The sequence below is a fragment of the Streptomyces composti genome, from assembly GCF_012034205.1.
Lineage (GTDB): Bacteria > Actinomycetota > Actinomycetes > Streptomycetales > Streptomycetaceae > Streptomyces > Streptomyces composti.
On record NZ_JAATEM010000017.1, the window covers coordinates 57,446 to 163,855 of the forward strand.

The 106,410-nt window shown below is 72.4% G+C and carries 95 protein-coding genes, 1 other RNA gene, 4 pseudogenes and 1 riboswitch (1 of these 101 running past the window's edge); of the genes and pseudogenes, 39 read left to right on the forward strand and 61 right to left on the reverse strand.

All coding sequences use genetic code 11. The features are described from left to right. From HCJ93_RS15615 to HCJ93_RS15630, 4 genes are all read right to left on the reverse strand, one after another. Window positions 1–486 carry the 5' portion of an MFS transporter gene (locus HCJ93_RS15615; protein ID WP_167996316.1) on the reverse strand. Its footprint begins 732 nt before the window's first position, so 486 of the gene's 1,218 nt are visible here — the first part of the coding sequence; the start codon lies at window positions 484–486; its stop codon lies beyond the left edge, outside the window. A 156-nt stretch (window positions 487–642) separates the two neighbouring features. After that, a complete protein-coding gene (locus tag HCJ93_RS15620; protein ID WP_167996317.1) occupies window positions 643–1,695 on the reverse strand; it encodes an endonuclease/exonuclease/phosphatase family protein in 1,053 nt (350 codons plus the stop codon). Between the two features lie 165 nt (window positions 1,696–1,860). Next, complete coding sequence (locus tag HCJ93_RS15625; RefSeq protein ID WP_309141413.1) at window positions 1,861–2,625, reverse strand: TetR/AcrR family transcriptional regulator; 765 nt, start codon at window positions 2,623–2,625, stop codon at window positions 1,861–1,863. Between the two features lie 36 nt (window positions 2,626–2,661). After that, window positions 2,662–4,254 (reverse strand): MFS transporter, encoded by a 1,593-nt coding sequence (locus HCJ93_RS15630; RefSeq protein WP_167996318.1) that lies wholly within the window; start codon window positions 4,252–4,254, stop codon window positions 2,662–2,664. Between the two features lie 236 nt (window positions 4,255–4,490). On the opposite strand from HCJ93_RS15630, the gene panB reads away from it, so the two are divergent. The 3 genes from panB (at window position 4,491) to HCJ93_RS15645 (ending at window position 7,420) form a co-directional block, all read left to right on the forward strand. Continuing rightward, on the forward strand, window positions 4,491–5,387 hold the full coding sequence (gene panB, locus HCJ93_RS15635; RefSeq protein ID WP_167996319.1) for a 3-methyl-2-oxobutanoate hydroxymethyltransferase: 897 nt from the start codon (window positions 4,491–4,493) through the stop codon (window positions 5,385–5,387). 180 nt (window positions 5,388–5,567) lie between these two features. Next, entirely contained in the window at window positions 5,568–6,602 is a 1,035-nt protein-coding gene (locus HCJ93_RS15640; RefSeq protein ID WP_167996320.1) for an ATP-binding cassette domain-containing protein, read from the forward strand. Beyond that, window positions 6,599–7,420 (forward strand): ABC transporter permease, encoded by an 822-nt coding sequence (locus HCJ93_RS15645; RefSeq protein ID WP_167996321.1) that lies wholly within the window; start codon window positions 6,599–6,601, stop codon window positions 7,418–7,420. Before HCJ93_RS15640 ends, HCJ93_RS15645 begins: the two co-directional genes overlap by 4 nt. A gap of 78 nt (window positions 7,421–7,498) precedes the next feature. Here the strand turns inward: HCJ93_RS15645 and HCJ93_RS15650 are convergent, their stop codons facing one another. Further along, entirely contained in the window at window positions 7,499–10,780 is a 3,282-nt protein-coding gene (locus tag HCJ93_RS15650) for an AfsR/SARP family transcriptional regulator (RefSeq protein WP_167996322.1), read from the reverse strand. A 23-nt stretch (window positions 10,781–10,803) separates the two neighbouring features. Next, complete coding sequence (locus HCJ93_RS15655; RefSeq protein WP_167996323.1) at window positions 10,804–10,941, reverse strand: hypothetical protein; 138 nt, start codon at window positions 10,939–10,941, stop codon at window positions 10,804–10,806. A gap of 115 nt (window positions 10,942–11,056) precedes the next feature. Between HCJ93_RS15655 and HCJ93_RS15660 the strand changes: the two genes are divergently transcribed. Further along, window positions 11,057–11,854 carry a site-2 protease family protein gene (locus tag HCJ93_RS15660; RefSeq protein ID WP_167996324.1) on the forward strand — a complete coding sequence of 266 codons (798 nt, stop codon included), beginning with the start codon at window positions 11,057–11,059 and terminating at the stop codon, window positions 11,852–11,854. 31 nt (window positions 11,855–11,885) lie between these two features. On the opposite strand, the gene HCJ93_RS15665 is transcribed toward HCJ93_RS15660, so the two are convergent. Then, on the reverse strand, window positions 11,886–12,080 hold the full coding sequence (locus HCJ93_RS15665; protein ID WP_167996325.1) for a hypothetical protein: 195 nt from the start codon (window positions 12,078–12,080) through the stop codon (window positions 11,886–11,888). 64 nt (window positions 12,081–12,144) lie between these two features. After that, window positions 12,145–12,846, reverse strand: coding sequence for an NADPH-dependent F420 reductase (npdG, locus tag HCJ93_RS15670; RefSeq protein WP_167996326.1), 702 nt, complete (start codon window positions 12,844–12,846; stop codon window positions 12,145–12,147). A gap of 86 nt (window positions 12,847–12,932) precedes the next feature. On the opposite strand from npdG, the gene HCJ93_RS15675 reads away from it, so the two are divergent. Both HCJ93_RS15675 and HCJ93_RS15680 read left to right on the forward strand, forming a co-directional pair. Next, on the forward strand, window positions 12,933–13,547 hold the full coding sequence (locus HCJ93_RS15675; RefSeq protein WP_167996327.1) for a hypothetical protein: 615 nt from the start codon (window positions 12,933–12,935) through the stop codon (window positions 13,545–13,547). A gap of 197 nt (window positions 13,548–13,744) precedes the next feature. Beyond that, window positions 13,745–15,022 (forward strand): MFS transporter, encoded by a 1,278-nt coding sequence (locus HCJ93_RS15680; RefSeq protein WP_277350727.1) that lies wholly within the window; start codon window positions 13,745–13,747, stop codon window positions 15,020–15,022. Window positions 15,023–15,067: 45 nt separating this feature from the next. Here HCJ93_RS15680 and HCJ93_RS15685 read toward each other — a convergent pair whose 3' ends face one another. Continuing rightward, window positions 15,068–15,295, reverse strand: a complete 228-nt coding sequence (locus HCJ93_RS15685; RefSeq protein WP_167996328.1) for a hypothetical protein — start codon at window positions 15,293–15,295, stop codon at window positions 15,068–15,070. A gap of 59 nt (window positions 15,296–15,354) precedes the next feature. Here HCJ93_RS15685 and map point away from each other — a divergent pair, with 59 nt between their 5' ends. Continuing rightward, the gene (gene map / locus HCJ93_RS15690) at window positions 15,355–16,212 is read left to right on the forward strand and encodes a type I methionyl aminopeptidase (protein WP_167996329.1); all 858 of its coding nucleotides are present in this window, start codon (window positions 15,355–15,357) and stop codon (window positions 16,210–16,212) included. A gap of 166 nt (window positions 16,213–16,378) precedes the next feature. After that, window positions 16,379–17,026: a biliverdin-producing heme oxygenase gene (locus HCJ93_RS15695; protein WP_167996330.1), complete on the forward strand. Its 648-nt coding sequence runs from the start codon at window positions 16,379–16,381 to the stop codon at window positions 17,024–17,026. Between the two features lie 46 nt (window positions 17,027–17,072). On the opposite strand, the gene HCJ93_RS15700 is transcribed toward HCJ93_RS15695, so the two are convergent. Continuing rightward, the gene (locus tag HCJ93_RS15700; RefSeq protein ID WP_167996331.1) at window positions 17,073–17,717 is read right to left on the reverse strand and encodes a PhzF family phenazine biosynthesis protein; all 645 of its coding nucleotides are present in this window, start codon (window positions 17,715–17,717) and stop codon (window positions 17,073–17,075) included. Window positions 17,718–17,930: 213 nt separating this feature from the next. Here HCJ93_RS15700 and HCJ93_RS15705 point away from each other — a divergent pair. Next, window positions 17,931–18,320, forward strand: a pseudogene (locus HCJ93_RS15705) (FTR1 family protein); the annotation flags it as partial. Further along, complete coding sequence (locus HCJ93_RS15710; protein ID WP_167996332.1) at window positions 18,271–19,263, forward strand: SCO2278 family lipoprotein; 993 nt, start codon at window positions 18,271–18,273, stop codon at window positions 19,261–19,263. The pseudogene HCJ93_RS15705 and the gene HCJ93_RS15710, both read left to right, overlap by 50 nt. A 32-nt stretch (window positions 19,264–19,295) precedes the next feature. Here the strand turns inward: HCJ93_RS15710 and HCJ93_RS15715 are convergent, their stop codons facing one another. Together HCJ93_RS15715 and HCJ93_RS15720 are read right to left on the reverse strand one after the other, a co-directional pair. Then, a complete protein-coding gene (locus HCJ93_RS15715; RefSeq protein WP_167996333.1) occupies window positions 19,296–20,033 on the reverse strand; it encodes a bifunctional DNA primase/polymerase in 738 nt (245 codons plus the stop codon). A gap of 181 nt (window positions 20,034–20,214) precedes the next feature. After that, on the reverse strand, window positions 20,215–20,832 hold the full coding sequence (locus tag HCJ93_RS15720; protein ID WP_167996334.1) for a TetR/AcrR family transcriptional regulator: 618 nt from the start codon (window positions 20,830–20,832) through the stop codon (window positions 20,215–20,217). Window positions 20,833–20,965: 133 nt separating this feature from the next. On the opposite strand from HCJ93_RS15720, the gene HCJ93_RS15725 reads away from it, so the two are divergent. Continuing rightward, window positions 20,966–21,184, forward strand: a complete 219-nt coding sequence (locus HCJ93_RS15725; protein ID WP_167996335.1) for a DUF6243 family protein — start codon at window positions 20,966–20,968, stop codon at window positions 21,182–21,184. Window positions 21,185–21,215: 31 nt separating this feature from the next. On the opposite strand, the gene HCJ93_RS15730 is transcribed toward HCJ93_RS15725, so the two are convergent. The 3 genes from HCJ93_RS15730 to HCJ93_RS15740 are packed head-to-tail and all read right to left on the reverse strand — an operon-like array spanning window position 21,216 to window position 24,715. Continuing rightward, window positions 21,216–22,193: a small ribosomal subunit Rsm22 family protein gene (locus tag HCJ93_RS15730; RefSeq protein WP_167996336.1), complete on the reverse strand. Its 978-nt coding sequence runs from the start codon at window positions 22,191–22,193 to the stop codon at window positions 21,216–21,218. A gap of 9 nt (window positions 22,194–22,202) precedes the next feature. Further along, window positions 22,203–23,363, reverse strand: coding sequence for a serine hydrolase domain-containing protein (locus HCJ93_RS15735; protein WP_206317495.1), 1,161 nt, complete (start codon window positions 23,361–23,363; stop codon window positions 22,203–22,205). Next, window positions 23,360–24,715 (reverse strand): multidrug effflux MFS transporter, encoded by a 1,356-nt coding sequence (locus HCJ93_RS15740; protein ID WP_167996338.1) that lies wholly within the window; start codon window positions 24,713–24,715, stop codon window positions 23,360–23,362. Before HCJ93_RS15740 ends, HCJ93_RS15735 begins: the two co-directional genes overlap by 4 nt. 82 nt (window positions 24,716–24,797) lie before the next feature. On the opposite strand from HCJ93_RS15740, the gene HCJ93_RS15745 reads away from it, so the two are divergent. After that, entirely contained in the window at window positions 24,798–25,853 is a 1,056-nt protein-coding gene (locus tag HCJ93_RS15745) for a Gfo/Idh/MocA family protein (protein WP_167996339.1), read from the forward strand. 112 nt (window positions 25,854–25,965) lie between these two features. Continuing rightward, complete coding sequence (locus HCJ93_RS15750) at window positions 25,966–26,733, forward strand: SDR family oxidoreductase (RefSeq protein ID WP_167996340.1); 768 nt, start codon at window positions 25,966–25,968, stop codon at window positions 26,731–26,733. Window positions 26,734–27,048: 315 nt separating this feature from the next. Here the strand turns inward: HCJ93_RS15750 and HCJ93_RS15755 are convergent, their stop codons facing one another. Continuing rightward, window positions 27,049–27,375, reverse strand: coding sequence for a nuclear transport factor 2 family protein (locus tag HCJ93_RS15755; RefSeq protein ID WP_167996341.1), 327 nt, complete (start codon window positions 27,373–27,375; stop codon window positions 27,049–27,051). Between the two features lie 157 nt (window positions 27,376–27,532). On the opposite strand from HCJ93_RS15755, the gene HCJ93_RS15760 reads away from it, so the two are divergent. Then, entirely contained in the window at window positions 27,533–28,099 is a 567-nt protein-coding gene (locus HCJ93_RS15760; protein WP_309141414.1) for a DoxX family protein, read from the forward strand. Window positions 28,100–28,171: 72 nt separating this feature from the next. Next, window positions 28,172–28,510, forward strand: a complete 339-nt coding sequence (locus HCJ93_RS15765; protein WP_167996343.1) for a MazG-like family protein — start codon at window positions 28,172–28,174, stop codon at window positions 28,508–28,510. A 25-nt stretch (window positions 28,511–28,535) separates the two neighbouring features. Here HCJ93_RS15765 and HCJ93_RS15770 read toward each other — a convergent pair whose 3' ends face one another. The 32 genes from HCJ93_RS15770 to rnpB all read right to left on the reverse strand — a co-directional run bounded on the left by HCJ93_RS15770 (window position 28,536) and on the right by rnpB (window position 64,402). After that, window positions 28,536–29,522: a BtrH N-terminal domain-containing protein gene (locus tag HCJ93_RS15770; protein WP_167996344.1), complete on the reverse strand. Its 987-nt coding sequence runs from the start codon at window positions 29,520–29,522 to the stop codon at window positions 28,536–28,538. Between the two features lie 106 nt (window positions 29,523–29,628). Further along, complete coding sequence (locus HCJ93_RS15775) at window positions 29,629–31,416, reverse strand: carbamoyltransferase family protein (protein WP_167996345.1); 1,788 nt, start codon at window positions 31,414–31,416, stop codon at window positions 29,629–29,631. Next, window positions 31,413–31,826 carry a pentapeptide repeat-containing protein gene (locus tag HCJ93_RS15780; RefSeq protein WP_167996346.1) on the reverse strand — a complete coding sequence of 138 codons (414 nt, stop codon included), beginning with the start codon at window positions 31,824–31,826 and terminating at the stop codon, window positions 31,413–31,415. The genes HCJ93_RS15775 and HCJ93_RS15780 overlap by 4 nt, the downstream gene beginning before the upstream one ends. A 17-nt stretch (window positions 31,827–31,843) precedes the next feature. Beyond that, window positions 31,844–32,878: a BtrH N-terminal domain-containing protein gene (locus tag HCJ93_RS15785; protein ID WP_167996347.1), complete on the reverse strand. Its 1,035-nt coding sequence runs from the start codon at window positions 32,876–32,878 to the stop codon at window positions 31,844–31,846. 4 nt (window positions 32,879–32,882) lie between these two features. Then, the gene (locus HCJ93_RS15790) at window positions 32,883–33,632 is read right to left on the reverse strand and encodes a DNA alkylation repair protein (RefSeq protein WP_167996348.1); all 750 of its coding nucleotides are present in this window, start codon (window positions 33,630–33,632) and stop codon (window positions 32,883–32,885) included. After that, window positions 33,632–35,134, reverse strand: coding sequence for a B12-binding domain-containing radical SAM protein (locus tag HCJ93_RS15795; protein WP_167996349.1), 1,503 nt, complete (start codon window positions 35,132–35,134; stop codon window positions 33,632–33,634). The genes HCJ93_RS15790 and HCJ93_RS15795 overlap by 1 nt, the downstream gene beginning before the upstream one ends. A 6-nt stretch (window positions 35,135–35,140) precedes the next feature. Continuing rightward, window positions 35,141–35,983 (reverse strand): carbon-nitrogen hydrolase family protein, encoded by an 843-nt coding sequence (locus tag HCJ93_RS15800; RefSeq protein ID WP_167996350.1) that lies wholly within the window; start codon window positions 35,981–35,983, stop codon window positions 35,141–35,143. Then, window positions 35,983–36,687, reverse strand: a complete 705-nt coding sequence (locus tag HCJ93_RS15805) for a class I SAM-dependent methyltransferase (RefSeq protein ID WP_167996351.1) — start codon at window positions 36,685–36,687, stop codon at window positions 35,983–35,985. Before HCJ93_RS15805 ends, HCJ93_RS15800 begins: the two co-directional genes overlap by 1 nt. Further along, on the reverse strand, window positions 36,677–38,056 hold the full coding sequence (locus HCJ93_RS15810) for a coproporphyrinogen-III oxidase family protein (protein ID WP_167996352.1): 1,380 nt from the start codon (window positions 38,054–38,056) through the stop codon (window positions 36,677–36,679). Before HCJ93_RS15810 ends, HCJ93_RS15805 begins: the two co-directional genes overlap by 11 nt. Next, a complete protein-coding gene (locus HCJ93_RS15815; protein ID WP_167996353.1) occupies window positions 38,053–39,036 on the reverse strand; it encodes an ABC transporter ATP-binding protein in 984 nt (327 codons plus the stop codon). Before HCJ93_RS15815 ends, HCJ93_RS15810 begins: the two co-directional genes overlap by 4 nt. Continuing rightward, a complete protein-coding gene (locus HCJ93_RS15820; protein WP_240967628.1) occupies window positions 39,029–39,811 on the reverse strand; it encodes an ABC transporter permease in 783 nt (260 codons plus the stop codon). The genes HCJ93_RS15815 and HCJ93_RS15820 overlap by 8 nt, the downstream gene beginning before the upstream one ends. Further along, window positions 39,808–40,662 carry a carbon-nitrogen hydrolase family protein gene (locus HCJ93_RS15825; protein ID WP_167996354.1) on the reverse strand — a complete coding sequence of 285 codons (855 nt, stop codon included), beginning with the start codon at window positions 40,660–40,662 and terminating at the stop codon, window positions 39,808–39,810. Before HCJ93_RS15825 ends, HCJ93_RS15820 begins: the two co-directional genes overlap by 4 nt. Further along, window positions 40,659–41,840, reverse strand: a complete 1,182-nt coding sequence (gene mfnA, locus HCJ93_RS15830; protein WP_167996355.1) for a tyrosine decarboxylase MfnA — start codon at window positions 41,838–41,840, stop codon at window positions 40,659–40,661. The genes HCJ93_RS15825 and mfnA overlap by 4 nt, the downstream gene beginning before the upstream one ends. 1 nt (window position 41,841) lies before the next feature. After that, window positions 41,842–42,630 carry a carbon-nitrogen hydrolase family protein gene (locus HCJ93_RS15835; RefSeq protein WP_167996356.1) on the reverse strand — a complete coding sequence of 263 codons (789 nt, stop codon included), beginning with the start codon at window positions 42,628–42,630 and terminating at the stop codon, window positions 41,842–41,844. After that, window positions 42,627–43,556, reverse strand: coding sequence for a carbon-nitrogen hydrolase family protein (locus HCJ93_RS15840; RefSeq protein ID WP_167996357.1), 930 nt, complete (start codon window positions 43,554–43,556; stop codon window positions 42,627–42,629). The genes HCJ93_RS15835 and HCJ93_RS15840 overlap by 4 nt, the downstream gene beginning before the upstream one ends. Window positions 43,557–43,623: 67 nt before the next feature. Then, a complete protein-coding gene (locus tag HCJ93_RS15845; protein WP_167996358.1) occupies window positions 43,624–44,670 on the reverse strand; it encodes a phenylacetate--CoA ligase family protein in 1,047 nt (348 codons plus the stop codon). Next, window positions 44,667–47,696 carry a flavin reductase gene (locus HCJ93_RS15850; protein ID WP_167996359.1) on the reverse strand — a complete coding sequence of 1,010 codons (3,030 nt, stop codon included), beginning with the start codon at window positions 47,694–47,696 and terminating at the stop codon, window positions 44,667–44,669. Before HCJ93_RS15850 ends, HCJ93_RS15845 begins: the two co-directional genes overlap by 4 nt. Continuing rightward, window positions 47,693–49,189 (reverse strand): 4-hydroxyphenylacetate 3-hydroxylase N-terminal domain-containing protein, encoded by a 1,497-nt coding sequence (locus HCJ93_RS15855; RefSeq protein WP_309141415.1) that lies wholly within the window; start codon window positions 49,187–49,189, stop codon window positions 47,693–47,695. Before HCJ93_RS15855 ends, HCJ93_RS15850 begins: the two co-directional genes overlap by 4 nt. An 11-nt stretch (window positions 49,190–49,200) precedes the next feature. Further along, on the reverse strand, window positions 49,201–50,670 hold the full coding sequence (locus HCJ93_RS15860) for a tryptophan 2,3-dioxygenase (protein ID WP_167996360.1): 1,470 nt from the start codon (window positions 50,668–50,670) through the stop codon (window positions 49,201–49,203). A gap of 7 nt (window positions 50,671–50,677) precedes the next feature. Then, window positions 50,678–50,926, reverse strand: a complete 249-nt coding sequence (locus HCJ93_RS15865) for a ferredoxin (protein ID WP_167996361.1) — start codon at window positions 50,924–50,926, stop codon at window positions 50,678–50,680. Further along, window positions 50,923–52,296: a phenylacetate--CoA ligase family protein gene (locus HCJ93_RS15870; protein ID WP_167996362.1), complete on the reverse strand. Its 1,374-nt coding sequence runs from the start codon at window positions 52,294–52,296 to the stop codon at window positions 50,923–50,925. Before HCJ93_RS15870 ends, HCJ93_RS15865 begins: the two co-directional genes overlap by 4 nt. Continuing rightward, window positions 52,293–53,279, reverse strand: a complete 987-nt coding sequence (locus HCJ93_RS15875; protein WP_167996363.1) for a BtrH N-terminal domain-containing protein — start codon at window positions 53,277–53,279, stop codon at window positions 52,293–52,295. The genes HCJ93_RS15870 and HCJ93_RS15875 overlap by 4 nt, the downstream gene beginning before the upstream one ends. After that, window positions 53,266–53,943, reverse strand: a complete 678-nt coding sequence (locus tag HCJ93_RS15880) for a hypothetical protein (protein ID WP_167996364.1) — start codon at window positions 53,941–53,943, stop codon at window positions 53,266–53,268. The genes HCJ93_RS15875 and HCJ93_RS15880 overlap by 14 nt, the downstream gene beginning before the upstream one ends. After that, complete coding sequence (locus HCJ93_RS15885; RefSeq protein WP_167996365.1) at window positions 53,940–54,629, reverse strand: class I SAM-dependent methyltransferase; 690 nt, start codon at window positions 54,627–54,629, stop codon at window positions 53,940–53,942. Before HCJ93_RS15885 ends, HCJ93_RS15880 begins: the two co-directional genes overlap by 4 nt. Further along, window positions 54,622–56,679, reverse strand: a complete 2,058-nt coding sequence (locus HCJ93_RS15890) for a molybdopterin-containing oxidoreductase family protein (protein WP_167996366.1) — start codon at window positions 56,677–56,679, stop codon at window positions 54,622–54,624. The genes HCJ93_RS15885 and HCJ93_RS15890 overlap by 8 nt, the downstream gene beginning before the upstream one ends. An 11-nt stretch (window positions 56,680–56,690) precedes the next feature. Beyond that, window positions 56,691–57,731, reverse strand: coding sequence for a BtrH N-terminal domain-containing protein (locus HCJ93_RS15895; RefSeq protein ID WP_167996367.1), 1,041 nt, complete (start codon window positions 57,729–57,731; stop codon window positions 56,691–56,693). A 264-nt stretch (window positions 57,732–57,995) separates the two neighbouring features. Then, window positions 57,996–59,285, reverse strand: a complete 1,290-nt coding sequence (locus HCJ93_RS15900) for a TrpB-like pyridoxal phosphate-dependent enzyme (RefSeq protein ID WP_167996368.1) — start codon at window positions 59,283–59,285, stop codon at window positions 57,996–57,998. A 306-nt stretch (window positions 59,286–59,591) separates the two neighbouring features. Continuing rightward, window positions 59,592–60,599, reverse strand: coding sequence for a ParB/RepB/Spo0J family partition protein (locus HCJ93_RS29530; RefSeq protein ID WP_240967630.1), 1,008 nt, complete (start codon window positions 60,597–60,599; stop codon window positions 59,592–59,594). 826 nt (window positions 60,600–61,425) lie between these two features. Further along, on the reverse strand, window positions 61,426–62,247 hold the full coding sequence (locus HCJ93_RS15910; RefSeq protein ID WP_167996369.1) for a hypothetical protein: 822 nt from the start codon (window positions 62,245–62,247) through the stop codon (window positions 61,426–61,428). A 126-nt stretch (window positions 62,248–62,373) separates the two neighbouring features. Beyond that, window positions 62,374–62,514, reverse strand: a complete 141-nt coding sequence (locus tag HCJ93_RS15915) for a hypothetical protein (protein WP_167996370.1) — start codon at window positions 62,512–62,514, stop codon at window positions 62,374–62,376. 150 nt (window positions 62,515–62,664) lie between these two features. Further along, entirely contained in the window at window positions 62,665–63,792 is a 1,128-nt protein-coding gene (locus HCJ93_RS15920) for a site-2 protease family protein (protein WP_309141416.1), read from the reverse strand. Window positions 63,793–63,997: 205 nt separating this feature from the next. Further along, window positions 63,998–64,402, reverse strand: an RNA gene (rnpB, locus tag HCJ93_RS15925) — RNase P RNA component class A. A 217-nt stretch (window positions 64,403–64,619) separates the two neighbouring features. Here rnpB and HCJ93_RS15930 point away from each other — a divergent pair. The 4 genes from HCJ93_RS15930 to eda all read left to right on the forward strand — a co-directional run bounded on the left by HCJ93_RS15930 (window position 64,620) and on the right by eda (window position 67,606). Then, entirely contained in the window at window positions 64,620–65,426 is an 807-nt protein-coding gene (locus HCJ93_RS15930) for a MerR family transcriptional regulator (protein WP_167996372.1), read from the forward strand. After that, window positions 65,423–66,013 (forward strand): hypothetical protein, encoded by a 591-nt coding sequence (locus HCJ93_RS15935; RefSeq protein WP_167996373.1) that lies wholly within the window; start codon window positions 65,423–65,425, stop codon window positions 66,011–66,013. Before HCJ93_RS15930 ends, HCJ93_RS15935 begins: the two co-directional genes overlap by 4 nt. 45 nt (window positions 66,014–66,058) lie before the next feature. Then, a complete protein-coding gene (yaaA, locus tag HCJ93_RS15940; protein ID WP_167996374.1) occupies window positions 66,059–66,841 on the forward strand; it encodes a peroxide stress protein YaaA in 783 nt (260 codons plus the stop codon). 75 nt (window positions 66,842–66,916) lie between these two features. Next, window positions 66,917–67,606 (forward strand): bifunctional 4-hydroxy-2-oxoglutarate aldolase/2-dehydro-3-deoxy-phosphogluconate aldolase, encoded by a 690-nt coding sequence (eda, locus tag HCJ93_RS15945; protein WP_167996375.1) that lies wholly within the window; start codon window positions 66,917–66,919, stop codon window positions 67,604–67,606. Here the strand turns inward: eda and HCJ93_RS15950 are convergent. The 3 genes from HCJ93_RS15950 to HCJ93_RS15960 are packed head-to-tail and all read right to left on the reverse strand — an operon-like array spanning window position 67,592 to window position 70,558. Continuing rightward, a complete protein-coding gene (locus HCJ93_RS15950) occupies window positions 67,592–68,905 on the reverse strand; it encodes a bifunctional RNase H/acid phosphatase (protein ID WP_167996376.1) in 1,314 nt (437 codons plus the stop codon). The genes eda and HCJ93_RS15950 overlap by 15 nt on opposite strands. 13 nt (window positions 68,906–68,918) lie before the next feature. Then, complete coding sequence (locus tag HCJ93_RS30035) at window positions 68,919–69,662, reverse strand: zinc ribbon domain-containing protein (RefSeq protein WP_167996408.1); 744 nt, start codon at window positions 69,660–69,662, stop codon at window positions 68,919–68,921. Further along, the gene (locus HCJ93_RS15960; RefSeq protein ID WP_167996377.1) at window positions 69,659–70,558 is read right to left on the reverse strand and encodes a Nif3-like dinuclear metal center hexameric protein; all 900 of its coding nucleotides are present in this window, start codon (window positions 70,556–70,558) and stop codon (window positions 69,659–69,661) included. Before HCJ93_RS15960 ends, HCJ93_RS30035 begins: the two co-directional genes overlap by 4 nt. Before the next feature lie 198 nt (window positions 70,559–70,756). Between HCJ93_RS15960 and HCJ93_RS15965 the strand changes: the two genes are divergently transcribed. Both HCJ93_RS15965 and HCJ93_RS15970 read left to right on the forward strand, forming a co-directional pair. Then, window positions 70,757–72,076, forward strand: coding sequence for a hypothetical protein (locus HCJ93_RS15965; protein WP_167996378.1), 1,320 nt, complete (start codon window positions 70,757–70,759; stop codon window positions 72,074–72,076). 98 nt (window positions 72,077–72,174) lie between these two features. Then, complete coding sequence (locus HCJ93_RS15970; RefSeq protein ID WP_167996379.1) at window positions 72,175–72,342, forward strand: hypothetical protein; 168 nt, start codon at window positions 72,175–72,177, stop codon at window positions 72,340–72,342. 175 nt (window positions 72,343–72,517) lie between these two features. Here the strand turns inward: HCJ93_RS15970 and HCJ93_RS15975 are convergent. The 4 genes and pseudogenes from HCJ93_RS15975 to HCJ93_RS15990 all read right to left on the reverse strand — a co-directional run. Continuing rightward, a pseudogene (locus tag HCJ93_RS15975) lies at window positions 72,518–73,390 on the reverse strand (alcohol dehydrogenase catalytic domain-containing protein); the annotation flags it as partial. Between the two features lie 141 nt (window positions 73,391–73,531). Continuing rightward, window positions 73,532–74,395 (reverse strand): MaoC/PaaZ C-terminal domain-containing protein, encoded by an 864-nt coding sequence (locus HCJ93_RS15980; RefSeq protein ID WP_167996380.1) that lies wholly within the window; start codon window positions 74,393–74,395, stop codon window positions 73,532–73,534. 180 nt (window positions 74,396–74,575) lie between these two features. Next, a complete protein-coding gene (locus tag HCJ93_RS15985) occupies window positions 74,576–75,361 on the reverse strand; it encodes a class I SAM-dependent methyltransferase (RefSeq protein ID WP_167996381.1) in 786 nt (261 codons plus the stop codon). Window positions 75,362–75,628: 267 nt separating this feature from the next. After that, window positions 75,629–77,062 carry a DHA2 family efflux MFS transporter permease subunit gene (locus HCJ93_RS15990; RefSeq protein WP_167996382.1) on the reverse strand — a complete coding sequence of 478 codons (1,434 nt, stop codon included), beginning with the start codon at window positions 77,060–77,062 and terminating at the stop codon, window positions 75,629–75,631. A 102-nt stretch (window positions 77,063–77,164) separates the two neighbouring features. Between HCJ93_RS15990 and HCJ93_RS15995 the strand changes: the two genes are divergently transcribed. Continuing rightward, window positions 77,165–78,661 (forward strand): MFS transporter, encoded by a 1,497-nt coding sequence (locus HCJ93_RS15995; RefSeq protein ID WP_167996383.1) that lies wholly within the window; start codon window positions 77,165–77,167, stop codon window positions 78,659–78,661. Between the two features lie 133 nt (window positions 78,662–78,794). Beyond that, window positions 78,795–79,388, forward strand: a complete 594-nt coding sequence (locus HCJ93_RS16000) for a class I SAM-dependent methyltransferase (RefSeq protein WP_167996409.1) — start codon at window positions 78,795–78,797, stop codon at window positions 79,386–79,388. A gap of 101 nt (window positions 79,389–79,489) precedes the next feature. Here the strand turns inward: HCJ93_RS16000 and HCJ93_RS16005 are convergent, their stop codons facing one another. After that, on the reverse strand, window positions 79,490–79,966 hold the full coding sequence (locus tag HCJ93_RS16005; protein ID WP_167996384.1) for an Rv1352/Rv1906c domain-containing protein: 477 nt from the start codon (window positions 79,964–79,966) through the stop codon (window positions 79,490–79,492). A gap of 182 nt (window positions 79,967–80,148) precedes the next feature. Between HCJ93_RS16005 and HCJ93_RS16010 the strand changes: the two genes are divergently transcribed. The 4 genes and pseudogenes from HCJ93_RS16010 to HCJ93_RS16025 all read left to right on the forward strand — a co-directional run bounded on the left by HCJ93_RS16010 (window position 80,149) and on the right by HCJ93_RS16025 (window position 83,000). Further along, window positions 80,149–81,141, forward strand: a complete 993-nt coding sequence (locus HCJ93_RS16010; protein ID WP_167996385.1) for an N-acetylmuramoyl-L-alanine amidase — start codon at window positions 80,149–80,151, stop codon at window positions 81,139–81,141. A 158-nt stretch (window positions 81,142–81,299) separates the two neighbouring features. Beyond that, on the forward strand, window positions 81,300–82,136 hold the full coding sequence (locus tag HCJ93_RS16015) for a DUF5336 domain-containing protein (RefSeq protein ID WP_167996386.1): 837 nt from the start codon (window positions 81,300–81,302) through the stop codon (window positions 82,134–82,136). Between the two features lie 21 nt (window positions 82,137–82,157). Next, window positions 82,158–82,618: pseudogene (locus HCJ93_RS16020) on the forward strand (LLM class flavin-dependent oxidoreductase); the annotation flags it as partial. Window positions 82,619–82,706: 88 nt separating this feature from the next. Beyond that, window positions 82,707–83,000: a hypothetical protein gene (locus HCJ93_RS16025; RefSeq protein ID WP_167996387.1), complete on the forward strand. Its 294-nt coding sequence runs from the start codon at window positions 82,707–82,709 to the stop codon at window positions 82,998–83,000. Window positions 83,001–83,039: 39 nt separating this feature from the next. On the opposite strand, the gene HCJ93_RS16030 is transcribed toward HCJ93_RS16025, so the two are convergent. From HCJ93_RS16030 to HCJ93_RS16040, 3 genes are read right to left on the reverse strand one after another with little or no spacing between them, the layout of a single operon-like run. Further along, window positions 83,040–84,116 (reverse strand): prenyltransferase/squalene oxidase repeat-containing protein, encoded by a 1,077-nt coding sequence (locus tag HCJ93_RS16030; RefSeq protein ID WP_167996388.1) that lies wholly within the window; start codon window positions 84,114–84,116, stop codon window positions 83,040–83,042. Then, complete coding sequence (locus tag HCJ93_RS16035) at window positions 84,113–84,847, reverse strand: class I SAM-dependent methyltransferase (protein WP_167996389.1); 735 nt, start codon at window positions 84,845–84,847, stop codon at window positions 84,113–84,115. Before HCJ93_RS16035 ends, HCJ93_RS16030 begins: the two co-directional genes overlap by 4 nt. Further along, entirely contained in the window at window positions 84,841–86,340 is a 1,500-nt protein-coding gene (locus HCJ93_RS16040) for a glycosyltransferase family 4 protein (RefSeq protein ID WP_167996390.1), read from the reverse strand. The genes HCJ93_RS16035 and HCJ93_RS16040 overlap by 7 nt, the downstream gene beginning before the upstream one ends. A gap of 267 nt (window positions 86,341–86,607) precedes the next feature. On the opposite strand from HCJ93_RS16040, the gene HCJ93_RS16045 reads away from it, so the two are divergent. From HCJ93_RS16045 to HCJ93_RS16075, 7 genes are all read left to right on the forward strand, one after another. Further along, on the forward strand, window positions 86,608–87,234 hold the full coding sequence (locus tag HCJ93_RS16045; RefSeq protein WP_206317482.1) for a TetR family transcriptional regulator: 627 nt from the start codon (window positions 86,608–86,610) through the stop codon (window positions 87,232–87,234). A gap of 627 nt (window positions 87,235–87,861) precedes the next feature. Further along, window positions 87,862–88,000: riboswitch (cobalamin riboswitch) on the forward strand. Between the two features lie 119 nt (window positions 88,001–88,119). Beyond that, window positions 88,120–89,343 (forward strand): SCO2321 family membrane protein, encoded by a 1,224-nt coding sequence (locus HCJ93_RS16050; RefSeq protein ID WP_167996391.1) that lies wholly within the window; start codon window positions 88,120–88,122, stop codon window positions 89,341–89,343. Next, window positions 89,340–90,011: an SCO2322 family protein gene (locus tag HCJ93_RS16055; RefSeq protein ID WP_167996392.1), complete on the forward strand. Its 672-nt coding sequence runs from the start codon at window positions 89,340–89,342 to the stop codon at window positions 90,009–90,011. Before HCJ93_RS16050 ends, HCJ93_RS16055 begins: the two co-directional genes overlap by 4 nt. Further along, on the forward strand, window positions 90,001–91,242 hold the full coding sequence (locus HCJ93_RS16060) for an energy-coupling factor transporter transmembrane component T (RefSeq protein ID WP_167996393.1): 1,242 nt from the start codon (window positions 90,001–90,003) through the stop codon (window positions 91,240–91,242). The genes HCJ93_RS16055 and HCJ93_RS16060 overlap by 11 nt, the downstream gene beginning before the upstream one ends. Then, window positions 91,239–92,942: an ABC transporter ATP-binding protein gene (locus HCJ93_RS16065; protein ID WP_167996394.1), complete on the forward strand. Its 1,704-nt coding sequence runs from the start codon at window positions 91,239–91,241 to the stop codon at window positions 92,940–92,942. Before HCJ93_RS16060 ends, HCJ93_RS16065 begins: the two co-directional genes overlap by 4 nt. Further along, a complete protein-coding gene (locus HCJ93_RS16070) occupies window positions 92,939–93,811 on the forward strand; it encodes an ECF transporter S component (protein ID WP_167996395.1) in 873 nt (290 codons plus the stop codon). Before HCJ93_RS16065 ends, HCJ93_RS16070 begins: the two co-directional genes overlap by 4 nt. Window positions 93,812–94,073: 262 nt before the next feature. After that, entirely contained in the window at window positions 94,074–94,484 is a 411-nt protein-coding gene (locus HCJ93_RS16075) for an aggregation-promoting factor C-terminal-like domain-containing protein (protein ID WP_167996396.1), read from the forward strand. A 72-nt stretch (window positions 94,485–94,556) separates the two neighbouring features. On the opposite strand, the gene HCJ93_RS16080 is transcribed toward HCJ93_RS16075, so the two are convergent. Then, window positions 94,557–95,105 carry a YciI family protein gene (locus HCJ93_RS16080; RefSeq protein WP_167996397.1) on the reverse strand — a complete coding sequence of 183 codons (549 nt, stop codon included), beginning with the start codon at window positions 95,103–95,105 and terminating at the stop codon, window positions 94,557–94,559. A 197-nt stretch (window positions 95,106–95,302) separates the two neighbouring features. On the opposite strand from HCJ93_RS16080, the pseudogene HCJ93_RS16085 reads away from it, so the two are divergent. Continuing rightward, window positions 95,303–96,136 (forward strand): annotated as a pseudogene (locus HCJ93_RS16085) (thiolase family protein); the annotation flags it as partial. 300 nt (window positions 96,137–96,436) lie between these two features. On the opposite strand, the gene eccD reads toward HCJ93_RS16085, so the two are convergent. After that, window positions 96,437–97,975, reverse strand: coding sequence for a type VII secretion integral membrane protein EccD (gene eccD, locus HCJ93_RS16090; RefSeq protein WP_167996411.1), 1,539 nt, complete (start codon window positions 97,973–97,975; stop codon window positions 96,437–96,439). 217 nt (window positions 97,976–98,192) lie between these two features. Here eccD and eccCa point away from each other — a divergent pair, with 217 nt between their 5' ends. The 4 genes from eccCa (at window position 98,193) to HCJ93_RS16110 (ending at window position 105,773) form a co-directional block, all read left to right on the forward strand. After that, window positions 98,193–102,173, forward strand: a complete 3,981-nt coding sequence (gene eccCa, locus HCJ93_RS16095) for a type VII secretion protein EccCa (RefSeq protein ID WP_167996398.1) — start codon at window positions 98,193–98,195, stop codon at window positions 102,171–102,173. A 227-nt stretch (window positions 102,174–102,400) separates the two neighbouring features. Continuing rightward, window positions 102,401–102,874, forward strand: a complete 474-nt coding sequence (locus HCJ93_RS16100; protein ID WP_167996399.1) for a hypothetical protein — start codon at window positions 102,401–102,403, stop codon at window positions 102,872–102,874. Window positions 102,875–102,891: 17 nt separating this feature from the next. Next, complete coding sequence (locus tag HCJ93_RS16105) at window positions 102,892–105,234, forward strand: DUF6571 family protein (RefSeq protein ID WP_167996400.1); 2,343 nt, start codon at window positions 102,892–102,894, stop codon at window positions 105,232–105,234. Next, window positions 105,231–105,773, forward strand: coding sequence for a hypothetical protein (locus tag HCJ93_RS16110; RefSeq protein ID WP_167996401.1), 543 nt, complete (start codon window positions 105,231–105,233; stop codon window positions 105,771–105,773). Before HCJ93_RS16105 ends, HCJ93_RS16110 begins: the two co-directional genes overlap by 4 nt. Window positions 105,774–106,410: the final 637 nt, after the last annotated feature.

Consider the following 106,410-nt stretch of genomic DNA (forward strand, 5'->3'; position numbering starts at 1 on the left):
CGCGAGGAAGGTGGTGCGCCAGCCGAGGTGCTGGCCCATGAGCGTGGCGAGCGGGACGCCCACGACGTTGGCGAGCGTGAGTCCCAGGAACATCAGGGAGACGGACCGGGCCTTGCGGTCGGGGGTCACCAGGTCGGCCGCCACCACGGCGCCGACCCCGAAGAACGCGCCGTGCGGCAGTCCGCTCAGGAAGCGGGCGGCCAGCAGCCAGCCGTGGTCGGGGGCGAGCGCGGAGAGCGCGTTGCCCGCCACGAACAGGGCCATGAGTCCGATCAGCACCCGGCGGCGCGGCATGCGGGCGGTCGCGGCGGCGAGCAGCGGGGCGCCCACGACCACCCCGAGCGCGTACGCCGAGACCAGGTGCCCCGCACCGGGGATGGAGGTGCCCAGGTCGGCGGCGACGTCGGGGAGCAGGCCCATCATGACGAACTCGGTGGTGCCGATGCCGAAGGCGCCTACGGCGAGGGCGAGGAGGGCCAGGGGCATGAAGGAGCGGACCTTTCGGGGCGGGAGCGTCGGACGTGCGTCCGGCTTTATGTTCAGCGACTGAACAAAGTCTCTCAGGACTCGCTCCCGGCATGCGCGGCGCGGGGCCGGCAAAGCACCGGCCCCGCGCCGTTGACCTGGGGTTTCTCGCGCCTCTTACGAATCTTCTGTGGTCAGCTTCACACGCGCCGCGATCGGCAGGTGGTCGCTCGGGGTCTGGGGCAGCGTCCAGGAGCTCGTCGGCTCCGCGCCCTTGACCATGATCTGGTCGATCCGCGCCATCGGGAACGCGGCCGGCCAGCTGAAGCCGAAGCCGCTGCCCACCGCGCCCTGGGTGGAGCGCATCTGGGAGGTGACCGCGTTCAGGGAGCGGTCGTTCATGGTCCCGTTGAGGTCGCCCAGCAGGACGATGTTGCGCAGCGGCTCGCCGGCGATCGCCTCGCCGAGGGCGTCGGCGCTCTTGTCGCGCTGACGGGCCGTGAAACCGGCCTCCAGCTTCACCCGCACCGACGGCAGATGCGCCACGTACACCGCGACCTGGCCGCCGGGCGCGCTCACCGTGGCGCGCATGGCGCGCTTCCAGCCGAGCCGGATGTCGACCGCCTCGACGTCGCTGAGCGGGTACTTGCTCCACAGGCCGACCGTGCCCACCACGGCGTGGTGGCGGTAGGTGGACCGCAGCGCGTCCCGGTAGACCGGGACCGCGGACGCCTTGAGCTCCTCGAGCGCGAGCACATCGGCGCCGGAGGCGGCCACCTCACGCGCGGTGCCCGCCGGGTCGGGGTTCTCCGCGTTGACGTTGTGCGTGGCCACCGTCAGCTCGCCGCCGGTGGTGGTCTTGTCGGTGAGCAGACCGCCGAAGAGGTTCAGCCAGACCACCGCCGGGAGCAGCGTCGCGATCAGCGCCGTGGCCGACCTGCGCAGCAGGGCCAGCAGGAGCAGCACCGGGATGAACACGCCCAGCCAGGGCAGGAACGTCTCCACCAGGCTGCCCAGGTTGCCGATCCGGTTCGGGATCTGCGCGTGAGCCAGCATCACCACGGCCAGCACCACGGCGAAGGCCGCCAGCACCAGGCCCCGGCGCCAGATGCGGCGGTCGTCCCGCCAGCCTCTGGTCAGGGCGTCGATCAGGCGCTGAAGCCGGGATGTCCGGTGCTCGGGATCCGAGCCACCGTTGTCCGTCTGCGTCATGTACGCCTGCTGCGCCATACCGTCGCCTCACAACTTGCCGTGCGCACCGTCTCTCCCGTGTCCGTACAGACCCTAGGGGATGATCGGTGCCCTTCCTGCCGTCTCTCGACGGCCGTACGGGGGCGATGACGTGGCATGGCGGGGCACGAGTTCCGTCTGTGACGAAATGCGCACATGCCGGGTTCAACGGCCGGGGCGCAGGCCCTCCAGAAGGGTGTCGACGACCTCGGCGGCGAGGTCCTCGGGGAGGTCGGCGTCGGGACGCATCACGGTGCGCAGCAGGATGGGGCCGACCACTATGTCGTTGAGCAGTTCCAGGTCGACGTCGGTGCGCAGTTCGCCGTTCTCCTGACCCCGGCGCAGCACCTCGAGCCCGAGGCGGCGGCGTGGTTCGATGGCGGTGGCCTGGTAGGCCGCCCAGATCTTCGGGCTGCTCTTCATCTGGGCGTGCACGTTGTGCAGGATCGCCGAGGTTCTGCTGGCCAGTCCGCGCCGGCGCAGGGACTCGAGCAGCACGACGAGGTCGTCGCGCAGGCAGGTGCCGGGGAGTTCGGGGTCCGGGGGCTCGGCGGCGCGGACCACGTCGACGAAGAGTTCCTCCTTGCCGCTCCAGCGGCGGTAGATGGTGGCCTTGCCGACGCCGGCGGTGCGGGCGATCCGCTCGATCGACAGCTCCGCGAGCGGCACGCCCGCCTCCAGGAGCTTCATCACGCCGTCGATGATGGCGCGTTCGACCGCCTCGCTGCGGGGCCGTCCGCGGGCGGGGCCGCCGTCCTGGCGGGTGCCGTTCGTCTCCTCGGCCGCGGTGCGCGGGGCGGCACCCGGGTACGGGGCGCCGTCGGCCCTGCTGCCGTCGCCGGCGCCGTTGCTGCCGCCGGTGCGCGCGCCGTCGTACGTACCGGGGCGCGCGCTGTCGTACGTACCGGTGCCGGTCTCGGCGGGGCTCACGTCCTTCGTTCCCTTCCCTGGGCCGCGTCGGGCGCTTCAGTCTGCCGCCTTCACCAACTCCGGTCCCCGCTCCCCGTTCTCCGGCGGCGCGGGATCGCGCCGGGGCAGGAACAGAGCGGTGACGACGGCCCCGGCGAGGGCGACGCCCGCGCCCCACAGCGCCGTGACATGCATGGCGTGCACGAACGCATCGGCCGCCGGCCCGGCCAGGGCCCGGCCCGGGTCGCCGAGCCGCTCCGCGGCGGCCAGGGTGGCCTCGATGGACTCGCCGGCCGCGTGGCGGACGCCGGGCGGCAGCACGGCCAGCTCCTCCTCGACGCCGTTGCGGTACGCCGCGGAGAGCACCGAGCCGAGCACGGCGACGCCGAGGGCGCCGCCGACCTGGCGGAAGGTGTTGCTGAGCGCGGAGGCCCGGCCCGCCTTCTCCCGGGGCAGCGCCTGCATGATCAGAACGCTGACCGGGGTCATCACATGCGCCATCCCGGCACCCATGAGGAAGAAGACGACCTCGAGGAGCCAGATGGGGGTGTCGCGGTCCAGGAGGGTGAAGGCGGCGAGCATCGAGGCGAGCAGCAGCAGACCGCCGGTGGTGGTGGCGCGGTTGCCGAAGCGGTCGACGAGGAGCCGGGCCCGCGGTGCGAAGAACATCTGCGCGACGGCGATCGGCAGCATCAGCAGGCCGGTCTCCAGCGGCGAGTAGCCGCGCACGCTCTGGGCGTAGAAGACCGCGAAGAACATCACGCCCATGAGCGCGAAGAAGACCAGCGCGACGGCGCCGATCGACGCGGAGAACACCTTGTTGCGGAAGTACCGCACATCCAGGGACGGATGGTCGCTGCGCGCCTCGAACACCACGAAGGCCGCCAGCACCGCGAGCCCGGCGCCGGCCGTGGTCAGCACGGTGGGGTCGGTGAGGTCGGCGAGCTGGCCGCCCTTGATGATCCCGTAGACCAGCAGGACCAGGCCGACCACGGAGAGCAGGACGCCGACGGGATCCAGCCGTCCGGGCCGGGGATCGCGCGAGTCGGGCACCAGCCACAGCATCAGGGCGAGGGCCAGCAGCACGATCGGCACATTGACCAGGAAGACCGAGCCCCACCAGAAGTGGTCGAGCAGCAGGCCGCCGGTGACCGGTCCGATGGCGATGGCCAGCCCCACGCCGCCCGCCCAGACGCCGATGGCCTTGGGCTGTTCGTCGCGCTCGAAGACGTTCATCAGCACGGCCAGGGTGGCCGGCATCACGAAGGCCGCGCCCAGGCCCATCAGCGCGCGCCAGCCGATCAGCTGCCCGGGCGAGGCGGAGAAGGCGGCGAGCGCCGAGCCGAGGCCGAACACGGTGAGGCCGCCGAGCAGCACCTTCTTGCGGCCGAGGCGGTCGCCGACCAGGCCGGCGGTGAACAGCAGGCCGGCGAAGACGAGCGTGTAGGCGTTGATCGCCCATTCGAGTTCGCTCTGGGTGGCGCCGAGGCCGGTGGGGGCCGGGGTGGAGATCGTCCGGATGGCGACGTTCAGGATCGAGTTGTCCAGCACCACGATCAGCAGGCTCAGCATCAGCACGCCGAGGATCACCCAGCGGCGCCGGTGCACCGACTCGGGGACGCGGCGGGCGGGAGCGGCGGGATTACTCATACGGCCAGCGTCTCACGGATTCCGATACGGCACCGTCTCGTATCGGATCGCCTGTCCCCCGGAGGGGCCGTCCGCGCCAAGGCGCCGAGGGCCGGCGGACCCCACGAGCGGCCCGGCGGAGGTCACAGAGGGACGTCGGGAGGACCCCTGGCCCTCGGCCGTCCGAGGTGCAACCATGGACGTGGTCCGGGGACGCCGTGAGGGCGCCTCGAGATGACGTGTTAGGAGCCGTTGCCATGACGCAGCTTTCGGCTGCCCAGACGGCTGCGCGGACCGCGCAGCCCGCGAAGTCAGCATCCTCCGACGGCAGCAAGGCGCTGTACGGGGGCAAGGGCACTCGCCGTATCACCGTCCGCGACATCGCCCTCGCCAAGGAGCGGGGCGAGAAGTGGCCCATGCTCACCGCCTACGACGCGATGACCGCGTCCGTGTTCGACGAGGCCGGGATCCCGGTCATGCTGGTGGGCGACTCGGCCGGCAACTGCCACCTCGGGTACGACACCACCGTTCCCGTCACCCTCGACGAGATGGTCATGCTCTCGGCGGCCGTCGTACGGGGCACCTCGCGTGCCCTGATCGTCGGCGACCTGCCCTTCGGCTCGTACCAGGAGGGCCCGGTGCAGGCGCTGCGCTCGGCGACCCGGCTGGTGAAGGAGGCCGGGGTCGGCGCGGTGAAGCTGGAGGGCGGGGAGCGCTCGCACCGGCAGATCGAGCTGCTGGTGGAGTCCGGGATTCCCGTGATGGCGCACATCGGGCTGACCCCGCAGTCCGTGAACACGATGGGCTACCGCGTGCAGGGGCGCGGCGAGGAGGCGGCGCAGCAGCTACTGCGGGACGCCAAGGCCGTGCAGGACGCGGGGGCGTTCGCGGTGGTCCTCGAGCTGGTGCCGGCGGAGCTGGCGGCCGAGGTGACGCGGGTACTGCACATTCCGACGGTCGGGATCGGGGCCGGGCCGGAGACGGATGCGCAGGTGCTGGTGTGGACCGACATGCTCGGGCTCACCCAGGGCCGGGTGCCGAGGTTCGTGAAGCAGTACGCCGATCTGCGGTCCGTCATGACGGGAGCGGTGAAGGCGTTCGCCGACGAGGTCGTCGCCGGGACGTTCCCCCAGGAGGAGCACTCCGTCCACTGACCGCCCGGAACAACCGAAGCCACTGTGGTTCCACCGTGCAGCCCGCCGATCCTCCCCCGTCGGCGGGCTGCCGCTCGCAGGCGCCCGCAGGGCGGGCGCGCCCGGCCGACAGGGAGCCGACCAGGGCGCTGTCGGTGCAGTGTCGGTGATCTGTCGGCGGCGGATGTCACCGTCGGGGGCATGAAGCAACAAGGGACACACACCGGGGGATCCGCAGGCGCGGTGACCGTGCGAGGGCTGGTCAAGCACTACGGGGAGACCAAGGCGCTGGCCGGCGTCGATCTGGATGTGCGCGAGGGCACCGTGATGGGTGTGCTCGGCCCGAACGGCGCCGGCAAGACCACCCTCGTCCGCATCCTGTCCACCCTGCTGGCCCCCACCGCCGGCCAGGCGACCGTGGCCGGCTACGACGTCGTCCGCCAACCCCGGCAGCTGCGCCGGGTGATCGGCCTGACCGGCCAGTACGCCTCGGTGGACGAGAAGCTGCCGGGCTGGGAGAACCTGTACCTGATCGGCCGGCTGCTCGACCTGTCCCGCAAGGAGGCCCGCGCCCGCGCCGACGAGCTGCTGGAGCGGTTCTCGCTCACGGACGCCGCCCGGCGCCCGGCGGGCACGTACTCCGGTGGTATGCGCCGCCGGCTGGACCTGGCCGCGTCGATGATCGGGCGCCCGGCCGTGCTGTTCCTGGACGAGCCGACCACCGGCCTGGACCCGCGCACCCGCAACGAGGTGTGGGACGAGGTCAAGCGGCTGGTCGGTGAGGGCGTGACCGTGCTGCTGACCACCCAGTACATGGAGGAGGCCGAGCAGCTCGCCTCCGAGCTGACCGTCATGGACCGCGGGAAGGTCATCGCGAGGGGCGGCATCGAGGAGCTGAAGGCCAGGGTCGGCGGCCGCACCCTGCGGATCCGCCCTGCGGACCCGTTGCGGCTGCGCCCGCTGGCGGCGGCCCTGGACGAGCTGGGCATCACCGGCCTCGCCCCGGTCACCGTGGACGCCGAGCGTGCGGCGCTGCTGGTGCCGGTTCTGAGCGACGAGCAGCTGACGGCCGTGGTCGGCGCGGTCACCGCACAGGACGTCACCCTGGCCTCCATCAGCACCGAACTGCCCAGCCTGGACGAGGTGTTCCTCTCGCTCACCGGGCACCGCGCCGGTGAGCCGCTGGACACCGAGCCCGCCGGTTCCGCCGAGCACCGCGAGGAGGTCGCCGCATGAGCGCCACGACCGTGCCCCCTGCCCAGACCGTTCACGACGCGCGGATCCCGCTGCGCGGGCATCTTCGGCACACCGGCGCGCTGGTGCGCCGCAATCTGCTGTGGATCCGTCAGGACCCGGAGTCGATGTTCGACGCCGTGCTGTTCCCGATCGTGTTCACGCTGCTGTTCGTGTACGTCTTCGGCGGCTCGATCGGGCAGGCCCTGGGCGGCGGACAGGAGGCGTATGTGCAGTACATCGTGCCCGGCCTGATGGCCATGATGGGCATGAACATGGCCCAGGGCGTGGGCACCGGCTTCAACCAGGACTTCAACTCCGGGGTGATGGACCGCTTCCGCTCGCTGCCGATCGGCCGCGGCTCGGTGCTGTTCGCCAAGATCGCCGTGGAACTGGTGCGCATGCTGATCGCCACCACGATCCTGATGGTGGTCGGGGTGCTGGTCGGTTTCGACATCACCAACTGGCCGGGGCTGCTGGCGGCCGTGGGCCTGTCCGCGGTGTTCGGCTCGGCCCTGATGTGGATCTTCCTCACGCTCGGCGTGACCATGAAGAACGCGCAGTCGGTGCAGGCGATGGGCTTCCTGGTGCTGATGCCGCTGCAGTTCGGCTCGTCGATCTTCGCGCCGCCGCAGTCGATGCCGGACTGGCTGGAGAGCTTCACCGAGTACAACCCGCTGTCCTCGCTGGCCGACGCCGCACGCGGGCTGATGGTGGGCGGGCCCGTGGCGCACGACCTGTGGATGACCCTGGGCTGGACGGTGGCGATCACGGCGGTGATGGCACCGGTCGCGATCCACAAGTTCCGCACCAAGGACTGAGCAGAAGAACCGCCGGAAGGGGGTCACACACAAAGCCGGAGAGGCCACACAGGAACAGAGAAGAAAAGAGAAGAGCAGTCAGAGCAGGGCGGCGGCCTCCCCGGGCGTGAGGCCGCCGCCCTGCGCGTAGGCGGATGCGTACGCCTCGTCGTCGCCGAGCGCGGCCCGGATGCGCTGCTCGGTGCGTGCGCGGCAGGTGGCCTCGACCCTGCCCGGGACATGGCCGGGCAGCAGCCAGGAGTCGGCGGCGCCCAGCAGGCGGGCCGCCTCGCCGGCGCGCCTGCCGCCGTCGACTCCGGCGAGGGCCATCGCGGCCCCGGTCAGGTGCCCGCTGCGCATCTGCGGGGCGACGGTCTCGCACACCGGGTCCTGGGCGCGTTCGAACGCCTGCCGGAAGGTGCGGAGCGCCCTGGCGTCGTCCCCGTCGAACACGTCCAGCCAGCCCTCGGCGCCGAGGATGAACGCGTCGAACACGATGTACTGCGCGATCCGGAACTCCTCGCGCAGCAGGTTCAGCTGCTGCCGTGCCTCGGCGGTGCGGCCGGTCATGCCGAGCCAGCCGGCCAGCATGAGGCGGGCGAAGGGCATGGCCTCGTTGTGGCCGCACCGGGTGGTCTCGATGATCTCCCGCAGCAGCCGCTCCCCGCGTTCGGTGTGCCCCGCCTCCAGCAGCGCGTTGCCCAGCCGGGCGGACAGCACGGCGATCTGGGCGCGGGCGCCCAGCCGTTCGGCGTGCTCGATGGCGGCGGCGAAGTCGGCGGCCGCGGCGTCGTAGCGGCCCCGGCGTTCGTGCGCCTCGCCGCGCGCGGACAGGGCCTCGGCGGTGCCCCAGGAGTCGTCCAGGCGCCGGTAGATCTCCAGGGCCTCGTCCGCGTCGCGGGCGGCGCCGCCGGCCAGGTCGGCGCGGTTGGCCAGGACATTGGCGCGGATCTGCAGACAGCCGGCCAGCTCCCACTCGTAACCGGGGGTCCGGCGGGCGACGTCGACGGCGGCGTCCAGGGCGCGGCGCAGCCGCTCGGTGTCGCCGGTCAGCATCAGCGAGAAGATCCACAGCAGGCCGGGCGACCGGCAGGTCTGCGGCAGGCCGGGCTCGTAGGTCGCGGCGATGATCCGCAGCCGGTCCTGCGCCTCGGGCGTCTGCCAGTTGTCCAGCTCGGTGTCCATGCAGGCCAGGTGCGCCAGATGCACTCCGCGGCGGGCCTCGGCGAGCACCTCGCCGGTCATCGGGGGCGGGTGCTCGGTGCAGCGCTGCCACACGGGGGCGGCCGGGCGGACCTCGGCGAACGGGTCGGGGCCGAGGGCCATCACCTCGCGGCACCAGTTGCGGGCGTCGATCCTGAGGTCGCGCATCTGCCAGAAGAAGGCGAGCGACAGCGTCAGGCACAGCGCCTCCTGCTCGTCGCGCAGGGCGAGCGCGTGACGCAGCGCGGTGCGCAGGTTGTCGTACTCGCGCTCCAGCCGTTCGATGGCGGTGCGCTGCTGCCCGCCGCGCAGCAACGGGTCGGTGGTACGGGCGAGTTCGCGGTAGTACGTGAGGTGGGCTCGGATCGCCTCGGTGCGCCGGCCGGTCTCGTCGAGGCGTTCGGCCGCGTACTCGCCGACGGTCTCGAGGAGCCGGTAGCGCATCTCGCCGTCGCCGGAGGGCGCCGCCACCACCAGGGACTTGTCGACGAGCGAGGCGAGCGACTCCAGCGCGGCGGGCCCGCACACCGCCTCGGCGGCGGCGAGGTCGCAGCCGCCGGCGAAGACCGACAGGCGGCTCAGCACCTCGCGTTCGTCCGTGTCGAGCAGCTCCCAGGACCAGTCGACGACGGCCCGCAGGGTCTGCTGGCGGGGCAGGGCGGTGCGGCTGCCGGAGGTGAGCAGGCGGAAGCGGTCGTCGAGGCGGTCGGCGATCTGGCGCGGGGTGAGCATCCGCAGCCGGGCGGCGGCGAGTTCGATGGCGAGGGGCAGTCCGTCGAGCCGGCGGCAGATCTCGGCGCAGGCCTCCGGGTCGTCCTCGACGCGGAATCCGGGCCGGGCGGCGGCACCGCGGTCGGCGAGCAGCCGCAGGGCCACCGGTTCCGGCAGCGGTTCCACCGGGCGCAGCAACTCGCCCTGCACACCGAGGGGTTCGCGGCTGGTGGCGAGGACGGTGAGGTGGGGGCAGCGCTCCAGCAGCGTCTGCGCCAGGCGGGCGGCGGCGTCCACGACGTGCTCGCAGTTGTCCAGGATCAGCAGCATGCGGCGCCGGCCGCAGTGTTCGGCGAGGCGGTCGACGGGGTCGTCGTGGCGCTCGGCGACGGCCCGCATGCTCTCGGCGCCGGCGCCGTAGAGCACGGTCTCGCGGGCGCCGACGGCGGTGAGCACGGCCTCGGGGACGGCGTCGGGGTCGTCGACCGGGGCCAGCTCGGCCAGCCACACCCCGTCGGGCAGGGCGTCCCGTACGGTCTCGGCCGCCTCCTGCGACAGCCGGGTCTTCCCTGAGCCGCCGGGCCCGAGCAGGGTGACCAGGCGGGCGGCGGACAGGTCGGCGCGGATGGCCTCGATGTCCCGCTCCCGGCCGACGAAGGAGGTCAGCCGGGCGCGCAGATTGCCCCGCCGCGGTGCCGTCCCGGCCGGCGCGGGTCCCGGCGCGGCCCGGGAGGCGGGCTGCGGGCGGAGCAGGTCGGCGTGCAGGGCCCGCAGTTCGGCGCCCGGATCGGAGCCGAGCCGGTCGGCGAGGAGGCGGCGCACGTCCTCGTAGGCGGCGAGGGCCTCGGCGGTGCGGCCGGTGTCGCGCAGCGCGCGCAGCCGCAGCGCCTGGAGGGGTTCGTCGAGCGGGTGGGTGTCGCACAGGGCGGTCAGCTCGGGCAGCGACTGCTCGGCCTGTCCGAGGGCGAGCGCGGCGGTGTGCCGGGCGCGCAGCGCCTCCAGCCGCCGGGTCTCGGCGCGGGCGGCCTCGGCGGTGGAGTCGGGCAGGTCGGCGAGGGCGGGCCCGCGCCACAGTGCCAGGGCGTCGTCGAGCACCACCGCCGCCTTCCGCGGGTCGCCGTCGGCCAGGGCGCGCAGGCCCTCGCCGGTCAGCCGCTCGAAGCGGTGCAGGTCGATGTCGTCGGCCGCGGCGGTGAGCCGGTAGCCGCCGTCGGCGGAGGCGACCGCGTCGGCGCCGAGCACCCGGCGCAGCCGGCCGACCAGGGCCTGCAGCGCCCCGGTGGCGTCGGCCGGCGGCTCGTCGTCCCACACCTCGTCGACCAGGACGCGCACCGGCACGACCCGCCCGGGCCGCAGGGCGAGCACGGTCAGCAGGGCACGCAGCCGCGCCCCGCCCACGGGGAGGGCGGTGCCGTCGGGGCGCAGGGCCTGGGTGGTGCCGAGGACGCGATATCGCACGAGGTCCATTGTCGTCGGTGCTCCGGGGCCCATCACCGCGGCCCGCGCACGGTGCCCGGGAAGTGCGGCGGGTGCTCCGGCAGGGGCCGGGCCACCTCGTCGCCGACCGTGAACGGCTCGCCGCAGCGCTCCGTCCGCCCGTCCTCGTGGATCACGTGCCACAGCCCCATGCCCCTACTCTCCGACGGAACCGGCGGCCCGCGCGAGACGTTTTCCCGTTGCGCCCGGTACGGTCGGGCAGTCCCGTCGCCCGTCCCGTGCGTGTCCGACAGTCCAGGGAGTCCCATGACCACCGCCGCCCCCCGCCGCAGCGACCGGAGGATCAGCCCCGTCTTCCTGGCGATCGTGGCCGTGATGGCGGTCACCGGCTGGGCCACCTGGACGGGCTTCGCGGAGCAGCCGGGCCTCGCGGTGTTCCTGTTCGTGACGGCCGCGTGGGTCGTCTCGCTGTGCCTGCACGAGTACGCGCACGCGCGCACCGCCCTGCACAGCGGGGACCTCTCCGTCGGTGCCAAGGGCTACCTCACGCTGAACCCGGTGAAGTACACGCACGCCCTGCTGAGCATCGTGCTGCCCGTGCTGTTCGTGATCATGGGCGGGATCGGTCTGCCCGGCGGTGCCGTGTTCATCGACCGGGGGCGGATCCGGGGCCGCTGGCGGCACAGCCTGATCTCGGCGGCGGGCCCCCTGACCAATGTGCTGTTCGCGGCGGTGTGCACCGCCCCGTTCTGGCTGGGCGCGCTGGAGGGCGTGCCCACCGGCTTCCGCTACGCCCTCGCCTTCCTGGCGCTGCTGCAGGTGACGGCGGCCATCCTGAACTTCCTGCCGGTGCCGGGCCTGGACGGCTACGGAGTGATCGAGCCGTGGCTGTCCCACGGCGTCCGGCGCCAGGTGGAGCCGTTCGCCCCGTTCGGCCTGCTCTTCGTCTTCGCGCTGCTGTGGGTGCCGGCGCTCAACGGCGCCTTCTTCGGCGCGGTGGACGCGGTGCTGCGCGGCCTCGGCATCGGGGACGTGGAGTCGTACTGCGGCTTCGAGCTGTACCGCTTCTGGCAGACGGACGAGCTGTGCACGATCCCCCGTTAGCGGGTGCCGTCAGCCGGAGGGACGGGTGCCGTCAGCCGGTGGCGGAGGAGGAGGAGCGGCGGGCGTCGCGTCCGCGCTTGACGTAGTAGAGGCACATGTTGGACGACAGCCCCGCCAGCAGCACCCAGACCACGCCCATCAGCACCATGCCCTGCACGAAGGAGACGACGGCCGCGGCGACGGCGAGCAGGCAGACGACGAGGGCGTAGACGGCGAGGCGGGGCATAGGACTGGTCTCCTGTCGGGGGACACGGACGGTCTGTGCTTCACCCCCAGTGTCCCCCATCGGGTCATACGTCCGTGACGCGGAGCCCGGCGTGTGCCTTGTAGCGCCGGTTGACCGAGATCAGGTTGGCGACCAGCGCCTCCACCTGGTGCGCATTGCGCAGCCGGCCCGCGTAGACGCCGCGCATGCCGGGGATGCGCCCGGCCAGCGCCTGCACGATCTCCACATCGGCGCGCACCTCGCCGAGCACCATCACATCGGTCTCGATCCGGTCGGTCTCCGGGTCGGTGAGCAGCACGGCCGACAGGTGGTGGAAGGCGGCGGTGACCCGGGAGTCCGGCAGCAGGGCGGCGGCCTGCTCGGCGGCGCTGCCCTCCTCGGGCCTGAGCGCGTAGGCGCCCTTCTTGTCGAAGCCGAGCGGGTTGACGCAGTCGACGACGAGCTTGCCCGCCAGCTCCTCGCGCAGCGCCGTGAGGGTGTCGCCGTGCCCGTCCCACGGCACGGCGACGATCACGATGTCGCTGCGGCGGGCGCACTCGGCGTTGTCGGCGCCCTCGATGCCGTGGCCGAGCTCCTCGGCGGCGGCCCGGGCACGCTCGGCGGCGCGGGAACCGATGATCACCTTCTGGCCGGCCCGGGCGAGGCGGAAGGCGAGGCCCTTGCCCTGCGGGCCGGTGCCGCCGAGTACGCCGACGACGTACCCGGAGACGTCGGGGAGGTCCCAGGGGTCCTTGGCGGGCGGCTTTGCACTGTCGGTAGAGGTCATGGCCCGACTTTACGACCCGTCCACGGACGGGCGATTCCCGGGCGAACGCCGGGCCGCGGCGAACCGGTTGGGGCAGGATGCGCCGCATGGATGCGGTACGGGTCGCGTTGCTGCGGGAAGTGCTCGCCGGGACGGAGTGGCTGGGGGCCACCCGGAGGTTCGCGGGGGCGCTGCGGGGGTCGGTGGTGTCGCACGGGGGCGGGCTGCTGCTGGTGGGGACGCGGGAGTACGAGCCGTGGCATCTGGCGGCGCATCTGGTGGACGAGGCGGCGTGGTCGGGGACGCCGGAGCTCGCGCCGACGCTGGTGCGGCATGACGCGCGGCCGTCGGATCCGGCACATCTGGCGGTGGGGCTGGGGAGGCTGGAGGCGGTGCGGCGGGGGGAGACGCTGCTGGTGGTGGCACCGGGGGAACCGGGTGACGGGCTGCTGGAGCGGGTGTCGGACGCGCGGCGGGCGGGGGCGGTGTTGCTGGCGCTGGGGCCGGAGGAGGGAGAGCTGCCGGGGCTGGCGCACGAGACGTTGGCGGTGCCGGAGGGGGGTGAGCTGGATCTGGACACGGTGCAGCATCTGGTGAGTGCGGCGGCCGGGGAGAACGCGGTTCCCGGTGCGGGCGCCTCCCGGCGGGGGAGGCGGAGGTTCCGGGAGCGGCTTTCCCATCTGGCGGATCTGCTGATGGCGCCGCCTCCGCCGCGGTGGTGAGGTCGCCGGTGCGGGGGTGGGTGTGCGCCGGGCCCGCAGCAGGGGTGCCGCCGCGCCCGTCCTCCCCCGCTGCCCGGGCGGCACGACTGCCCGCGGTCCCGTGCGTCGGCGCGGATGCCCGGAGTTGTGCCGCCTGCGGAAAATCGCTTGTCCGGCGCGATCGAGGGCGCCGAGGATGAGCCGCTGTGAGTCGGTCGTTGCTTCCTGATCTCGGGCCCTGGCGGGAGTCCGCGGATTTCCGGCGGATGTGGGTGGCCGGGCTGATCACCAATTTCGGGAGCTTTCTGACCTTTGTCGCGCTGCCCGTGCAGATCAAGGACCTGACCGGCTCCGCGGCGGCCGTCGGGGCGATCGGGGCCGTGCAGCTGGTGCCGCTGGTGGTGTTCGGGCTCTACGGCGGGGCGTTCGCCGACGCCTGGGACAAACGCAAGCTGATCGTGTGGACCGAGGCGGGCCAGGGCGTCCTGTGCGCCGTGCTGCTGCTGAACGTGCTGCTGCCCTCCCCCGCCGTCTGGGCCCTGTATGTGGTGGCGGCGCTGTCGTCGGCGCTGTCCTCGGTCCAGCGGCCCGCCCTGGACGCGCTCACTCCGCGCATCGTCCGCCATGAGCTGCTCCCCGCCGCCGCGGCGCTGAACTCGCTGCGCTGGCAGGTGGGCGCGGTCGCGGGGCCCGCGCTCGCCGGCCTGGTCGTCGCGTTCGCCGGGCTGGCCTGGGCGTACGCCATCGACCTGGCCACCTTCGCGGTCTCCGTGGTGCTGGGCCTCGGGCTGCGCCCCTCCCCCGCCTCGCACGCGGCGAAAAAGCCGTCCTGGGCGGCGATCGCGGAGGGCGCCCGGTACGCCTGGAGCCGCAAGGAGCTGCTGGGCACCTATGCGATCGACCTGGCGGCGATGTGCCTGGCGATGCCGCTGGCGGTGCTTCCGTTCCTCGCCGACGAGCTGGGCGCCGAGTGGTCGCTGGGGCTGATGTACGCCGCGATCCCGGCCGGGTCGCTGCTGGTGAGCCTGACCAGCGGCTGGACCTCGCGGGTGCACCGGCACGGCCGGCTGGTGGTGCTGGCGGCGGCCGGCTGGGGGCTGGCGATCGTCGCGGCGGGCGTCGCGGGCAACGTCTGGCTGGTGCTGCTGTGCCTGACGGTGGGCGGCGCCTTCGACATGGTCAGCGGCATCTTCCGCAGCGCGATGTGGAACCAGACCATCCCGGACGAGCTGCGCGGCAGGCTCGCCGGTATCGAGCTGCTGTCGTACGCGGTGGGCCCGCGGCTCGGGCAGGTCCGGGTGGGCGGCATGGCCGCCTGGCTCGGCGTGCGGACGTCGGTGTGGTCGGGCGGACTGCTGTGCGCGGGCGCGGTGGCGCTGCTGGCGCTGTGCCTGCCCAAGCTGATGAGCTACGACGTGCGGACGAACGAGCACGCGGTCCGGCTGCGCGAGCAGCGCACGGCGGCAGCCGGATCCGCGAGCACGGCCACGGCGTAGCGCCGGGCGGAACGCACAGCGGCCATGGCGTGGGGCCGGGCGGGATCAGTCCTCGGGCCCGGAGGCGGGGGCGTCGTGCCAGCGCGGGTCGTTCTCCCACTGCAGGTTCCGCTCCCGCGCGGTCTCCATCGCACGCTCGGCCTCACCGGGGCTGGCGTACGGTCCGAAGCGGTCCTTGCCGGGGCACTCGGGCCCCTCCTCGACCTTCTTGTGCTCCAGGCAGTAGTACCACTCGCCCGGCTTTCCGACCGTGCGCTTCTTGAACAGGGGCATGACCGGCTCCTCTCACCACGAAGATGGTCCCCCATCGCCGCTGACTTAGACTCGCTGGCATGTCTGGCCAGTCGCTGCTCGTCCCAGGGGAGCTGTCTCCCACCCGCTCCGTGCCCGGAAACATCCGCCGTCCCGAGTACGTCGGCAAGCCCGCCCCGACGCCGTACACGGGTCCGGAGGTGCAGACCCCGGAGACCATCGAGGCGATGCGGATCGCCGGCCGGATCGCCGCGCAGGCGATGGAGGAGGCGGCCAAGCACATCGCGCCGGGGGTGACCACCGACGAGCTGGACCGGGTGACGCACGAGTTCCTGTGCGACCACGGCGCCTACCCCTCCACCCTGGGCTACCGCGGGTTCCCGAAGTCGCTGTGCACCTCGATCAACGAGGTGATCTGCCACGGCATCCCGGACTCCACGGTGCTGCGGGACGGCGACATCGTGAACCTGGACGTGACCGCGTACATCGGCGGGGTGCACGGCGACAACAACGCCACCTACCTGGTGGGCGACGTGGACGAGGAGAGCCGGCTGCTGGTGGAGCGCACCTGGGAGGCGCTGAACCGGGCGATCAAGGCGGTCAAGCCGGGCCGGCAGATCAATGTGATCGGCCGGGTCATCGAGTCGTACGCCAAGCGCTTCGGATACGGAGTGGTGCGGGACTTCACCGGCCACGGCATCAACAGCTCGTTCCACTCGGGCCTGATCATCCCGCACTACGACAGCCCGCACGCCACCACGGTGATGCAGCCGGGCATGACCTTCACCATCGAGCCGATGCTGACCCTGGGCACCCACGAGTACGACATCTGGGACGACGGCTGGACGGTGGTGACGAAGGACCGCAAGCGGACGGCGCAGTTCGAGCACACGCTGGTGGTCACGGACACGGGTGCGGAGATCCTGACCCTGCCCTGACCCGGCCCGGGCTCGTGCCGCCCGCCACGCCCCGGTCCTGCCCCGTTTCTGCCCTGATTCCTGCCCTGATCCGGGTGCTGCGGGTGTCCGGCGTGGGTAGGCTCTTGCCGACAGACCGTCGGCAAACCTATTGACTTAGGTAAGCCTAACCACAGAAGATCGGTGTATGGACTCCTTCTCGACGCTCATCCGCACCGCGTCCCATGAGCAGCACGTGGAGGCCGAGACCTCGACGTTCATGAGCGACCTGCTCGGCGGGCGGCTCGGCGTCGACGCGTTCGCCCGTTACACCGAGCAGCTGTGGTTCGTGTACGAGGCGCTGGAGGCGTCCGCGGCGCGGCTTGCGGCGGATCCGGTGGCGGGCCCGTTCATCCGGCCGGAGCTGATGCGCCTGGCCTCGCTGGAGCGGGACCTGGAGCATCTGCGCGGCCCCGGCTGGCGGGAGTCGCTGTCCGCCCTGCCGGCGACCCGGGCGTACGCGGACCGGGTGCGCGAGTGCGCCGAGCGCTGGCCGGGCGGCTATGTCGCCCACCACTACACGCGCTACCTGGGCGATCTGTCCGGCGGCCAGATCATCCGCGACAAGGCGGAGAGGACCTGGGGCTTCGCCAGGAAGGGCGACGGAGTCCGCTTCTACGTCTTCGAGGACATCGCCAACCCGGCCGCCTTCAAGCGGATGTACCGGGGGCTGCTGGACGCGCTGCCGGCGGACGACCTGGAGAAGCAGCGGATCGTCAGTGAGTGCAAAGCCGCGTTCGGGCTGAACACCGGGGTGTTCCGGGCACTGGGCGAGGAGTTCCCGCTCTCGGCGTGAGCGGCGGTCACGGCGCCTCACGGCAACGACTGCCTCTCGGCGGCGACTACCTCTCGAGGACGACGCGTCCGCCGACCTCCACCCACCCCTCCGGCTGCGGCGCGGTGAGGATCTGCGAACCGGAGCCCTGGGTGATGTTGAGGGCCCGGCCCAGCCGGTGGGTGAGCAGCAGTGCCGCCGCGCCGGTCGCCTCGTCCTCGTCGATGCCGTCGTCGCGGCCGGGGAAGGCGCGGGCCCGGACACGGCCGGCCGGTTCGTCCTCCCACGCCCAGGCGTAGATCCACTCCCCCTTCGGCGGCACGGGCAGGTCGTCGACCTCGGCCGCGGTGGCGTACTGGCGCAGCGTGCGCGGCGGCACCCACTCCGCGCGGGCCTCGATCCAGCAGAACTCCCCGTCCTGCCGGGCGCCCACCACCCCGGCGGGCGTGACGAGTTCGGGCACGTCGATCAGCCAGGCCGTGCCGACGCAGGGGTGTCCGGCGAAGGGCAGCCGCCCGGCCGGGGTGTAGATGTCGATGATCCCGCGCTCGGGGTCGTCGACGAACACGGTCTCGCTGAAGCCGAGCTTCGCCGCGAGCTCCTGCCGCTGGTCCCGCCCGGGCACGACGGAACCGTCGCGCACGACGCCGAGTTCATTGCCGTAGCCGCCCCGGGGCCCGCAGAAGACGCGGAGCACGTCGTAGTCAGTCACGGGGGCATTCAAGCATCGTGTCCGCAGACCGGGAGGCGAGATCGGCCGGAGGGCGCCCCCTGGGCCCTTGACGCCTCCTTGCCCCTGACCGACCTCTCCTTGACCGACACATGGCGTGCGTGGTGAGCCACTGTGATCGGCGCGCTCCCCTGCACCGTCCATGAAAGCGGGCTCACGGAACGCCCGGGTACCGACCGGGAGTTCCCTCGCTGTGTCGGCCTCACCTTCCTTCGGGCGCTGCGGACCGACCCGGCCCGGTTCTTCACCCGGACCGGCGCCATGCCGGTCGTGGCGGCGGGCGTCCCGGCCTACGGATTCCACGACCTGCAGGAGGCCGACCCGCTGCCCGGCCTGACGAACCGTGCCTTCGACATCAGCGGCGCCGTCCCGCCGGACAGCTGGTACGGCACGCTGCTGAAGGGCGAGTTCACCTTCCAGCCCGGCCCGACCGTGCTCCAGGTCACGGTGTGGCTGCTCTACCCGATCCCGGCGCTCGCCCTTTTCCCCTCCCCGGTAGGGTTCGCCTCCGGGAAGGGGAAGGTGAAGGAACCGGATGAGCAGGGATCTCGGCCTTCGAAGGCTCCGCAGGCACCGCAGGTTTGAGAAGTGCGTGCTGCTGGTGGCCGCCTTGTCGGTGGCCACCAGCGGTTGTGTGGTGGTGCACGGCGAACGCGAGGTGCTTCCGGCGGCCACGCGCGGCGAGGCCGCGAAGGCGCTGCGGCAGTTCACCACCGCCTACAACAAGGCCGATGAGGCGTACGACAGCTCCCTGGACGCCACGTACACCACCGGGGCGCTCGGCGACATCGACAAGGCGCGGCTGACCGCCGGGAAGGCCAACAACCCCGAGGGCAACCCCTCGCACACGCCGCTGAAGCTGACCGACGCGAAGTTCACCATCCCGAAGAAGGCCGGCTGGCCCCGCTGGTTCCTCGCCGACGCGGCCGGGAACAAGGGCGGCGAGGCCCGCTGGCTGCTGGTGTTCACCCGCGACTCGCTGGACGAGCCGTGGCAGGTCGCCTATCTGACGCTGGTCGACCCGGACGAGATACCGCGGTTCAGGACGGACGAGGACGGCTGGGCGGAGGCGGTGCCGGCGAACGCCACCGATGTGGCGGTGGCGCCGGAGGAGCTGAGCCAGAAGTACGCCACGTACCTGAAGGACGGCGGGGACGCGTTCGCGGTGGGCCCGCACACCAGTGCCTGGCGGGCGCTGCGGAAGAAGCGGTCGGAGCGGCCGGGGCTGGCCACCCAGTACCTCGACGAGCCGGTGACGGGCGGGGACTACCGGCCGCTGGCGCTGCGCACCGAGGACGGCGGCGCGCTGGTGTTCTTCACCACGCGGCACTTCGAGAAGCAGACGGCCGCCGCGGGGGCGACGGTGCCCACGCCCAACAAGGACGTGCTGGCGCTGACCACCGGGGAGATCCGCCAGTCGCTGACCATGCAGTTCATCTCGAACGAGGTCGCGCTGGACCCGGCGGGCGACGGTGCGGTGGAGGTCCTGGGGCGCATCCAGGGGCTGGTGTCCGCGAAGGGCGAGTAGCAGCGCCCCCCCCCGGGGGGTGCCGGGTGCCGTCAGTGGTGACGCAGGGGCCAGGCCGTGCCCGCGGAGTCGGAGAAGGCCTCGGCGTGCCGGGCGCAGGAGTCGGTGAGGAACTCCAGGATGGTCAACGGGTCCGGCAGCTTGTGCTCGGGGCCGCGGATCCAGCGGACCGAGGGGCCGTCGTCGCCGGGGAGGCGGGCCGGGGGGACCAGAACGTAGGAACCCCGGCAGTGCCAGCGCAGGCCGGGGTGCTCGTCCATGGTCTCCGGGTGGCAGTCCAGCTCGCAGGGCCACCACTCGTCCTCGTCCTCGGGGGTGCCCCGGGTGAGGGTGAAGAAGAACATCCGTCCATCGTCGCTCTCGGCGACCGGGCCGACCTCGACCCCGGCGGCGAGCAGGTGCTCCAAAGCCTCGCGACCGGCCACGTGGGGCACGTCGAGGACGTCGTGCACCATGCCGGTCGCGGTGATGAAGTTGGCCTGCGGCTGATGGCGGGCCCAGCGTTCGATCTGGGCGCGGTCGGTGGTCGACTGCGTCTGCCAGGCGAAGGACACCGGGTGCCGGGCCGGGGTGGGACAGCCCACGCGGTCGCAGGAGCAGCGGTATCCGACGGGGTGGGCGGCGGGTGCGAGCGGCAGACCCACGGCGGCGGCGGCGAGCAGCAGGGTCTCACGGCCGCCGTCGTCGGCGGCCTGCTTCGGGCGGCGTCCTCGCAGCCACCGGGAGAGTTTGCCCTGCCGGCCGGTCCGGCCCTGGAAGTCCGCGCTCATCTATCCCCTCGCCTCTGTCCCCTCGCCGTCGTGCGGTCCAGCATGCCCTATGGTCCCACCATCGTGCGCATCGGGGGCCCGGAGCCCACAAACTGCCCAGGTGGGACGAGGGGGGATCATTCCCCGGCCGGGGATCCGGGCTGTCCGGGCTCCTCGGCCGGGGCCGGGGCGTTCGACCTCCTCAGCGGGGGGCCAGTCCGTTCAGGGCGTAGTCGACCAGGGTGTCGGTGTACTCGTAGCTGATCGGGCCGGTGTGCTGCAGCCAGCGCTGGGCGAGCGGGGAGACGAACAGTTCCAGGGCGATGCGCGGATCGATGTCGGCGCGGACCTGCCCGGCCCGCTGGGCGGAGCGCAGGCGGTCGGCGTAGAGCTCCAGCTGCGGCAGCAGCAGCCTGGCCACGAAGCGGCGGCCCAGCTCCTCGTTGACCACGCCCTCGGCAGCCAGGGCGCGGGAGGGCGCGGCGAAGGCGGGGTCCTGCAGCTCGTCCACCGTGGCCCGCAGGACGCCCTTGAGGTCGGCGGCGAGATCGCCGGTGTCCGGGATCGCGTACGGCGCCTGCCCGGCGGCCTCGGCGGCCTGCTCGCTCAGGTCCAGGAAGGCGTCGAGCAGCACGTCGGCCTTCGACCGCCACCAGCGGTAGATCGTCTGCTTCCCCACGCCGGCGCGGGCGGCGATGCCCTCGACGGTGGTCTTGGGGTAGCCGACCTCGCCGACGAGGGCGAGGGCGGCGTCGAAGATCGCGCGGCGGGAGCGCTCGCTGCGGCGTGAGACGTCGGGCGTGGACTCCTTGCTGGCCATGCAGCCGAATCTATCAGGTTGACAAGACGGTGCGTCTCGCCGACAGTGGTGAGGCCAGCGTACGAGACGAACCGTCTCGTCACACCACACCGCGGGGAGCGTCCGGGGACGTCCGGGCGGAAGGGAGAACGCCATGACGCGTGGCGGAGCCGGAAACATGCTGGGAGTCGGGGGCACCCGGCAGCACCTCGGGCGCAAGGCACTGCGCGGAGGGGAGCGCGGCGGCCGCATCGGGGGCGGGCTCGACCCGCAGGCCCAGAAGCGGGAACTGCTGCGCAGGCTGCAGCAGCAGCGCGCGGACCGCGCACAGCGGGCCGCGCGGAGGGACACGGATCAGGAGGTGCGGGAGTGAGCGGTCACCGAGCCGGGCGGCAGCCGGGCCGTCAGTGACCGGCCGGGGGCCACGGGTCGCCCCAGCCGGTGTCCCGGGCCGCCCGGTAGACGTCCCCGTGGCGCTTGGTGATCGTGGCGCGGCGCAGGCTCGGCTCGGTCTCGCACAGGTCGAGCAGGACCTGGCCCTTGCGGATCTGCGGCCTGCGCACCACCCGGGCGGGGGCCGGTACGGCCGGGTGCCGGGTGGCGGCGACGTAGCTGAACTTCTCGTCCTCGTACGCGAGCGAGCCGCCCTTGATCTGGCGGTGCAGCGAGGAACGGCTGACCCTGGCCGAGAAGTGGCACCAGTCGGTGCCGGGCACGACGGGGCAGACGGCGCTGTGCGGGCAGGGGGCGGCGATGCGGAAGCCGGCGGCGATCAGGCGGTCGCGGGCCTCGATGACGCGGGCGTAGCCGTCGGGGGTGCCGGGCTCGACGATCACCACGGCCCCGGCCGCCTCGGCGGCGGTGTCGACGAGGGCGGCGCGGTCGGGGGCGGTCAGCTCGTTGAGCACGTAGGAGACGGTGACCAGGTCCACGGGCTCGAGGACGAGGCCGGGGCCGATGCGGTCGCGGCGCCACTCGGCCCTGCCCAGGGCCGGATTGGCTCCGGCCAGTTCACGGCCGAGAGCGAGCGCGGGCTCGGCCCAGTCGAGCACGGTCACCGGGCGTTCGCCGGGCCAGGTGGCGGTGACCGCCCAGGCGGCGGCGCCGGTGCCGCCGCCGAGGTCGGTGTGGCTGCCCGGTGTCCAGTCCGGCACGGCCCCGGCGAACGCCGTCAGCGCCTGGTGCACCGCCTCGAAGGTGGCGGGCATCCGGTAGGCCGCGTAGGCCGCGACGTCGGCGCGGTCGCGCAGGATCGGCGCGTGGGTGGGGGTGGCGCCGCGGTAGGCGGAGATCAGCCGCTCGACGGCCCGGGCGGCCTGGCGCGGCGGGAGCCCGTCCAGCAGGCCGGCCAGGGCGGAGCGGAGGTCGTCGGCGGCGTTCACCCGGAGATTCTAGGAGACCCCTCCCCCTGCTCCGCGCCCCCGTCCCGGGAGGATCGACCTGGCGAGGAGCGTCGCCGCGGTGGCCCTCGGGGCGTTGTCCGCCCTGCGGCGGCGGGGGTGGACCGTGTTGGCCAGCAGGACGAGGAAGGTGTCCGTGGCCCGGTCCAGGATCAGGCACGTTCCGGTGAAGCCGCAGTGGCCCGCGGCCCCGCGGCCGGCGAGTTCGCCCATGAACCAGGGCTGGTCCAGGGCGAAGCCCAGGCCGGGCGGGGCGAACAGCAGGTCCACGTAGTCGGGGCCGAGGATGCGGGCGGGGCCGTAGGCGCCGCCGGCCAGCAGGGCGCGGCAGAAGACCGCGAGGTCCCGGGCCGTGGAGAACAGCCCGGCGTGGCCCGCGACGCCGCCCAGCGCCCAGGCGTTCTCGTCGTGCACCTCGCCCCGCAGCATGCCCCGGTCCGCCTTGGCCCACGGCGTGCGCTGGTCCTCGGTGGCCGCCGCGCCGGGGCAGGGGCCGAAGCCGGTCGACGTCATGCCGAGCGGGCGGGTGATGCCGTCGTGGACCAGGGTGTCGAGGGCGCGGCCGGTGATGCGCTGCAGCACCTGCTGGAGCAGCAGCATGTTCAGGTCGGAGTAGCAGTACGTGCCGGGCGCCGTCACCGGTTCCTCCGCGCGCAGCATGTCCAGCCGCTCGGCGTCGTCGGCGCAGTCGTACAGCGGCAGTTCGGGGCGGAGCCCGGAGGTGTGGGTGAGCAGCTGCCGCACGGTGATGCCGTGCCGGCCCGCGCCGGTGAAGTCCGGCAGGTAGGCGCCGACGCGGGCGTCGATGCCGAGGGTGCCCCGCTCCAACTGCTGCACGGCGGCGACCGAGGTGAACAGCTTGGTCACGGAGGCCAGGTCGAACGGGGTGTCCACGGTGGCCGGGACGCGCTCGGCCGGCGGGAGTTCCACCGCGGTGCCGGTGCGCTCGTCCCAGCCGGCACAGCGCACGGCCCAGCCCGACGCCTCCTCCAGGGCGATCACCGGTCCGCGTCCGGCGATCACCACGGCGCCCGCCGTCCAGGGGTCGTCCCCGGTGGTGAGGGCGCGCACATGACCGGCGAGGCGGCGCAGTCCCGCGGGGTCGAGCCCGGCCCGTTCCGGTGAGCTGTGGCGCAGTTTCGGGGCGCTCAGCGTTCTGCCCTCACGGTCTCGTCGCGCAGGCCGTCCTGTGTGCCGTCGTGCCGTCCGTCCTGCCCCGTCTCCTCCTGCCGGGTCCGCCAGGGCCGGCACAGCCCCAGGAAGCAGACGGTCGCGACCAGCGCGGCGCCGAGCTGCACCACGGCCATCGGCACGGCGGTGTCCTCGCCGGCGATCCCCACCAGCGGCGAGGCGATCGCACCGATCAGGAAGGACGAGGTGCCGAGCAGCGCGGAGGCCGAGCCCGCGCCGTGCCGCACCCGCATCAGGGCGAGCGCCTGGGTGTTGGGCAGGGTGATGCCCATCGCGGACATCAGCACGAACAGCGCGGCGGCCACCGGGAACAGCCCCGTGAAGCCGAAGACGCCGAGCGAGAGCAGCAGCAGCGCGGTCGCGGCGAGGACGACGACGGTGAGGCCGACGGCCAGCACCCGGTCCAGGCGGACCCGGCCGACCAGGATCCTGCCGTTGACCTGGCCCACGGTCACCAGGCCGACCGCGTTCAGCCCGAACAGCAGGCTGAACGTCTGCGGGGAGGCGCCGTGGATCTCCTGGACGACGAACGGCGAGGCCGCGATGTAGGCGAAGAGGGCGGCGAAGGCGAAGCCGCCGGCGAGCAGATAGCCGGTGAAGGCGCGGTCGGCGAGCAGCCGGCGCATCGCGCCGAGCGCCTCCCCCGCCCCGCCGGCGTGCCGGTCGCCGGGCGCCAGGGTCTCCGGGAGCCGAGCCCACACCACGAGGCCGAGCAGCGCGCCGACCACGGCGAGGACCACGAACACGCCCCGCCAGTCGGTCACCCGCAGGATCTGCCCGCCGATCAGCGGCGCCACGATCGGGGCCATGCCGGAGATCAGCATCAGGGTGGAGAAGAAGCGGGCCATGGCCACGCCGTCGTACAGGTCGCGGACCACGGCGCGGGCGATGACGATGCCGGCCGCGCCCGCGAGTCCCTGCACCAGCCGGCAGACCGTCAGCAGCTGAACCGTCGGCGCGACGGCGCACAGCACGGTGGCGACGACATACACCGCGAGGCCGGCGAGCAGCGGGCGGCGGCGTCCCCAGCGGTCGCTCATCGGGCCGACGACCAGCTGCCCGAGCGCCATGCCGGCCAGGCAGGCGGTGAGGGTGAGCTGAACGGTGGCGGCGGGCGCGTGCAGGGACCGGGTGACCTCCGGGAGCGCCGGGAGGTACATGTCCATCGCCAGCGGGGGCGTGGCGGTCAGCCCGCCGAGGACGAGCGTGACGAACAGTCCGGTGCGGCGCGCCGCGCCCCCCGGTCCTCCTCCCCCGCCCGCTTTTGCCGGTCTCCCCGCCGAGCCGGCCGTGGACGCCCCACCCTCGGGCATGTGGCCCCTCCCTCTTCGCATCGTGCGGTCCCTATGCTCTCAGCTCGTACACGTGGCCGATGACACAGCAGGGGTGGGACGGATGACAGGGCAGAAGGTGCGCTGGGGAATCCTCGCGACCGGGGGGATGGCCGCGACGTTCACGGCGGATCTCGTCGATCTTCCCGACGCGGAGGTCGTGGCGGTCGCCTCGCGCTCGCAGGACTCGGCGCGGGCGTTCGCCGAGCGGTTCGGCATCGGGCGGGCCTACGGCGACTGGGCGTCGCTGGCGCGGGACGAGGACGTCGACGTCGTGTACGTGGCCACCCCGCACACGGCACACCGCCAGGCGGCCGGGCTGTGCCTGGAGAACGGGCGGAACGTGCTCTGCGAGAAGCCGTTCACGCTGAATCTGCGCGAGGCGGAGGAGCTGGTGGCGCTGGCGCGGGAGCAGGGGCGCTTCCTGATGGAGGCGATGTGGATGTACTGCAATCCCCTGATCCGCCGGCTGAAGGCGCTCGTGGACGACGGGGCGATCGGCGAGGTGCGCAGTGTGCAGGCGGACTTCGGGCTGGCGGGCCCCTTCCCGCCCTCGCACCGGCTGCGGGACCCCGAGCTGGGCGGGGGCGCGCTGCTGGATCTCGGCGTGTACCCGGTGTCGTTCGCGCACCTGCTGCTCGGCGAGCCCTCGGACGTGGCGGCGCGGGCGGTGCTCTCGGACGAGGGCGTGGACCTGCAGACCGGGGCGCTGCTCTGCTACGACAGCGGCGCGCTGGCCTCGGTGCACTGCTCCATCGTCGGCGGCACGGCGACGCAGGCGTCGGTGACCGGCTCCCGGGGCCGCATCGACGTGCCGTACGGCTTCTACTACCCGGACCGCTTCGTGCTGCACCGGGACGGCCGGGACACCGAGGAGTTCACGGCCGACCCGGCCGACGGGCCGCGGGCCAGCCTGCGCCACGAGGCGGCGGAGGTGATGCGCGCACTGCGGGCCGGGGAGACCGAGTCGCCGCTGGTGCCGCTGGACGGCACCCTCGCGGTGATGCGGACCCTCGACACGGTCCGCGACCGCATCGGCGTCCGCTACCCGGGCGAGCGCCCCGTGCGGGAAGCCCAGGGGGCTGAGGGGGCTCAGGGGCCGGTGGTCACGCCGGCGTGAGCGTCCGGCCGCGGTCCCCGCACGTACGCTGCGAGGTCATGAGCACCGTTCGGACCGGCGGCGGAGCCGGGGCGGCGAGCGGTGGGAGAGACAGCGAGGAGAGGCGGGCGCGATGACGGGCGGCACGACCGGGGAGCGGCGGATCGCCGTGGTGACCGGGGCGGGTTCCGGGATCGGCCGGGCGGTGGCGGCGGAGCTGCTGCGGGCGGGGTGGTCGGTGGCCCTTGCGGGCCGCCGCACCGGGACGCTGGAGGAGACGGCCGCGCTCGTCCCGGAGGGCACCGCCCTCGCGGTCCGCACCGACGTCTCGCAACCGGACGACGTGGCCGCCCTGTTCGCGGCCACGGTGGAGCGCTTCGGGCGGGTGGACCTGCTGTTCAACAACGCGGGGACGTTCGGTCCCGGCGGGGTGCCGGTGGAGGACCTGTCCTACGACGCCTGGCGGCACGTGGTGGACACCAACCTCAACGGCGCGTTCCTGTGCGCCCAGGCGGCCTACCGGCAGATGAAGGAGCAGCGCCCGCAGGGCGGCCGGATCATCAACAACGGCTCGATCTCGGCGCACGCGCCGCGCCCGCACTCGGTCGCCTACACCGCCACCAAGCACGCGCTGACCGGCCTGACCAAGTCGCTGTCGCTGGACGGGCGGCCGTACCGGATCGCGGTGGGCCAGATCGACATCGGCAACGCGGCGACGGACATGACGAAGGCGATGGCCTCGGGGGTGCTGCAGGCGAGCGGGGAGGTCGTGCCGGAGCCGGTGATGGACGTCGCCGATGTGGCCCGCACGGTGCGGCACATGGCGGAGCTTCCCCTCGAGGCGAACGTGCAGTTCGCGACGGTGCTGGCGACGACCATGCCGTACGTGGGGCGGGGCTGAGGCTCACCGCCGTGCGGTCCTGACGGGGTCCCGCTCTGCGTGCGGACGGGATCCCGTTCTGCGTGCGGACGGGGTCCCGTTCTGCGTGCACGCGCCTTCTGCACAAGCGGATTGGTTGCTGCCGCACCATTGCCCCCGGCGAAGGCCGTATGCTCAACTTCTCTCCACAAAAGCTTCACACTTGGAGGGTGGGGCTTCGCCGGAGCCTGCACAGGCCATGTCCAGGGGGGAGGCGGCAGCCGTTCCACGCCATCGGGTGGGGGTGGACCCGCGCGGGACCGCGGGTACGCACCGGGGCGCGGAACGGCTGCCGTGTCAGGCCTGGCCGGTCTCGAAGCGGGAGATCCGGCCGTCGTCGGTCACCTCGAAGGACCACCGGGTGCGCATCTCCCCCCAGGTGTCGTTGCGGTAGCCGACGAGCAGCGTGCGGCCGTTGTCGGACTCGCGCTCGACGTCCATGTGGCCGTTGGAGGAGAAGATCTCGCGGTCGACCCAGTCGGTGAGATTCCGCTCGGTGCCGTCGTCGGCCATGGTGGCCCCGGGCGCGAGCAGCGCCATGAAGCCCTCGCGGTCGTGGTTGTTGACGGCGGTGACGAAGGCGCGGACAGCCGGGTCGCTGAGGCGAGTGGTCTGAATGGTCATGTCCGTCAGCGTCGTACCGTTCGTCCGGTCCCGCCACCAGGGGCCACCCGAACGGCGTCCGGCGACGGGCCTCGCCGGGGCGGGGATGCGACGGTGGTCGCGGCGAAGCGACCGCTCCGGCCGCCGTGTGCCGGCCGCCTGCCCCGGGAGAGCGACTGTGATCTTTTGCGAGCGACACGACTCCGGCCCCGGCCGGCGCGATGCGGGCCTGTTGCTGCTGCGCCTCGGGGCGGGCGGCGTGCTGATGGCCCATGGCACGCAGAAGCTGTTCGGCTGGTTCGGCGGGCACGGCATCGAGGGCACCGGCCAGTTCATGGAGACCGTCGGCTACTCACCGGGCAAACCGAGCGCGACCGCCGCGGGCCTGGCGGAGACGGGCGGCGGCGCGCTCCTCGCGCTCGGTCTGGCCACCCCCGCGGCGGGCGCGGCCGCGGCCGGGGCGATGGCGGGCGCGGCAGCCGTGCACACCCCGAACGGCTTCTTCGCCCAGGAGGGCGGCTACGAGTACGCCGCCACCCTCGGCCTGACCGCGGCCGGTCTCGCCATCACCGGGGCGGGCCGCCTCTCCCTGGACCACGCCCTCGGCCACGTCCTGGACCGCAACTGGATGCTTCCGGCGGCCTTCGGGGTGACCGCGGCGGCCACGGCGCTGGTGATCGGCGCCCGCGCCAAGCGGCTGCGCAAGGCCAGGGAGGGCGAGCAGCAGACGCTCTTCGAGGAGTAGGCCCGCGGGACGGGCGGACGGGGAACAGGCAAGGGCCGGGCGTTGTCAGTGGGGTCTGCCACCCTGTGTGCCATGAGCGGACACACGCCCGGCCTCTGGGACGCCGTCGAGGATCTGCACACCTGGCTGGACCGCCACCGCGCGGTCGGCAGCCGGGAGGACCCGCTGCTGTGCATCCTGAAGCTGTCCGAGGAGGTCGGCGAGGTGGCCCAGGCGGTGGTGGGGGTCACGGGGCAGAACCCGCGCAAGGGCACCACCCACACCTGGGAGGACGTGCACTCCGAGCTGTGCGATGTGGCCCTCACCGCCCTGATCGCCCTGCGCACGCTCACGCCCGACGCCCGGGAGGTGTTCACCCGGCACCTGGAGAAGGTGACGGCCCGCTCGCTCGGCGGGACGGCCATGGGCTGAGGAGCGGCTCGGGCCGGGAGGGCATTCAGCGCGTCAGCTGAAGCAGGCGCTGCATCAGATGCCGCTCCTCCTCCGCGGCCTCGTGCACCATCGCCGAGGCGCTGTGCAGGCACTCCCGCGAGGAGGTGGCCCCGGCCTCGCGCACCAGGCCTGCCACATCGGTCCACTTCTTCGACACCCCGCGGTAGGCGTCCGAGATCTCCTGGAACTCGCCCACGCCGGTGAGTTCGGCCGTCTCCGCCAGGAACTCCGCCCACATCATGCGGAACAGGCCCCCGCCGGTCCCCGCGTCCTCCATGATCGTGGAAATCTCGGGCAGAGAGGTTTCCGGGGATTCGAGGTCGTCGAGCCACTGCGGCATCAGATCGGCGACCTTGTGCATTCCCTTGAACCCGAAGTTGGAGATCGGCGGATTCAGAATGTTCTGCGCGGACGCCCTGATGCCTTTGCGGGCGGCTTCCCCGAGATCGGGAAGGCCGTCCCCCCGGGGTTCCAGGGTGAAGGCACGATTGCGGGAACTCATCGGGCCCCGGGGGTCGCGCGCGGCCGCGAGTGATTCGCCCGACGCCCATTTCAGGCCGAGCGGCTTGGTTTCCACCAGGGCGAAACGGTCGTCCTCGTGTCCCACGCAGGCCACATAGTGCGCCGCGAACCGGAAGTCGTCGGTGGAGTAGTCGAGCAGATAGCGGTCCAGTTTGAGGCCGACGACATTTCCGGAGCCGAGCTCCGCCAGCAGATGCTCCTTCGCCCGCCTGGCCGAGGACGTCTCGTGCACCGACAGCCGCAGGCCGAGCGCGTCAGCGAGATTCTCGGACAGCGTGTCCGGCTTGATGCGACCGCCGACGAACGGCGTCGGCATCTGCTTCGTCCGCCAGTAGATGAAGGACAAACCACCGGCGAGCCCGAAGACGAACGACTCCGACAGGTCGATGTCCCGCTGCCGCAGCAGATTCACCAGGGTGGTCGACTCGCAGTGGTTACCGACGAACGGGTGCTCCTCTAACAGCGACACTTGGCTGCGTCTCCCTTCGTTCGCGGTAGAGCGTAGCGCAACAGGCGCAAGGGAAATTGCGGACAGCCAAGATCGGAAAGGGAGTCACTCGGGGCTCACCCGGCACTCACTCGCTCCCCCGTCGCGACACCAGGAAGTTCCCCAGGAACAAATGATCCATCTCCGTCTTGAGGTAGCAGGACAGGGCGTCGGAGGGAGAGCAGACGATGGGTTCCCCGGCGACGTTGAACGAGGTGTTGATCAGGCAGGGAATTCCGGTCAGCTCGGTGAACCGGGTGAGCAGCTCGGCCAGCAGCGGATTGCTCTGCTCGGTGACGGTCTGGATCCGCGAGGTGCCGTCGACATGGCAGGCGCCCTGGATCTTCTCGCGGTACCCGGGTCGCACCGGGACCACGAAGGTCATGTAGGGCGAGGACTTCTTCTTGCCCATCTCGAAGACCTCGGGCGCGACGTGCTCGAGGACCACCGGGGCGAAGGGCCGGAACTGCTCGCGGTGCTTGATGCGCTCGTTGATGATGTCCTTGATGTCGGGGAAGCTCGGGTTGGCCAGGATGCTGCGGTTGCCCAGCGCCCGCGGCCCGTACTCCATGCGTCCCTGGAACCAGCCGATCACGCACCGCTGCCGCATCAGCCACGCCGCCTCGCCCGGCACGTCCGCGGGCTCCAGCTCGCGCCAGACCACCTGGTCCGCGAACTCCTGGAGGGCCGCGAGGATCTCCTCACGGCCGTAGGAGGGGCCGAGGTAGGGGGTCGCCTCGATGCGGGGCTTGGTGCCGGCCTGGCTGCTGGCGTACAGGGCCGCGCCGATGGCCACGCCGACGTCGCTGGCGCCGAAGCTGACGTCCATGTCGGTGAAGCGGGACCGCTCCAGCAGCTTGGTGTTGTTGACGCAGTTCAGGGCGAGTCCGCCCTCGAAGACCACGCGCGGCAGGTCGCTGCGGGCCTGAAGGGTGCGGATCTGGCCGGCGGTGAGCGTCTCCAGCATGTGCTGGGCGGCGCTCGCCACGCGGACCCGGTAGCCGAAGTCCTCCCTGAGCTCGGGGCCGCCGCCGAAGACGCGGTCGAACAGCTCGTAGTAGGCGGGGACGGCGTTGGCCGGGTAGGGGATGCGGTAGGTGCCGTCCGGGCGGGTCTCCACCACGTCGGTCAGGAACGGGTTGGGCTCGGGCGGCGGGGCGTAGCCGGCCAGGCCCATCACCTTGTACTCGTCGTTGTTGGGGACGAAGCCGAGGTAGCGGGTCACCACCGAGAAGAGCATCGCCAGGGAGTGCCGCGAGTCGACGGTCAGGTCGTCGAAGACCTTCACCTCGCCGTCGCGCACCTCGCCCATGATCGACGACAGCCACTCGGCGCGGCCGTCGCTCACCAGGAACGCCGCGTCCCCGCCGCCCGCCAGGTGGTAGCCGGTCATCAGATGGGCGATGTGGTGCGGGACCCGGACCAGCTTGCCGGGGTCCAGCCGGTGACCGGTGTACTCCAGGAAGTCGGCCTCGGTGGCGTCCTGGCTGAACAGCGCCCGGTGCGTCTGGGCGAGGCGTTCCAGGCGGGCGAACTTCTGCTCCGCCGTGGCCTGCCGGTCCTCGGTGATCTCGGCGATCATCCGGTCGATCACGTCGTCGGAGAAGCGCCAGGAGAAGGCGAAGACGTCGACGTCGTCGAAGGTGAGCCCGGCCGACTCCAGGCACCAGCGCATCGCGTCGACCGGGTACTCGGACGTCTTCTTCTCCCGGTTGAGCCGCTCCTCCTCGACGGCGGCCACCAGCTCCCCGTCGACCACCAGGGCGGCCGAGGAGTCGTGCCCGTACAGCAGATGCCGGTCGATGCCGGTGGCCCGGAAGAGGCGCCCGAAGATCTCCGCCGACCTGGCGAACCCGTTGTAGCCCAGAACGATCATGAGGAGCTCCTTTCGCTTGGCCAGATCGTGAGGTAGTCCGAGATCACCGAGGAGCGGTCGAAGGAGGGGTCCAGCTCGGCGCCGGTCAGATCGGCACCGCTGAGATCGGCGCCGTCCAGGTTGGCGCCCACGAGCCGGCAGCCGTTCAGCTCGGCCAGGATGAGGTACGCCTCGCACAGGTCGGCGCCCTCGAGGTCGGCGTCCCGCAGGTCGGCGGAGATCAGATACGCCTCGGTGAGCACGGCGCCGGTGAAGTCGGCGCCGGCGAGTTCGGCGCCCTGCAGATCGGCGCCGTGCAGCATCGCCTTGCGCAGATCGGGGCGGAAGGGGCCCTGGGCGCGGCGCCTGCGGGCGTGTTCGTTCCAGCGTCCGGGGCCCTGGAGCAGGATGGACTCGTCCTCGGTGGGCATCTCGGGGGACCTCGCGTCTACAGGGTGGTGAGCGCGGTGAGCGCCCGCTTCTCGGCGGCCGACGCGGACCGTGCGGTGTCGGCCACGGCGTCCACCAGCGTCTTCAGGTCGTCGCGGGCGGTGTGGCCGCCCGCCGTCAGCAGGGCGGAGCCCAGCTCGGACCAGAGCCGGCCGCTGTCGGAGAACTGTCCGGCGGCCTCGGCGTAGCGTTCCTCGCCGGTGGCCTCGGCCAGCCGGGCCAGGAAGCGGGCGGTCATCGGCCGGAAGAGTCCGCCCCCGGTGCCGAAGGACTCGATCTGCCGTCCCAGGTGCAGCAGTTGCCGGGCCAGCGCGTCGGTGTGCACCACCCGTCCGGTCAGGTCCACGTCCTCGGCCTCGCCCCGCTTGGTTTCGGGCCAGGACGGCGCGGTGGCGGCGAGCTGCTTCATGCCGGCGATCCCGAGGTTGCGGCTTCCGGGCCGGAGGATCTCGCGGCACATCGTGCGGACGGCGACCGGGCCGACCTTGTCCAGCTGCGGGGTCCGGCGGGGTGTGCCGAAGACGTAGACCTTCCAGTCCGGGTCGAGCGGCGGGGAGTTGCGGCTGGAGCGGGCGGCCTGCAGGGCGTCCGCGGGGACTGTGACGGGGTCGTCGAAGGCCGGGTCGGACACCTCGAAGGCGTCGCCGAGGTCGCGGACCACATTGACGAAGTAGCCGCCGAAGGAGGACCGCCCGTCCAGGCCCCAGTGCGGGAGCAGCCCGAGGTCCACCCGGGTCAGCACGGCCGGCGCCGACCGCAGCAGCCCGGCGAGACCCGCGGCGGACTTGGGGGTGTGCGCGGTGACCTCGACGCCCATCAGCCGGGCCGCACGAAGCGGCAGGACGGCCTGCTTGCCGACGACGATGTCCGGGGCGTTGCCGTTCGCCGGGAAGTAGGAGAAGCCGAAGCCTCCGTCCAGGCCGAACACGATCTCCTCGTCCACCCGGTGTCCGCCCGCCGCGAGCAGCGCGCACTGGCAGGCCGACTCGCAGTGGATGCCGCGCCGGTGGACATAGCGGCCGGTCTCGCTCATCGCGTCACCTCTGTCCCAGTGCCATCAAGGACCGGCGCAGCCGCGGGTCCATCTTCTCCACCGCGTACCGGAAGGTGTCGCGGGGCATCTCGGTGTGCCAGGTGCGCAGGAACTCGGCCACCTCGTCGGGGTGGACCTCGGCGGTGACCTTGAGCAGCCAGCCGCAGCCCTTCTGCACAGAGGGATGGTCGTCGTGCATCAGCCGCTCGCAGTTGCCGAAGACGTGCTCCAGCGGCAGTTCGTGGACGACGCGGCCGACCTTGCGGCGGACGAACTTCACCACGGCCACATTGGCGGCGCGCCTGGCCCAGGGGGAGTGCGCGCCGGTCCAGTCGCGGGTGCGTCCGATCAGCTCCAGGTGGCCGAGGAAGTACGGGTACAGCAGCTTCAGGCACAGGTCGTCGCACTGTGCCCAGTTGGACACGTACTTCTCCAGCCAGTGCTCGCAGCGGTCGAGCAGCTCGGGGCCGAGACCCCGGCGGGCGACCTTGTGGAGCACGGCGAAGCCGAGCAGCACCTCTTCGTGGTGCCGGGCGCGGGCCAGCAGTTCATCGGCGAGCAGCAGCCGTTCGGCGGCGGGGACGCCGGGGCGGTCGCGGAAGTATCCGCCGGCGATCTCCACGACCGCGGCGTTGGCGACGCCGAGGGCCTGGATCTCGTGCGGGAAGTACCGCTGCATACGGGCCGCGAACTCCGGGTCGGCGCGGGCGGCGAGCGCGGCGGACAGGTCGTCCGCGGCCTTGGCGACGTCCATCACGAGGCTCCGATCGTGATGGGGAGCGGCCGGGTGGCCGTCTTCTTCTTCGGTGCCCGCTCCAGGCGCGGCTTGCCCTGCATCACGTACTCGTACTCCTGCTGCATGTCGGCCACCAGCTGGATGGTGTGCCGGGCCCGGTCGTAGAGGTTCTGGCCGCGCAGGCCCCACCACAGGTACCAGTTGCGGTGGCTGAGGTAGGCGTCGCGGACGTAGTCGAGAGTGTCGCGGTCGGCGAGGATCGCGGGCTCCACATAGAAGGCGGGGACGAAGGTGCCCTGGTCCTCCGTCAGGATGCCGGCCTTGATCGCCTGCTTCTGCAGCTTGGTGCCGCTGAGGATGCGGATGCCGAGGTTGGCGTAGATCTGGGCCGGGTTGAGGTACTTCTCGGTGAAGCGGATCGACTCCCGCAGCGCCTGCGGGGTCTCCCCCGGCCCGCCGAGGAAGATGCAGTGGGTGTGTTCGATGGGACTGGCGGTGAACAGCCGGTCCACCTCGAGGACGCGGGCCATGTCGAAGCCCTTCATCAGGTCGGCCAGGGCCTCGTCGGTGAGCGCGTCGGTGCCGAGGTCGACCCGGATGCAGCCGGCCGCGTGGAGCAGCTTCACGAACTCCGGGGTGACCGCGTTCGGGGTGAGCTGGCAGTACCACGGCACGTCGAGGCCGGCGCGGATCATCTCCTCGCACACCTCGGCGGCGTACTCCATCGGGTAGTTGAAGGTGGCGTCGACGATCTCGAACTCCTGCACGGCCGGGTTCTCCGCCATGGCCCGCTGGATCTCGGCGACGACCTCGGCCGGCTCCTTGAACCGGTCGCCCTTGCCCTCGGTCTTGCGGATGATGCAGTAGGAGCAGAACAGCTTGCAGCCGCGCTTGGTCTGCAGGGTCTCGATGGCCGGCTGGTGGTCCCGGGTGAGGTCGGAGGCGGCGGAGACGCCCTCCTCGAAGTACCGCGGGTCGTAGACGGTCCGGTCCGGCTCCAGGGCGCGCAGGTCGAAGGCGGAGCTGGACGGGTTCTGGCAGAACCTGCCCTGCTCGTCGAGGTAGCACAGCCCCGGGATCGACTCCAGGTCGCCGCCGTGCTCCAGGTAGTCCATCAGCTGGACGACCCCGGCCTCGCCCTCACCGGCGATGCCGTAGTCGGGCTGGGCGTACTCGAAGAACGACAGCGGCTCCACGGAGAAGCCGGAGCCGCCGAGGACGACCGTGGCGTCGGTGTACTTGCGCACGCACTGGACGATCTTCTCGGTCATCGGGCCGAAGAAGACCGGGTCGATGAAGGTGAGGTTGTCCAGGTTCCGCACGGCGATGCCGACCACGTCGTACCGCTCGGCGGTCAGCCGCTCCCGGACCGCCTTGAGCTCGCGGGACTCCCAGAGCAGGTCCAGGACGTCGACCTGGTGGCCGGCGTGCTTGAGCGCGGCGCTGATGTAGGCCATGCCGATGGGCAGCGCCGGCCGCGGCACCCGGATCTTGTTGGTGGAGATGAGCAGTACACGCATGGGCCTTCACTCCCGCTCGAACTGCCAGTACGTCGCCGGCCGCAGATCGCCGGTCAGGGTGGCCTTGGTGCGGTAGCGGCGCATGCGGTCCAGGTCGATCTCGGCGACGCCGACGCCCGCCTCCTTGCCGAGGTCGGTCATGCGTTCGTCACCGTCGACGAAGTCGAAGCGCTCCGCCTCCAGGAACAGCGGGTCGGCCAGGATCTGGCTGCACCCCATGTAGCTGAACCCGGCGTACAGGTTGTGGCCGATGCCGGAGGCGAAGGCGATGACGCACTCGGCGTCCACGGCCCGGACCGGCAGCCGCAGGTTGGCCACGTAGGCGAACATGTCGGGCACCAGCGCGGAGCAGACGATGACGTCGACGCCGCGCAGGCAGTACTCCCGTGCCGTCTCCGGGAAGTTGATGTCGTAGCCCTGCATCAGGCCGATGCGTCCGAAACCGGTGTCGAAGACGGGGTACTCCGTGCCGCCGGTGAGGTAGCGGGCCTCCAGTTCGTGCAGGTGGACCCGCCGGTAGCGGCCGAGCAGGGTGCCCTCGGGTCCGCACAGCACGGAGGTGCTGTAGTACGTGCCGTTCTCGCCCCGCTCCAGCAGGCCCGCGGCGATGTGGGTGCCGGTCTGCTTCGCCTGCTCGCAGAGGAACTCGGTCTCCGGGCCGGGGATCGGCACCGACACCTCGGCGACCTCGAGGATGTTCCCGGAGGTGGAGAACGCCTCGGGCAGGCAGATCAGGTGGGCGCCCTGCTCTGCGGCCTGCTGGATGTACCGCTCGGCCCGGCGCAGGTTCTGCTGCGGCTTGCCGAGCTTCGACTCCATCTGGACGACGGCGATCCTCGTCGCGGCCATCACTCACTCACCTGCTCCAGGGAACGCGAGGAGATCACCAGGCCGAGATCCTCCTCGGCGACCTGCCAGTCCTCCAGGCCGGCCTCCTTGAGCAGGTCGGCCACCTCGTCGCGGGTGTAGGCGGCCTGCAGCGACCGCATGAACTCCTCGCCGCCCTCCTTGACGAACTGGAGGATGAAGGTGATGTGCCCCTCCTCGGCGTGCCGGTTCATGTCCTCGATGATCACCACGCCGCCGGGCTTGCAGATGCGGGCGCACTCCTTGAGCGTCTCCACCGGCCGGCGCCAGCGGTGCAGCGAGGAGAAGGAGAAGACGATGTCGGCGGAGTCGTCCGGGAACGGCATCCGGTGCAGCTTGGCCATCTCGAACTCGACGTCGCCCGCGCTGTTCGCCCACACCGCGAGCGTCAGGTTGTCCTCGGCGACATCGACCAGGTTCTGGTTCTCCTCCACCCCGGAGACGGCCAGGTCGGGCAGTTTGCCGGCCACGTGCAGGGAGAGCAGCCCGGTGTTGAAGCCGACCTCGACCAGGTCGGTCATGTCGTCCTGGACCTGGGCGAGGATGCGCTCGGTCGGCCGCTTGTAGGCCATCAGGGCGGAGCGGCGCATGCCGAGGTCGTACAGCCGCACCTTGTCGATGTCGTCGTGCGGCGAGGGGATCGGGACGCGTTCGGCCAGGTCGAGCAGTCGGGTGTCAGTGGCCACAGCCGGCCTCCTCGGTGGTGGGACGCGTGGTGATCTGGACGGGCACGGGCTGCCGGGCGATGAAGCTGGAGATGTCCGCGCCCAGGTGCTGCGGGTAGCGCCGGTACTCCGGCGAGTAGAAGGCCTTGGAGATGTTGTCGAGGTAGTACCAGCCCTTGGGGCCGGTCACCGTGATGCCGTCCTCGTCGGCGGTGATCAGGCCCTTGTCGACCAGGTCGTCGATCTCGGCGCGGAACATCTCCATGAAGTCGACGCCGTGCAGCCGGCGGAAGGTGTCGCGGCGGACCCGGCCGGCCTTGACGCCGAGCACCATGGAGCGGCGGATCGCCTCGGACCTGGTGATGTGCTTGCCCATGGAGATCGGCAGCCTGCCCTCCATCACGGTCTGGATGTAGCGGCCGATGTCGGGCTCGTTGAAGTACCAGTGGTCGCGCAGATGCCCCGTGGCGGTGGGGCCCAGCGGGATGATCGGCACGTCCTCGCTCCACGAGGTCTCGCCGTACTTGGGCTGGCAGCCGGGCTTGGCGAAGCAGTCGCCGTAGTAGCCCAGGTAGCCGGCCTTGGTGAGCTTCTCCGCGGCGAACAGGAACATCTCGTCGACCACGGCCTTCTCGGGGACCGGCGGCAGCTTGCGGCGCTTGGTGGAGACCTGCGCGAACTCCATGTACGTGTAGAAGGAGATGCAGGTGACGCCGAGCTCGATGGCGACGTCCAGGCTGTACTCCCAGCTCTCCATCGTCTGGCCGTTGATGCCGTGCATCAGGTCGATGTTGATGTTCTCGAAGCCGCAGCGGCGCAGCAGCCGGATGCTCTCCTTGAGCATCTCCGGGTCGTTGGGGCGGCCGAGGTTCTTCAGCTCCTCCGCGACGAAGGTCTGCACGCCGAGGCTGATGCGCCGCACCCCGCGCTCCAGCAGCACCTTGGCCTTGCGCTCGGTGATGTCGACGGGGGTGCTCTCGATGGAGAAGTCCGCGCCCTCCTCGACGTTGAGGCTGCCGAAGAGGTGCCCGAGCAGGTCGTCGAGCTGGGTGGCGGTGAGCGCGGTCGGGGTGCCGCCGCCGATGTAGCCGAGGGTGATGACGTGGTCCTGGATGTAGGGCCGCCCGGCGTAGTTGGTGATCTCCTTCTTCAGCGCCTCGAGGTAGGTGCGGGTCAGGTCGCGGTCGGTCTGGTGCTTGATGTAGGGGCAGCTGAAGCAGAGCCGGTTGCAGAAGGGGATGTGGACGTAGACGCCCATCGGCCGGGAGGCGAAGACCTCCTCCTCGGTCACCGGGACGTGCTTGGTGGGGTACTGCCGCACCCACTCGTTGTCCCGCTCCGGGTACTCCTTCCAGAACGGCATGCTGGTGGTCGTGGTGCTGATGCTCATGCGTGGTCCTCCGGTTCGGCTCGGCCGACGAGGGAGCGGACGACATCGGCGAGGGTGGGCTGGAAGTAGGCTGCGGAGCGCAGCGCCAGGCCGGCGGCATGGGCACGGGACACCAGCTCCGCCAGGGTGGACCGGTGGTCGCCGCCGGACAGGTCGAGCTTGACGCCGTTCTCGGCGGGGGCGACGGCCCGCACCGGGCCTCCCGTGCCGCCGTCCGTGGTCTGCTGCCGCGCCCAGGCGCGCAGCCGCGCGAGATCGGACTCGGTGAAGGCCTCCAGGACGAGGCTGGAGCGTTCTCCCCACCGGGTGACGGTCTCCAGGGAGGCGTCCTGGAGCTGGCGGCCCTGGTGCAGCGCGACCACCGAGTCGGCCAGGGCGAGAAGTTCGTCGCGGTGGTGGCTGGCGAACAGCACGCCGACGCCGTCCTTCTTCAGGCTGCGCAGCAGCTCGAGCAGCGTCTCGCGCGCGGTGGGGTCCAGGCCGGTGGTGGGCTCGTCGAGGATCAGCAGGTCGGGGCGGTGCGCGACGGCGCTGATGACGTGCAGCTTGCGCTGGCTGCCACCGGAGAGGCTGCGTACGTACCGGTCGCGGTACTGCTCCAGGTCGGCCAGCGCGAGCAGCTCCTCGTAGCGGCCGGGGCCGGCCCTCCGCAGCTTGAGCTGGTGCCTGAGGTAGGTCTCGACGGTGACGCCGTCCGGCAGGTCCTTGGCCTGCTGGACGTAGCCGATGTGGCGGCTGACCTGCCCCCATCGGCGGGGCGGGGTGCCGCAGATGCGGATCTCGCCGCCGTCCGGGCGCAGCAGGCCGGCCACCAGCCGGATCAGGGTGGTCTTGCCGGCGCCGTTGGTGCCGATGATGGCCACGCCCTGGCCCGCCGCCACGGTGAAGCCGATGGAGCGCAGGGCGAAGCCGGGGCCCACCCGGTGGTCGAGCCGGGAGACCGACAGCACGGGGGTGCCGGCGCGCGGGGTGTCAGCCATGGCCGATCCTCCTGCGGAAGGCGAAGGCGGCGATGCCGAGGGCGAGGAAGGAGTAGGCCACCGCCAGCACCGACGCGGCGGTGGCGCCGAGATCGGGTGAGGTGGCGGCGCGGAAGATGTCGACGTGCACCGAGAGCGGGAGCTTGTCGAAGACGTCCCCCAGCGCCCCGAGGTTGTCCAGCGGGAAGAAGATCCCGGCGAAGTACATCAGCGGGATGACGATGATGTTCACCACCGCGGGGAAGGAGATCTCGTTGGTGTAGGTGGCGATGAGGATGCCGAGTCCGGCGAAGGCCGTGCAGGCGGTGAAGAAGCCCAGCACGAACAGCGGCAGCGAGTGGACCTCGGCGTCGAAGACCCCGAGGCCGAGCACCAGCACCAGCACGAACTGGAACAGGCACTTGAGCACCACGCCGACGATCCGGGCGAGCAGGAACCCCGAGTACGACAGGGGCGAGAGGATCAGGTCCTCGATGGTGCGCCGGTTGCGGTCGATGATGACCGTGTAGCCGACGGTGTAGGTGCAGCTGAACATGATGCCCGCGCCGATGATCCCGGGGAAGACGAAGCCGAAGTAGTTGGCCGCCGAGGGGTCCGGGCTCACCATCTGGTCGGTGGCCGCGCCGAAGGCCAGCACCATCGACACCGAGGTCAGCAGCGTCGACACGGCGAAGAGGCGGTTGTCGAAGAACTGCCGCATGTCGATGGCGACCAGGCCGAGCACGTCACCGAGCCAGCTGTTCTCCGGCCGCATGCGGGTCGCTCTGGTCCTCATCGGTCGCGGCTCCCGTGGGTCGTGGTCCACAGCGCGCGGACGTCGTCGTGGAACGGCAGACCGGCGCGGGTCTTGCGCCGCTGTCTGAGGTGGATGTCGGCGTGCAGGACGGTCTCGTGGGCGTCGGGTCCCGCCTCGGCGAGGACATCCGCCTCCGGGTCCTGCTGCACGTCCTGCACCAGGCCGTCGACGATCATGCTGCGGCCGGTGTAGGTCATGCCGGCGAAGCGGTTCTCGCCGACGCCGCTGGCGAACACCAGCGCACACTCGGTGTCGGCGGCCCGGGCCCGGCAGATGGAGCGCACCGGGTGGGAGAACGGCCCGAAGAGGTTGGCCACGCAGACCAGGAGGTCGGCGTCCTGGACCAGGTAGTGCCGGCTCGCCTCCGGGAAGCGCAGGTCGTAGCTGACCAGCAGGCCGATGCGGCCGACGGGTGTGTCGATCACCGGGCGGGGCGAGCCGGTGGACACGTACTCGGCCTCACCCTCCCAGACGCAGGCCCTGCGGTACCAGCCGAGCGGGTCGCCGCCCGGGCCGATCAGGACGGCGGCGTCGTAGATGTCCCGGCCCTGGGCGAGCAGCACGCCCGCCGCGATGTGCATACCGAGGGTGCGGGCCTGCTCGGCGAGGAACTCCACCACCGGGCCGTCCTCGGCCGTGGCGTCGCCGCGCAGGGTGGGGAAGTTGAGGCCGGTGGCGAACGTGGCGGGCAGGCACGCCAGGTCGGCCTCGCGTTCCCGGGCGGTGGACAGCAGCTTGGCGGCACGGGCCAGGTTCTCCTCCCGCCGACCCGGCTCGATCCGCATCTGCAGGGCGGCGAGCCGGGTGCGGGGACCGCGGAACAGGCTCATGAGACCGCCGCCTCGGCCGTGACGTCCTGGCACGCCTGCTGCAGCGCCGGCAGGAACTCGTCGACCGTCTCCCGGGTGACGTGCCGGGTGACGACCAGGCGCAGGGTCTCCCCGAACCGCTTGGAGGTGGAGACGATCCAGCCGCGGGACTCCAGAAGCTGCGAGATGCGCGCCGCGTGCGGCAGTCTGACCACCACGATGTTCAGCTGCGGCTCGGCGAACAGCTCGTACCCGGCGGCGCGCAGCGAGTCCACCAGGTACCGGGTCACCTCGAAGTTGGTGCGGGTGATGTCGCGGAAGCCGTCCCGGCCGAGGTGTTCCAGCACCGCGTAGACCGACACCGCGGCGGCGCCCGGCCGGGTGCCGAGCAGGGTGTGGTGCACGGGCGTGTCGACGAAGAAGGAGTCGACCGAGAAGCGCCCGGCGTCCTCGGCGCCCCGGAACAGGACGGCTCCGGCGGGCACGTTGGCCAGCCCGTACTTGTGCGGGTCGATGGTGATGGAGTCGACGCCCTCGACGGTGAAGTCGAACTGCGGCAGGTCGTGGCCGAGTTCGCGGGCGAAGGGGATGATGAAGCCGCCGGTGGCGGCGTCCACATGCAGGTGCACGCCCCGTCCGGCCACCACGGGCCCGATCTCGTCGACCGCGTCGACCACCCCGAACTCGCTGCTGCCGGCGGTCGCCACGACCGCCACGGTGTGTTCTCCGATGCGCCGCGCGGTCTCCTTCGCCGGCATCCGCAGGTCGTCGTCGACCGGCACCACCACCGGGGTCAGCCCCAGCAGGTGGAAGACCTTGGTGAAGGAGAAGTGCACGGTGCTGCTGACGACCACCTCGGGCCGCTCGGTCAGCCTGCCCCGGGCGCGCGCGGTCTCGCGGGCCACCAGCATCGCGATCAGGTTGGCCTCGGTGCCGCCGGAGACCAGGCTTCCCGAGCCCCCGGGATTGCCGAGGAGTTCCAGCAGCAGCCGCACCACCTCGCGCTCGATCCGCTTGGTGCCGCGGAAGATGCGCACATCGCCGAGGTTGGTGTGCGCCGCGCGGGACGCCATCTCCACGGCCAGTGGATGGGGTTCGGTGCAGATGGAGTTGAGCACCCGGTTCCAGGGCACGTCGTCCGCGAGCTGCGCCTCGATGCGCCGTCGCACGTCGGACGCCAGAGCGCCGGTGTTTCGCATCTCACTTCCCTTGCGCGGTCAGGTCCGTGTACAGCTCCGTCCGGCGAGCCCACAGCCCGAACCAGAGCGTCTGCTGGAAGCGCAGGTCGGGTTCGCGCAGGTACCGGATCTTCTCGGGGTCCCAGGGCGCCTCGAGCACGCCCTCGGCGGTGCCGGCCTCGGCCAGGAAGCCCTCGGGCATGGCCACCGCGCTGCCTCCGCCGCTGCTCTCGCTCAGTGCGGCGGCGAAGGCGACGGCGACGGTGTTGAGGGTGGCGATGCCCCAGACGGCGGAGCGCTGCGCTTCCCGCCGGGTGCCGTCGAGGGCCCCGGCCACCAGGAGCAGTTCGGCGCCGGCCAGGCACTGCACGCGGGGCGGTTCGACCAGCCAGAAGTCGGGGCCGAGCAGCACCCCGACGGTCCCGTACGGCGTCTCGACGACCGGGAAGTCGTCGCCGGTGCCGGTGGTGCCGTCGTCCAGGACGGGCCGTTCCACCCGGGCGCACTCGGTGCCGTCCGGGCCGAGCAGGCGGGCCACCTGCACCAGGGCGCCGCCCGCCCGTTCCTCGGGCCAGGAGCCGGTGAGCACGTACGTGCTCCGGTGCCGCGCCAGTGCGGTCAGGCGGTCCAGGCACCGTCCGGCCAGGTCCCCGGGCAGCGGCGCGGTGACGGCGCCGGTGGTGAAGGCGTTCTCGGGCAGGACGACGAACGACGCCTCCGCGGTGACCCGGCTCTCCAGGTCGCCGAGCACGGCGGCGGCCGTCGCCTCGGGGTCGCTGCGGCGGGCGTGCTGCGCTACGAACACGGTCACGGGCGGGCCCCCTCGGGTGCGCTGCTGGTGGCTGCGGCGGGCGGGGCGCCGTTCTGCGTCAGGCTGTCCCGCAGTTCGGCGGCAAGGTCGCGGTCGGCCCCGGCGTACGGGGTGAGCAGCCGCTGGTAGGCGGCGGGCCTGCGCAGCCGCTGCCACCGCCGGCCGTCGCCGGGGGCGGGCGGGTCGAGATCGACGACGAGGGTCTCGGGGCGGTCGCTGCCGGCCTGGGCGATCACGCCCTCGGGTCGGGCGACCAGGCTGGTCCCGGCGAAATTGATCTCCACGACCCGGTCGCCGCGCTTGCCGCGGACGACGCCGACCGAGCTGGCGTAGACGATGTTGACGTCGTTCAGGTACGCGGCCGTGCGCAGGGCGTTCACCATCAGCGGCTGGTTCTGGTTCAGCGTGCCGCCGGGTACGAAGACGGTGTGCGCGCCGGCCAGGGCGAGCAGCCGGATGACCTCCGGCATCCAGAAGTCCGAGCAGACGGCGATGCCGATGCGCCCGAACTCGGTGGTCAGCACGCCCAGCGAGTCGGCCTGACGGCACACCACCATCTCGTTGCCGAAGGCGTGCGCCTTGATCGCCTTGCCCGCGACGGCTCCCTGACGGCCGATCAGCAGCGAGGTGTTCCGGTACATGCCGTCCCGCAGGTCCTCGACGAGCGAGCCCAGCAGGATGTACGTGCCGAGTTTGCGGGCCAGGGACTGGAAGCCGTCGACGACGGGTCCCGGGATCGGTGTGTCGGTGCGCCCCTTGAGGCCGTCCTGCCCCGGCATGTACCAGGGCGGCCCGAGCAGGAACTCGGGGAAGCACACCAGGTCGATGTCGCCCCCGGCGCAGGCGTCCTCGATGGCCCGGTAGGCGTTGCGCCGGCCCTCCTCGTGATCGTCGACCCACTGGGTCTGTACTACCGCTACCCTCATACGTCTCGTCTCCTCGGATGCCACCGGTGGACCGGCCGCGGCGACCGCTCGCCACGCCGGGTGCGGGTCATGACCTGGCGGTGCTCCACTCCTTCGGGCCGGTGATGGTGACCTCGGCGCCGACGCCGAGCGCGTCCCGGATCCGGTTGCGCAGCCTTGCCCGCAGGGCGTCGGCGGGCGTCTGCTCCGGGTCGTCGACGGCGCAGGTCACCCGGAAGGCGCCGTCGAGGACCTCGCAGGCGAAGTGCGGTGCGAGCGAGGGCTCCCGGAACACGACCCGTTCCACGTCCACGGCCGTGACCGGTGCGCCGTCGGGTCCGGGCAGCGCCGTGGCGGTGCTGCCGAGCGGCACCAGGACCGGGCTCGCCGCGTCGCAGCCGCATGCCTCGCCGGCCGGGTGCAGCTCGGCCAGTTCGCCGGCCGGCGCGCCGTCGAGGTGCAGCTCGCCGCGGGGCCCGCCGGGGACCTCGGCCCGCAGCCGCGCGCACACATGGAGCGCGCCCGCCTCGCAGGGGACGGCCACCACCGGCGTCGACGGGGTGCCGTGGACGGCGGCGGTGCGGGCTGCCCCCCAGGCGGCGCCGACCCGCTGAAGCCGCTCCGGGGAGGCGGCCTCGCCCACGCAGACGACGGTGCGGACCGTCGAAGCCCGCGGCCGTTCACCGAGCGCGACCGCGACGCCCGCCAGGTGGGCGGCGAAGCCGGGCGAGCACACCAGTGCGGTCACCTCGTACTGCTCGATCAGGCCGAGCAGCCGCGGCAGCGGGCAGATGGTGCCGCTGGTGCCGGTGCTGATCACCGAGGCGCCGGTCAGCTCCACGGCCCGGTCCACCGCGGCTCCCAGGAAGGACAGTTCGTAGGGCACGGCCGAGACGACCACGTCGTCCTCGGTGAGCAGCCGGCCGAGCGCCAGCGCCAGGTCGATCTGGTGGGAGATCCACGCCTCGCGGGTGAGCGCGACCGGCCGGGCGGTGCCCCGGGCGTCGGCGCGTTCGCCGTAGCGGGCGAGCGGTCCGGCGGGTCCTTCCGGACCGGGGCCGCGGGTGCCGCCCGGGCGGGTCAGCAGGTCCAGGAACTGCTCGTAGTGCCGGGTGAGGGACGGGACGGTCGTCACCGGGCCTCCGCTTCCCGGGCGAACCGGCGCCACCCGTAGTCGTCGAGGGCGCTGTCGCCCTCGTCCTCGCGCAGCAGCGGCCGGCGGCCGTTGCCGGGGTCCATGTCGACGCTGACGACCGTCGCCAGGACGAACTCGTGGTCGCCGATGCGGTAGGTCGACTTCAGGCTGCAGTCGATGGTGCCGACGGCGCCGGGGAGCCGGGGGCAGCCGTTGGCGGACGGGGTCCACGCCAGCGTGTCGAAGCGGCTGTCCGGCCGGCCCTGGGAGAAGGCCTCGGACACCTCGCGCTGGTCCTCGCCGAGGATGTTGACGCAGAACCGTCCGGTCTCGGCGATGGCGGTCCAGCTGGTGCTGCGCGAGCGCACCAGGAAGCCGATCAGGGCGAGTTCGTCGGAGACGACGGTGAGCGAGCCGATGACCAGCCCGTACGGGGTCGGCCCCGCGTGCTCGGACCGGCGGGCGGTTCCCGCGACGACGGTGACCGCGCGCGGCAGCAGCTCGCCGATGACGCCCAGGTCCCGCATCGTGCCGGGCCGCCGGCCGCCGTCGGGTTCGGGCGGGGGCGGACCGGTCTCCTCGCCGAGCGCGCGGACGAACCGTCCGGTGACGCTGTCCGGGTGGGCGGCCACCTCCTCCGGGGTGCCGCTCACCACGATCCGGCCGCCGCCGCGCCCCGCGCCGGGCCCGAGGTCGATCACCCAGTCGGCGATGGCGATCACCTTCACGTTGTGCTCGATGACCAGCACGGTGTTGCCGGTGGAGATCAGCCGCTCGAACAGGGCCAGCAGGTGGCGGATGTCGGCGGAGTGCAGGCCGCGGGTCGGCTCGTCGAAGATGAACAGGGTGCGGCTGCGGCGCTGCTTGAGCAGCTCGCCGGCGAGGTTGAGCCGCTGCGCCTCGCCGCCGGAGAGGGTGGTGGTGGAGCAGCCGAGCTGCAGGTAGCCGAGGCCGAACTCGTCAAGGACGCGCAGCGCTTGGACGACCTTGGGGTGGGCGTCGGCGTCGAACCAGCCGAGGGCGTCCTCGACGGTCATCGACAGCACGTCGTGGATGTTCCTGCCGTTCAGCCGCACCTCGAGGACATGCTCCTGGAAGCGGCGTCCCTCGCACTCGGGGCAGACGATGAACTCGCTCTTGAACAGCGTCATCTCGATCTCGGCGAGCCCGAGACCCTTGCAGGACTCGCACCGGCCGCCCGCCACGTTGGGGCTGAACTCGGCTCGCCCCAGGCCCCGTTCGGCTGCCTCGGCGCTGTTGGCGAAGGCGTCGCGGATGTGGTCGCTGATGCCGATGCTGGTGACCAGGGTGCTGCGGCTCGAGCGGCCGATCGGCCGCTGCTCGACATAGATGACGTCGTCCAGGGCGTCGGCTCCGTCGACGCCGGTGCTGTCGGCCGGCGCACCGGAGCGCCGCCGGCCGACGGCCCGGGCGACGCGTTCGTGCAGGGCGGCCACCAGGGAGCTCTTGCCCGCGCCGGACACCCCGGAGACGCAGGTCAGCGCGCCGAGCGGGAACCTGGCGGTCTGGTCGGTGACGTTGTTGCGGGTGATGCCGCGGACCTCGATCCAGTCGGCGCCGGTGAGGTCGGTGCGGGTCCGTGAGGGTGCGCCGGAGCGCATGGCGGCCGCGGTCGGCGAGGAGCCGGACTTCAGCAGGTCGGCGAAGCGGCCCTCGAAGACGATCTCGCCGCCGCGGGAGCCTGCGCCGGGGCCCAGTTCGACGATCCAGTCGGCGGCCCGGATCACCGACTCGTCGTGCTCGATGACGATGACGGTGTTCCCGAGGTCGCGCAGCCGGCGCAGCGAGGTGAGGATCCTGCCGGTGTCGGCCTCGTGGAGTCCGGCGGTGGGTTCGTCGAGGACGTACATCACGCCGGTCAGGTCGCTGGCCAGGTGCTGGGCGAGCAGCAGCCGCTGCAGCTCGCCGCCGGACAGGGTGGCCACCGGGCGCTGCAGCTGCAGGTGGCCGAGGCCGACCTCCTCGATGTTGCCGCTCTGCTTGACGATCGCCGCGGCCAGTTCGCGGACCTGGTCCGGCAGGTCACCGGAGTCGAGGGCCCGGCGCAGCCGTGCGATGGAGTGCGACAGCTCGTCGCTCTGGAAGTCGTGGAAGGTGTGCCCGGCGACCGTGGCGGCGAGTGACTCGGGACGCAGCCGGCCGCCGTTGCAGCCGGGGCAGACCTCCCGGCCGAGGTAGTTGGCGAAGGCCTTCTTGCGGGCGGCCGAGGAGGCGGTGCGGTAGGCGCGGTCCAGGAAGCCCAGGATGCCCTCGAAGCGGAAGTCGTTGGTGACCTTGCGGATCTTGAGGGTGTAGACCTTGTCGTGGCCGTGCAGCACCCGCTCGGTCTGCTCGGGGGTCAGCTTCTCGAACGGCACGTCCAGGTCGATGCCGGTGTCCGCGGCCATCGCCTCGAAGGCCTTGCGCACATTGGGGACGGCGAAGGTGCCGGGGTCGGCTCCGTCGAAGATCTCGGTGAGCGTCTTCGACCGGTCGGGGATGATCTTGTCGAGGGAGAAGCCGACGAGTTCGCCGATGCCGTCGCACCGCAGGCACTTGCCTTCCTTGCGGTTGAAGCTGAAGTGCTTGGCGGAGTGCGGCTCGGCGAAGCAGCCGCACTCCTCGCAGAACAGGTCCGCTCCGGTGGGGCCGTAGCAGGCCGGGCAGACCGGGCGGGAGCCGGCGCCGAACAGCAGCCGGTACAGCCCGTCCAGGCCGGTGAGGGTGCCCACGGTGGAGCGGGGGTTGGACCAGCCGCCGTCGCGCTGGCGCAGGGCCACCGGCGGCTGGGTGCCGGCGATCCGGTCGAACTGGTAGTCGCCGTCGCCCATGTCGAGGGACTTGCTCGACAGGGCGCCCAGGTAGAGCGTCTTGGAGTGCTCGAACAGGGTGTCGATGACCAGGGACGACTTGCCCGATCCGGACACGCCCGCGGCGACGATCAGCTGCCCCTTGGGGAAGGAGACGTCGACCGACTTGAGGTTGTGGGTGGTGACTCCCTCGAGTCGAATGCTGTCCAGGCTCATGTGTGGTCCATCCGCCCTTCGGCCAGGTCGCGGGCCCCTGCTTCGCAGCGCCGCAGGTCGGGGTAGCGGTCGTAGAGCATCGAGCGGACCCGGGCGGGGTCGCCCCGGTTCCACGTCTCGTACAGCTCCTGCCGCATCCCGAAGCGGTCGACGGTCAGATCGGCGGCGAGCCGGAAGATGCGGGACTTCTCGTCCGGGCTCGTCTCCCGCCCGCACATGTAGGTGTCCAGGGCCGAGCGCAGGGCGGAGGTGCCCAGGTCGCCCTCGGAGGGCTGCATGATCAGACCGGAGGCGCCGATCTGCCGGATGATCTCCGAGGCGCGGCTGGAGAAGCGTCCTGCGACGGCGTCCAGCGCGGCCGTGGAACCGGGGGCGAGCAGCCCTGAGGCGGTGGGCCGGCTCTCGGCGTCGATCGCCTCCAGACCGAGCCGCACGAGCTCGACGTAGGAGGTGAGTTCACCGAGCAGATCGGTGACCTGCCGGAACTTGTTCACCCCGATCGCCTGGGCGAGCAGCGAGGCCACGCCGAGCAGGGTGCGCAGCCGGTGGTAGTAGCGGATCTGGCCGGTGTAGAGCGACCACTTGTTCAGCTCGGCGAAGCCGCGCACGGCGGTCTGGGAGTCGTCGAGCAGGAAGACCCGGTCCATGGGGACGAACACGTCGTCGAAGACCAGCATGGCGTCCTGCTCGTCGTAGCGCCCGGCGAGTCCGCCGGAGCCGGTGTACGAGGAGCGGCACAGCACGCGCAGCCCGGGCGAGGCGAGCGGCGCGGCGAACCAGCACACGTAACTGGGGTCCTCCCGCAGGTAGTTGGCGGGCGAGAGGTAGATCAGCACCTCGTGCGCGTACGGGGCGAGGGTGGCGATCTGCTTGGCGCCGCGCACCACGATGCCGTCGGCGCCGCGCCGCACCACCCGCAGTCCCAGCTCCGGCCGCTGGGCGGGGGTGGCGGACCGGTCGATCTGCGGGTCGCCGAGACCGTGGGTGAGGGTGAGGTCGTTCTCGCGGGCGTAGTGGTAGTAGTTCTCGGCGTTGCTCGCGAACCGCGGGTCCACCTCGGCGAGCTGGTGCCGGAAGTCGTAGAGGCCGACCACGACGTTGGACATGAAGTCGGGGATCCGGGAGAGCTGGCCGTGGGAGGCCTCGGCCCACCGGTGGGAGTTGGCCCACTTGCGGCCGAGGGCGTCCCGGTCGGCCGGCGCCAGGTACGACAGGCTGACCGGGTTGCCGGTGGTCTCGGACCGGTACAGCATCTGCCCGGCCCGGTCCGGCAGGTGCTGGGCGTCGTAGAGGCCGGCCAGCGTGGTCAGCATGGGGGTGAACTCGGGGTCGCCGGTCACGTCGACCCGGCGCCCCTCGCACCAGATCTCCCGGTCGTCCTTGAGGCTGGCGATGTACTCCGATCCTCGCCAGGCGCCGCCGGACGTGCCGGGCAGCAGGGTGGTCTCGCCGGGCCCGCCGGGGCCCGGGGCTCGGGATTCTGCGGTGGTCACCGTCGGCGCTCCTACGGGTTCCGCTCAGCCGCGCCGGAGCGGAACGGCTGATAGCTCTGCTCTTGGACCTGGGGGAAGTACTCGCGGGTCGCCTCGCCCACCAGCCGCATCAGCTCCGAGTCGAGGGAGCTGGGGTCGGTGATGAGCTTGACCAGGGGCGAGTCCGGCACCGCGTTGGCGAGGCCGGTGCGGCGCGCCCGGTGGACGGAGGCCAGCGAGTGCTGGGCGTTGGCGGCGTCGCGCATCTTGTAGACCGCCTGCGGCCCGTCCGGGATGCCGATCATGGACTTGGTGCCGCCGCTGCCCAGGCAGTTGCGGGGCATGTGCAGATGCTCGTGCCGCCACTGCTGGTGGGCGTCGTGCAGCCGGAACGCCCGGTCGAGCACGAGGTGCCGCAGCCAGGCGGCGGGGTCGTCGTGGCGGTGTGCGTCGATGTCCCGCACGGCGTCCTCCAGACAGGACGCGCCGAGCGAGCGCAGCCAGGTCTCCAGGTCGTTCCACAGGTGCTTGAACAGGTCCCGGAACATGTGCTGCTTGATGGCGAGCGAGTGGGTGCCGCTGGCGGGCCCCAGATTGATGCGGAAGGCGTGGTACTCACCGGTCGCCAGGTGCTCGGCCATCACCCGCTGCGCCTCGACCACCGGGTCGAGCAGCGTCCGGCACACCGTCAGGTGCTGGACCGCCCGGCTCAGCTCCGACGCCCGGATGGCCCGGATGGCGGTCTCCAGGTGGTCGTTGGCCTCGGCGACCAGGATCTCCGGGATCTGGTGCAGGGCGACGAACTCGCCGTGCAGGGTGGCGGCGTTCAGCTCGGTCGCGGCCACCGCCCGGGCCAGGGTCTCGGCGGAGATCAGCTCGTCGGTGCCGCGGCGCACCCCGACCGGCACGCCGGTCAGGTCGCTCTCCCACTTGGTGGCGTCGTGGCAGCTGAGCCGGATGCCGTGCAGCACCCGGTAGAGGGCGTTGTCGATGCTCTCGGTGGCGATGGTGGAGCGGACCAGCCGCGGCGAGGCGGTCATCAGGGTGGTGCGTGCCGCGTCCTCCAGTTCCCGCAGCGCGTCGACGTAGGCGGCGTAGCCGGCCGACTCGGAGACGCTCAGCGCGGCGGCCCCGTCGAGCGCGGCGGTCCCGAAGGCGCTGCGGACGTCGAACATCGCGGTGCCGAGGCCGCGCAGCAGCCGGTGGAAGCCGAGCGCCCACTGCGTGTAGCGGGAGGCGCCGGGGATGTCGCCGTCGAGCAGCCGGGCCTGGGTCCGTCCTGCCAGGCGGGCCAGGTTGAGCAGGCTCACCTCCGCGGCCTGGAAGACGGCGCACACCGTCGAGTCGTAGCTGCCCTCGGGCACCCCGCGGGCGGCCCGTGCCTCGCCGAGCAGATCGATGCGGTGCAGCTGGTCGTAGCTCTCGGCCACCGGGCCCAGTTCGGTCGTCTGCCGCCCGCCGGACTTCCGGCCGGCCGCGCGTGGATCGTCCAGGCTTGCCATTGCGCCATCACTCCTCGGTGGGCCCAGCTAGGTAGCGGATCGATTCGGTGGGGCAGGATTCGAAGGCGTCGAGAACCCGTTCGAGCTCGTCGGGCGTCTCGGGCTGCTTGCACACGTAGTGCACGTCGTGGTCGAGGTCCGCCTCGAAGTTGTCGGGCGCGAGGTCGTTGCAGAGCTTGCAGTCGATGCAGGTGTCGTCGATCTCGAAGTGACCTTCGAGCGGAAGGCGTGTGGGAAGCGGCAGTTCCACCCTCACCGCCGGTCACCTCCTCCCCCGTGGGCACTGAAGTTGCGCATGGTCGGTTTGGCAGAGGTGCGCAGCGCGGTCTCGAAGCGGTCGGTGTCCAGGAGGCGGAAGCGGGTGTCCGCGCCGAGCCGGTCACGGACGCCGGCCGCGATCGAGTCCCGCGTCGCGGTGTCGGAGCTGGACGGGGGCAGCGAAACGAGCAGGGCGTCCCCGTCGATGTCGAAGGCGAAGTAGTAGGGGGGCCGGGTCAGCGCGCCCAGCACGATGTCCTCGATCTCCAGCTGGGAGGTCCAGCGTTCGCCGAGGGGGATGCGGTCGCCGATCCGGCCGCGGTGCTGCAGCCGGCGCAGCGGGGAGCCGCAGGCGCACGGCGTGGCGTCGATGCGGCAGACGTCGCCGGTGCGGTAGCGCAGCAGCGGCATGGCGCGGGAGGCCAGGGTGGTCACCGCCAGTTCACCCGTCTGCCCGTCGGGCAGCCGCTCGCCGGTGGCCGGGTCCACCACCTCGAAGAACGTGCGGGTCTCGACCAGGTGCAGGGCGCGCTCGGGACAGAACATGGCCAGCGTGTTGGTCTCGGTCATGCCGAACATCGCGTAGGCGGTGGCGTCCCACTGGTCGGCCAGGCGCCGCTTCTTGGCGGGCGAGGCGCCCTCCCCCGCGGTGAGGATCTTGGTGACGGCGAGGTCGCGGCGCGGGTCGATGCCGCGCCGGCGGGCGATCTCGCCGAGGTACAGGGCGCGGGTGCCGGAGCAGACCAGGGTGGTGGCGCCGGAGCGCAGCAGTGCGTCGGTCATCCGCTCCGGGGTGCACGACGGCGAGGCGGCGCCGAGCGGCACGATGGCGCAGCCGAGGATCTCGATGGCCCGGTCGAGGTCCTGGCCGACACCGGCCAGTTCGTAGGGGACCGCGATGGCGGCGACGTCCCGCTCGTCGAGGACCGAGGAGAGCAGCCGGGCGACGGTGAGGTTGTTCTCCAGCCAGTCGGCCATGGTGAAGAACGCGGCGATGGAGCGCCCGTTGCCGGTGCCGGAGCTCTCGTCGAAGCGGATCACCTCGCGCCGCGGCACGGCGAGCATGCCGAGCGGGTAGGCGGCGGCCAGGTGGTCCCGGGTGGTGAAGGGGATGTCCTCGAACGCCTGCTCGCGCCCCTGTGCCACGGCCCGTGCGACCCCGGCCGGCACATGGTGTGCGTAGAACGGGGAGTTGCGGCAGGCGTGGGCCACGGTCCCGGCGAGCGCCTGGGCGGTCCAGGCGTCGAGGCCGTGGCGGTCCAGGGAGGTGACCGCGGCGACCTTGCGGGCGATGCCGAGGCGGGCGGCGAGGGTGTCGTGCAGCCGGGTGCGCAGGCCGGGGCCGGCCGAGCGGGCGAGGGTGGTCATCGGGACACCTCCTCCAGCCGTGCCATGGCCGCGCGCTCCTCGCCGGCCAGGGAGTCGACGATCACGGCCGCCTGCTGCAGGGCCTGGCGGGCGCCGTCCTCGCCGGCGTTCCGCAGGAGGTTCGCCACCTCGGTCCAGCGGTCGGAGATGCGGCGGTACGCGACGGAGATCTCGTCGTAGGCCTCGATCCCGGTCAGCTCGTGGGCCTCCTCCAGGAACCGCGCCCACAGCGTCCGGAACAGCCCGCCGCCGGTGCCGCCCTCCTCCATGCTGGTGCCGACGATGCGCATGGCCTCGCCGGTGTCGTCGAGCCGGTCAGGCCAGGCGCGCATCAGGGTGGCGGCCTTGGTGATGCCCTTGAAGCCCATGTTGGTGATGGGCGGGTTCAAGAAGTCCTGCGCGGTGGCGAGGACCGCGGCCTGGCAGGCCTTGGGCAGCCGGGACGGGTCGTAGCCGTGCGGGTCGATCCGCACCGACAGGTTGCGCGAGGACATCGGCCCGCGGGCGGCGCGGGCGCGCGCCATGCTCTCCCGCGAGGTCGACTGCACGCCCAGCGCCCGGGTCTCCACCACGACGAACCGGTCGTCCTCGTAGCCGATGCAGGCGACGTAGTGCGCGGCGAAGTGGTGGTCCTCCTGCGCGTAGTCGAGGTGGTGGCGGTCGAGCTTGAGCCCCACCACGTCGCCCTCGTCGAGCGCCTGCAGCAGGGTGGCCTCGGCCTTGGCCCGCGATGCGGTCTCCTGGGTGCGCAGGCCGAGGGCGAGCGCTTCGGCCGCGTTGCGCATCAGATGGTCGGGCTTGACCCGGCCGGCGAGGAACGGCGTCGGCATCTGCCGGGAGTGCCAGTACAGGAAGGACAGCCCGCGCCCCAGGCCGAACAGCAGCGGTTCGCTCAGCTCGATCTCGTGGTTGCGGAGCATGTTGAGCAGGGCGGTGGACTCGCAGTGGTCCCCGGAGTACGGGGAGATGTCAATGACGGCCATCGGCGTGCCCCGTTCCGTCGCGCGGCTCCTCGTAGACGATCTCCAGCACGGTGCCGCTGTCGTTGTTGCGCAGGTGCCCGTAGGTGTGGCCGACCTCGTCGGCCTCGGTGTAGGCGATGGTCTCCAGGTGACCGGCCTCGCTCTCGAGGGTGTCCAGGACGTGGCGGACGTCGTCCCCGGTGCGGACGGCGATGGCGACGTGCGACATCAGCCGGCCCTTCTCCTCGGCGGGCCGCCGCGCCCAGGGGCCGAAGCGGCGGCAGGCGAACATCTCGATGACCCGCCCGTCGGCGAGGGTGACGGAGTTCCACCAGCCGGGGGTGCCGTACTGGCGGGGCGAGATGTAGGAGGGGCCCATCTCCACGGAGGTGACCGGTCCTGTGGTCTTCAGCTCGTTGAGGTGGGTGTGCCAGTCGAAGATCTCCTCGTCGCCGCCGTAGTCGCCCATGTAGACGCCGATGTGGTTGACCCCGGCGAGCCGGCCGACGACGTGGTCGGGGGCATGACCGCACCAGGTGGCCAGGTACTTGGCGCAGTCGAGCTCCTGCCAGGCGGCGGACGTCTGGAGCAGCTCCTCCCAGGCCCCGGGGAAGCCGGGGCGTGCGGGGAAGCGGCCCTCGTGGGTGGCGGTGATGGCCGGAGAGCTCTGCCCGAGTGGATTCATGGCCCTTCCTTCCTGCCCGTGATGACGAGCCCCATCTGCACTTCCGTCACGGCGGCCGTCTCCAGCGCGGTGCCCCTCAGCAGCTCCTCGACCTCGCTCGTGACGTACGAGGAGCGGATCGAGGTGCGGAAGCCGGGGCGCATGTCGGCGGCGATGTTGGCCTTCATGAACTGGAAGGTCGTCCGGTCGATGTCCCGGCGCAGGTCGGAGACGCAGTACCGGCCGCCGGGCCTGAGCACGCGGTGCATCTCCTCGAGGGCGGTCACCGGTTCCGCCCATTCGTGCAGCGAGGAGGCACTGATGACGTGGTCGAAGCTGCCGTCCTCGAACGGGAGTCGCAGCACGGTGCCGCATTCGTAGGCGCACCGGTCGCGCAGGCCGTACTCGGCGGCGTTGGCGCTCGCCCGCCGCAGCATCGCCGGTGAGATGTCGAGGCCGGTGAGCCGGGCGGTGCCGGGCGCCTGCCGGAGCCATTCCAGGCCGAGGTAGCCGGGGCCGCAGCCGAGTTCCAGCACCCTGCCCGAGTCGATGCCGGCGGCGAGGATGTCGTCGATCTTCTCCTGCAGCCAGCCGTTGTCCCGGATGTGGCGCTGCATCTCGTCGTACTTGAGGGCCAGTTCGTCGCCCTGCAGGCCCTCGTCGGTCTCCGGCACCCGGGGGGCGACGGTGCCGCGCGCGCTAGCCACGGCCGGGTCCCACTCGCCGGATGCCCACTGCCAGACCTCTCATCGTGGCGCTCCCCATCTGCACGTCGGAACGGTCGTTGCTGGTCAGGTGATTGACCGAGGATCTGAGCGACTCGTCGAGGGAGGACTCGCCCGGATACCACCAGCCGGCGTCCGCCAGCACGACGTCCGGCGCGACGGAGTCGGAGATCCGGACCGTCATGCGCACCTCGCGCGCACCGGCCCGCGTGAACAGGGCCACCTCGTCGCCGTCCGTGAGACCCTCACGCTTGGCGGTGTCCGGGTGGACGGTCACCCGGGCCGCCGGGCGGCGGCGCGCGGTGGTCGGCAACTGGTGGAACTCGGTGTTGTAGAACCGGCGCGGGTGCGCGCTGGTCATCAGGTACGGCAGCTCCGGGTCCGGCGGCGGGGCCGGGCGGTGCACCGGGAACGGCTCGTAGCCCATGGCCTTCAGCCCGTCGTGGCGCAGATCGACCCGTCCGGACCTGGTCCTGAAGCCGCCGTCGCGGTACTTGCGGTACCGCTTCTCGTTGCGGATGTAGCCGATCTCGGTGAACTGCTCCCAGGTCAGCCCGATGCCGGACAGCTTGGCGTCCAGGGCGGCGCGCACCGAAGGGAAGAAGTGCCGGGCGAGGCCGAGCCGTTCGGCGAGGGCGAGGATGATCTCCTCGTCGGAGCGGCAGCCCTCCACGGTGGCGACCTTCCGCCGGGCCGCGATGTAGGAGTTGAACTCCACGATCTGGTCCCGCTCCAGCCAGCTGGAGACGGGCAGCACCACATCGGCGTACCGGGCCGTCGGCGTCAGGAACATGTCGCAGACCACGACCAGGTCCAGCTTCTCCAGCGACCTGCGCACCAGCTCGGTGTTCTCGTGCGAGGCCAGGATGTTGCTGCCGAAGAGCAGCAGGGAGGTGACCGGGTACGGCGACCCGGTGACGACGGCCCGGTGCAGGTCGCCCGGCGCGACCCAGCCGGACATCGACAGGATCCGGTGCCGGTCGCCGCCGATCCGTTTCCTCGCCTGCTCCTCCGGGAGCAGGTCCGAGCGGGGGAAGGCCCGCCGGCCCTCGATCGGCATGGGCTCCCAGATCACGTCGCCGCCGGGGGCGTCGAGGTTGCCGCAGAGCGCGCAGAGCAGGGCGATGGCGCGGTGGGTGTCGAAGGAGTTCTCGTTCTGCGACAGCCCGGTGCCGGCCTCGATGCACGCCCGGGAGGCGGTGGCGTAGGCGCGGGTCGCCCGCCGGATCAGCTCCGGCTCGAGACCGGTGATCCCCGCGACCCGCTCGAGGTCGTACTCCCGTACATGCTCGGCGAGTTCGTCGAACCCCGTCGTGTACTCGGCGACGAAGTCACGGTCGTACCAGCCCTCGTCGACGACGAGCTTGATCATGCCGAGCGCCAGCGCGCAGTCGGTGCCCGGCCGGACGGGGAGGTGGAGCTCGGAGCGGGCGGCGGTCCGCGTCCGCCGCGGATCGACGGTGATCACCCGGCTGCCGCGTTCCACGGCCCGCAGCAGCTTCACCCCGATCACGCCGTCGGAGTGCGTGTCCGGCTTGTTGCTGCCCCACAGCAGCACCACCTCGGGGTCGCCCTCGTAGTCGCAGAAGGTGAAGGCGCCGTAGGTCATGATCGAGGCCATGACCCGCGGGTAGAAGCACACATGCGCGGGCCCCACCACATTGGGCGTGCCCAGCGCGTTGGCCAGCCGGAACACCCACTCCTGGTAGTTGCGGTCGGTGCCCTGGCCGAGTGCCACCGACTCCGGTCCGTGCCGGGCGATGGTCTCGGTCAGCCGGTGGCAGATCCGGTCCAGGGCCTCGTCCCAGCCGATCGGCTCGAAACTGCCCGAACCGCGTGGCCCGGTGCGCGCCAGCGGTGTGGTGAGCCGGTCCGGGCTGTGCAGCAGATCGAGCGAGGCCTTGCCCTTGATGCAGAAGTAGCCCTCGCTGGTGGGGTTGTCCGGGTCGCCGTGGATGGCGGTGGGAACACCGTTCTCCAGGTCGATGAGGGCGCCGCAGCCGCCGTGGCACATCCGGCAGACGGACTTCATCCGGGTGATCGTCACTCCGCCTCACCCGCCCGTTCGGCCGCGACGGCGAACAGCCGCTCGTACAGGCCCTGTTCGGCCTCCGCGGTCTCCGCGAGGAGCCCAGCGACGGTCCCGAGGACGCGCCGCCCCCGCTCGTCGTTCCCCGGGTAGCCCATCAGCAGGTCGGTCGCTTCCTCCCAGCGGCGGCGCACCTCGCCGAAGCCCTCGACGAGCGGGTCGAGCGCCGCGTCACCGGTGCGCTGCCGGGCCTCGTGCAGGAAGTCCCGGTACAACGTGCGGAAGTTGGCGCCCCCGGTGCCCGCGAACCGCCAGAAGCGGCCCACACCCGGCACCGACTCCCGCGCGTCCGCCAGGGTCTCGCCCCACTCGGCGATCTCGGCGGCCAGCGTGCGCAGGGCGCCGAGGCCGCGCCGCGGCCCGTGATCGCGCGACATCCGCCCGGCGGTGTCCCGTACGGCCGACCAGATCTGCTCCCGCAGCACCGCGTCGGTGTCCGCGAGCAGCCGGTCGGGGAGCCGCTCCACATACATCTGCCAGTGCGGCGACGGCAGGAACCCCTCGTCCGATGCGCGGGCCCGGCGCAGCGACTCCTCGGGCAAGGTCTGCGCCCCGCCCTGCTGCCCGGTGTCCACGACATGGGCGAGCGAGCCGTCCAGCCCGTACACCGCGATGCAGTGCGCGGAGAAGTGGCTGCGGGAGGAGAAGTAGTCGAGGTGGAAGATGTCGACGGACACCCCCACGACATGACCGGCCTCGAGCAGCTTCACCGCCTCGGCCCGCGCCGCCTCCCCGTCCGGTGCCCGCGACTCCCGCAGCTCCGCGCCGAGCGCGGCGCAGGCGTTGCGGGACAGCTCGGCCGGCCCGATCCGGCCGGTGAGCATGGGCGCGGTGCGGCCGGGCTCCGGGCCGTCCCAGTACTGCACGTCGATCCCCCGGCCCAGGCCGAACAGCATGGGCTCGGAGATGTCGGCACCGGCGTGGTGCAGCATGTTCCGCAGGGTGGACGTCTCACAGTGGACGCCGGGCCGGGGCTGGAATGTCGCCAAGCGCATAGGGCTTCCCAATCGCGCGGTGCGGAAGTGCGGTGACGGGGGCGGGTGGTGAGGGCGGGGCCCGGGACCGTTTCCGGGCCGGGGCGGTGGCCTGGGCCGGTTGGCGCCCGGGCGGGCCGGTGACCGGGCCGGCCGGTGCCGAGGCGGGTCGGCCGGCCACGGTGACGGGGGCGGACCGGCGGGCCCGCACCTGCGGCGAGGCCCGGAGGGGACCGTGGGCGAGGCGAGTGCGGTGCCCTTGCCCTGGCCGGCGCGCCCCCGCGCCTACGTATCGACCTGGGCCTCCCGCGTATCGCCCAGGACCTCGTGATAGCCCTGCAGGTCGAGGAAGCCGGCGCCGCTGGCCAGCACGACGATCACCGGTTCCCGCCGTTCCGTGCGGGCCTTTGCCGCCACCTCCACGGCCGCCGCCACCGCATGACTCGCCTCCGGGGCGAGCAGCAGACCCTCGGTCTGCAGCAGGAGACGGCCGGCCTCCAGGGCGGTGCGCTGGTCGAAGGCGACGGCGTCCAGGACGCCCTCGTGCCGCAGCAGGCTGACCAGGGCGGAGCTGTGGTGGTTGCGCAGGCCGCCCACATGATTGGGCGGCGGGATGAAGTCCTCACCCATGGTGTAGCCGAGCACCTCCGGCGTGAAGCCGCCCAGGTCGGTGCGGCCGTAGGCGTAGACGCCCTGCGTGAGCCGGGGGGCCGCCGTGGACTCCGCGGCGAGGAAGCGCAGATCCGCTCCGTCCGCCCTGGCCCTGAGGTGGGGTCCGACGAGTCCGCAGAGGTTGCTGCCGCCGCCGGAGCAGGCGATGAGGTGGTCGCCGCGCCCCTCCACGCCCAGCTCCTCGCCGTGCTCCGCGAGCTGCGCGGTCACTTCCAGGCCGAGCAGGGTCTGGTGGAGGTAGACGTGCGGCATGCCGCTGCCGGCGAGGTAGGCGGCGCCCGGCAGGCCCAGGGCGTGCTCGATCGCGTCACTGATCGCGGTGCCGAGGCTGCCGGGGTGGCCGGGCGTGTCCTGCAGGATCTTCCGCCCGATCGCGGTGCGGAGCGACGGCGAGGGCTCCACCTCGGCGCCCAGCAACTCCATGTAGTGCCGCCGGTAAGGCTTCTGCTCCAGCGAGCACCGCACCATGAAGATCTCGGCCCGCAGTCCGAACATCTTCGCCGCGAGCGCGACGCTCATCCCCCACTGCCCCGCACCGGTCTCGGTGACCAGGGTGGTCCGCCCCTCCTCGGCCGCGTAATGGGCCTGGGCGATTGCGGTGTTGAGCTTGAAGCTGCCGGTGGGCAGCACGTCCTCGCGCTTGAGGTAGATCCTCGCGCGGGTGCCGAGGTGCTGCTCCAGGCGGCGCGCCCGGTGCAGCGGCGTGGGCCGGCCGCACTGGCGCAGCCGTTCCATGACGGGCTCGGGTATCGGGATCCATTTCTGGTCCGTACCGTTCTGCTCGATCAGAATCCGGGGCCGGACCTTCTCGGCGATCTCCGCAGCACTGGGGCTCCCGGAATCCCGCACCTCGGGCACGGGCCCCGGAAGATCAGGCAGGAAGTTGTACCACTGTCCCGGCATCTCCGGTAACGCGGAATCACTCTGAGTCGTGGATATCACGTTCCCCCGCTTCGAAAGTCGGAAGCCATCGTACGAGCGCACTCGAACACGACACAACATTCCGGCCGACGGCCGCGATTTCTGTCGGCCCTATTCGGGCCTATGACGAGAGCCCCGGTCACGGGGGCCGCTTTTCCGTTCCGCTCGGAAACCGGAACAGGAAACGCCAGGAATCAACGAGACGACACACCATTGAGCACAGCCTGCCGGCGCCGCCGGAGCGACGGAAATCAGCCCCGGCAACCGGCGTCCGAAAGGGCCGTACGACTAGGCGCCAGCTTCCCTGGAATGCAGCCGTTCCGTCAATGATTCGGCCAGCAGCTGCCAGCTGACCGCCTGATGCCGGGCCAGTTCCGCGATCACCGGTGCGCAGTGGATCGGCAGGCTGCCGGCCATCGCCGCCCAGTCGTGCGGCTGAGCGGCCGAGGCGTCCAGCGTCCGCAGCAGCCTGCGGCCCACCTCGGTGAACCGCAGGGAGGGATCGGCCCGCAGCCGCCGGATGGCCAGCTGCAGGTCCGGGCACACGGGCTGCACCCGGGGGACCCTGGGGGGACGGGGACGCCGGACGGCCGCGGCAGCGTCGGCACCGGCGGCGCGAGCGGGCCCGTCGTCCCGGACGCTCGCGGCATCGACCGGCGGGGAGTCCCCGGGCCGGGCCGCACCGGGCCGCACAGCACCGGGCTGCATCGCACCGTTCCGCGCCTCACCGTTCGACGCGTCACCGTCTGGCGCCTCACCGTCTGACGCTTGACCGTCTGGCGCTTGACCGGACCGCGTCGCGCCGGGCGCGTCGTCCGGTTCGCCCTGTCCGGCGCGCACGCGCCTGCGCGCATCCTTCGCCGTGGTCAGCGAGATGCCCGCGGCGTGCGCGACCTCGCGCGCGGAGGCGTCCGGGTGCTCGGCGAGGTACGCCATCGCGCGCCTGCGCGCCTCCCCGGCCATCAGCGGATAGGCCACTCCGTCCCGGCCGACGCGGACGGTGGTCGGGTGCGGAAGTTCCGCAGCCGCCCTCCTGCGGAGCGCCGCGACGGTCTTGTCCGACAGACCGACGATCCCGGCCAGGCGCCGGTTGGACCACTCCGGGAAGTCGGCCAGCATCTGCAGCGCCGCGGCCTTGCGGTCGGCGAGCGTGAGCGGCAGTCCATGGCTGCTGTTCAGCTTGACGGCGAGGACGAAGGCCTCCCGCTCGTCCCCGTTGAAGAGGACGGCGCTGATATGAGTGGCACCGCTGCGCTGCACGGCCCGGAGCCGGTGCACCCCGTCGATGACGGTCATCGATTTCCGGTGCACGACGATCGGCGGCAGATCGGAGCAGACCTCGGCGAGCGCATTGATGTGCCGCGGATCCTCTCCGCCCGTACGAGGCGAGCCCGCGACCAGGATGCTGCGGATCGGTACCCGGGTGACTTCCGACAGGAGCCCGCCGAGGTACGAATCCGGACAGCGAAATCGGTGTTGCAAGGGTTTCCCCGCGGAAACCGGGGCGTGGCCCATCGTGTTTCCTTCCTCCCCTTCAGACTTCCGGCGGACCTACCAGGGTTGTGACGCATCCGGACACGGACGAGTCAGGCAGGGCGGCGAACCGCAGTCCGAGGAAAGGGAGAGCTGTTCCGGGTGGTCGCAAAGCTGTGGAACATCGTGTCTCCCCCATGACCCAATGCCGAGAACCGACGACTCTGACACCCTGCCAGGAGGACGAGGCCGGCGCAAGGTTTGCGTCCAGCACTTCTTCCGGAAATGGGATCACCCCTATTGATCATTGATCAAGGTACCCGCCCGGAAATAGAAAGGGAGCCGACGATTCCGCCCCTTCACCGACGATCGTCCTCCGCGGCGCCTTCGGACTCATCGCTCGCCCCCGGACATGGAGAAGCACGCGCGGCCGCAAGAATGCCTTTCAGCCAATTTTCCTGACCGATTCAATGACGACCCGGTCAATTGAGTATTCAAAGAATTGGGAGCGCTCCACCATCGGACCGGTGAGCCCGCACCCGCACCCTCCCCCTCGGCGTCCAACGAGCTGATGGGCTCGCCCGGCTCGCCTCTCAGCCCACACCGAAGTCCCCGACCGCGATGCGCGGTCGGGGGTTGCCTCTTGCGGTTACTGCCCCCTGTCGTCCTGACCGGCGGGTGCGGCCCGGTCGTCGATGACGACGTGGACGGGGTCTGCTCCGTCTCCCCGGTGGGGGCGGGTGACGATCTCCTGGACGGTCTCGGTGAGCCGCCCGTGCAGATGGGCGGCGATGGCCCGGGTGCCCGCGTCGCCGGCGGTGTGACTGACTCGGTGGAGACGGGTCAGCGCGGCGACGAGGCTGGGGCCGGAGACCTTGGCGAGGATCGTCCCCGCGGCGTCCTGGACCTCGGCAGGCAGGTGGAAGTGCTGGTCCTGACCGGCATGCTTGACCAGGAACTCCCACGTGTCGCGGTGGGCGTGGAGGGTGGCGGCGGAGATGCCGGCAGCGGCGCGGAGCACCTCCAGGTCCTGTTCGCCCTCCGGTCCCGGACGCGGTTCCGGGTCGGGGGCCGGTTCGGGCGGGACGTCGTCCACGGCAGGCGGTGGCGGTGGCGGCGGCGCCACCGGTGCGGGGTCCTGTTCCGGCACCTCGGTCGCCGGCGGCGGAGCGGTGCGCAGTCGCCCTTCGAGGCGGTTGATGGCGCCACGGATGGCGACGAGTTCGCTGCCGATGCCGGCGAGGGGCTCGGTGACGACCTCGCCGGTCCGGTCGAGTGCGCTGCGGGCGACGGCCCGGATATCCGCGAGACCGCTATTGATGGCGGCGGTGGCGTCCTGCTCCCGGATCTGACTGATGGCGTGCTGCTGATTCTCGACTTGCTGCTTGAGGGTGGCGAGGTCAGTGGCGAGATTCTTGAGTTGCGCGGCGATCTGCTCGAGTCGAGCCCTGTCTGCACTGCCGAACGGCACATTCCCCCCTTGCGGTCACCGGTGACCTTGAAAGGGTGATGTGCGGGGCAATATGTCGACAAGGGCGCAAATCGGCCACCGGGGCACGCCGAGGTGCGCAACCGGTCGCGGCAGTGCCCGCCGTGATCAGTCCTCCGGGGACCCGTCGTCCGGCCGGTAGGACCTGTTCCAGGTGGCGCCGCAGCGGCACTGAGCGCTTTCGAGCAGCTCGCCGTCGTCGCCGACGCCGGTGACGTCCCAGATACGGACGTGAATGTGTTCACCCATCGTTTCTCCTCACGATGAGCGCAAGGCTAGGCAGGCGTCCGCCGAAATGACCAGGATCGGCTCACATAGTGAGATTCACCCCGGATTCGGTGCAGCGTGGGACGGCCCGGGCGGCCAGGTCGGCTCTACGGCCGGACGACCCGGTCGGCTCTACGGCCGGACGACCCGGTCGCCGTCCGCGCGTGCGACGGTGGTGAGCCAGCTGATGATCCGGTTGATGTCGGACTGGGTGACGATGCCCACGAGCCTGTCGTCGGCCAGGACCAGGGCGCGGCGGGCCGGGCTCGCCTCGACGGCGGGCAGCAGGTCCACCAGCCGGTCCTCGGGATGCGCGGTCGGGAGATCGCCGAGCGGCACCATGACGTCCATGACCGGCGTGCGATGACGCGTGTCCGCCGGGACCTCGCCGGCCCGGTGCACACTGATCAGCCCGATGGGCAGTCCGGTCGCGTCGGTGACCGGGAAGGCCGAGTGCCGGTAGACCCAGGCCGGGTCGCTCAGGAACTGCTGGACGGTGATGGCGGCCGGCACCGTCTCGGGATCCGGAGTCATGGCCCGGCGCACCGGGACCGTGCCGAGCAGTTCCCGCATCCTCGCCTGACCGCCCTCGGCGCTCGCCATGGCGGTCATGAACCAGCCGATCAGCATCAGCCACAGCCCGTCGACCGCGGCGCCGGCGAACACCAGGAAGATGCCGGCGACGACGAGCAGCCAGCCGAGCACGCGGCCCGCGCCGGTGGCGACCTCGGTGGCCCGAAGCCTGCTGCCCGTGCGCCACCACACCAGGGCACGCAGCAGCCGCCCGCCGTCCAGCGGCGCCGCCGGGAGGGCGTTGAACAGCGCCAGCAGGATGTTGATCGCCGCGAGCCAGGCCAGCGCCTCGATCCACAGCCCGGTTCCGTAGGCCTGGCCGAACAGGACGGCCAGCAGTCCGAACACCACGCCCAGCGTCAGGCTGACCAGCGGGCCGACCCCGGCGATGCGCAGCTCGGCCCCAGGGCTCGGCGCCTCGCTCTTCAGGCGGGCGACCCCGCCCAGCAGCCAGAGCGTGATCTCGTCACTGGCCACACCATTGCGGCGGGCGACGATCGCATGGCTGAGCTCATGGGCCAGGAGCGACAGCAGGAAGAGCACCGCCGTGGCCACCCCGGCCACCGCGTACAGCCAGTCCGACCGGCCCGGGTGGGCGTCCGGCAGCCGCCCGGCCGCCAGCCCGACGGCGATCAGGCCGAAGATGACCAGGACACTCCAGTGCACCCCGATCCGGATACCTGCCACACGTCCCAACGAGAGCGTCGCCTTCATTGCGATTCGCCTCCGCAAGACTGCGCCATTCCGTCGATTCCATGGTGCGGGGCCGGGGGCGCTCGAGGCGAACGGCCGGGACCGGCGCCTCCGCGGCGGCGCATTCTCCCCGGACTCTCTCCGGCGCCGGATCCTTCGGAAGGCAGCAGAGGCCCCCGCTGCTGCAAAGACTGAGCGGCAGACGAGTCGGGCTGTACGCCGGGTTCTGTTCCCCGGGGTCCTCGCGGACCCCGGGGCGACGGCCATCCATCTAGGACCGGTGTTGCCACCGGCCTCGTGCGGTCTACCCGCGGACTCGGGCGGGCAGCCCTCGAGCGTCCGCGCAGAAGCACCGGGGTGCTTCCTCTTGACCTTGCTCCGGGTGGGGTTTACCTAGCCGCCTGAGTCACCCCAGGCGCTGGTGGTCTCTTACACCACCGTTTCACCCTTACCGAGGACCGAGGTCCCCGGCGGTCTGTTTTCTGTGGCACTGTCCCGCGGGTCACCCCGGGTGGCTGTTGGCCACCACCCTGCCCTGTGGAGCCCGGACGTTCCTCGGGGAGCCCCCGCAAGGGGAACTCCACGCGGCCGTCCGCCCGGCTCGTCTGCCGTGCTGACCATGGTACGTGACGTACAACGCGCCCCCGGGCGCACTTTCTTTCCGCGCCCTCGGAGGAAGAGCGAGCTCTGCACCCTGGTTGCTCGCCAGGCCGGCCGGGCCGAGGGCTCTGGTCATGATCAACGCACCCCGTTCGAAGCACCCCGCTCGCACGATCGCGTGTGCTTGACCCTGCCGCGACGTCAACGTTTCTACTGAGGGCATGCGGATCGGAGAACTCGCGGCCGTGGTCGGGGTCACCACGCGGGCCGTGCGGCACTACCACCATCTGGGGCTGCTGCCGGAGCCGGAGCGGCGGAGCAACGGGTATCGGGAGTACACGCTGCGGCATGCCGTGCTGCTCGCGCGGATCCGGCGGCTGACCGAGCTGGGGCTGGGGCTCGCCGAGGTGCGGGACGTGCTCGCGGACGACGCCGGGAAGGACCTCGCCGAGGTGCTGACGGAGCTGGACGAGGACCTGGCCCGGCAGGAGGCGGCGATCCGGGAGCGGCGGGCGCGGCTGCGGGCGCTGCTGGAGTCGGAGGGCGGGGTGCGGGCGGAAGGGCCGGTCTCGGCCGAGCTCGCCGCGCTGTTCCGGGACATGGGAGATCCGGGCGCCTCGCCGATGGCCGCCAAGGACCGCGAGCTCCTGGCGCTGATCGATGCCACCGCGCCGGAGGAGGAGCGGGAACGGCTGCTGGGTGTGCTGGCCGGGGCGCTGCGCACGCCGGAGGCGGTGGAGCGGGCGGCGGGTGCGTATGCGCTGCTGGACGCGCTCGCCGAGGCCGAGCCGGACGACCCCCGGGTGGAGGAGGCGGCTCGGGAGCTGGCCGCGTGTGTGCCCGCGGGGCTGGTGCCGGAGGGCGCGGGGATCGCCGGTGAGGAGACGGGCGAGCACGCGAGTTTTCTGCGGGCCTTCTTCGCGGACTTCCCGCCGGCCCAGGCGGAGGCGATCCGGCGGACGCTGCGGATCGTGCAGGGCGGACGAGAAGAGAGCAGGCGAGGAGGAGAAGCGGTGGGGCGGGGATGAGGGTGCTGGGGGCGGCCTGGGGGCTGGTGCGGCACGAGGTGCGGTTGCTGGTGAGTCTGGGGTTGTGGGCGGCCCGGAGGACGCACGGCACCGCGGGCGGGACGGCGTTCGGCTACAGCCGGGGGCAGGGGTCCTTGATGGCCGGCTTCGCCTTCGTGTGCGTGGTCGAGACGGCCGCGATGGTCTACCTGCTGCGGGACTGGCCGGTCGTGGAGCGTGCGGTGTTCGTGCTGGACGTGTACGGCGTGGTGATCGTCGTCGGCATGCATGCCGCGTCCGTGGTGCGGCCGCATGTGCTGTACCCGGGCGCACTGCGGGTGCGCCGCGCCGGTCATGTGGATGTGACGGTGCCGCTGGAGCGGATCGCCTCGGTACGGCGCGAGCTGCGGACCACGCACGAGCGGGCCGAGGGCGAGCTGAATCTGCCGGTGGCCGCGCAGACCTCGGTCACCATCGAGCTGAGCGAGCCCGTCACCCATGTCACCCTGCTGGGCCGGCGCAGGCCGGTCCGGGTGCTGCGTCTGCACGCGGACGACTCCGCCGCGCTGGTGCGCGCCCTCACCCAGGAGCAGCGGGCGGCCGCCTGAGCGGCGGGCCGTACCCTGTGCGGAGCGCTATCCGAAGGAGTACGTGTGCTCGTCCTGCTGCCGCCGTCCGAGGGCAAGGCCGCTTCCGGCCGCGGTGCCCCGCTGAAGCTGGAGTCGTTGTCGCTGCCGGGGCTGAACGAGGCCCGGGAGGCGGTGCTCACCGAGCTGGTGGATCTCTGCTCCGGCGACGAGGACAAGGCACGGGAGGTGCTCGGGCTGAGCGAGGGGCTGCGGGCCGAGGTCGCGAAGAACGCGGGGCTGCGCACCGCGGGCGCCCGGCCGGCCGGGGAGATCTACACCGGCGTGCTGTACGACGCCCTGGACCTGGCCTCGCTGGACACGGCGGCGAAACGCCGGGCGGGCCGCCAGCTGCTGGTGTTCTCGGGGCTGTGGGGTGCCGTCCGCATCACGGACCGGATCCCCTCCTACCGCTGCTCGATGGGTGTCAGGCTGCCCGGTCTCGGGGCGCTGGGCGCGCACTGGCGGACTCCGATGGCGGCTGTGCTGCCGGAGGCGGCGGGGGACGGCCTGGTGCTGGACCTGCGGTCGTCGGCGTACGCGGCGGCGTGGAAGCCGAAGGGCGAGTTGGCCGGGCGGACGGCGACGGTACGGGTGCTGCATGCGCCGACCCGGAAGGTGGTCAGCCACTTCAACAAGGCGACCAAGGGGCGGATCGTACGGAGCCTGCTGACGGCCGGTGCCGCGCCGGAGGGTCCTGAGGAGCTGGTGACGGTGCTGCGGGACCTCGGGTTCGTGGTGGAGGCGGAGGCTCCGGGCAAGGGCGGGAAGCCCTGGACGCTGGATGTGCTGGTGGACGACGTTCACTGACAGCCGCACACGAGTCGTTGCACTCTATGCAACAGCTTTTGCGGAGAGTGCAGCGGTGAGGGCAGGATGAGGCCCATGAGCTCGCCGCTGCCTGCTTCCGTGCTGGATCTCGCCCCCGTCGTGCCCGTCGTGGTGATCGAGGACGCCGCCGACGCCGTGCCGCTGGCGCGGGCGCTGGTGGCCGGGGGGCTGCCGGCGATCGAGGTGACCCTGCGGACGCCGGCCGCGCCGGCCGCGCTGCGGGCGATCGCCGGTGAGGTGCCGGACGCGGTGGTCGGGGCGGGCACGGTGATCACGCCGGAGCAGGTGCGCGAGGCGGTGGACGCGGGCGCGCGGTTCCTGGTGAGCCCGGGGTGGACGGACCGGCTGCTCGCGGCGATGCGGGAGGCCGGGGTGCCGTTCCTGCCCGGCGTGTCCACGGCCTCGGAGGTCGTGGCGCTGCTTGAGCGCGGGGTGCGGGAGATGAAGTTCTTCCCCGCGCAGGCAGCGGGCGGCACGGCGTATCTGAAGTCGCTCGCCGGACCGCTTCCGCAGGCCCGCTTCTGCCCGACCGGGGGCATCGGACCGGACTCGGCGCCGGACTACCTCGCGCTGCCCAACGTCGGTTGTGTGGGCGGGAGCTGGATGCTGCCGGCGGACGCGGTGGCGGGCCGCGACTGGGCGCGGATCGAGCGGCTGGCGCGCGCCGCGGCGGCCTCGGCAGCCGGCTCCGCGGCGGCTCCGGGAGCCGGCTCGGTGTCCCGGGCGGGCTCAGCGCAGGTGTGAGGTGTCGTTGAACAGCCGCACGCTGGCGTTGCCGTCGGCGTAGTAGGCGATCGCCGAGAGGGACGCGGCCGAGAGTTCCATGCGGAACAGGGACTCGGGCGGGGCTCCCAGGGCGAGGCGGACGAAGGTCTTGATCGGCGTGACATGGCTGACCAGCAGCACGGTGCGGCCCGCGTGGGCCGCGACCAGCTTGTCGCGGGCGGCGGCGACACGGGTCGCGGTGGCCGCGAAGCTCTCGCCGCCGCCGGTGGGTTCGGCGTCCGGTGAGGAGAGCCAGGCGTTCAGGTCGTCGGGGTAGCGTTCGCGGACCTCGGCGAAGGTGAGGCCCTCCCAGGCGCCGAAGTCGGTCTCGCGCAGCCCTTCCTCGACGGCGACGTCGAGGCCGAGGCGGGCGGCGATGATGGCGGCGGTCTCCCGGGTACGGGCGAGGGGCGAGCTGACGATCGCCTGGATGGTGCCGCGCCGGGCCAGCGCCGCTGCGGCCTTCTCGGCCTGCTCCCGGCCGATGCCGGAGAGGGAGGGATCGCTGCCGCCGCTGCCCGAGAAGCGCTTCTGGGGCGTGAGCGGGGTCTCGCCGTGGCGCAGCAGGACGAAGGTGGCGGGTGCGCCCATGTCGGCGGGGCCCCAACCGGTGCTGGGCGTGGCCACGGCTTGCGCGGCACGCGTATCGGCGGCACGTTTCGCGCCGGACCCGGCGGCGGGCTCGGCGGACCGCACGCCGGACTCGGCGTCGGACTCCGCCTCCAGCTCCCGGACTTCACCGGCCCGGCCGGCCCCGGCACCCGCGCCCACCGCAGCGGTTCCGGCGCCCGCACCACCGTCCACCGCGGCAGCCCCGGCGCCCGCACCGCCGCGGGCATCCTCATCCGCCCTGCGCTGGATCACCGTCCCCGGCTCCGCCCCGTCCATCGCCTCGTTGGCCAGGCGGTCCGCCTGCTTGTTCTGCTCGCGCGGGATCCACTCCCAGCTCACCCGCTCCGGCGGGAAGACCCGCGCCGCCCGGGTGGCCAGCGGCTTCAGATCGGGGTGCTTGATCTTCCACCGGCCCGCCATCTGCTCGATGACCAGCTTGGAGTCCATCCGGACGTGCACGGCCGCCCCGGGGTCGAGCTCCCGCGCGGCCTCCAGGCCGGCCAGCAGCCCCCGGTACTCGGCCACGTTGTTGGTGGCCACACCGAGGTACTCGGCGACCTCGACCAGGGTCTGCCCGGTCGCCGCGTCCACGACCACCGCGCCGTAGCCCGCCGGGCCGGGGTTGCCCCGCGACCCGCCGTCCGCCTCGACGATGAACTCCCGCACCGGTCCCGTGCTCCTACAGCCCCGACTCGGCCGTGCGCACCAGGATGCGGCGGCAGTTCTCGCAGCGCACCACCGCGTCCGGGGCGGCCTGGCGGATCTCGTTCAGCTCGGTGATGGCCAGTTCCTGGCGGCAGCCCTGGCAGGTGCGGGCGTGCAGCTTGGCCGCGCCGATGCCGCCCTGCTGCTCACGCAGCTTCTCGTACAGCTTGAGCAGGTCGGCGGGGACGGACGCGGCGACGACCTCGCGCTCCTTGGTGACCGAGGCGACCTCGCCGTCGATCTCCTCCAGCGCGGAGTCCCGGCGGGCGGTGACGTCGTCGATCCGCGACTGGACGGAGGCGACGCGCTCGGTGAGTTCCGCGATCCGCTGCTGGGCGGACTCACGGCGCTCCATCACCTCGAGGACGATGTCCTCGAGGTCTCCCTGCCGCTTGGCGAGGGAGGCGATCTCGTGCTGGAGGTTCTCCAGGTCCTTGGGCGAGGAGACGGCGCCGGAGTCGAGGCGCTGCTGGTCGCGGGCGGCACGCTGGCGCACCTGGTCCACGTCCTGCTCGGCCTTGGTCTGTTCGCGGGCGCAGTCGCTCTCCTCGGTCTGCGCGGCCACGAGCAGATCGCGCAGCTGGGTGAGGTCCCGGTTCAGCGACTCGAGCTCGCCGTGCTCGGGCAGCGACTTCCGCTTGTGGGCGAGCTGCTGGAGGCGGACGTCGAGGTCCTGGACGTCGAGAAGTCGGATCTGGTCGGCGGGCGCGGCGTTCAGTTGGGGGCTCCAGATGTTTCGGATTCAGCCGGGGTGTCGCTCCCCAGCGCGGGCGTGGTGGTCGACGGCCGGACGGACGCCGCGTGGGCGGTCCAGGGGTCGGTGACCGTGCGGGAGACCTGGACGCGCAGGCCCCATCCCCGGCGGTCGGAGATCTCGTCGAGCTGGGCTGCGGCCAGCTCGCACCAGGGCCACTCGGTGGCCCAGTGCGCCGCGTCGAGCAGCGCGAGAGGACTGTGGGCGACGGCCTCGGAGGCCGGGTGGTGGCGCAGGTCCGCGGTGAGGAAGGCGTCCACCCCGGCGGCGCGCACCTGGTCGAAGAGGCTGTCGCCGCTGCCGCCGCTGACGGCGAGGGTACGCACGACGGCCTCGGGGTCGCCGGCCACCCGGATGCCCTGCGCGGTGGCGGGCAGCCGCCGGGCGGCGAGAGCGGCGAGTTCGCGAACGGTCAAGGGGTGGTCGAGTTCGCAGATCCGGCCCAGGCCCCGGCGGCCGGCCGGGTCGGTCGGGTCGGGCACCAGGGGCCGCACCACGCGCACGCCCAGCGCCCCTGCGAGGGCGTCGCTGACGCCCGGGTCGGCGGTGTCGGCGTTGGTGTGGGCGACGTGCAGCGCGATGTCGTTCTTGATCAGCGTGTGCACGACGCGTCCCTTGAAGTGGGACGCCGCGACGGTGGTGGTGCCGCGCAGATAGAGCGGGTGGTGGGTGATCAGCAGGTCGGCGTCCTGCTCGACCGCCTCGTCGACGATCTCCTGGACCGGGTCGACGGCGATCAGGACCCGCCGGACCTCCTGGTCGGGGTCGCCCACGACGGTGCCGACCGCGTCCCAGGACTCCGCCCGCTCGGCGGGCCACAGGTTCTCCAGCGCGGTGATGACTTCTGACAGACGGGGCACGGGAGCAAGGCTACCTGCCCCTTTCCCGCCGCAGTACCTGCACGGGCGCCCCGGCCGACGACCGCTTCCGGACAGCACATGCACCCCCGTTTCCTCAGGCGAATCGTTCCTGGAACACCCTTATGTGTGAAGCGGACAGCGGTGGATGCCCCGACCGTGCGTGCGAAAACTACGTTCGTCGCCGGAGGTGACCGAACGATGACGGCTTGTGCGATCGAGCCTTCGACGGGACACGACGAGGCCGCCGGGGACGGCGGGGACGACGGGGACGCCGGACACGGCGGGACTGCCGGCGCCGGGCCGGACGGCGTGACCGGAACGGACGCCGGGACCGTGCGGGAAGCCGCGACCGGCGGGACCGGCGGCGCCGACGGAGCCGGCGGGACCGTCGGGGCCGTGCCGCCGGGCTGCAGCATCACCGCGGACGGCGCCTACGCCGCCCGCCTCGCCCGCTCCGGCGACAACCTCTACCCCGAGCGCTGGACCCTGGACGGCCCCGAGCCGTACGCGGTGCCGCTGGCCGGCCACCAGCCGGAGGAGCCCGGCACCGAGGTGCAGCCGCTGAGCGACGGCCGGGTCCTGCTCCACCGGCTGGTGGACGGACGGCACACCTTCTGTCTGCTGTATCCGACGGGCCCGGGCACCGGGGAGCTGCCGCTGGGGGCGGTGGAGTGCCCGGAGGCCGGCACCCGGGTGTCGCTGCTGCCGCCCGCGCCGTGCGGGGAGCGGGCCTACGCCGTCGCCGTGGGCGCCCGCTCCACGGTCCTGTGGCAGGTGGCGGGCGGCGCCTTCGGGCCGGAGCGGGTCGCCGAGATCCCCGGCCGCTGCTCGGGCGGGGCGTGGCTGGACCGTGCGGGGCGCCTGCTGGCGCTGGACCGGGAGACCGGGGGGCGGACCAAGGCGGTCGTGGTGGATCTGGGGCGCGGCGGTGAGGTGTCGCCGCTGCTGCAGATCGCCGCCGGGAGCGACGACCGGGTGCTGCTCGCGGACCCGGACAGCGGGCTGCTGCTGATCAGCTCGGACGCGCCCTCGCCGGGCAGCGTCCTGCTGGGCTGGGGTGTGCTGGGCAGCACGCTGCCGGTGCGGTTCCCGCAGTGCGTGCGGCTGCCCGGCTGCACGGTCACCCCGTTCGCGATCCAGCCCGGCCAGGTGCTCACCCCGGAGGGCTGTGCGGTGGCCCTGCGCATCGACGGCCCGCTGGGTTCCTGGGTGGGGGTGTGGCGGCCGGGCGAACGCCAGGTGCACCAGCTTCCCGCGCCCCGGGGGTGGTTGACCGGCAGCGGGCTGTTCACGGCGGACGGGATGCTGCGGCTGCCGTACGCCACGCCGGACGCGCCCTGCGGGGTGGCCTCGGTCCCGGCGCCCCCGCCGGAGGAGCGGAGCACACCCTCCGCGGCACCGTCCCAGGACCCGCCCGCAAAGGCCGCGGAAGCGGAGGCGGGCGCGCCGCCGGAACCGTCGGTGCCGCGTCCCGTTCCCCTGCAACAGGCGCCTCTGGGACGGCTTGTAACGAAGTAGTGGCGGTCGGCGTGGCCGCCTGGATCCGTGCCGTGGTGGGCCGGTTACACTCACCCGTCTGCAGGAAGATCATGTTTTTACGGGGTGAATTCCTTCCGATGAACGACGCCATCACCAACGAGGCGCCCACCACCGAAAGCGGTCAGATCCCTGCCGGGCGCGGCAAGCACCGGGGCCCGGTCGCCACGCACGACACGGAGACGACCCCGCGCGGCCGTCACCGCAAGCCGGTGGAGGAGAACGAGCCTGCGGAGTCGGCTGCCTGACGGAGCGTCAGCAGTCGATCCGGTGCACCACAGCGGCCCCCGTCCGGCGGACGGGGGCCGCTCCTCGTGTCCCGGCCATGCGGCGGGCCGGCTCCGACTTCCATGCCCGGCGAGCCGGTTCGGCCTCCCGCTGCCCGGCGGGCCGGTTCGGCCCTCCGCTGCCCGGCCGGCGGTCCAGCTCGAACATGTCGAGCTGCAGCTGGTCGTCCATGGCGCCCGCGCCGACCACGACGAGGTGCCGCCGCACCGAGAGGTCTCGTAGGCGGTGCGGGCGGTGGCGGAGCACCCGACGATCTCGAAGACGTAGCCGAAGCCCTCCCCGCCGGTGAGCTGCTGCTTGACGTCGGCCGGCTCCTCGGGGGCGACGCCGCGGGTGGCGCCGAACCGCAGCGCGCCCTCGCGCCGGGTGGGCACCGGATCGACGGCGACGATCTCGGCGGCGCCGCGCAGCCGGGCCCCCTGGATCGCGGAGACGCCGGGCCCCGCCGCAGCCGATGACCGCCACCGACGAACCGGCGGCCACGTCGGCGGTGTCGAGGGCGGCACCGAGTCCGGTGGTGACCCCGCAGCCGATGAGGGCGGCGATGCCGAAGGGCACGTCGTCCGGCAGGGGCACCGCGCAGCCGGCGTCGACCACGGCCTCCTAGGCGAAGGTGCCGGTGCCGGCGAAGCCGTGGACGTCACCGCCGGCCCGCCGGAAGTGGGGCGTACCGGCGTTCATGAACCCGGCCAGGCACGGCTCGCTCTGCCCGCGCCGGCAGGCCGGGCAGGCCCGGCACGGCGGCAGCCGGCAGACGACGGCCCGGTCCCCCCGTCGAGAGCCCGGCCACCCCTCCCCCACCTCGGCGATCTCACCGGCGCCCTCGTGACCGGGCACGAACGGCGCGGGCTGCGGCAGCACCCCGCTCTTCGCGGACGGATCGGAGTGGCACAGCCCGGTGGCCCGCACCCGGATCCGCACCTTGCCGGGGCCGAAGCCCACCGCCTCGATGTCGTCGTGGACCTCGAGCTCGTCCTGGCCGGTCTGGTGCAGTACGGCTGCCCGCACGGCATGGCTCCCCTCGGCTGGGCGATGGAGCCGGAAGAGGCGTGAGGCGCAGAAGGCGGTGAGGGCGTGGCCGGGGTTGCGGTGACGGCGGCGGACGGTCTTGCGGGTCTGCGGGTCTGCGGATTGCGGCATGACGGGCCGTCAGGAAAGTGCGACGACCGTGTCGGTGAGCACGGGCGCGTCGCCCCGGTCCGCCGCGCTCACCCTGACGTGCACCTGGCTCTCGCCCCGGTCCTCCCACATCCGGATCCGCAGGGTCTCGCCGGGGTGGACGACTCCGGCGAAGCGGGTGGCGTAGGCGCGGACACGGGTGACGTCCCCGCCGAGCAGCGTGTCGACGACGGCCTTGAGGGTGATGCCGTAGGTGCACAGCCCGTGCAGGATGGGCCGCTCGAAGCCGGCCTTCCGGGCGAACTCGGGGTCCGCGTGCAGCGGGTTGAAGTCGCCGGAGAGGCGGTACAGCAGCGCCTGGTCGTCACGCACGGTCCGCTCGACGGTCCGGTCCGGCTCCCCGGCGGGCGTCTCGCGCCGTACCGAGGGGCCCCGGTCGCCGCCCCAGCCGCCCTCGCCGCGCACGTAGATCTGGGCGTCGTCGGTCCACAGCGGCCCGTCGGCGTCGGCGACGTCGGTGCGCAGGAGGAGGACGGCGGCCTTGCCCTTGTCGTACACGGCGGCGACGCGGTGCGTGGCGGTGGCCCGGCCCTCGACGGGCAGCGGCCGGTGCAGGGTCAGCGACTGGCCGCCGTGCAGCACCCGGGACAGCTCGACCTCGACGCCCGGCATGGACAGGCCGCCGATGACTCCGGGCTCCCCGCCGCCGGCGACGGTGGCGAAGCTGGGCAGGACGTGCAGCCGGGACTCCAGGGTGTAGCGCAGTTCGCCGGGGTCGGTGGCGGGGGTGCCGGCGCCGACGCCGAGGTGGTAGAGCAGGACGTCCTTGGTTCCCCAGCTGATCTCGCCGGTCCGGGGTTCGGCGGCGAGGGCCTTGGCTGCGTCGATGGGCATGGGACTCCTGATCGCCGGGCCTGAACCGATGTCGAAGACCCCGGTACGGCCGTCCGCACCGTCGGCCGCACCGGGGTCGTCACGGGCCGCGGGAACCCGCCCATCACTAGAACGCGTTCCAGTACGGTCCCACCCTGTATAACCCAGCCTCGTGCAGTTGTGAAGGCTCCTGACGGTGTGTCAGCTATGGCCGTCGGATGAGGGGTCCGGCCGCGACCGGTCATCCGGCCGCCGGAGCAGCGCCGTCCACAGGAAGTCCGCCCCGAACCACGCACTGTCCCCGCCCTGCTGGACCATCCGCCGCAGTTCGATCTCCTCCAGGCCGGCCGTCTCCGCGAAGATCCGGCGCAGCGACTCGTCGGTGTAGGCGAGGCCGCCCTGCAGGCCGGTGCCCCGGTAGAACGCGTGGTCGTCCAGCTCGGACCCCATGCCGCCGGCGGCGAAGCAGGTGAGCGCGAAGCGACCGCCCGGTGCGAGCACCCGGTCCAGCAGGGCGAGGTAGCTGATCCTCCGGTGCGGCGGGAGGTGATGGAAGCAGCCGGAGTCGTAGACGAGGTCGTACGGTCCGCCCAGCTCGCCTGCGGTGAGGACGAAGGCGTCGCCGCAGTGGAAGCGCACGCCCCGCACCCCGGCCTCCTCCGCCCGTTCCCGGGCCCATGCGACGGCCACCGGGGACAGGTCCACCGCGTCCACCTCGAAGCCGCGCGTCGCCAGGAAGAGGGCGTTGCGGCCGGGGCCGCAGCCGAGGTCGAGGGCACGGCCGCCACCGGTGACGAGGCCGCGGTCGGCGTACGACACCAGGTTCTCGTCGGGCTTGGCCACGAAGAAGGGGACGGGGCGGGAGCGGTCCGCGTAGAAGGCGTCCCACCAGCCGGCGCCGCGCCTCGTCCACCGGTCCGCCTCCGGGGCGAACAGGTCGTCCAGAAGCGCGAGGACGTCGTCGACGGTGCGTATGTTCCGGTCCATCCGGACTCCTTTCCGGGCCCGCCGATGGTACGGCGCGGACGGGTGAAGTCCCAGGTCGGACAGGGTGATTCGGGGGTGGGCGAGGGGGTCTGGCGGGGGTCTGCGGGCCTGGCCCGGACCGCGGGCGCCAGGACCCTCACCGGCGGCGGAAAACGGGCACGGCACTCCGCCGAGGGCCGTCACGGGGCCGTTCCGGCGCGCGCCGGGCCCGCTTTTCCCGCCCCGGCTCGGCGCACCGCCGCACGCGGCGGCGAGGCCCGGCCGCGCTCAGTGCGCCGCCCCCGCCTTGCGCGGCAGCCACAGCCACATCATCACCGCCCCGGCCGCCAGCACCACCGCGCCCGTGCGGAAGGCGAGGGCGTAGCCCGCGGTGAGGGCCTCGGGGGCGGTGGACGCGCTGGTGCGGGCCGCCGCGATGGTGGACATGACCGCGAGGCCCAGGGAGCCGCCCATGGTGCGGGAGGTGTTGACCAGCCCGGAGACCAGGCCGGCCTCCTGCGGTGCGGCCCCGGAGGTGGCGAGCGCGGCGAGCGGGGTGCCGGCCAGGCCGCCGCCCAGCATCATCAGGATGCCGGGGAACATGATCGAGGTCAGGAAGGTGCCGTCCGCGGTCATCGTGGACTGCCAGCCGAAGCCGGCCGTGGCGACGAGCGTGCCGAGCACCGCCACGGCGCGCGGGCCGAGCGCGGGCATCAGCAGCGGTGCCAGTTTGGAGCCCAGCACGACGGCGAGTGAGCTGGGCACGAGGGAGAGTCCGGCCTCCAGCGGGCTGTAGCCGAGCACGTTCTGCGCGTACAGGGTCATCAGGTACCACATGCAGAACATGGCGGCACCGCTGACGAACATCGCCACGTTCGCCGAGGCCACCGCACGCAGCCGCAGCAGCCGGAGCGGCATCAGCGGCTCCCTCGCCCGCGCCTCGACGCACAGGAAGGCGGCGACCAGCAGCACGCCGGCGGTCAGCGGTACGACGGTGGCGGGCGCCGTCCAGCCCTCCGCCTCGGTCTGTGAGATGCCGTAGGCGAGGGTGCCGAGGCCCGCGGTCACCAGCAGGGCGCCGGGCAGGTCGAGGCGCCGCCGGTCACCGGCCCGGCTCTCGGTCAGCCAGAGCGCGGCGGCGGCGAGCACCACCGCGCCGACCGGCACATTGATCAGCAGCACCCAGCGCCAGGACAGCGAGTCCACCAGCACCCCGCCGACGAAGCCGCCGGCCGCGCCGCCGCCCGCGCCGACGGCGGTCCAGGTGGCGATGGCCCGTGCCCGGGCCGCGCCCTCCGGCACGGCGGAGGTCACCAGGGTGAGGGTGGACGGCGCGAGCACGGCGGCCCCGAGTCCCTGCACGGCCCGCGCCAGCAGCAGCTGCCAGCCCTCCTGGGCCAGTCCGCCCGCCAGGGAGGCCGCGGTGAACAGGCCGAGGCCGACGAGGAACATCCGCTTGCGTCCGTAGAGGTCGCCGGCGCGTCCGCCGAGCAGCATGAAGCCGGCGAAGGCGATCGCGTAGGCGTTGACCACCCACTGCAGGCCCTGGGCGTCGAGGCCGAGGGCGGTGCGGATGGAGGGCAGGGCGACGTTGACGACGGAGATGTCCAGGACGACCAGGAACTGGCCGGCGCAGGCCAGGGTCACCACCAGCCATGCGGGAGGTGCGGGACGCCGGGAGACGGGGGCGGAGGTGCCGGAAGCCTGGAGCATGACTGCCATGCTCTCAACCGCCGGGCGCGGGTCCGTCAAGAACCGGTCAAGAAATCGTTAGAGTGCCAAAGCAACGGAATAGTTGCCTCAGCAGACAGGTTGCCGCTGACCATGAGATCGACGACGACCGACTCCGCCGCCACCGGCACGCGTGAGACCCGTGGGACCGGCGCGGCCGTGGTGCCGCTGCTGGCCTTCGCCGGGATCGTGGTGGCGGTGATGCAGACCCTGCTGGTGCCGGTCATCAAGGATCTGCCGCGCCTGCTGGACGCCTCGCCCGCCGACGCCTCCTGGGTGCTGACCTCCACCCTGGTGTCCGGTGCCGTCGCCACCCCGATCCTGGGCCGGCTCGGCGACCTGTTCGGCAAGCGGCGGATGCTGGTGGCGGGCCTGGCGGTGATGGTGGTGGGGGCGCTGATCAGCGCGTTCACCAGCGATCTGCTGCTGATGATCGCCGGCCGTACCCTCCAGGGCTTCGCGATGGGCGCGATCCCGCTCGGCATCGGCCTGATGCGGGACCTGCTGCCGCGGGAGCGGCTGGCCTCGGCGATGGGCCTGATGAGCTCCTCCATAGGCGTCGGCGGCGGCCTCGCCCTGCCCGCCGCCGCGCTGGTCGCCCAGCACGCCGACTGGCACGTCCTCTACTTCGGCGCCGCCGGCCTCGGCCTGCTCGCGATCACGCTGATCCTCCTGGTCGTGCCCGAGTCGCCGGCGCGCGCCCCGGGCACCTTCGACCTGCCGGGCGCGCTGGGCCTGTCCGCCGGTCTCGTGCTGTTCCTGCTGCCGGTCTCCAAGGGCGGCGACTGGGGCTGGGCCTCGGCCACGACGCTCACGCTCTTCGGCGCCTCGGCGGTGGTGCTGCTGCTCTGGGGGTGGATGGAGCTGCGCCTGCCGGCTCCGCTGGTCGACCTGCGCACCACCGCACGCCGCGAGGTGCTGCTCACCAACCTCGCGTCGATCATGGTCGGCGTCTCCTTCTTCGTGGTCTCCCTGGTCCTTCCGCAGCTCCTGCAGCTGCCCGCCGACACCGGCTACGGGCTCGGGCAGTCGATGGTCGTCGCCGGTCTGTGCGTTGCACCGCTCGGCCTGACGATGATGTTCACCGCCCCGGTGTACGCCCGCCTCTCGGCCCGCTACGGCCCGCGGGCCACCCTCATCCTCGGCCTGCTGATCATCGGGCTCGGCTACGGCGGCGGCCTCGGCCTGATGAGCGCCGCCTGGCAGACCCTGGTGACCTCGGTCGTCCTGGGCGCCGGCATCGGCCTCGCCTACGCCTCGCTGCCCGCGCTGATCAACGCCGCGGTCCCGGCGTCGGAGACGGGCGCGGCGAACGGCCTGAACACGCTGATGCGGTCCATCGGCACCTCGGTGTCCAGCGCCGTGATCGGCACGGTGCTCGCGGCCACGGCACACACCACGGGCGGTGTGGCGGTGCCCTCGATGCACGGCTTCCGCCTCTCCTTCCTGATCGCCACGGGGGCGGTGGCCGTCGGCCTGCTCCTGGCGCTGTTCCTGCCGGCCGCGCGACCGCAGCCCGGCGGGCAGCTGCTGGCGAGCAGCGAGGACGATCCTGCCGCACGGCCGGCTCCCGGCCGGGTCTCCGCCTGACCCCGCTCATCGGCCGCGGCCGCGCGTACGGCAGCATGACCCCGTGGACACACGGACGACCTCCCAGGCCGGCGGCGCGCCGGCGGCACCCGGCCCCGGCGTACTCGCCGCGTTCGAGGCGGCGAAGGGCTTCATGCCCGTCGACGAAGGGCTCGCCCTGTACGCGGCGGCCCGGGAGGCGGGCGGCCTCGGCCTGCCCCTGCTGGAGGTCGGCACCTACTGCGGCCGCTCCACGATCCTGCTGGCCGACGCGGCCAGGGCGGCCGGGGTCACCGCGCTCACCGTGGACCACCACCGCGGCAGCGAGGAGCAGCAGCCCGGCTGGGAGTACCACGACCCGGAGACGGTCGATCCCGAGCTGGGCGTGATGGACACCCTGCCCGCCTTCCGCCGCACCCTGCACCGGGCGGGCCTGGAGGAGCACGTCGTCGCCCTCGTCGGCCGCTCACCGCAGATCGCGTCCCTGTGGGCCTCCCCGCTGGCCCTGGTCTTCATCGACGGCGGCCACACCGACGAGCACGCCACCGCCGACTACGAGGGCTGGGCGCCCCATGTCGCCCCGGGCGGCCTCCTCGTCATCCACGACGTCTTCCCCGACCCCGCCGACGAGTTCACCGGCCAGGCGCCCTACCGCGTCTACCTCCGCGCCCTCGCCTCCGGCGCCTTCACCGAGGTGTCCGCCCGGAACTCCCTGCGCGTACTGCGGCGTACGGGGCCGGGCATCTGAGGGAGCCCGTGGTCCGGGTCACTTGACGGACGCCCGCGCCCCGGAGTCGCGGGGAGCGGGCGGGACGGCGCGGAGGCCCCCCTCGAAGCGCGTGGCACCGCTCACTCCGCCCTCTTCCACGTCTTGCACCCGCTGGTCAGGAACGCCTTGTCGCTCGCGGAGACGGTGACGGTCGCCGGGCCATCGGTGTTCCCGTTGGTGATGATGTCGTCGAACTCACCCGAGGTCCCGCTGAGCCTGGCCCAGTAGCAGTTGGGGATGACCGAGTCCTCGGGACCGTCGGTCCGGTAGGTCCCTGGCCGGATCTCCTTGCCGACGACGAAGGTGCCGTCCCCGGGGACCTCGTCGGCGGGCTCGCGGGACGCCTCCTGAGCGGATGCCTCTCCCCGGGCGGATTCCTCCCCCGCCGGGTCGGCCGGCGCGGCGCCGGTGCCGGACGCCGACTCCGTGACGGTCTCGGTGACCGTGCTCTCCGCCGAGGGCGAGGTGTCGTTGTCCGAGCCGCCGCCCGCCCCGATGACGTTGCCGATGACGAGTCCGAGGACGACGGCCACGGTGTGCGTGAGAACACCGCGCACGGAGCGCGACCTGCGCGGTGCGCCGGGCGGCTGCGGCCCCCGCTGCGGGAGTTCCTCCCGCCGGCCCCATCGGGGAGGCTCCTCCGGCGGCCCCCATGAGCCGGAGGCATCGTTGCCGTTCCTGCACTCAGGGTGCGCCCGGGGGAACGAATCCGCACGGCGGAAGCCGCTAGGGTGGCTGCGTGTCGTATACGGGGCCCGATTTCGATGATCCTGAGCCGCGGCGGTCACGGCGGGGGCCGCTGACCGTGGCGCTGGCCGCCCTGGTGCCGGGTGCGCTGCTCGGGTGGGCGGTGTACGCCGTGGCCGGCGGGGGGTCGGGGGACGGCGAGCGGAACGGCGGTGCGGCGGGCGAGGCGTCGGCCTCGGTGTCGTCGCGGGCGCCGTCGTCGGCGACGGCGCCGGCCTCGCCGTCGGGGAAGCCGTCCGGGAAGCCGTCCAGGAGTGCGGAGCCGAGTGCGTCCGCGGCCTCCGGGTCCGTTTCGGCGCCGGCCGCGTCCGGTCCCCTCACGGGGAAGGTCGTGGTCATCGACCCGGGGCACAATCCCGGCAATTTCCGGCACACCGCCGAGATCAACCGTCAGGTGGACATCGGGACCCACCGCAAGGAGTGCGACACCACCGGAACCTCCACCAACGGTGGTTACATCGAGGCGAAGTTCACACTCGACGTCGCCCGCCGGATGCGTGACCTGCTCGAGGCGCAGGGCGCGACGGTGAAGCTGACGCAGGACGGCGACCGGCCGTTCGGCCCGTGCATCGACGAGCGGGCCCGGATCGGCAACGAGGCGAAGGCGGATGCCGTGGTGTCCCTCCACGCCGACGGCTCCGGAGCCGGCAACCGCGGGTTCCATGTGATCCTGCCCGGCGCCGTGAACGCCGGCGCGGCCGACACCCGGGCCATCGTCGGACCGTCCCGTGAACTCGGTGAGCGCATCGCCGGGAACTTCGTCCGGGTCACCGGCAGCGCGCCCTCCAACTACGTGGGCGGCGGCACGGGTCTCGTCACGCGTAAGGACCTGGGCGGTCTCAATCTGTCAACGGTTCCCAAGGTGTTCATCGAGTGCGGGAACATGCGCGATAGCAAGGACGCGGCACAGCTGACCAGCGGTGCCTGGCGGCAGAAAGCGGCGCGTGGGATTTCGGATGGAATCGTGAGTTTTCTGCGCGGGTAGCAGTCCGGGGCACTGGTCCCGGCGGACAGCCTGATCGAGCGGACGATAGTGTCGTTCCTACGATGAGGGGCCACCCCCGCGCTTCGCACCCTGGCCCGAGGGCGACAAGGTGACAGCGACGCCTCTACCGACGACGAGACGACAACGAAGGACCTGAAGTGAATATCCGCTCCCTCACTCGAGGCGACGGCGTGGTGATCGGAGCAGCGGTGTTGCTGTTCATCGCGTCGTTCCTCGACATCTACTCGTTCGACGGCGTGGACGACGACGGCATCCCCAGCCTGTGGGGCAGCGGGCCGGTGTTGTTCGGTGTCGTGCTGGCGGGGTTGATCGGCGCCGCTCTCGTCGTCGTGGCCCGGGCCCTGCCGCAGCCGAAGAAGGTCGCGGGCCTCGACCTCGGGCAGCTCGGGATCGCCTTCACGGTCTTCGCCGCCTGGTGCGCTCTGGGCAACATCTTCGACCCGCTGGGTGCGTTCGACAACGACAACAGCAGCTTCGCCGACCGGATCGACCCGGGCATGGGCCTGATCCTCGCCCTCATCGCCACCCTGGTGCTGGCCGCCGCCGCGGTCGCCACCCCGCTGGTCCCGGCGCTCAAGGGCAACCTGCTCCCGGCCGGCGGCCCGTCCGCCCCGCAGCCCTACGGTGCCCAGCCGCCCGGCGGTTACGGCTACCCGGGCGCCCAGCAGCCCTACCCCGGCCAGCCGGGCCAGCCCGGTCCCGGCGGCCAGCAGCCGTTCCCGGGCGGTCAGCCGCAGCCGCAGCAGGGCCAGCCGCCGGCGCCCCAGCCCGCCGGGGACTTCTCCCCGTTCTGGTTCGCCGTGCCGGTGCCCCGGCCGCTGTTCCCCGAGGACGGCTCGCCGACGCCGATCGCCGAACTGGCGCCCGGCACCTGGTACCTGGCGGTGGAGCAGCGCGGTCAGGCGCTGGTCGCCCAGACGCAGGACGGCCGCCGCGGCGTGCTGCAGGACACCTCCGGTATCCAGCGCGGCTGACCCACGCCGGACTGCTCACGGCCCCTCGTCCTCCCGGGCGGGGGGCCGTTGCCGTACCCTCGACGCCCGCGCATACTGACGCACCGTCACTGGCCCCCCACCCGGCCCGAGGGCTTCGTCGTCGCCCCGATGGCCCAGGTACGGGTCTGCCGGGACGTCGCCGGGGGTCTGCTCCCGGTGAAGGCCATGCTCGGCTTCTCCATCGGCGGCTTGGGGCACGCCTCCCGCAACCTCCACGCCGCCCCGCCCGCATGGGGTACGAGGAGGAGGCCCGCCGGGTGCGGGAGCTGTTCCTGTCCGGGCGCCGCGAGGAGGCGGTGCGGGCGGTGCCGGACGCCTTCGCCGACGAGATCTCCCTGGTGGGGCCGCGGGAACGCATCGCCGAGCGGCTCGAGTTGTGGCGCAGGGGCCCGGTGACGGACCTGCGGGCGCCGGCCCCGGATCCGGTGAGCCTGCGGGTGCTCGCCGAACTCGATTCCTGAGCCCCCGTCCGAGGGCGCGCGGGCCTCGCGCAAGGACGCCCGGCCAACCCGCGGGTTTCACCCGGCGGATCGGGGCCAGACGGAAGACATGTCTCCCCGGTATCGCACTGGTTCCACCTCCGCGGGGACGGTCGTCGCGGTGATCGCGGACATCATGGCCGTCATCCTCGGACTGTGGATTCTGATGTACCTGCTGGACGCCAACCGCGGCAACGAACTGGTGCAGTTCGTGCACGACGCGGCCGACTGGCTGGCCGGCTGGTCCCGTGACCTGTTCACCTTCGACGAGGCCTGGGCGAGGGTGGTCTGCGGCTACGGCCTCGCCGCGGTCGTCTACCTCTTCATCGGCCACGCGATCGCGAACCGCCTGCGCAGGCACTGAGCCGCGCGGGCGGTGAACCCGACGACGCCCGCCCGTCCGTCAGTCCCCGGCGCAGCAGTCCGCGTCCAGGCCCCACGGCAGGTGTTCCCCGCCGAAGACCTGGCAGGTGGCCTCGTGGCCGCCCAGCGCGGCGACCGCGAGCAGCACCGAGCCGGCGGTCCAGGTGGTGAGCTCCTGCGGCCACACGGCGTCGTCGTCGAAGACGTACCCCGTCCAGTACAGGCCGCTCGCCGCGTCCCGCAGGTGCTGGATGGAGCGGAGGATCTCGAGCGCCCGGTCGGACTCGCCCATCGCCCACAGGGCCAGGGCGAGTTCGGCCGACTCGCCGCCGGTCACCCACGGGTTGGGCACCACGCAGCGCACCCCGAGGCCGGGCACCACGAAGCGGTCCCAGCCCTCCTCGATGCGCGCCTTGGCCTCCGCGCCGGTGAGCGCGCCGCCCAGCACCGGGTAGTACCAGTCCATCGAGTAGCGGTCCTTGTCCAGGAACCGCTCCGGGTGGCGCCGTATCGCGTGCCGCAGCGCGCCCGCGGCCAGCTCCCAGTCGGGCTGCGGCTCCTCCCGCTGCTCGGCGATGGCGAGCGCGCAGCGCAGCGCGTGGTGGATCGAGGAGGAGCCGGTGAGCAGCGCGTCGGTGGTGGCGGTGCCGTCGTCGTCGCGCCGCCAGCCGATCTGCCCGCCGGGCTGCTGGAGCCGCAGCACGAACTCGACCGCCGCGTACACCACGGGCCACAGGCGGTCGAGGAAGGTGTCGTCGCCGGTGGAGAGGTAGTGGTGCCACACCCCGACGGCGACATAGGCGACGAAGTTGGTCTCCCGGCCGCGGTCGGTGATGTCCCGGGGGTCGCCGTCGGCGTAGGCGGCGTACCAGGAGCCGTCGGGCTGCTGGTGCCGGGCCAGCCAGAGGTAGGCCCGCTCGGCGGCCTCGTGCTCGCCCGCCGCGTCCAGCGCCATGGCGGCCTCGACGTGGTCCCACGGGTCGAGGTGGTGGCCACGGAACCAGGGGATGGCGCCGTCCGCGCGCTGCAGCCGGAGGATGCCGCGCACGGTCGCGGCGGCCTGCCCGGCGGTCAGCACCCCGGGCAGCACCAGGTGTTCGGTCCGGGGCGTGGTCACGCGGCGTCCACCGGGGGCAGGTGCGGCTTGGTCGCGTACGCCACGAAGCTCTTGCCGATGAGCGGGTTGAGCGCCTGCTCGGCGATCCGGGTGGCCAGCGGCTTCTTCATGATGTCCCAGACCAGCAGCTTGTGGTACGCCCGCACGGGCAGCGCCTTGTCGTTGTCCACGCCGAAGGCGCACTTGAGCCACCAGTACGGGGAGTGCAGGGCGTGCGCGTGGTGCGTGCCGTACGGCCTGAGGCCGGCCTCGCGCATCCTGGCGAGCAGTTCGTCCGCCTTGTAGATGCGGATGTGGCCGCCCTCGACCTCGTGGTAGGCGTCGGACAGCGCCCAGCAGACCTTCTCGGGGCCGTAGCGGGGCACCGTGACGGCGATGCGGCCGCCCGGCTTGAGGACGCGGACCATCTCGGCGAGCACGCCCTTGTCGTCCGGGATGTGCTCCATCACCTCGGAGATGATCACGACGTCGAAGGACTCGTCGGGGAAGGGCAGCGCGAGGGCGTCGCCCTCCATGGCGGTGGCCTCGGCTCCCGCGGGGGCCTCGCCGGCCTCCTTCATCGCCGCGAACCACTTGGCGACCTCGCGGATCTCGTCCCCGTTCCGGTCGAGTGCCACGACGCGGGCGCCGCGCCGGTAGCACTCGAAGGCGTGCCGGCCGGCTCCACAGCCGAGGTCCAGGACACGGTCGCCGGGGGCGAGCGGGAACCGGGAGAAGTCGACGGTCAGCACGTGGCCCTGCTTTCGGGGTGGGAGGTTGCGGACTCTTCCGTGGGGGTGGCGTCGGGGGCGCCCGCCGACGCGGGCGCGGAACCGGTCGCGGGGGCGCCGGCCTGGGCGGCGGCGGTGCGGGCGGACCTTCCGGCCGGGCGGGCGGACCCTCCGGAGGGCGCGGTGCGGGCCGCGCGCGCCGCGTGGCCCGGCGGCGCGGCGTCGATGGCCTCGCGGTAGCGGGCCACGGTGCCTTCCGCGGCCCGCGCCCAGGTGAAGTGGCGCAGCACCCGTTCGCGGCCGGCCGCGCCCAGCCTGCGGCGCAGGTCCTCGTCCGCCAGCAGCCGGTTGAGTCCGGCGGCCAGCGCTCCGGCGTCGCCGGGCGGCACGGCCAGGCAGGTCTCGCCGTCGCGTCCGGCGACCTCGGGGATGGCGCCGCCGGTGGTGGCGAGCAGCGGGGTGCCGGTGGCCATGGCCTCGGCGGCGGGCAGCGAGAAGCCCTCGTAGAGCGAGGGGACGCAGGCGACCTGGGCCGAGCGCACCAGGTCGACCAGTTCGGCGTCGGAGATGCCCTTGACGAACTCGACGGCACCTTCGAGCCCGTACCGCTCGATCGCCTGCGCGACGGGGCCCTCGGCGGGCCGCTTGCCGACGACGACGAGGTGGGCGTCGGGGTGCTCGGTGCGCACCTTGGCCAGCGCCTCGACGAGGAACACCAGCCCCTTGAGCGGGACGTCGGCGCTGGAGGTGGTGACGATCCGGCCGGGTACGACCGGCACGGACGGGTCCGGCGAGAACAGGTCGGTGTCGGCGCCGATGTGCACGACGTGGATCCGCTCGGGCCGCACGCCGAGATGGTCGACGATCTCCTGGCGGGAGGTGCCGGAGACGGTGAGCACGGACGGCAGCCGCCGCGCGACCCGCTTCTGCATGCGGGTGAAGGCGTACCAGCGGCGCACCGAGCAGCGCCGCTGCCAGGTCTCGGCGGCGTCCAGCTCCAGCTGCCGGTCCACGGTGATGGGGTGGTGGATGGTGGTGACCAGGGGCGCGCCGAGGTCGCCGAGGAGTCCGTAGCCGAGGGTCTGGTTGTCGTGGACGACGTCGAAGTCGCCGCGGCGCGCGCGCAGATGGCGGCGGGCGCGCAGCGAGAAGGTGAGCGGCTCCGGGAAGCCGCCGGTCCACATGGTGCCGACCTCGAGGGCGTCGATCCAGTCGCGGTACTCCTCCCGCTTCGGGGTGCGGAAAGGATCCGGCTGGCGGTAGAGATCCAGGCTCGGCAGCTCGGTGAGGCTCAGCCCGTCGTAGCCCTCGTCGAGGACCGGGTAGGGCTGGGCTCCGATGACCTCCACGCGGTGCCCGAGGCGGGCGAGTTCGCGGGAGAGATGACGTACGTAGACGCCCTGCCCGCCACAGAACGGGTTTCCCTTGTAGGTCAGGAGTGCGATGCGCAGCGGGCGCAAGCCGTCGGCGGCAGGGCCCGCGAAGGGCCCGGCCTGACTGGCCTCAGCGGTCACCCTGGGCCCCCTTCTCCCTGCACTGTCCCGCGAGACTACGACGGGACGCTAACCTAGAACAAGTTTCAGAGTTGATCGTTCAGAGAACTCGAATCTACCGGCAGGTAAGGGTGCTGTGAGCAGTGGATCAGGTGATTCACGCCACGGCGGGCGGCATGCCATGCTGTCCGATCACTCACCCTCACCGAGGGTCACGACGCGGGCCCGCGCCCACGGGGGAGCGGCCAGGGCAAGACGGGCGCAGCAGGCAGGACGGGCAAGGTGGACATGGTGATCAAGTCGGAAGCCGGCACCGTAGGTACCTCTCCGGCCTCGCCGCTCACCGAGCGGCAGGAGGCACGCCGGCGCCGCATCCTGCACGCGACCGCGCAGCTGGCCGGCCGGGGCGGGTTCGACGCGGTGCAGATGCGGGAGGTGGCGGAGTCCTCCCAGGTGGCCCTCGGCACCCTGTACCGCTACTTCCCGTCCAAGATCCATCTGCTGGTGGCCACCATGCAGGACCAGCTGGAGCACATGCACGGCACGCTGCGGAAGAAGCCGCCGGCCGGTGAGACGGCGGCCGAGCGGGTGGCGGAGACGCTGATGCGGGCGTTCCGTGCGCTCCAGCGCGAGCCGCACCTCGCGGACGCGATGGTGCGCGCGCTGACCTTCGCGGACCGCAGCGTGAGCCCGGAGGTCGACCAGGTCTCCCGTCAGACCACCGCGATCATCCTGGACGCGATGGGCCTCGACCAGGACCCCACCCCCGACCAGCTCTCCGCGGTCCGCGTCATCGAGCACACCTGGCACTCGGCCCTGATCACCTGGCTGTCGGGCCGCGCCTCCATCGCCCAGGTCAAGATCGACATCGAAACGGTGTGCCGCCTGATCGACCTGCCGGCCGAGCGCCGGTAACGGCGGGGGTGCCCGCCGGCCGAACGGCCCGCGGGCGCAGCGACGAGCAGCCGCGCGGCGCCGGGCCGCACCCGGACAGCGGGTGCGCGGCCGGCCGGACAGCGCGTGGGCGCCCACGACGGAACGGGCCCCCCGCCGCCCGCGACCGGGCGGCGGGCACGGGGCGGCCGGACGGCGTGCGAACGAGGGCCGAAGGGCCCGCAGCCGGGCGACGGACGGGCGCCCGCGTCCGTCCCCCACCGCCCGAGGGAAAGGGCCCCTGGCCGCCCGCGCCCGAAAGGGCCGTCCGCAGCGGGACAGCATCTGGACGCTCGCGCCCGCCCCGGCCGTCCCGTGGCCGGCGGGCCCGCCGCCGGCCGGCCCCGCGGGCGCCCGCGGGGCAGCGGCCCGTGGACTCCCGCGGGCGAACGGCTTGTTGACGCACGTGGCCGGCCCGCCGCACCGGCCGCCGAGGATCCGCTGCCGAAGTCCGCGGCCCGAGAGCCCGTTGCCGACGCCCGCTGCGACGGGCCCTTTGCCGCCGCCCCCTGCCGCAGATGCCGGTAATGCCGGTGGCTGCCGTGAGTCGGTGAGCGACGCGCCCCGGACCGCACGGGATCGCGGGGTGAGCCACCCCACCCGCCCCCCTGACGACGTGCGGGTAAAGTGGCGGCGTCGCTTCACGCCGTACGGGGGGAAGCCGGTGCAATTCCGGCGCTGACCCGCAACCGTGATCCGTCCCCCGAGGACGGTCAGCCGGAATGCCCCGCACGGACCGTGACCGGCTCTCGTGCCCGGCAGTCCGCCGGAGCACGGCACCGTCGAGGTATACGGGGCCGAGCCGCCGGGGTCTCCCCTGCCGCCCGCCCCTGCACCGGCATCACAGGAGAGAGGCACCCGCCGATCATGAACGTCCGCCGCTGCGCCGCGGTCCTGGCCGCCGTCGCCGTGATCGGCGCCGCCACCCCGGCCGCCGCCGACTCGTCCCCGTCCCCCGAGCCGTCCAAGGCCCTCCCCTCCGCCCTGTACGGCGACGGCGACCCGCAGTACGACGGCGTCTGGCGCCAGTCGCTGGCGCTGCTCGCCCAGGACGCGGCCGGCGTGAAGCCGCCGAAGGCGGCCGTGGACTGGCTGGCCGGCCAGCAGTGCGCCGACGGCTCCTTCGCCCCGTACCGCGCCGACACCTCGCGCGACTGCGACGCCAAGACCCCCGTCGACACCAACCAGACGGCCGCCGCGGTCCAGGCCCTCGCCGCGCTCGGCGGGCACGACGAGGTGACCGGCAAGGCGGTCGGCTGGCTGAAGTCCATACAGAACAAGGACGGCGGCTGGGGTTACACCGCCGGCGGCCCCAGCGACGCCAACTCCACCTCCGTCGTCATCGGTGCGCTCGCCGCCGCCGGTGACAAGCCGGCCGAGGTGACCAAGGGCGGCAAGTCCCCCTACGACGCCCTGCTGAAGCTGGCGCTGCCCTGCGAGGGCGACGGGGCGGGCGCGTTCGCCTTCCAGCCGGACAAGAAGGGCAAGCTGATCGCCAACGCGGACGCCACGGCGGCGGGCGTGCTCGGCCTGCTCGGCAAGGGTCTGGTGGTCGAGCCCGCCGCGAAGGGCACCCAGGACACTGCTGAACTCACCTGCGAGAAGGCCGGCGGCCCCGAGCAGGCCGCGGTCAACGGCGCCGCGTACCTGAGGGACGAGCTGGCCGAGGACGGCCACCTGGTCTCCGCGCTGGGCGGCTCCGAGCAGCCCGACCACGGCAACACCGCCGACGCGGTGGTCGCCCTCGCCGCGCTGGGCGCGACGGAGCCGGCGAAGAAGTCCCTGGCCTGGCTGGAGAAGAACGCCGCCGGCTGGGCGGAGCAGACCGGCCCCGCCGCCTACGCCCAGCTGATCCTCGCCGCCCACGCCACCGGCGCCGACCCGCGTGCCTTCGGCGGGGTGGACCTGGTGAAGCGGCTGGCCGCGACCGGGCCCGCGGCGGAGCAGGAGAAGGCGGAGGCCGCCGCCTCCGACGCGGAGTCCGGTTCCGGCTCCGGCTTCGGCGTCTGGTGGTACGTGGGCGTGTGCCTGATCGCCGGTATCGGCATCGGATTCCTGATCAGCGGCCGCAGGAAGAGGCAGCAGCCGTGATCCGCAGAGCGCTCGTGCCGCTCCTGGCCGTACTGCTCCTGCCGGTCCTGGCGGGAGCGGGCCAGGCGCAGGCCGCCGGGTACCGCTACTGGTCGTTCTGGGAGCGCGAGGGCGGGACGTGGACGTACGCCACCCAGGGCCCGTCCACCGCCCGGCCCTATGACGGCGACGTCCAGGGCTTCCGCTTCTCCGTCAGCGAGGACTCCGGTGACGCGGCGAAGCCGCGCGGCCCCGCCGGCTTCGACACCATCTGCGCCAAGACCCCGCCGAAGGACGGCACCAAGCGCGTTGCGCTGGTCCTCGACTTCGGCACCCGGGCCGACGCCCCGCCGGGCGAGCGTCCGCCCGCCAACCGCACGGCCTGCGCCCGGGTCCCCGAGGACGCGACGACCGCCGACGCGCTGGCGGCCGTCGCCGAACCCCTGCGCTACGACACCAAGGCGATGCTGTGCGCGATCGCCGGCTACCCGGCGAAGGGCTGCGGGGAGCAGGTCTCCGGAAAGGCCCCGGAGGACTCCGCGGACGGGGACCAGCCCGCGGGCAAGGACGAGTCCGCCGGGTCCGCCTCCGGCGGCGGGCCTTCGCTGGGCCTGATCGGCGGCGCCGCCGCCGTGGTGCTGCTGGCCGTCGCCGCCCTCTGGCAGACCCGACGCAGGCATGGCCGATAGCCCGCCCCACGGCCGGCCCTCCCCCCGCGAGGGCCTGCGGGGCACGTCCGCGACCGGCGAGCCGGCCGGCTCCCCCGGTGAGAGCGCGGGGACCGGTCCGACGGGGAGGGCCGCGCCCGCGGCTCGCCGCGGGCGCCCGGACGCGCTGCACCCGGGCGCCTGGTGGCTGTGGGCGCTGGCGCTCGGTACCGCGGCCACGCGTACCACCAACCCGCTGCTGCTCGGCCTGCTCATCGCCGTGTCCGCGTATGTCGTGGCCGCCCGGCGCCCCGATGCGCCCTGGGCGCGCTCCTACGGGGTGTTCGTCAAGCTGGCGCTCGCCGTCCTCCTCGTCCGCCTCGTGTTCGCGACCGTCCTGGGCTCGCCGATCCCCGGCGCGCGGGTGATCGTCGCCCTCCCCGAAGTCCCGCTGCCCGACTGGGCGCAGGGCATCCGGCTGGGCGGCAAGGTCACCGCCGAGGCGCTGACCTTCGCGCTCTACGACGGGCTCCGGCTCGCCGCCCTGCTGGTCTGCGTGGGCGCCGCGAACTCCCTGGCCAATCCCTCCCGGCTGCTGAAGTCCCTGCCCGGCGCGCTCTACGAGACGGGCGTGGCCGTGGTCGTGGCGCTCACCTTCGCGCCGCATCTCATCGCCGACGTCCAGCGGCTGCGCGCCGCACGGCGCCTGCGGGGCCGTCCGGACAGGGGATTCCGGGGCCTGGCGCAGGTGGCCCTGCCCGTGCTGGAGGGCGCGCTGGAGCGCTCCGTCGCGCTCGCCGCCGCCATGGACGCCCGCGGCTACGGCCGCACCGCGCAGGTCCCGCCCGCCGTCCGCAGGACCACAGCCGCGCTCACCCTGGGCGGTCTGCTCGGCGTGTGCGCGGGGACGTACGGTCTGCTCTCCGCGGCGGGCGCCGGCTACGGCGTGCCCCTGCTGCTCTGCGGGCTCGCCGCGGCGCTGGCGGGGCTGTGGCTGGGTGGCCGGCGTTCGCTGCGCACCCGGTACCGCCCGGACCGCTGGGACGCGCGCGCCTGGCTGGTCGCCGCGTCCGGCGCCGCCGTCGCGGCGGTGACGGCGCTGGCCGCCGTCCGTGATCCGGCGGCACTGCACCCCGGTGTGGTCCCGCTGGTCGCCCCGACGCTTCCGCTGTGGCCGGCGGCGGCCGTGCTGCTCGGTCTGCTGCCCGCCTTCATCGCCCCAGCACCTCAAGCCCCAGCACCTCACAAGGACAGCCGCGAGGAGCCGTCGTGATCCGCTTCGAGAACGTGTCGGTGACCTACGACGGGGCGGACGAACCCACCGTCAGGGGCATCGACTTCGAGGTCGCCGAGGGTGAACTGGTGCTGCTGGCCGGTCCTTCCGGCGTCGGCAAGTCGACGGTGCTGGGCGCGGTGAGCGGCCTGGTCCCGCACTTCACCGGCGGCACCCTGCACGGCAGGGTCACCGTCGCAGGCCGTGACACCCGCACCCACAAGCCCCGCGAACTGGCCGACGTGGTCGGCACGGTGGGCCAGGACCCGCTCGCCCACTTCGTCACGGACACCGTGGAGGACGAACTCGCCTACGGCATGGAGTCGCTGGGCCTGGCACCGGAGGTGATGCGGCGCCGGGTCGAGGAGACCCTGGACCTGCTGGGCCTGGCCGGGCTGCGCGACCGTCCCCTCGCCACGCTCTCCGGCGGCCAGCAGCAGCGCGTCGCCATCGGCTCGGTCCTCACCCCGCACCCCCGGGTGCTGGTGCTGGACGAGCCGACCTCCGCCCTGGACCCGGCCGCGGCCGAAGAGGTCCTCGCCGTGCTGCAGCGCCTGGTCCACGACCTCGGGACGACGGTTCTGATGGCCGAGCACCGGCTGGAGCGGGTGATCCAGTACGCCGACCAGGTCGTCCTGCTGCCCGCTCCGGGCGAGCCGCCGCTGTCGGGCACGCCGCGCGAGGTGATGGCGGTCTCCCCCGTCTGCCCTCCGGTGGTGGAGCTGGGCCGGCTCGCCGGCTGGTCGCCGCTGCCGCTGACGGTCCGCGACGCCCGCCGCCGCGCGGCCCCGCTCCGCGGACGCCTCGCCGACCGGCAGCAGCACTGCCGACCGCCGCGCGAGGCCGCCCCGCCGGCACAGGCGCCCGCCCCCCGCCGGGGCCTGTTCCGGCGCGGCACCCCCGGTGCACGCACCGCGGCTCCCGCGCCCGCGTCACCCGTCGCCGAGGTGCGCTCGCTCGCCGTCCGCCGGGGGCGCATCCAGGCCCTGCGCCACATCGACCTCACCGTCGCACCCGGCGAGACCGTCGCCCTGATGGGGCGCAACGGCGCCGGGAAGTCGACCCTGCTGGGCGCGCTGGTGGGGCTGGTCGCACCGTCCGCCGGCTCGGTCCGCTCCGCGGGTGCCGTCCCGCACCGGACCCGCCCGCGCGATCTGGTGCGCCGCGTCGGGCTGGTCCCGCAGGAGCCGCGCGATCTGCTGTACGCGGACACGGTGGCCGCCGAGTGCGCCGCCGCCGACCGGGACGCGGGCGCGGAGCCCGGCACCTGCCGTGCGCTGCTGTCCGGGCTGCTGCCGGGGATCGACGACGCCACCCACCCCCGGGACCTGTCCGAGGGCCAGCGCCTGACCCTCGCTCTCGCCGTGGTCCTCACCGCACGCCCTCCGCTGCTCCTGCTCGACGAGCCGACCCGCGGCCTCGACTACGCGGCCAAGGCCCGCCTGGTCACGCTGCTGCGCGGCCTGGCCACGGAGGGTCACGCCATCGTGCTGGCCACCCATGACGTGGAGCTGGCCGCGGAGCTCGCCGACCGGGTCGTGCTGATCGCCGAGGGCGAGGTGATCGCGGACGGACCGGCGGCGGAGGTGGTCACCGCCTCGCCGTCGTTCGCCCCGCAGGTCGCCAAGATCCTCGCCCCGCAGCGCTGGCTCACGGTGGGCCAGGTGCGCGAGGCGCTGGCAGCCGGGGAGCCGCGATGACCGTCCGGCGGGCCGGGGAAGTCCGGCAGGCTCGCGACGTACGGCAGGCCAGGGCCGTCCGTCTCGGCCCGCGCTCGCTCGCCGCCCTCGCCCTGGTGAGCGCGGTGGGCGTGGTCGCCTTCGGCTGGCCGTTCCTGGCGCCGCCCGCCTCCGCGCTGACCGCGCACGCGCAGGACGCGCCGTGGCTCTTCGCGGGGCTGCTGGTGCTGCTGGTCGCGGTGGTGGCGGCGACGATCTCCGAGTCGGGGCTGGGCCCGAAGGCGGTGGCGATGCTGGGTGTGCTGGCCGCGACGGGGGCGGCGCTGCGGCCGATCGGCGCGGGCACGGCCGGTCTGGAGCCGATGTTCTTCCTCATGGTGCTCAGCGGCCGGGTCCTCGGCCCCGGCTTCGGCTTCGTCCTCGGCGCGATCACCATGTTCGCCTCCGCGCTGCTCACCGGCGGGGTGGGGCCCTGGCTGCCGTTCCAGATGCTGGCGATGGGCTGGTTCACCATGGGCGCCGGCCTGCTGCCGGGCCCTGACCGGCTGCGCGGGCGCCCCGAGGTATGGCTGCTCGCCGGGTACGGCTTCCTGGCCGCCTTCGCCTACGGCACGGTGATGAACATGGCGGGCTGGCCCTTCATGTCGGCGCTGGCCTCGGGCATCGCCTTCGACCCCGACGCCTCGCTGGCCGGCAATCTGGCCCGCTTCACCGCCTACTGCCTGGCGACCTCCCTCGGCTGGGACCTCGGCCGGGCCGTGATCACGGTGGTACTGACCCTGACGCTCGGCAGGCCCGTGCTGAAGGCACTACGCAGAGCCACCCGGCGGGCCGCGTTCGAGGCCCCCGTCACCTTCCGGGACCCCGCCGAGGTGAAGCACCCCACATGACGTGGGTCACCTACGAGGCAGGGCCGTAGCCGCGATCCCCGCCCGGGAGCGGGCCTCCGCCCGCATCCCACCCCACGTGCGACGCAGGCTAGTAAAAGGGACCTTTGCGGACACATCCGCCCGTCTGCTTCTGTGGACGACGTCGCCAGGCGCCGATGTGCCCACCAGGGCCACGGCGCCGCCCCATGCCCCCGCCGCAGCGGCACGTCCCGTACGGCAACGGCACAAAGCGACCGTCATGCTCCCGACCGAAAGGCCGCCTGTGTCCGCCGCTTCCTTCCTCCGTACGATCTCCGCCCCCAAGAAGGCTCTGGCCGGTACCGCCCTGGCCGCCGTCACCTGCGGCACCCTGATCGCCGCCGCTCCCGCCCAGGCCGCCGACTCCGGCTCGGCCCAGGCGACCGCCAAGAAGATGATCGGCAACTCGGCGCAGTTCCAGTGCTTCTCGAAGATCGTCGAGCACGAGAGCGGCTGGAACCCGACCGCGACCAACGCCTCCAGCGGTGCGTACGGGCTGGTTCAGGCGCTTCCGGCCTCGAAGATGGCCTCGGCCGGCTCGGACTGGAAGACCAACCCCGCCACGCAGATCAAGTGGGGCCTGGACTACATGAACGAGCGCTACGGCAGCCCGTGCGAGGCGTGGGAGTTCTGGCAGGCCAACAACTGGTACTGAGCCGCTCCCGGCACCCCTGATACCGAAGGCGGCGCCCCCCAGATCCCCGGGGGCGCCGCCTTCGCCATGCCGTCACCGGCGCCCGCCGAACTGCCAGTTGTGCACCTCGACGGCGGCGTACCGGTCAGTGGTCAGCAGGGCGCGCGCCGCGTCCGGGTCCGGGGCCCTGACCAGCGCCGCCGTGCCGAGCCAGGTGGCTCCGTCGTCGGACAGCAGCGGCCCGTAGGCGATCAGCTCGTCCGCGTCCGGCGGCACGGTGAGGTCCGCGGGCCGCCCCGCGCCGAGACCGAGCACCAGGTACCGGTTGCCGCCGGCGGGGCCTCCGGGAAAGTCCCACATGGTGCGGCCCAGCAGGTTGCGCCACCGCCGCAGGAGCACATCGCGGTAGACGCCCGCCTGGTGATTCGGCTCGTCGAAGGCGAACGCGCGGGCGGCGACGGGATCAGGCAGATGGACGATGTGCACGCTGCCGGTGGGCGTGTCCCCGTCGTCGGCGAGGGTCGGACCGCGAGCGATCATCTCCTTCGCGTACCGGTCCATGTAGGACCAGTGCTTCTCCGCCAGCTCGTAGCGCAGCGGCAGGGAGTCCGGCCGGTCGCGGTGGTAACAGAAGAACTCCATGCGCACAGAATCCGCCCCCCGGGGCCGCCGGGGCGAGCGGTTTCCCCGCGGCGCCCGCCCGGCGGCCGAGCCCGCCGGGCCATCACCCGCTCAGTGCGCGCTCACCCGCGGCTCTTTCACGCCGTTCAGCCACGCGGAGCGGAGCCGGCGGGGCTCAGGCCGGGGTCGCGCCGGCGGGGGTGCTGAAGATGAGCGTGGGCATCTCCTGCGGCGTGGTGTCGATGTCCCGGGTGCCGCCGGGGTCGGCGTCCCCGCACGGGCCCGGCCGGCCCTTCCCCGACGAGTGGAACGTCGACCTGCCCAACCAGGTCGAGGCGGCCGAACGCATCGCACGCCACCGGGGCCTGAATCGAGAGCACGCGGACCGTCTCGGACTGCTCTCCCAGGGGCGGGCGGCCACCGCCTGGGCGGAGGAGCGCTTCAAGCGGGAGACCTGCGCCGCCCAGGTCCCGACGACCGAGCAGGAGCAGCACACCGGCCAGGGCATGTGGCGCCTGGTGGACCGGGACGAGGGCCTGCGCGACACGTCCATGGAGGCTCCGGCGGGCCTGCAGCCGGTGATGCCGACGGCCGTGCACACGGCGGGCAACTCCTCGCAGGTGTCCGGCGGTGCGGCGGCGATCCTGTGGGCGTCCAAGCGCATGGCCCGTGCCCTGAAGCTGAAGTTGAGGGCCCGGATCGTCGCCCATGCACTGGTCGGTGCGAACCCCCACGTCCACCTCGACGCCCCGGTCGACGCGACCTACGCGGTGCTGGGCGGCGCCGGGAGGACGCTCCGCGACATCGACCTGGCGGAGATCAACGAGGCGTTCGCCTCGGTGGTGCTGAGCTGGGCTCAGGTCTTCGACCAGGACCTGGAGAAGGCCGGCGTCGACGGCGGCGCCATCGACCTCGGCCACCCCGTCGGAGCGACCGGCGCCCGCCTCATCACCACGGCCCTGCACGAACTGAAGCGCACCGACGAGGAGTTCGCCCTCATCACCAGGTGCGCGGGCGGTGCCCTGGCCACGGGGACGATCATCCAGCGGTTGCAGGACGGGGCACTCCGGGGACTCGCGGACCGTCCGAGGGAGCTCGCAACCGGGACCGCACCACATTCCGCAGCCAACCGCACCCCGCACCGCACCACATTCCGCAGCCAACCGCACCCCGCACCGCACCACATTCCGCAGCCAACCGCACCCCGCACCGCACCGCGCTCCACGGCGAACCGCTCGTGCAGCCCTCACCCGGTGGGACCACCACCGTCAACGCCCCCCACCCGATGGCGGGGTGAAACAGCCCGCCGCCGCCTTGACGCCGGGGCAGCCCGCCCGGCCGGGCGGTGCCGCTCACCCCGTCATGGAGCGCACCGTCGCATACACGTCGAAGACCGCGAGGGCCAGCGGCACCAGGGTCAGCAGGACGAACGCCTCGGCGATCTCCAGGAACCGGCCCCAGAAGGGGGTCGGACCGCTGCGGGAGGCCACCAGGCCGATGGAGGTGATGAGAGCCGCCGCCAGCCCGATGGCGGCGATCAGCCAGACGGTGCGGATGTCCAGGTCGGCGCGGTCGCCTGCCAGTGCGTCGCGGATGATCGCGTGCGGCGGGTTCAGCGCCAGGCCCAGCCCGAGCGCGGTCAGCGAGCCGAGCCCCGCGATCAGCACGGTGGCGACCTGGGCGGTGTAGCGGAAGAGCTGAGCCCGCATCAGCAGGGCGATGCCGGTGGCCAGCGCGAGGAGCCGGCCCCACAGACCGCCGGAGAAGCTCAGCACCAGGGCGGCGCCGACCGAGAGCAGCGCACAGCCCCCGACCAGGCCGACCAGGAGCTCGTGGCCGCGGCGTGCCTGCGCCTCGATGCGGCCGGCGTCCACCGGCTGGTGCGGTTCGGGGTCGTTGCCGTAGGTGCTGCGCGTGGCGGTGTCCGGCGTCTCGAAGCCGATGGGCAGCCGCGCGAAGCGCACCGAAAGGCCCGGGAGGAAGGCGAGGGCGCCGATGGCGACGGGTGCGCACGCGGCGGCGATCTCCGCCGGGGACCAGCGCAGCAGCAGCGCCGCCAGGGTGACGGCGAGGGCGGTGCCCGAGGCGGCCGTACAGGCGACGAAGGGGCCGTCGCCGCGCGGCGAGCACAGGGTGAGGATCACGGAGGCCACCAGCACCGCGGCGCAGGCGAGCAGGAACTGGAGCTTGCCGATGCCCTGTCCGGCGGACAGCGACAGCAGTCCGGACCCGGCCACCCCGACGCTGGGCAGCGCGCCGAGGCCGAGCGCCACGGCACCGCCCCGGTCGCCGTAGACGCGGGCGCGGACGCAGGCGAGGACGACGAGGAGCGCCCCTGCGACTCCGGCGAGGATGCCGGGCAGGCTGTGCATGTCGTGGCGCGGGTCGGCGTTCCAGGCGGTGAACGCGAGCAGCGCCGACAGCACCCCTCCGCCGACGAGGCCCGCGGCGCGGGTGAGGTCGCGGCTCCACAGGGAGCGGTCCCGGGTCACCGCGGAGGCCACCGCCTCGGAGACGTCGTCGACGACGGCCGGCGGCAGCGACTCCGAGAAGGGGCGCAGGGTGAGCAGTTCGCCGTCGAGAATGCGCTGGGCCGCGAACGACCGGGAGCTGTCCAGGACCGCGCCGTCCCTGCGGACCAGGTGGTAGCCGACCGGCGCGCCGTCGGCGGCGGTCTGCCGGGACAGCCGGAGGATCTCCGGCAGCAGGTCGGCGACCGGCACGTCGTCGGGCAGCGCCACGTCGATCCTGGCGTCGGGCGCGACGATGGTGACGCGGCAGAACCCGAGGCCGGCGGCCGCTTGAGCCGGCTGCCCCGGAGCGCCGCCGCCCGCCGGACCGGCCGCGCCGCCCGGGCCCCCGGTGCCGGTGGCCGCCGTGGAGGCCGTCATACTCACCCGCTGCTCCCCCTCGATCTGCCTCGATCTGCTCGATCTGCTCGGTCCGCCGGTGTGCGCACTGGTTCTGTGCGCACGCGAACATCCGTCGGGCACCCTACCGTCCGCGGGGGTGTGGTGTGATCAGTAGGATCGCGCGGCGGCCCTCGTCCACCTGACACGGGGTGGTGGACGGCGAATTCGGCGGGTCGGCAAGAGGATTGGTGCAGTTGTGAGCCAGATCGTCGTGAAGCGTCCGCCTCGGGCCCTGCCGCCGGACGTGCCCTCGGGAGAGGTCGTCATCGAGCCGCCGCCCGAACTGCCGCGCAATCAGCACGAGAGCGTGCTGATGCAGCTGCTCCCGACGCTCGGCATGGGCGGCTCGGTGGTGTTCTTCTTCACCAGCGGGCAGCCCTTCATGCGCATCATGGGCATGGTGATGATCGCCTCCACGATCGCCATGTCGATCGCGATGGTGATCCGCTTCCGCCGGGGCAACCAGGGCCAGCTGGCCGACCTGCGCCGCGACTACCTGAGCTATCTGTCGCAGACCCGCCGCACCGCCCAGCGGACGGCGAAGGCCCAGCGCGACGCCCAGTACTACCTGCACCCCTCGCCCGAGCAGCTGTGGGCGCTGGTCGCCGAGGGCAGCCGGGTGTGGGAACGCCGCCCGGCCGACGAGGACTTCGGGCAGGTGCGCATCGGGCTCGGCCCGCAGCCCCTGGCCACGCCCCTGATCGCCCCCGAGACCGGCCCGGTCGACCAGCTGGAGCCGCTGACGGCCGGCGCGATGCAGCGGTTCGTCGCGGTGCACAGCGCCCTGGACGGCCTGCCGATGGCGGTCTCGCTGCGGGCCTTCTACCACGTCACCCTCGGCGGCGAGCCGGAGTCGGTGCGGTCCTCCGCCCGCGCCATGACCGGTTCGCTGGCCGCGCTGCACTCCCCCGAGGACCTGATCGTCGCGGTCGCCGCGAGCCGGGAGACGCTGCCGCACTGGGAGTGGGCCAAGTGGCTGCCGCACGTGCAGGTGCCGGGCGTCGCGGACGGCGCCGGCTCGCGCCGTCTGATCAGCGGCGACCCCCGTGAGATCGAGGACCTGCTGGCCTCCCGCCTCACCGGCCGCCCCCGCTTCCACCCCAACGCGGCGCCCCTGCCCGAGACCCCGCACATCGTCGTGGTCCTCGACGGGGTGTCCCTGCCGCCCGACTCGCTGCTCGCGAGCCCCGAGGGCCTGCAGGGCGTCACCGTCGTCGAGGTCGTCGAGGGCGACCCGGCCGGCGCCCACGGCGACCTCACCGTCCTTGTGCAGCCGCGAACCGTACGCCTGGAGTCCGCGCACGGTGCCGTCTACGAGGGGACGCCCGACACCCTGTCGTACGAGTCCGCCGAGGCGCTGGCCCGGCAGCTCGCCCCGCTGCGCATGGCCTCCGGCGGGGACGACGACGAACCGCTGCTGGCGAACCTGGAGTTCACCGACCTGCTGAACCTGGGCGACGCCGCCTCCGTCGACGTCCGCCGCACCTGGCGGCCCCGGTCCCAGGCGGAGCGGCTGCGGGTGCCGATCGGCGTCGGCGAGGACGGCCGCCCGGTGATGCTCGACATCAAGGAGGCCGCCCAGGAGGGCATGGGCCCGCACGGCCTTTGCGTGGGCGCCACCGGCTCCGGCAAGTCCGAGCTGCTGCGCACCCTGGTGCTGGGCCTCGCCGTCACCCACTCCTCCGAGACACTGAACTTCGTTCTCGCGGACTTCAAGGGCGGCGCCACCTTCGCCGGCATGGCACAGATGCCGCACGTCGCCGCCGTCATCACCAACCTGGCCGACGACCTCACCCTCGTCGATCGCATGGGCGACTCCATCCGCGGCGAGCTCAACCGCCGCCAGGAGCTGCTCCGCGACGCCGGCAACTACGCCAACATCCACGACTACGAGAAGGCCCGCGCCGCCGGCGCCCCGCTCCAGCCCATCCCCTCCCTGCTCGTCGTCATCGACGAGTTCAGCGAACTGCTGTCGGCCAAGCCCGACTTCATCGACATGTTCGTGCAGATCGGCCGCATCGGCCGCTCCCTCGGCGTGCATCTGCTGCTCGCCTCGCAGCGCCTGGAGGAGGGCCGGCTGCGCGGCCTGGAGACCTACCTGTCGTACCGGATCGGTCTGCGCACCTTCTCCGCCGCCGAGTCCCGGGCGGCCCTCGGCGTGCCCGACGCCTACGAGCTGCCGAACGTGCCCGGCTCCGGCTTCCTGAAACACGGCACCGACGAGATGGTCCGCTTCAAGGCGGCATACGTCTCCGGCGTCTACCGCTCCGGCCCGCAGCGCGACGTGTCCGCCGACGGCCGGCTGCCGGTGGACCGGCGCCCGGTGCTGTTCACCGCCGCCGAGGTCCCCGTCCGCTACGCGCCCATCCCCCACCAGCGCACCGCCTCCCCGAGCACCGGTGCCGGCGATGTGGACGACGCCCTCGCGGACACCGTCCTCGACGTGATCGTGCGCCGGCTCGAGGCCCAGGGCCCGGCCGCCCACCAGGTGTGGCTGCCGCCGCTGGACAGCCCGCCCTCGCTGGACTCGCTGCTGCCCGGCCTGACCGCAGTGGAGGGCCGCGGCCTGACCCCGCCCGACTACGAGGCCGCCGGCCGGCTGGTCGTCCCCGTCGGCCTCGTCGACAAGCCCTACGAGCAGCGCCGCGACCCGCTCCGGGTGGACTTCTCCGGCGCCGCAGGCCACATGCAGATCCTCGGCGGCCCCCAGTCCGGCAAGTCCGTCCTGCTCCGCTCCCTGATCTGCTCCTTCGCCCTCACCCACACCCCGCACGAGGTGCAGTTCTACGGCCTCGACTTCGGCGGCGGCGGCATGTCCGCGGTCGCCGGGCTGCCGCACGTCGGCGGCATCGCCTCCCGCCTGGACCCGGAGAAGGTCCGGCGCACCGTCGCCGAGGTCTACGGCGTCCTCAACCGCCGCGAGGAGTACTTCCGGGCCAACGGCATCCCCTCCATCGCCGAGTACCGCCTCAAGCGGGCCCGCGGCGAGATCTCGGTCACCGACCAGCCCTGGGGCGACGTCTTCCTGGTCATCGACGGCTGGGCCAACTTCCGCACCGAGTACGAGGCGCTCGACCCGGTGATCCAGGACATCGCCGCCCGTGGCCTCGGCTACGGCGTCCACCTGGTGCTGTCGGCCTCCCGCTCCATGGAGGTGCGCTCCGCGCTCAAGGACAACCTGCTCAACCGGCTCGAACTGCGGCTCGGCGACACCATGGACTCCGAGCTGGACCGCAAGGTGGCCGCCAACGTCCCGACCGGCGTGCCCGGCCGGGGCCAGTCCCCGCAGAAGCTCCACTTCATGGCGGCCGTGCCGCGCATCGACGGACTCACCTCCGACACGGACCTGGCCGACGCCACCACCGCGCTAGCCGCCGAGGTCGCCCGCCACTGGCAGGCGCCCGGCGCCCCCGAGGTCCGCCTGCTGCCGCGCCGCCTGCCGGCCGAGCAGCTCCCGCCCGGCGACCGCTTCCCGCGGCGCGGCATCGCGTTCGCCCTGGACGAGGACAACCTGGAGCCGGTCTTCGTCGACTTCGACCAGGACCCGTTCTTCCTGGTCTTCGGCGAGAGCGAGTCCGGCAAGTCCAATCTGCTGCGCCTGCTCATCAAGCAGCTCACCACCCGCTACCCCGGCGACGAGTGCAAGCTGTTCGTCGTCGACAACCGCCGCTCCCTCCTCGGCGCCACCCCCGACTCGCACCTCGCCGAGTACATCCCCATGTCGAACGCCATGGAGCACCACATGGTGGCCCTGGCCGACCTGATGAAGCGCCGCACCCCCACCGCCGACGTCACCGCCCAGCAGCTGCGCGAGCGCAGCTGGTGGCAGGGTCCGACGGTGTACGTGATCGTCGACGACTACGACCTGGTCGCCACCTCCAGCGGCAACCCGCTCAGCGGCATCACGGAACTCCTCCCGTTCGCCCGCGACGTCGGCGTCCGCTTCATCCTGGCCCGCTCCACCGCGGGCGCCAGCCGGGCCGGCTACGAGGCGTTCCTGCAGCGCATCAAGGAACTCGGCGCCCAGGGCGTGGTCCTGGCCGGCGACCCCACCGAGGGCGACGTCCTCGGCGGCGTCCGCCCCCGCCCGATGCCTCCGGGCCGGGGCGTGTTCGTCTCGCGGCGCAGGGGGCGTCCGCTGGTGCAGACGGGGTTGGTGAAGGAGGAGGACTACTGACGGCCGGGCTCGGTGGAGGACAGGACCACGGACCGCGGGGTCGGTGGAGGACAAGGACCACGGACCGCCGGGCTCGGTGGTCCAGGAAGACCACGGACGGCAGGGGTCGGTGGAGGAGGAGGAATCCTGCCGGCAGGAACAAGGACCGGTGGGGCTTCTCGCATGCTCCGCGGCACGGCAGGCAAGCGGCACGGCTGACCGGCTGAACGCCGGGGAAGGGCGCATCCATGGCATGGGACGAGTGGGAGCAGCTGAAGGCGCAGGCCGCCGACGGGACGCCGGCGCAACTGCGGCTGAACCAGTTGCCGGCCGAGGGCGGAGGCGGCGGAAAGCCCGATCTGGTCGCTCGCCAGGACGACCTCGGCGCCGTGGGGCATGACGCCTTCGTCCTGCACGGCGATCTCGTCAAGAAGGTGGACATCGCCGGCGCCGGCATGAACTCCGACCACGCCGGTTCCACCCATCAGGCGGCCACGGAACTCTCCGGCTCCGGCTTCACCATGGGCGACGAACTCATGACGACCCTGTCCGTCTGGGAGAGCCAGGTGAAGGCCGTCCGCCAGGCCTGCGCCCACATCTCCAACCACCTGGACTACAGCAAGAAGCTGCACGCCAACGACGACGCCCGGATCGCCGCGGTCATCGCGCAGCGCGACGGCACCGAGCTGCCCGTCTCGGAGCTCGAGAAGTACTTCAAGTAGCACGGGGGAAGACCGCCATGGCCATCACCTACAACGACCTGATGCAGGTCGACCTCGGCAAGCTGGGCACCGCGGTGTCGGACTGGAAGAAGGCTGTCGCCAACCTCAAGCAGCTGGAGACCGACGCCCGTGACGGCCTGAAGAAGAAGTCCGACCGGGCCCGCTGGGAAGGCGTCAACGCCGGCGTCACCCGGAAGTTCGTGAACAAGACCGTCAAGGAGTTCGCGGACCTCCACACCGAGGCCAACAGCATCTACCAGGTCCTGGACGACGCCCACCGCGAGCTGGTGGCACTGCAGAAGAGCGTGCGCACCCTCACTTCAGAGGCGAAGGAGAAGGGCTACACCCTCGAGGACAAGGGCGACGGAACGGTGAGTGTCGGCGTCCGCCCAGACTCCGACGCCGGCACCAAGGCAGGCAAGGACGGCGAGGACGGCACCAAGGCGGACCGGCAGCGCTACGCCGACACCATCACCCGGAAGATCGCCCACGCCCGGGACATCGACGCCTCCGCCAAGCTGGCGCTCAAGCGGGCCCACGGGAGCGATCCGTACAACGCCGGGCACGCCAAGTACGACTCCCTCAACGACGCCCAGGTCGAGCGCGCCCTCGAACTCGCCGAGAAGCGCGAGAAGATGACCGACCGCGAACTCGCGGAACTCAACCGTCTGCTGCGCCACAACGGCCGCGAGAAGGACGGCGAGTTCGCCACCGAGTTCTTCGAGGGCCTCGGCGGCCCCCGGCAGACACTCGAGTTCTACGCCGCCATGTCCATCGACGGCACCAGCGACGACGCCTCGAAGACCCGCCTCGCCGGCGTGCAGGACCTGCAGAAGTACATGGGCCACGCCCTGGCCAACGCCACCGATCCCTACACCCCGCAGAGCGTCCGCGGCGACCGGCAGCACCTTCCCTCCTGGTGGGGCGCGGAGTTCCGCAAACTGGGCACCCAGCAGATCGAGTGGACACGGGGCATGCTGGAAAAGCCCTACGGCTACCAGGTCCTGGGCGGCCTGCTCCGCTACGGCAACTACGACCCCGCGTTCCTGACCCCCATCGCGGAGCACGTCACCCAGCTGCACAAGGAGGATCCGCACCGCTTCACCTCCAACAGGATGCTGGGATCCCCGGACGGCTTCGGGTTCAACCCGTCCGGAAAACTCGGCAGCGGCAACGAACCGCTGAACAGCGTCCTGGAGGCACTGGGCCACAGCCCCGAGGCTGCCGAGCAGTTCTTCACCGAGAAGCCGACCGTCTACAACGAGGACGGCACGGTCAAGTCCGGGGCCAAGGCGGATTTCAAGTCCTACCTCGATCTCTTCACCGACAAGGACTTCGAGTGGACGGCCGACCGGAACGCGCAGAACATGCTGGCCGACTCCGAAGCGACGCAGGAGGCCCTCAATCACGGCCCCAACGCCCTGGGCCACGCACTCGAGGCAGCCGCGACGGGCCGCCCCTACGACAGCGACGTCGTCGATCCCTCGGTCAAGCACAGCAAGGAACAGGCGAAGCTGGTCCACGACATCGTGAAGAAGTTCGCCAACAACCCGGGCCTGCTGACCCACAACATGAACGGCGACCTGGAGGACGAGAAGACCGGCCCCCTCTACGCCCTCCGCGACAGCCTGGGCAACATCGCAGCCGACTACATGGGCGACTTCCAGCGCTCCATGTACATGGAAAGCGCCGACAGCAAGACCTTCCCGGTCAACGGGGCGCCGACCAACTTTGACTACGGAGACGCCCAGAGGTTCCTCGGCATCGTGGGCCAGGACCCGGATGCGTACAGCGCCATCACGGCATCGCAGCAGGCGTACACCACGGAGGTCGTCCATGAGTTCCTCAAGGCAGAGGGCAAGAACCTCACCGCCGAGGACGCCTCCCGCGTCGGCGACCTGGTCGCACCGGGTGCCGCCATCGCAGGCATCATGAGCAACTCACGGGCCGATGCGATCTACGACTATCACACGGCCTCTAACCAGGCATACAACGACGCGGTCAACGACAACGCGAAGTGGGTCAACCGAATCATCGGCCTGGGAACGGGCGCCATCCCGGCCCCCTTCTCCGCCGTCGCAGAACCCGTCAACTGGCTTGCCGAGGACATTACTGAGAGTGTCGTGGATAGCGTGTCGAAGGACATCACGGACGAGACCGAACGCAATGCAGGAAAGGAGTACACGCGGGGACGGCAGGCAGTGATGGAGGCTTCATCCCGAGCCGTCGACAGCTTCTTCCGACGGCACGACGAGTTCGATCAGAGAACGGTCGAAGCCATCAACCGAGGCGTTCGGACAGCAGCCGGCCAAAGTCATTCTGACGGCGCCCAATGGAATTCTTCAGGAGACGGCACGTGAGGGAGACCGACCGCATGACCCCGTCCACAAGGAAAGCACTCCTAGCAGCAATGCTGTGCACACTTCTAGTAACCGCATGCAGTACAACTGACGAAGGCCTCTCCTACCCCGTCCCGGACAACATCTGCGGAATCCCCGCAGACAAGGAAATCCTCGAGGAGTTGCTCGACGACGGCGACAAACTGGAACAGGAGACCAGCCCTTTCACCCTGGAGGAAGGGCAGGTTTGCCACATGTACGTCGACGGAAATGACTCTGTGGCCAGCGATGGAGACTGGGAGAAGAGCGGCTACACGCTACGCGACTACTTCGAGTTCTCAGAGAAGAAGAACATTCGCTACTTCGGAGGCGGAAGATACGCCTCTTGGAATTTTGGCGTAGTGACGATCATCCCATGCCCCGGAGTCAGCGAGAAGGGCGATGTCATCGCCGTGGCGGTCAACGACCTCCGATGGAACGAGAAGACACAACCCCTTCTCGAAAAGCTCGGACCACCCTACTTCGAGGCATACAAGAAGAAGCTCGGCTGCCCATCCTGATGAACCAGAAGACAGCACGTACAAGCGCGACCCGCCCAGGCCCCTCCCCCAGCAGAGCACTCACAGCAGTCCTGCTCTGCACACTCCCCCTCACCGCCTGCACCTCAACCAAAGAAGGCCTCTCCTACCCCGTCCCAGACAACATCTGCGGAATCCCCGCAGACAAGGAAATCCTCGAGGAGTTGCTCGACGACGGCGACAAACTGGAACAGAGCACTGGCCACTTCACCCTGACGGAAGGCCAGAGTACGTCGACGGGAACGACTCGGTACTCAGCGAGGGCAATTGGGAGAAGAGTGGCTATACACTGCGCGACTACTTCGAGTATTTCGACGTGAAGGGCGTACGTTATTTCGGGGGCGGTAAGTACGCTTCCTGGAGTTTCGGTGTAGCATCAGCCGCCCCCTGCCCCGGGATCAGCGACGAGGGTGAAGTCCTGGTCGTGGCCGTCCATGACCTTCGCTGGAATGAAAAGTCACAATCCCGCTTGGAGAGGCTCGGACCGCCCTACTTCGAGGCATACAAGAAGAAGCTGGGCTGCCCGTCCTGACGAGGACCGGCTTACCCTTCGAACCGTCTGCTCTCCGCCCCTCTGTGGGCTCGGGAGTGCCTGCCGTGATCCGCACATCGGTCCGAT

What these genes read in the sequence shown, in the direction of transcription:
- HCJ93_RS15620 (WP_167996317.1), bottom strand. Translation starts at nt 1,695, where the DNA reads ATGGCGCAGCAGGCGTACATGACGCAGACGGACAACGGTGGCTCGGAT.
- HCJ93_RS15630 (WP_167996318.1), bottom strand. Translation starts at nt 4,254, where the DNA reads ATGAGTAATCCCGCCGCTCCCGCCCGCCGCGTCCCCGAGTCGGTGCAC.
- panB (WP_167996319.1), top strand. Translation starts at nt 4,491, where the DNA reads ATGACGCAGCTTTCGGCTGCCCAGACGGCTGCGCGGACCGCGCAGCCC.
- HCJ93_RS15640 (WP_167996320.1), top strand. Translation starts at nt 5,568, where the DNA reads ATGAAGCAACAAGGGACACACACCGGGGGATCCGCAGGCGCGGTGACC.
- HCJ93_RS15645 (WP_167996321.1), top strand. Translation starts at nt 6,599, where the DNA reads ATGAGCGCCACGACCGTGCCCCCTGCCCAGACCGTTCACGACGCGCGG.
- HCJ93_RS15650 (WP_167996322.1), bottom strand. Translation starts at nt 10,780, where the DNA reads ATGGACCTCGTGCGATATCGCGTCCTCGGCACCACCCAGGCCCTGCGC.
- HCJ93_RS15655 (WP_167996323.1), bottom strand. Translation starts at nt 10,941, where the DNA reads ATGGGGCTGTGGCACGTGATCCACGAGGACGGGCGGACGGAGCGCTGC.
- HCJ93_RS15660 (WP_167996324.1), top strand. Translation starts at nt 11,057, where the DNA reads ATGACCACCGCCGCCCCCCGCCGCAGCGACCGGAGGATCAGCCCCGTC.
- HCJ93_RS15665 (WP_167996325.1), bottom strand. Translation starts at nt 12,080, where the DNA reads ATGCCCCGCCTCGCCGTCTACGCCCTCGTCGTCTGCCTGCTCGCCGTC.
- npdG (WP_167996326.1), bottom strand. Translation starts at nt 12,846, where the DNA reads ATGACCTCTACCGACAGTGCAAAGCCGCCCGCCAAGGACCCCTGGGAC.
- HCJ93_RS15675 (WP_167996327.1), top strand. Translation starts at nt 12,933, where the DNA reads ATGGATGCGGTACGGGTCGCGTTGCTGCGGGAAGTGCTCGCCGGGACG.
- HCJ93_RS15685 (WP_167996328.1), bottom strand. Translation starts at nt 15,295, where the DNA reads ATGCCCCTGTTCAAGAAGCGCACGGTCGGAAAGCCGGGCGAGTGGTAC.
- map (WP_167996329.1), top strand. Translation starts at nt 15,355, where the DNA reads ATGTCTGGCCAGTCGCTGCTCGTCCCAGGGGAGCTGTCTCCCACCCGC.
- HCJ93_RS15695 (WP_167996330.1), top strand. Translation starts at nt 16,379, where the DNA reads ATGGACTCCTTCTCGACGCTCATCCGCACCGCGTCCCATGAGCAGCAC.
- HCJ93_RS15710 (WP_167996332.1), top strand. Translation starts at nt 18,271, where the DNA reads ATGAGCAGGGATCTCGGCCTTCGAAGGCTCCGCAGGCACCGCAGGTTT.
- HCJ93_RS15715 (WP_167996333.1), bottom strand. Translation starts at nt 20,033, where the DNA reads ATGAGCGCGGACTTCCAGGGCCGGACCGGCCGGCAGGGCAAACTCTCC.
- HCJ93_RS15720 (WP_167996334.1), bottom strand. Translation starts at nt 20,832, where the DNA reads ATGGCCAGCAAGGAGTCCACGCCCGACGTCTCACGCCGCAGCGAGCGC.
- HCJ93_RS15725 (WP_167996335.1), top strand. Translation starts at nt 20,966, where the DNA reads ATGACGCGTGGCGGAGCCGGAAACATGCTGGGAGTCGGGGGCACCCGG.
- HCJ93_RS15740 (WP_167996338.1), bottom strand. Translation starts at nt 24,715, where the DNA reads ATGCCCGAGGGTGGGGCGTCCACGGCCGGCTCGGCGGGGAGACCGGCA.
- HCJ93_RS15745 (WP_167996339.1), top strand. Translation starts at nt 24,798, where the DNA reads ATGACAGGGCAGAAGGTGCGCTGGGGAATCCTCGCGACCGGGGGGATG.
- HCJ93_RS15750 (WP_167996340.1), top strand. Translation starts at nt 25,966, where the DNA reads ATGACGGGCGGCACGACCGGGGAGCGGCGGATCGCCGTGGTGACCGGG.
- HCJ93_RS15755 (WP_167996341.1), bottom strand. Translation starts at nt 27,375, where the DNA reads ATGACCATTCAGACCACTCGCCTCAGCGACCCGGCTGTCCGCGCCTTC.
- HCJ93_RS15765 (WP_167996343.1), top strand. Translation starts at nt 28,172, where the DNA reads ATGAGCGGACACACGCCCGGCCTCTGGGACGCCGTCGAGGATCTGCAC.
- HCJ93_RS15775 (WP_167996345.1), bottom strand. Translation starts at nt 31,416, where the DNA reads ATGATCGTTCTGGGCTACAACGGGTTCGCCAGGTCGGCGGAGATCTTC.
- HCJ93_RS15780 (WP_167996346.1), bottom strand. Translation starts at nt 31,826, where the DNA reads ATGCCCACCGAGGACGAGTCCATCCTGCTCCAGGGCCCCGGACGCTGG.
- HCJ93_RS15785 (WP_167996347.1), bottom strand. Translation starts at nt 32,878, where the DNA reads ATGAGCGAGACCGGCCGCTATGTCCACCGGCGCGGCATCCACTGCGAG.
- HCJ93_RS15790 (WP_167996348.1), bottom strand. Translation starts at nt 33,632, where the DNA reads ATGGACGTCGCCAAGGCCGCGGACGACCTGTCCGCCGCGCTCGCCGCC.
- HCJ93_RS15795 (WP_167996349.1), bottom strand. Translation starts at nt 35,134, where the DNA reads ATGCGTGTACTGCTCATCTCCACCAACAAGATCCGGGTGCCGCGGCCG.
- HCJ93_RS15800 (WP_167996350.1), bottom strand. Translation starts at nt 35,983, where the DNA reads ATGGCCGCGACGAGGATCGCCGTCGTCCAGATGGAGTCGAAGCTCGGC.
- HCJ93_RS15810 (WP_167996352.1), bottom strand. Translation starts at nt 38,056, where the DNA reads ATGAGCATCAGCACCACGACCACCAGCATGCCGTTCTGGAAGGAGTAC.
- HCJ93_RS15815 (WP_167996353.1), bottom strand. Translation starts at nt 39,036, where the DNA reads ATGGCTGACACCCCGCGCGCCGGCACCCCCGTGCTGTCGGTCTCCCGG.
- HCJ93_RS15820 (WP_240967628.1), bottom strand. Translation starts at nt 39,811, where the DNA reads ATGAGGACCAGAGCGACCCGCATGCGGCCGGAGAACAGCTGGCTCGGT.
- HCJ93_RS15825 (WP_167996354.1), bottom strand. Translation starts at nt 40,662, where the DNA reads ATGAGCCTGTTCCGCGGTCCCCGCACCCGGCTCGCCGCCCTGCAGATG.
- mfnA (WP_167996355.1), bottom strand. Translation starts at nt 41,840, where the DNA reads ATGCGAAACACCGGCGCTCTGGCGTCCGACGTGCGACGGCGCATCGAG.
- HCJ93_RS15840 (WP_167996357.1), bottom strand. Translation starts at nt 43,556, where the DNA reads ATGAGGGTAGCGGTAGTACAGACCCAGTGGGTCGACGATCACGAGGAG.
- HCJ93_RS15850 (WP_167996359.1), bottom strand. Translation starts at nt 47,696, where the DNA reads ATGAGCCTGGACAGCATTCGACTCGAGGGAGTCACCACCCACAACCTC.
- HCJ93_RS15860 (WP_167996360.1), bottom strand. Translation starts at nt 50,670, where the DNA reads ATGGCAAGCCTGGACGATCCACGCGCGGCCGGCCGGAAGTCCGGCGGG.
- HCJ93_RS15870 (WP_167996362.1), bottom strand. Translation starts at nt 52,296, where the DNA reads ATGACCACCCTCGCCCGCTCGGCCGGCCCCGGCCTGCGCACCCGGCTG.
- HCJ93_RS15875 (WP_167996363.1), bottom strand. Translation starts at nt 53,279, where the DNA reads ATGGCCGTCATTGACATCTCCCCGTACTCCGGGGACCACTGCGAGTCC.
- HCJ93_RS15880 (WP_167996364.1), bottom strand. Translation starts at nt 53,943, where the DNA reads ATGAATCCACTCGGGCAGAGCTCTCCGGCCATCACCGCCACCCACGAG.
- HCJ93_RS15890 (WP_167996366.1), bottom strand. Translation starts at nt 56,679, where the DNA reads ATGAAGTCCGTCTGCCGGATGTGCCACGGCGGCTGCGGCGCCCTCATC.
- HCJ93_RS15895 (WP_167996367.1), bottom strand. Translation starts at nt 57,731, where the DNA reads ATGCGCTTGGCGACATTCCAGCCCCGGCCCGGCGTCCACTGTGAGACG.
- HCJ93_RS15900 (WP_167996368.1), bottom strand. Translation starts at nt 59,285, where the DNA reads ATGCCGGGACAGTGGTACAACTTCCTGCCTGATCTTCCGGGGCCCGTG.
- HCJ93_RS29530 (WP_240967630.1), bottom strand. Translation starts at nt 60,599, where the DNA reads ATGACCGTCATCGACGGGGTGCACCGGCTCCGGGCCGTGCAGCGCAGC.
- HCJ93_RS15915 (WP_167996370.1), bottom strand. Translation starts at nt 62,514, where the DNA reads ATGGGTGAACACATTCACGTCCGTATCTGGGACGTCACCGGCGTCGGC.
- HCJ93_RS15930 (WP_167996372.1), top strand. Translation starts at nt 64,620, where the DNA reads ATGCGGATCGGAGAACTCGCGGCCGTGGTCGGGGTCACCACGCGGGCC.
- HCJ93_RS15935 (WP_167996373.1), top strand. Translation starts at nt 65,423, where the DNA reads ATGAGGGTGCTGGGGGCGGCCTGGGGGCTGGTGCGGCACGAGGTGCGG.
- eda (WP_167996375.1), top strand. Translation starts at nt 66,917, where the DNA reads ATGAGCTCGCCGCTGCCTGCTTCCGTGCTGGATCTCGCCCCCGTCGTG.
- HCJ93_RS15965 (WP_167996378.1), top strand. Translation starts at nt 70,757, where the DNA reads ATGACGGCTTGTGCGATCGAGCCTTCGACGGGACACGACGAGGCCGCC.
- HCJ93_RS15970 (WP_167996379.1), top strand. Translation starts at nt 72,175, where the DNA reads ATGAACGACGCCATCACCAACGAGGCGCCCACCACCGAAAGCGGTCAG.
- HCJ93_RS15980 (WP_167996380.1), bottom strand. Translation starts at nt 74,395, where the DNA reads ATGCCCATCGACGCAGCCAAGGCCCTCGCCGCCGAACCCCGGACCGGC.
- HCJ93_RS15985 (WP_167996381.1), bottom strand. Translation starts at nt 75,361, where the DNA reads ATGGACCGGAACATACGCACCGTCGACGACGTCCTCGCGCTTCTGGAC.
- HCJ93_RS15990 (WP_167996382.1), bottom strand. Translation starts at nt 77,062, where the DNA reads ATGGCAGTCATGCTCCAGGCTTCCGGCACCTCCGCCCCCGTCTCCCGG.
- HCJ93_RS15995 (WP_167996383.1), top strand. Translation starts at nt 77,165, where the DNA reads ATGAGATCGACGACGACCGACTCCGCCGCCACCGGCACGCGTGAGACC.
- HCJ93_RS16000 (WP_167996409.1), top strand. Translation starts at nt 78,795, where the DNA reads ATGCCCGTCGACGAAGGGCTCGCCCTGTACGCGGCGGCCCGGGAGGCG.
- HCJ93_RS16025 (WP_167996387.1), top strand. Translation starts at nt 82,707, where the DNA reads ATGTCTCCCCGGTATCGCACTGGTTCCACCTCCGCGGGGACGGTCGTC.
- HCJ93_RS16045 (WP_206317482.1), top strand. Translation starts at nt 86,608, where the DNA reads ATGGTGATCAAGTCGGAAGCCGGCACCGTAGGTACCTCTCCGGCCTCG.
- HCJ93_RS16050 (WP_167996391.1), top strand. Translation starts at nt 88,120, where the DNA reads ATGAACGTCCGCCGCTGCGCCGCGGTCCTGGCCGCCGTCGCCGTGATC.
- HCJ93_RS16060 (WP_167996393.1), top strand. Translation starts at nt 90,001, where the DNA reads ATGGCCGATAGCCCGCCCCACGGCCGGCCCTCCCCCCGCGAGGGCCTG.
- HCJ93_RS16070 (WP_167996395.1), top strand. Translation starts at nt 92,939, where the DNA reads ATGACCGTCCGGCGGGCCGGGGAAGTCCGGCAGGCTCGCGACGTACGG.
- HCJ93_RS16080 (WP_167996397.1), bottom strand. Translation starts at nt 95,105, where the DNA reads ATGGAGTTCTTCTGTTACCACCGCGACCGGCCGGACTCCCTGCCGCTG.
- eccD (WP_167996411.1), bottom strand. Translation starts at nt 97,975, where the DNA reads ATGACGGCCTCCACGGCGGCCACCGGCACCGGGGGCCCGGGCGGCGCG.
- HCJ93_RS16100 (WP_167996399.1), top strand. Translation starts at nt 102,401, where the DNA reads ATGGCATGGGACGAGTGGGAGCAGCTGAAGGCGCAGGCCGCCGACGGG.
- HCJ93_RS16105 (WP_167996400.1), top strand. Translation starts at nt 102,892, where the DNA reads ATGGCCATCACCTACAACGACCTGATGCAGGTCGACCTCGGCAAGCTG.